This window comes from Lacticaseibacillus saniviri JCM 17471 = DSM 24301, assembly GCF_001311785.1.
GTDB lineage: Bacteria > Bacillota > Bacilli > Lactobacillales > Lactobacillaceae > Lacticaseibacillus > Lacticaseibacillus saniviri.
Map to the genome: position 1 here is coordinate 57,672 of NZ_BBBX01000001.1, position 115,343 is coordinate 173,014.

62 protein-coding genes, 1 other RNA gene, 53 pseudogenes and 1 riboswitch (2 of these 117 cut by a window edge) are annotated in these 115,343 nt (G+C 49.4%); of the genes and pseudogenes, 46 read left to right on the forward strand and 70 right to left on the reverse strand.

Annotated elements, in window-relative coordinates; genetic code table 11:
• The 6 genes and pseudogenes from asnS to JCM17471_RS13710 all read left to right on the forward strand — a co-directional run.
• Nucleotides 1–1,000, forward strand: the 3' portion of a protein-coding gene (gene asnS, locus JCM17471_RS00300) for an asparagine--tRNA ligase (protein WP_054776421.1). The gene continues 299 nt to the left of window position 1, outside the view; 1,000 of the gene's 1,299 nt are visible here — the last part of the coding sequence; the start codon falls outside the window, past its left edge; the stop codon is at nt 998–1,000.
• 84 nt (nt 1,001–1,084) lie between these two features.
• Complete coding sequence (locus JCM17471_RS14710; RefSeq protein WP_225354043.1) at nt 1,085–1,375, forward strand: helix-turn-helix domain-containing protein; 291 nt, start codon at nt 1,085–1,087, stop codon at nt 1,373–1,375.
• A gap of 8 nt (nt 1,376–1,383) precedes the next feature.
• On the forward strand, nt 1,384–1,695 hold the full coding sequence (locus JCM17471_RS14715; protein ID WP_225354044.1) for a DnaD domain-containing protein: 312 nt from the start codon (nt 1,384–1,386) through the stop codon (nt 1,693–1,695).
• An 11-nt stretch (nt 1,696–1,706) separates the two neighbouring features.
• Nucleotides 1,707–2,362: pseudogene (locus JCM17471_RS00310) on the forward strand (endonuclease III domain-containing protein).
• The gene (locus JCM17471_RS00315) at nt 2,359–2,820 is read left to right on the forward strand and encodes a deoxycytidylate deaminase (protein WP_054776422.1); all 462 of its coding nucleotides are present in this window, start codon (nt 2,359–2,361) and stop codon (nt 2,818–2,820) included. Before JCM17471_RS00310 ends, JCM17471_RS00315 begins: the two are co-directional and overlap by 4 nt.
• 30 nt (nt 2,821–2,850) lie before the next feature.
• Nucleotides 2,851–3,000: a hypothetical protein gene (locus JCM17471_RS13710; RefSeq protein ID WP_156321524.1), complete on the forward strand. Its 150-nt coding sequence runs from the start codon at nt 2,851–2,853 to the stop codon at nt 2,998–3,000.
• A gap of 68 nt (nt 3,001–3,068) precedes the next feature.
• On the opposite strand, the pseudogene JCM17471_RS00320 reads toward JCM17471_RS13710, so the two are convergent.
• Nucleotides 3,069–5,351, reverse strand: a pseudogene (locus tag JCM17471_RS00320) (PBP1A family penicillin-binding protein).
• A pseudogene (gene recU, locus JCM17471_RS00325) lies at nt 5,344–5,965 on the reverse strand (Holliday junction resolvase RecU). Before recU ends, JCM17471_RS00320 begins: the two co-directional pseudogenes overlap by 8 nt.
• A 72-nt stretch (nt 5,966–6,037) precedes the next feature.
• Here recU and JCM17471_RS00330 point away from each other — a divergent pair.
• The 7 genes and pseudogenes from JCM17471_RS00330 (at nt 6,038) to JCM17471_RS00355 (ending at nt 9,913) form a co-directional block, all read left to right on the forward strand.
• Nucleotides 6,038–6,604: pseudogene (locus JCM17471_RS00330) on the forward strand (SLOG family protein).
• Nucleotides 6,605–6,660: 56 nt separating this feature from the next.
• Entirely contained in the window at nt 6,661–7,041 is a 381-nt protein-coding gene (gene gpsB / locus JCM17471_RS00335) for a cell division regulator GpsB (protein WP_054776423.1), read from the forward strand.
• 18 nt (nt 7,042–7,059) lie between these two features.
• Nucleotides 7,060–7,419: RNase P RNA component class B (rnpB, locus tag JCM17471_RS13200), an RNA gene on the forward strand.
• Between the two features lie 113 nt (nt 7,420–7,532).
• Nucleotides 7,533–8,659 (forward strand): annotated as a pseudogene (locus JCM17471_RS00340) (THUMP domain-containing class I SAM-dependent RNA methyltransferase).
• A gap of 137 nt (nt 8,660–8,796) precedes the next feature.
• Nucleotides 8,797–9,210: a Rossmann-fold NAD(P)-binding domain-containing protein gene (locus tag JCM17471_RS13715; RefSeq protein WP_054776424.1), complete on the forward strand. Its 414-nt coding sequence runs from the start codon at nt 8,797–8,799 to the stop codon at nt 9,208–9,210.
• Nucleotides 9,180–9,667 (forward strand): annotated as a pseudogene (locus JCM17471_RS13725) (NAD(P)-dependent oxidoreductase). The gene JCM17471_RS13715 and the pseudogene JCM17471_RS13725 overlap by 31 nt, the downstream one beginning before the upstream one ends.
• A gap of 15 nt (nt 9,668–9,682) precedes the next feature.
• Nucleotides 9,683–9,913 (forward strand): hypothetical protein, encoded by a 231-nt coding sequence (locus JCM17471_RS00355; RefSeq protein ID WP_147660966.1) that lies wholly within the window; start codon nt 9,683–9,685, stop codon nt 9,911–9,913.
• Nucleotides 9,914–10,022: 109 nt separating this feature from the next.
• On the opposite strand, the pseudogene lplA reads toward JCM17471_RS00355, so the two are convergent.
• Nucleotides 10,023–11,035, reverse strand: a pseudogene (gene lplA / locus JCM17471_RS00360) (lipoate--protein ligase).
• Between the two features lie 124 nt (nt 11,036–11,159).
• Here lplA and JCM17471_RS00365 point away from each other — a divergent pair.
• Nucleotides 11,160–13,054 (forward strand): annotated as a pseudogene (locus tag JCM17471_RS00365) (M13 family metallopeptidase).
• A gap of 121 nt (nt 13,055–13,175) precedes the next feature.
• Here the strand turns inward: JCM17471_RS00365 and JCM17471_RS00370 are convergent.
• The 4 genes and pseudogenes from JCM17471_RS00370 to nrdH form a co-directional block, all read right to left on the reverse strand.
• The gene (locus JCM17471_RS00370; RefSeq protein ID WP_147660967.1) at nt 13,176–13,673 is read right to left on the reverse strand and encodes a hypothetical protein; all 498 of its coding nucleotides are present in this window, start codon (nt 13,671–13,673) and stop codon (nt 13,176–13,178) included.
• Between the two features lie 149 nt (nt 13,674–13,822).
• A pseudogene (gene nrdF / locus JCM17471_RS00375) lies at nt 13,823–14,775 on the reverse strand (class 1b ribonucleoside-diphosphate reductase subunit beta).
• Between the two features lie 92 nt (nt 14,776–14,867).
• A complete protein-coding gene (gene nrdE, locus JCM17471_RS00380; RefSeq protein ID WP_054776428.1) occupies nt 14,868–17,039 on the reverse strand; it encodes a class 1b ribonucleoside-diphosphate reductase subunit alpha in 2,172 nt (723 codons plus the stop codon).
• Nucleotides 17,040–17,084: 45 nt separating this feature from the next.
• Nucleotides 17,085–17,312: a glutaredoxin-like protein NrdH gene (gene nrdH / locus JCM17471_RS00385; RefSeq protein ID WP_054776429.1), complete on the reverse strand. Its 228-nt coding sequence runs from the start codon at nt 17,310–17,312 to the stop codon at nt 17,085–17,087.
• A gap of 279 nt (nt 17,313–17,591) precedes the next feature.
• Here nrdH and JCM17471_RS00390 point away from each other — a divergent pair, with 279 nt between their 5' ends.
• Nucleotides 17,592–18,203, forward strand: coding sequence for a helix-turn-helix domain-containing protein (locus JCM17471_RS00390; RefSeq protein ID WP_054776430.1), 612 nt, complete (start codon nt 17,592–17,594; stop codon nt 18,201–18,203).
• 110 nt (nt 18,204–18,313) lie between these two features.
• Nucleotides 18,314–19,033, forward strand: coding sequence for a hypothetical protein (locus tag JCM17471_RS00395; RefSeq protein ID WP_054776431.1), 720 nt, complete (start codon nt 18,314–18,316; stop codon nt 19,031–19,033).
• 166 nt (nt 19,034–19,199) lie between these two features.
• On the opposite strand, the gene cls is transcribed toward JCM17471_RS00395, so the two are convergent.
• Complete coding sequence (gene cls / locus JCM17471_RS00400; RefSeq protein ID WP_054776432.1) at nt 19,200–20,654, reverse strand: cardiolipin synthase; 1,455 nt, start codon at nt 20,652–20,654, stop codon at nt 19,200–19,202.
• Nucleotides 20,655–20,800: 146 nt separating this feature from the next.
• Between cls and JCM17471_RS00405 the strand changes: the two genes are divergently transcribed.
• A complete protein-coding gene (locus JCM17471_RS00405) occupies nt 20,801–21,403 on the forward strand; it encodes a nitroreductase family protein (RefSeq protein WP_054776433.1) in 603 nt (200 codons plus the stop codon).
• A 63-nt stretch (nt 21,404–21,466) separates the two neighbouring features.
• On the opposite strand, the gene JCM17471_RS00410 is transcribed toward JCM17471_RS00405, so the two are convergent.
• On the reverse strand, nt 21,467–21,862 hold the full coding sequence (locus tag JCM17471_RS00410) for a ribonuclease HI family protein (RefSeq protein ID WP_054776434.1): 396 nt from the start codon (nt 21,860–21,862) through the stop codon (nt 21,467–21,469).
• A gap of 26 nt (nt 21,863–21,888) precedes the next feature.
• On the opposite strand from JCM17471_RS00410, the gene JCM17471_RS00415 reads away from it, so the two are divergent.
• The 14 genes and pseudogenes from JCM17471_RS00415 (at nt 21,889) to pyrE (ending at nt 36,610) form a co-directional block, all read left to right on the forward strand.
• Nucleotides 21,889–22,182 (forward strand): EbsA family protein, encoded by a 294-nt coding sequence (locus JCM17471_RS00415; RefSeq protein WP_054776435.1) that lies wholly within the window; start codon nt 21,889–21,891, stop codon nt 22,180–22,182.
• A 109-nt stretch (nt 22,183–22,291) separates the two neighbouring features.
• A pseudogene (locus tag JCM17471_RS00425) lies at nt 22,292–23,964 on the forward strand (formate--tetrahydrofolate ligase).
• Nucleotides 23,939–24,571 carry a uracil-DNA glycosylase family protein gene (locus JCM17471_RS00430; protein ID WP_054776438.1) on the forward strand — a complete coding sequence of 211 codons (633 nt, stop codon included), beginning with the start codon at nt 23,939–23,941 and terminating at the stop codon, nt 24,569–24,571. Before JCM17471_RS00425 ends, JCM17471_RS00430 begins: the two are co-directional and overlap by 26 nt.
• Nucleotides 24,568–25,016, forward strand: a pseudogene (lspA, locus tag JCM17471_RS00435) (signal peptidase II). The gene JCM17471_RS00430 and the pseudogene lspA overlap by 4 nt, the downstream one beginning before the upstream one ends.
• Nucleotides 25,013–25,926: pseudogene (locus JCM17471_RS00440) on the forward strand (RluA family pseudouridine synthase). Before lspA ends, JCM17471_RS00440 begins: the two co-directional pseudogenes overlap by 4 nt.
• 159 nt (nt 25,927–26,085) lie before the next feature.
• Nucleotides 26,086–26,627: pseudogene (pyrR, locus tag JCM17471_RS00445) on the forward strand (bifunctional pyr operon transcriptional regulator/uracil phosphoribosyltransferase PyrR).
• Nucleotides 26,628–26,629: 2 nt separating this feature from the next.
• Nucleotides 26,630–27,936 (forward strand): annotated as a pseudogene (locus JCM17471_RS00450) (uracil-xanthine permease family protein).
• Nucleotides 27,920–28,801 (forward strand): annotated as a pseudogene (locus tag JCM17471_RS00455) (aspartate carbamoyltransferase catalytic subunit); the annotation flags it as partial. The pseudogenes JCM17471_RS00450 and JCM17471_RS00455, both read left to right, overlap by 17 nt.
• Before the next feature lie 53 nt (nt 28,802–28,854).
• Nucleotides 28,855–30,117 carry a dihydroorotase gene (gene pyrC, locus JCM17471_RS00460; protein ID WP_054776439.1) on the forward strand — a complete coding sequence of 421 codons (1,263 nt, stop codon included), beginning with the start codon at nt 28,855–28,857 and terminating at the stop codon, nt 30,115–30,117.
• A gap of 1 nt (nt 30,118) precedes the next feature.
• Nucleotides 30,119–31,204 (forward strand): carbamoyl phosphate synthase small subunit, encoded by a 1,086-nt coding sequence (locus JCM17471_RS00465; RefSeq protein WP_054776440.1) that lies wholly within the window; start codon nt 30,119–30,121, stop codon nt 31,202–31,204.
• Nucleotides 31,197–34,379, forward strand: a complete 3,183-nt coding sequence (gene carB / locus JCM17471_RS00470; protein WP_054776441.1) for a carbamoyl-phosphate synthase large subunit — start codon at nt 31,197–31,199, stop codon at nt 34,377–34,379. Before JCM17471_RS00465 ends, carB begins: the two co-directional genes overlap by 8 nt.
• A gap of 24 nt (nt 34,380–34,403) precedes the next feature.
• Entirely contained in the window at nt 34,404–35,270 is an 867-nt protein-coding gene (locus JCM17471_RS00475) for a dihydroorotate dehydrogenase (protein ID WP_054776442.1), read from the forward strand.
• Nucleotides 35,271–35,977: pseudogene (gene pyrF / locus JCM17471_RS00480) on the forward strand (orotidine-5'-phosphate decarboxylase).
• 3 nt (nt 35,978–35,980) lie between these two features.
• Nucleotides 35,981–36,610 carry an orotate phosphoribosyltransferase gene (gene pyrE, locus JCM17471_RS00485; RefSeq protein ID WP_054776443.1) on the forward strand — a complete coding sequence of 210 codons (630 nt, stop codon included), beginning with the start codon at nt 35,981–35,983 and terminating at the stop codon, nt 36,608–36,610.
• A gap of 72 nt (nt 36,611–36,682) precedes the next feature.
• On the opposite strand, the gene JCM17471_RS00490 is transcribed toward pyrE, so the two are convergent.
• The gene (locus tag JCM17471_RS00490) at nt 36,683–38,368 is read right to left on the reverse strand and encodes an NFACT RNA binding domain-containing protein (RefSeq protein ID WP_054776444.1); all 1,686 of its coding nucleotides are present in this window, start codon (nt 38,366–38,368) and stop codon (nt 36,683–36,685) included.
• 80 nt (nt 38,369–38,448) lie between these two features.
• Here JCM17471_RS00490 and JCM17471_RS00495 point away from each other — a divergent pair.
• The 3 genes and pseudogenes from JCM17471_RS00495 (at nt 38,449) to JCM17471_RS00505 (ending at nt 41,355) form a co-directional block, all read left to right on the forward strand.
• Nucleotides 38,449–39,760 (forward strand): annotated as a pseudogene (locus tag JCM17471_RS00495) (alkaline phosphatase family protein).
• Between the two features lie 102 nt (nt 39,761–39,862).
• On the forward strand, nt 39,863–40,732 hold the full coding sequence (locus tag JCM17471_RS00500; RefSeq protein WP_054776445.1) for a DegV family protein: 870 nt from the start codon (nt 39,863–39,865) through the stop codon (nt 40,730–40,732).
• A 62-nt stretch (nt 40,733–40,794) separates the two neighbouring features.
• Complete coding sequence (locus JCM17471_RS00505; RefSeq protein WP_054776446.1) at nt 40,795–41,355, forward strand: NUDIX hydrolase; 561 nt, start codon at nt 40,795–40,797, stop codon at nt 41,353–41,355.
• Nucleotides 41,356–42,048: 693 nt separating this feature from the next.
• On the opposite strand, the gene JCM17471_RS00510 is transcribed toward JCM17471_RS00505, so the two are convergent.
• From JCM17471_RS00510 to parE, 6 genes and pseudogenes are all read right to left on the reverse strand, one after another.
• On the reverse strand, nt 42,049–42,978 hold the full coding sequence (locus JCM17471_RS00510) for a manganese-dependent inorganic pyrophosphatase (protein WP_054776447.1): 930 nt from the start codon (nt 42,976–42,978) through the stop codon (nt 42,049–42,051).
• Between the two features lie 31 nt (nt 42,979–43,009).
• Nucleotides 43,010–43,973: pseudogene (locus tag JCM17471_RS00515) on the reverse strand (LysR family transcriptional regulator).
• A 104-nt stretch (nt 43,974–44,077) separates the two neighbouring features.
• Nucleotides 44,078–44,928: pseudogene (gene pflA / locus JCM17471_RS00520) on the reverse strand (pyruvate formate-lyase-activating protein).
• A gap of 115 nt (nt 44,929–45,043) precedes the next feature.
• A complete protein-coding gene (gene pflB / locus JCM17471_RS00525) occupies nt 45,044–47,299 on the reverse strand; it encodes a formate C-acetyltransferase (protein ID WP_054776448.1) in 2,256 nt (751 codons plus the stop codon).
• A gap of 265 nt (nt 47,300–47,564) precedes the next feature.
• A pseudogene (gene parC / locus JCM17471_RS00530) lies at nt 47,565–50,015 on the reverse strand (DNA topoisomerase IV subunit A).
• 5 nt (nt 50,016–50,020) lie between these two features.
• Nucleotides 50,021–52,028: pseudogene (gene parE, locus JCM17471_RS00535) on the reverse strand (DNA topoisomerase IV subunit B).
• Between the two features lie 214 nt (nt 52,029–52,242).
• Here parE and JCM17471_RS00540 point away from each other — a divergent pair.
• Nucleotides 52,243–52,802 (forward strand): annotated as a pseudogene (locus JCM17471_RS00540) (glycerol-3-phosphate acyltransferase).
• A 52-nt stretch (nt 52,803–52,854) separates the two neighbouring features.
• On the opposite strand, the pseudogene JCM17471_RS00545 reads toward JCM17471_RS00540, so the two are convergent.
• The 17 genes and pseudogenes from JCM17471_RS00545 to JCM17471_RS00605 all read right to left on the reverse strand — a co-directional run bounded on the left by JCM17471_RS00545 (nt 52,855) and on the right by JCM17471_RS00605 (nt 65,436).
• Nucleotides 52,855–53,732 (reverse strand): annotated as a pseudogene (locus JCM17471_RS00545) (aldose 1-epimerase family protein).
• A gap of 24 nt (nt 53,733–53,756) precedes the next feature.
• Nucleotides 53,757–55,160: an ATP-dependent protease ATPase subunit HslU gene (gene hslU, locus JCM17471_RS00550; RefSeq protein ID WP_054776449.1), complete on the reverse strand. Its 1,404-nt coding sequence runs from the start codon at nt 55,158–55,160 to the stop codon at nt 53,757–53,759.
• A gap of 11 nt (nt 55,161–55,171) precedes the next feature.
• Nucleotides 55,172–55,695, reverse strand: a pseudogene (hslV, locus tag JCM17471_RS00555) (ATP-dependent protease subunit HslV).
• Nucleotides 55,696–55,765: 70 nt separating this feature from the next.
• Nucleotides 55,766–56,661 (reverse strand): annotated as a pseudogene (gene xerC, locus JCM17471_RS00560) (tyrosine recombinase XerC).
• A 15-nt stretch (nt 56,662–56,676) separates the two neighbouring features.
• A pseudogene (gene topA, locus JCM17471_RS00565) lies at nt 56,677–58,756 on the reverse strand (type I DNA topoisomerase).
• 211 nt (nt 58,757–58,967) lie between these two features.
• Nucleotides 58,968–59,510 (reverse strand): DNA-processing protein DprA, encoded by a 543-nt coding sequence (locus JCM17471_RS00570; RefSeq protein ID WP_263849337.1) that lies wholly within the window; start codon nt 59,508–59,510, stop codon nt 58,968–58,970.
• A gap of 7 nt (nt 59,511–59,517) precedes the next feature.
• On the reverse strand, nt 59,518–59,769 hold the full coding sequence (locus JCM17471_RS16705; protein WP_225354046.1) for a hypothetical protein: 252 nt from the start codon (nt 59,767–59,769) through the stop codon (nt 59,518–59,520).
• Between the two features lie 38 nt (nt 59,770–59,807).
• Nucleotides 59,808–60,560 (reverse strand): ribonuclease HII, encoded by a 753-nt coding sequence (rnhB, locus tag JCM17471_RS00575; RefSeq protein WP_054776450.1) that lies wholly within the window; start codon nt 60,558–60,560, stop codon nt 59,808–59,810.
• Nucleotides 60,544–61,400, reverse strand: a pseudogene (gene ylqF / locus JCM17471_RS00580) (ribosome biogenesis GTPase YlqF). Before ylqF ends, rnhB begins: the two are co-directional and overlap by 17 nt.
• Before the next feature lie 12 nt (nt 61,401–61,412).
• On the reverse strand, nt 61,413–61,697 hold the full coding sequence (locus JCM17471_RS16300) for a peptidoglycan-binding domain-containing protein (RefSeq protein ID WP_225354073.1): 285 nt from the start codon (nt 61,695–61,697) through the stop codon (nt 61,413–61,415).
• A gap of 87 nt (nt 61,698–61,784) precedes the next feature.
• Nucleotides 61,785–62,329, reverse strand: a pseudogene (locus JCM17471_RS16305) (S41 family peptidase); the annotation flags it as partial.
• Nucleotides 62,326–62,412, reverse strand: a pseudogene (locus tag JCM17471_RS16310) (hypothetical protein); the annotation flags it as partial. The pseudogenes JCM17471_RS16310 and JCM17471_RS16305, both read right to left, overlap by 4 nt.
• A 155-nt stretch (nt 62,413–62,567) precedes the next feature.
• A pseudogene (locus JCM17471_RS16710) lies at nt 62,568–62,822 on the reverse strand (S41 family peptidase); the annotation flags it as partial.
• A pseudogene (locus tag JCM17471_RS00590) lies at nt 62,822–63,062 on the reverse strand (YozE family protein). The pseudogenes JCM17471_RS00590 and JCM17471_RS16710, both read right to left, overlap by 1 nt.
• Nucleotides 63,063–63,074: 12 nt before the next feature.
• Nucleotides 63,075–63,658, reverse strand: a pseudogene (locus tag JCM17471_RS00595) (YpmS family protein).
• Nucleotides 63,655–64,488: pseudogene (locus JCM17471_RS16315) on the reverse strand (SGNH/GDSL hydrolase family protein). The pseudogenes JCM17471_RS00595 and JCM17471_RS16315 overlap by 4 nt, the downstream one beginning before the upstream one ends.
• A gap of 109 nt (nt 64,489–64,597) precedes the next feature.
• A pseudogene (locus JCM17471_RS00605) lies at nt 64,598–65,436 on the reverse strand (DegV family protein).
• A 176-nt stretch (nt 65,437–65,612) separates the two neighbouring features.
• Between JCM17471_RS00605 and JCM17471_RS15685 the strand changes: the two are divergent.
• On the forward strand, nt 65,613–65,879 hold the full coding sequence (locus tag JCM17471_RS15685; protein ID WP_263849341.1) for a hemolysin III family protein: 267 nt from the start codon (nt 65,613–65,615) through the stop codon (nt 65,877–65,879).
• 46 nt (nt 65,880–65,925) lie between these two features.
• Complete coding sequence (trhA, locus tag JCM17471_RS15690; protein ID WP_263849342.1) at nt 65,926–66,246, forward strand: PAQR family membrane homeostasis protein TrhA; 321 nt, start codon at nt 65,926–65,928, stop codon at nt 66,244–66,246.
• Between the two features lie 284 nt (nt 66,247–66,530).
• On the opposite strand, the gene JCM17471_RS00615 is transcribed toward trhA, so the two are convergent.
• The 5 genes and pseudogenes from JCM17471_RS00615 to JCM17471_RS00635 form a co-directional block, all read right to left on the reverse strand.
• Nucleotides 66,531–67,064, reverse strand: coding sequence for a dihydrofolate reductase (locus JCM17471_RS00615; RefSeq protein WP_054776451.1), 534 nt, complete (start codon nt 67,062–67,064; stop codon nt 66,531–66,533).
• 23 nt (nt 67,065–67,087) lie between these two features.
• Nucleotides 67,088–68,037 (reverse strand): annotated as a pseudogene (locus JCM17471_RS00620) (thymidylate synthase).
• Nucleotides 68,038–68,039: 2 nt separating this feature from the next.
• Nucleotides 68,040–69,929: pseudogene (locus JCM17471_RS00625) on the reverse strand (ABC-F family ATP-binding cassette domain-containing protein).
• An 89-nt stretch (nt 69,930–70,018) separates the two neighbouring features.
• A complete protein-coding gene (locus tag JCM17471_RS00630; RefSeq protein WP_054776452.1) occupies nt 70,019–70,474 on the reverse strand; it encodes a hypothetical protein in 456 nt (151 codons plus the stop codon).
• A 54-nt stretch (nt 70,475–70,528) separates the two neighbouring features.
• Nucleotides 70,529–71,709, reverse strand: a pseudogene (locus JCM17471_RS00635) (CCA tRNA nucleotidyltransferase).
• Nucleotides 71,710–71,853: 144 nt separating this feature from the next.
• Here JCM17471_RS00635 and JCM17471_RS15695 point away from each other — a divergent pair.
• Together JCM17471_RS15695 and JCM17471_RS15700 are read left to right on the forward strand one after the other, a co-directional pair.
• Nucleotides 71,854–72,407 (forward strand): annotated as a pseudogene (locus JCM17471_RS15695) (YitT family protein); the annotation flags it as partial.
• 57 nt (nt 72,408–72,464) lie between these two features.
• On the forward strand, nt 72,465–72,698 hold the full coding sequence (locus tag JCM17471_RS15700) for a YitT family protein (protein ID WP_263849369.1): 234 nt from the start codon (nt 72,465–72,467) through the stop codon (nt 72,696–72,698).
• A gap of 63 nt (nt 72,699–72,761) precedes the next feature.
• Here JCM17471_RS15700 and JCM17471_RS00650 read toward each other — a convergent pair whose 3' ends face one another.
• From JCM17471_RS00650 to JCM17471_RS00690, 9 genes and pseudogenes are all read right to left on the reverse strand, one after another.
• Nucleotides 72,762–74,021 carry a tetratricopeptide repeat protein gene (locus tag JCM17471_RS00650; RefSeq protein WP_054776455.1) on the reverse strand — a complete coding sequence of 420 codons (1,260 nt, stop codon included), beginning with the start codon at nt 74,019–74,021 and terminating at the stop codon, nt 72,762–72,764.
• Between the two features lie 125 nt (nt 74,022–74,146).
• Nucleotides 74,147–74,422 carry a non-specific DNA-binding protein Hbs gene (gene hbs / locus JCM17471_RS00655; protein WP_054776456.1) on the reverse strand — a complete coding sequence of 92 codons (276 nt, stop codon included), beginning with the start codon at nt 74,420–74,422 and terminating at the stop codon, nt 74,147–74,149.
• A gap of 216 nt (nt 74,423–74,638) precedes the next feature.
• A pseudogene (der, locus tag JCM17471_RS00660) lies at nt 74,639–75,945 on the reverse strand (ribosome biogenesis GTPase Der).
• 81 nt (nt 75,946–76,026) lie between these two features.
• Nucleotides 76,027–77,292, reverse strand: coding sequence for a 30S ribosomal protein S1 (rpsA, locus tag JCM17471_RS00665; RefSeq protein ID WP_054776457.1), 1,266 nt, complete (start codon nt 77,290–77,292; stop codon nt 76,027–76,029).
• 85 nt (nt 77,293–77,377) lie between these two features.
• The gene (gene cmk, locus JCM17471_RS00670) at nt 77,378–78,040 is read right to left on the reverse strand and encodes a (d)CMP kinase (RefSeq protein WP_054776458.1); all 663 of its coding nucleotides are present in this window, start codon (nt 78,038–78,040) and stop codon (nt 77,378–77,380) included.
• A 67-nt stretch (nt 78,041–78,107) separates the two neighbouring features.
• Entirely contained in the window at nt 78,108–78,749 is a 642-nt protein-coding gene (locus tag JCM17471_RS00675; RefSeq protein ID WP_054776459.1) for a LysM peptidoglycan-binding domain-containing protein, read from the reverse strand.
• A 40-nt stretch (nt 78,750–78,789) separates the two neighbouring features.
• Nucleotides 78,790–80,226 carry a RecQ family ATP-dependent DNA helicase gene (locus JCM17471_RS00680; protein WP_054776460.1) on the reverse strand — a complete coding sequence of 479 codons (1,437 nt, stop codon included), beginning with the start codon at nt 80,224–80,226 and terminating at the stop codon, nt 78,790–78,792.
• Nucleotides 80,223–80,984, reverse strand: a complete 762-nt coding sequence (locus JCM17471_RS00685) for a helix-turn-helix domain-containing protein (RefSeq protein ID WP_054776461.1) — start codon at nt 80,982–80,984, stop codon at nt 80,223–80,225. Before JCM17471_RS00685 ends, JCM17471_RS00680 begins: the two co-directional genes overlap by 4 nt.
• On the reverse strand, nt 80,968–81,183 hold the full coding sequence (locus JCM17471_RS00690) for a hypothetical protein (protein ID WP_054776462.1): 216 nt from the start codon (nt 81,181–81,183) through the stop codon (nt 80,968–80,970). The genes JCM17471_RS00685 and JCM17471_RS00690 overlap by 17 nt, the downstream gene beginning before the upstream one ends.
• 26 nt (nt 81,184–81,209) lie before the next feature.
• On the opposite strand from JCM17471_RS00690, the gene JCM17471_RS00695 reads away from it, so the two are divergent.
• Nucleotides 81,210–81,455, forward strand: a complete 246-nt coding sequence (locus JCM17471_RS00695; RefSeq protein ID WP_054776463.1) for a ferredoxin — start codon at nt 81,210–81,212, stop codon at nt 81,453–81,455.
• Nucleotides 81,456–81,549: 94 nt separating this feature from the next.
• Here the strand turns inward: JCM17471_RS00695 and JCM17471_RS00700 are convergent.
• The 11 genes and pseudogenes from JCM17471_RS00700 to dnaE all read right to left on the reverse strand — a co-directional run.
• A pseudogene (locus JCM17471_RS00700) lies at nt 81,550–82,116 on the reverse strand (ECF transporter S component); the annotation flags it as partial.
• A gap of 124 nt (nt 82,117–82,240) precedes the next feature.
• Nucleotides 82,241–82,359, reverse strand: a riboswitch (FMN riboswitch).
• A gap of 47 nt (nt 82,360–82,406) precedes the next feature.
• A pseudogene (locus JCM17471_RS00705) lies at nt 82,407–83,136 on the reverse strand (pseudouridine synthase).
• Nucleotides 83,120–83,697, reverse strand: a pseudogene (gene scpB, locus JCM17471_RS14355) (SMC-Scp complex subunit ScpB). Before scpB ends, JCM17471_RS00705 begins: the two co-directional pseudogenes overlap by 17 nt.
• A gap of 42 nt (nt 83,698–83,739) precedes the next feature.
• Nucleotides 83,740–84,453 (reverse strand): annotated as a pseudogene (locus JCM17471_RS14360) (segregation and condensation protein A); the annotation flags it as partial.
• Entirely contained in the window at nt 84,395–84,790 is a 396-nt protein-coding gene (locus JCM17471_RS00720; RefSeq protein WP_054776464.1) for a hypothetical protein, read from the reverse strand. The pseudogene JCM17471_RS14360 and the gene JCM17471_RS00720, both read right to left, overlap by 59 nt.
• 56 nt (nt 84,791–84,846) lie before the next feature.
• Nucleotides 84,847–85,729 (reverse strand): annotated as a pseudogene (gene xerD / locus JCM17471_RS14735) (site-specific tyrosine recombinase XerD).
• A pseudogene (locus tag JCM17471_RS00730) lies at nt 85,729–86,584 on the reverse strand (CvfB family protein). The pseudogenes xerD and JCM17471_RS00730 overlap by 1 nt, the downstream one beginning before the upstream one ends.
• A gap of 50 nt (nt 86,585–86,634) precedes the next feature.
• A pseudogene (locus JCM17471_RS00735) lies at nt 86,635–87,097 on the reverse strand (DUF441 domain-containing protein).
• 146 nt (nt 87,098–87,243) lie between these two features.
• Nucleotides 87,244–89,010, reverse strand: coding sequence for a pyruvate kinase (gene pyk / locus JCM17471_RS00740; protein ID WP_054776465.1), 1,767 nt, complete (start codon nt 89,008–89,010; stop codon nt 87,244–87,246).
• A gap of 62 nt (nt 89,011–89,072) precedes the next feature.
• Nucleotides 89,073–90,032, reverse strand: a complete 960-nt coding sequence (pfkA, locus tag JCM17471_RS00745) for a 6-phosphofructokinase (RefSeq protein ID WP_054776466.1) — start codon at nt 90,030–90,032, stop codon at nt 89,073–89,075.
• Nucleotides 90,033–90,142: 110 nt separating this feature from the next.
• A pseudogene (dnaE, locus tag JCM17471_RS00750) lies at nt 90,143–93,434 on the reverse strand (DNA polymerase III subunit alpha).
• 94 nt (nt 93,435–93,528) lie between these two features.
• On the opposite strand from dnaE, the gene JCM17471_RS00755 reads away from it, so the two are divergent.
• The 3 genes from JCM17471_RS00755 (at nt 93,529) to JCM17471_RS00765 (ending at nt 96,838) form a co-directional block, all read left to right on the forward strand.
• Nucleotides 93,529–93,717 carry a YjzD family protein gene (locus tag JCM17471_RS00755; protein WP_054776467.1) on the forward strand — a complete coding sequence of 63 codons (189 nt, stop codon included), beginning with the start codon at nt 93,529–93,531 and terminating at the stop codon, nt 93,715–93,717.
• A gap of 119 nt (nt 93,718–93,836) precedes the next feature.
• Nucleotides 93,837–95,783 (forward strand): polysaccharide deacetylase family protein, encoded by a 1,947-nt coding sequence (locus JCM17471_RS00760; protein ID WP_162208323.1) that lies wholly within the window; start codon nt 93,837–93,839, stop codon nt 95,781–95,783.
• 143 nt (nt 95,784–95,926) lie between these two features.
• Nucleotides 95,927–96,838, forward strand: coding sequence for a GntR family transcriptional regulator (locus JCM17471_RS00765; protein ID WP_054776469.1), 912 nt, complete (start codon nt 95,927–95,929; stop codon nt 96,836–96,838).
• 87 nt (nt 96,839–96,925) lie between these two features.
• On the opposite strand, the gene JCM17471_RS00770 is transcribed toward JCM17471_RS00765, so the two are convergent.
• From JCM17471_RS00770 to JCM17471_RS00820, 11 genes and pseudogenes are all read right to left on the reverse strand, one after another.
• Nucleotides 96,926–97,723 (reverse strand): hypothetical protein, encoded by a 798-nt coding sequence (locus JCM17471_RS00770; RefSeq protein WP_054776470.1) that lies wholly within the window; start codon nt 97,721–97,723, stop codon nt 96,926–96,928.
• A gap of 86 nt (nt 97,724–97,809) precedes the next feature.
• Nucleotides 97,810–99,362, reverse strand: a pseudogene (locus tag JCM17471_RS00775) (bifunctional metallophosphatase/5'-nucleotidase).
• On the reverse strand, nt 99,362–99,913 hold the full coding sequence (locus tag JCM17471_RS00780; RefSeq protein ID WP_054776471.1) for a DUF1836 domain-containing protein: 552 nt from the start codon (nt 99,911–99,913) through the stop codon (nt 99,362–99,364). The pseudogene JCM17471_RS00775 and the gene JCM17471_RS00780 overlap by 1 nt, the downstream one beginning before the upstream one ends.
• A gap of 148 nt (nt 99,914–100,061) precedes the next feature.
• Nucleotides 100,062–100,247, reverse strand: a complete 186-nt coding sequence (gene rpmF / locus JCM17471_RS00785) for a 50S ribosomal protein L32 (RefSeq protein ID WP_054776472.1) — start codon at nt 100,245–100,247, stop codon at nt 100,062–100,064.
• 143 nt (nt 100,248–100,390) lie between these two features.
• Entirely contained in the window at nt 100,391–102,997 is a 2,607-nt protein-coding gene (gene clpB / locus JCM17471_RS00790; protein WP_054776473.1) for an ATP-dependent chaperone ClpB, read from the reverse strand.
• A 131-nt stretch (nt 102,998–103,128) separates the two neighbouring features.
• Complete coding sequence (locus JCM17471_RS15705; protein WP_054776474.1) at nt 103,129–103,503, reverse strand: LapA family protein; 375 nt, start codon at nt 103,501–103,503, stop codon at nt 103,129–103,131.
• A gap of 8 nt (nt 103,504–103,511) precedes the next feature.
• Nucleotides 103,512–104,300, reverse strand: coding sequence for an SDR family NAD(P)-dependent oxidoreductase (locus JCM17471_RS00800; RefSeq protein ID WP_054776475.1), 789 nt, complete (start codon nt 104,298–104,300; stop codon nt 103,512–103,514).
• Between the two features lie 5 nt (nt 104,301–104,305).
• Nucleotides 104,306–105,238 carry a ribonuclease Z gene (gene rnz / locus JCM17471_RS00805; protein ID WP_054776476.1) on the reverse strand — a complete coding sequence of 311 codons (933 nt, stop codon included), beginning with the start codon at nt 105,236–105,238 and terminating at the stop codon, nt 104,306–104,308.
• Nucleotides 105,239–105,357: 119 nt separating this feature from the next.
• Nucleotides 105,358–107,324 (reverse strand): annotated as a pseudogene (locus tag JCM17471_RS00810) (acyltransferase family protein).
• A gap of 26 nt (nt 107,325–107,350) precedes the next feature.
• Nucleotides 107,351–108,639 (reverse strand): annotated as a pseudogene (obgE, locus tag JCM17471_RS00815) (GTPase ObgE).
• 130 nt (nt 108,640–108,769) lie between these two features.
• Complete coding sequence (locus tag JCM17471_RS00820) at nt 108,770–109,858, reverse strand: DUF871 domain-containing protein (RefSeq protein WP_054776477.1); 1,089 nt, start codon at nt 109,856–109,858, stop codon at nt 108,770–108,772.
• Nucleotides 109,859–110,072: 214 nt separating this feature from the next.
• Here JCM17471_RS00820 and JCM17471_RS00825 point away from each other — a divergent pair, with 214 nt between their 5' ends.
• The 3 genes and pseudogenes from JCM17471_RS00825 to JCM17471_RS00835 all read left to right on the forward strand — a co-directional run bounded on the left by JCM17471_RS00825 (nt 110,073) and on the right by JCM17471_RS00835 (nt 113,690).
• Entirely contained in the window at nt 110,073–110,819 is a 747-nt protein-coding gene (locus tag JCM17471_RS00825; protein ID WP_054776478.1) for a DeoR/GlpR family DNA-binding transcription regulator, read from the forward strand.
• Nucleotides 110,816–111,729 (forward strand): annotated as a pseudogene (gene pfkB / locus JCM17471_RS00830) (1-phosphofructokinase). The gene JCM17471_RS00825 and the pseudogene pfkB overlap by 4 nt, the downstream one beginning before the upstream one ends.
• Before the next feature lie 10 nt (nt 111,730–111,739).
• Nucleotides 111,740–113,690 (forward strand): annotated as a pseudogene (locus JCM17471_RS00835) (PTS fructose transporter subunit IIABC).
• Nucleotides 113,691–113,753: 63 nt separating this feature from the next.
• Here the strand turns inward: JCM17471_RS00835 and uvrC are convergent.
• A pseudogene (uvrC, locus tag JCM17471_RS00840) lies at nt 113,754–115,343 on the reverse strand (excinuclease ABC subunit UvrC) (it continues 188 nt past the right edge of the window).

Below are 115,343 nucleotides of genomic sequence, written 5' to 3' on the forward strand. Positions count from 1 at the left end.
TAGTGATTATCCCATCACACCTAAGGAACACGGGATCGAATTCTTACTGGATCACCGTCACTTATGGTTGCGCTCCAAGCGCCAATTTGCGATCCAACAAATCCGTAACGAAATGATTCGCGCAACCTATGAATTCTTCAACAATGAAGGCTTCATCAAGATGGATGCGCCAATTCTGACGGGTTCAGCACCAGAAGGCACCACTGAATTATTCGAAACAGATTACTTCGATCAACCAGCTTACTTGAGTCAATCCGGTCAGTTATACGCTGAAGCGGGCGCCATGGCGTATGGTAAGGTGTTCACATTCGGTCCCGTATTCCGTGCCGAAAAGAGTAAGACACGTCGTCACTTGACCGAATTCTGGATGATTGAACCTGAAATGGCCTTCATGCATCAGGACCAAAGCTTAGAGGTTCAAGAACGCTACATCGCTTACTTGGTCCAATCAGTGATCGATCACTGCGAATACGAACTGAAGCTTTTGGATCGCGATGTCGACCAATTGAAGAAGTACACCAAGTTACCATTCCCTCGCTTGAGCTACGATGATGCGATCACCATGTTGCAAGACAACGACTTCGATGTGAAGTGGGGTGATGACTTTGGTTCACCTGAAGAAACCTTCATCTCCGATCAATTCGAACAACCTGTCTTCATCTTGAATTATCCAAAGTCCATCAAGCCATTCTATATGAAGCCACATCCTGATCGTGACGACGTTTATCTGTGTGCCGATTTGCTGGCGCCAGAAGGTTACGGTGAAATCATCGGTGGTTCCGAACGTGAAACCGACTACGATGCACTCGAAGAACGCATCTTAGCGGGTGGTTTGGATCTTGAAAACTATCAATGGTACTTAGACTTACGCCGTTATGGGAGCGTGCCTCACTCTGGATTTGGTTTAGGTCTCGAACGTGCAATCACGTGGATCTGCCACTTGGATCACTTGCGCGAAACCATTCCATTCCCACGCATGATCAACCGGATCAAGCCATAACACAGCACAAATACTTATCAAAAAGGGTTGGACAATGTTGTCAAAACCCTTTTTGTGTCACTTTGTTTTGAAGGGAGTTACACCGTGTCCGATCTCGATGCTTTCATGGCCGCTGGTTCAACCAGTGTGTCGAATCTCATTCTTGAACACTTCAATCAGACAGGACTGACAATCAATGAACTCGTTGTCTATCTCTATCTGAGTTACTGGCAACAGAATCATCAAGAAGCGCCTGATTTGGCCACCATTGCCAATCTGACCCAGCTCTCACAGGCTGATTTGTTCGCGGTTATCAATAACCTGATTCAAAAAAGGCAATCCAACTCACCAGCACGGTCAACCATGCCGGCCAGACCAGCGATCATTATGACCTGAGTCCCTTGTTGATTCAGTTGCTCGGGACACAGACAGCTGAGGCAAGCCAGCCGGAACCAGCGCAGGGCAGTTCTTTATTTTCAATGGTTGAAGTCGAATTTGGCCGGCCACTATCACCAATAGAACAACAGACGATTCGCGCCTGGCTAGAAGAGGATCACTATGCACCAGAAATGATTCAGTTGGCCTTGCGTGAAGCCGTGCTGAATCAGGCCTATTCACTCCGCTACATGGACCGCGTCTTAATCAATTGGGAGAAGCGGCATCTGACCACACCACAACAGGTGCAAGCGGATAAAGATCGCCAAAACGGTTTGTAGGAGGGGAGTTCATGGACCCAAAGTTAGCGCAACAGTTGTTGAATCAAATCATGGCCTTATATCCGAATGCGACACCAACGCTCAATTCGCGTAACGCTTTTGAGATCTTGGTAGCAGTATTGTTATCCGCTCAGACGACCGATGTCGCGGTCAACGCGATCACACCGGCACTCTTTGCGAAATATCCGACGCCAGAAGCAATGGCTTCGGCCAGTGTGGCTGACATTGAAGCGTTGATTGACCGCTTAGGTTTATACAAAAACAAGGCCAAGTACCTCAAGGCAATGAGTGAACGCCTAGTGACCGTCTACCACGGCCAAGTACCCAATACCCGCGCGGACCTCACAAGTCTAGCGGGCGTGGGGCAAAAGACCGCCACGGTTGTCTTGACCGATGCGTTTGGCATCCCGGGCGCGCGGTGGATACGCACATCATGCGTATTGTGACCGGCTTTGGCATGGTACCCATGACCGCCACACCAGCACAGGCGCAAACCTATCTCGAGCACTTGATGCCTAAAGATACTTGGATTCACCTGCACCGCAGCCTGATTCGTTTTGGCCGGGAATGGCTTTCCGCCAGAAACCCAAAGTTTCCCGACACACCTGAGTGGGAACCATTCATTCCGCTCTATCATCCCGTCAGTAAAAAGGAGCGCCGCCAATGACTGATCAAATTGTGCCTTCAAAACGTCACCAATCCCGTGAATCATGGGATCAATATTTTATGACCTTGGCTGAATCAATTGCGACGCGGTCCACGTGTGAACGCGCGACGGTAGGGGCTGTGTTCGTTCGCAATCATCGCATTATCGCTACCGGCTACAACGGCAGCATCAGCGGTGATCCACACTGTGATGAGGTTGGCCACCTCATGCGGGATGGCCACTGTATTCGCACTATTCACGCTGAAATGAATGCCATCTTGCAGTGTGCCGCAAACGGGGTATCCAGTGCAGACGCCACTGTGTATGTGACATTCTATCCCTGCCTGAATTGCACCAAGGCAATGATTCAAGCAGGCGTCAAACGCGTTGTCTACGGCCAGCCTTATCGCAACGATCCGTACGCCGAAGAGTTATTCGCCACCCATCACATCATTGTCGAACAAGGAAGTCAGGAATAATGCGTCTCAATGAAAGGTCGTTGAATCGCTATGCAACGAAAAATAGGGTTAACGGTACTCGCACTGGTCATCTTCTCGATGCATTTTTTGTTTCCCGATACAACAGTTTTGCAAGTGCTACTAGGGGCCGCTTTCTTAGTTCTCATCTGGCTGCCCGATAATCAGCACCGGCGACAATAAGCACATTAAAAATAGGCGGTATCATCCCATTTTGTGGGGTGATACCGCCTATTTCTTTTGGTCTCGACTTAAGGTGTGGCACTCGCTTCACTAGACGATTCCGCTGGCGGTGCCGCCGAGCTGGATTCTTCTGGTGGTGTCACTTCGGCACTGCTACTGGCTTCAGGTGCGCTCGATTCAGTCGCGGCAGAGCTACTCTGACTCGATGCTGATTGTGAAATGGCCTCACTACTTGACGATTGCGCTGGTGTTTCCGTCTGTGCAGGCGTTTGATACTGTGGTGTCTGGTATTGTGGTACCTGTGTGTTCGTGGATGGTGTCTCAGGCACCGTCGTTTGTGATGCCGCGGCACTCTTTGCCAGATAGAGTTCTCGAACACCATTGACTGTTGTTTCAGCAACACTACTTGGCTTCACCCAATCCTTGTTCGGCAGTGATTTGGCTTCATACGCCATCAGCGCCTTATAAATCTGTTGGGCGATGGTCTGCTGCGTATAATTCATGCCTGCGGTTGTGGCCTTATCGTAACCCGTCCATACAGAGATGACCCGGTTGCGCGTATAACCAGTAAACCAAGAGTCTTTGGCGATACCGGTGCCAGCAAGCGCCGGGTTGGCATTGATTTCGGCCTGGGTATACTCGGTTGTCCCAGTTTTTCCGGCTTCGTAAAGGCCAGTGACCTTCGCTGCCGTACCCGTCCCGCTGGTTAACACGCCCTTGAGCATATCGGTCAACATATACGCGGTGCTAGCTTTCATCGCTTTTGAACCCGAACTTGTAAATGTCTGGCTGGAGCCATCTGGACTGACAACCTTATTGATATAGCTAGCCTTATAATACGTGCCACCGTTTGCCATCGCACCATACGCGGCGGCTTCCTGTTCGGTGGTGACTGAGGCTCCAATCCCGGAGGACAAGGTTTGTTCCGCCTCAGGCAAGGTGATGCCTAATCCCTTTAAGAAATTGAGTCCGCGGGTCAGACCCACGGCGTCGAGTGTCCGAATCGCAGGCACGTTACGAGATTGCACCAATGCGGTCCGCATCGTAATGGTGCCCAAGTACTGTTTGTCCCAATCTTGCAATTGCAGATTGGTGCCCGCATAGGTGTACGGCGTGTCTTGAAGTGGTTGATAGGTCGCATAATCGAGATACTCAATCGCGGGACCGTAATCCAGCAATGGCTTCATTGTGGAGCCATTGCTGCGCGTATTCTGGGTCGCACGGTTAAAGCCTAAGAGGGTGTCACCGGTCTTGCGACCCCCGATTTGCGCAATCACTTTACCAGTATTGGGATCAGTCATTGTCACCGCTGTCTGCATCTGATCACTAGGGAATACAATCGACCCATCATTGACTAAGTTGTAGAGGTACCGCTGGGCACTCATGTCGATGTTGGTATAGATCTTCAATCCTGTAGTGTAGGGATTGACATGCATCTTAGCTTTGACCTCTTTGACCACCTCAGTGAGATAGGGATCAATCACTTTTTTCGGTGACAGAGGTGGTTTGCTGGGTCTGTGACCGATCGACGAGGCCCGTACTGATTGAAGTGGCTTTTGCGGCATCGGCCTGTGCTTGTGTGATTTTCTTGTCACGCAGCATCGCATTGAGCACTTCATTTCGCCGAGTCGTGGCTCCGGTTGGATTCTTGACTGGATCATATCCGGCTGGCGATTGCGGCAAGCCGGCCAGAAAGGCGATTTGTGCTAGGGAGAGCTGACTGAGTGAGCGATTGTAGTAGTACTTCGCTGCTGTCGCCATCCCGTACTGGCCGTGATTCATATAAACACGATTAATGTAGTATTCAAGAATCTGAGCCTTGCTGTATTTTTGTTCCAGCTGCATGGCCAACCATGCCTCTTGGGCTTTGCGCTTCAGCGTCTGATCGCTGGTTTTGTCGAAAATACCGACAACTTAATCAACTGCTGCGTCAGGGTTGAGCCACCTTGGAGGCCATCACTCTTACCGGTAAAATTAGCGACAGCGGCCGAAGCAATGCGTAGGGGATCAATCCCAAACTTTTCTTGATAGAAACGCCGGTCCTCGATTGAGACGACGGCATCTTTCAATTGTTGCGGAATCTGACTCGATTTGACATAGGTGCGGTGCTCCAGGCCCAGGCTGATGATGAGCTTGCCATCAGGACCGTAAATGCCAGAAGAGCCGTCGCTTTGAAGATCCGACTGACTAATGGTCGGGGCGTCTTTGGCATACCAGGCAAAAGTGCCCAATCCCAGTACCAAGACAGCGGCAATACCGATCAAAAGCCACTTGAAGAAACGTCGAATCGGTCGACGAGCGGGTTTTTGTTGCGCCCGCCGCCGACTTTGGCGTGTCGGTTGTTTACTCATGGTTCTTTCCTCGCTTTGTTTGGATCAACCAATCCACTCCCGTCAAATAAGGAATGAGCGGTTGTAATTGTGGTGTCAGTTCAAAGCCATCGTGTTCGATGGTGGTCAATGGAATCGACTTGCGTCCGTCATCAACCGTAGCCGCGTGCCAAATCGCAATCAGGTCACTGGCCGGATAGACGAACAGGCGCTTGAGGGTTACGAATCGCATTACGACAAAACAAATGCCATCTTGCTTCAAACATTGTTGCATGTGTTTAATCTGATGCGCATGGAAATTTTTCAAGGGGAAACTGGTCTTGTTTTTGGTTTCCTTTGCTTCAAAATCCAGATAAAAGCCGCGATAAACCCCATTGTAGTCAGTGGTTGAGGGGGTTCTGAAGTAGGCCTCTTTGATGACTGCTTGAGATCGCTTAGGGTAGTCGACCTTCACGATCTGAATGGGGGTCGGTTTCTTGTGCACCACGGCAATATCGGCATCCAGATAATACTGATTACTGAGATTAATCTCTTCTTCAAGCGTCATCCCACGACTGCCATAATTGGTTGTCGGGGGTGAGTTTGGATTGCGCTTGCGTTTCAAATGGCTTACCATTTGGGTAGTGAAATGCCATAGTTATCACACTCCTGGGCTTCATTATACCAAGGTCCACAAGAATCAGCCATTTATGGAAGGGGGGAGATGGATGGATCGACTCTGGCTCACAGGTTATCGCAGTTACGAAATGAATGTTTACGGGGATTCGGACCCCAAATTACCGATTATTAAAGAAAACGTTAAAAAATCAATTGATTCAGGCGCTCGATAACGGCATGACTTGGCTGATATCGGGCGGTGAACTGGGGACAGAGCAGTGGGGCTTAGAGGTCGGAATCGCACTCAAGGCGGACTATCCCGATTTGCAAACCTCACTGATGACGCCATTCACTGATTTCGGCAGCCGCTGGCAAGAAGACAACCAGGACAAACTGAGTGCGCTCAAGGCGCAGGTTGATTTCACTGCCAGTGTCAGTCAAGCACCGTATCAAAACCGGCACAGCTCAGTGGCTATATGCAATTCATGCTCCAGCACACGGACGGCGCGCTATTGCTGTATGATCCCGAAGTAGAAGGCAAACCTAAGTTTCAATATGCGGCGATTCAGCGTTACCAGGAGAATCATGATTACCCATTGACGCTGATTACACTCGAGGATTTGGAAGAAGAGGCAAGAAATTTAGCCGATCAGCAAAATGATTATTTTCAAAATTAGTTCGCATGTGGTACAATGTTTGTTGTCCTAATGTCTAGGAGATTGAGGTGTTTGTTATGGAAACGCACGAAGATTCAACATTTAACATCCAACTTGGCCCAAAAACAATTCTTGATAAGAAGTTTAAGACCAAGGTACGGGGTTATGATCAGGACGAAGTTGATACTTTCTTGGACAGCATCATTCAAGATTACGAGGCCTACGCGGCTGAAGTCGATCGTTTGAATGAAGAGAATGCACGGTTGTTTAGTCGCGTTGACGAATTGACCAAGCAACTCAGCGTCTCAAAGAATGTCACCCAGACGGCGCAACCCACAGCTGCTGCGACCAATTACGATATCTTGAAGCGTTTGAGTAATCTTGAACGTCATGTCTTTGGTAGCAAGTTAGCCGATCACGATGATCAATCCTCATCGAATGGGTTCGACCAATATTAATTTGTTAATAATCTTGTAAATCTTGAGTAATCGCGGTCTACTTTTGTAGGCTGAGGAAAGTCCATGCCCGCACAAGCTGCGATGCTTGTAGTGTTCGTGCTAAGCCCAATAAGCTTAGGGGCCAGTAATGGCTACGGCGACTAAATCCGCTAAGGGCAACTATGCGGTAGTAGGTCTGAAAAGTGCCACAGTGACGAAACACAATCGGAAACGGTTGTGGTGGAACGGGTAAACCCCGCGAGCGAGTAACCCAAACTTTGGTAGGGGCGTTTTTGCCATGGGAATTTGAACCGACGGCAATACAGCGTAAGCTGAGATAGATGATTACTGAAGGGGACCACGCCTGGTGGAAACTGGAACAAAACATGGCTTATAGAGATTTGCAAGCAGGCACAGCTTGGGGCAACCCAAGCTGTTTTTTGAATTAGAAACGCGTTTTCGCGTCTAAAAATTTTTTTTTTTGACCACGGTTCATGAAAGAGGAGAGAATATTGACCTATCAACTTGTCGCAACGATGGCGGCTGGACTCGAAGCACTCACCGCAAAAGAGCTCCAACAAATGGGATACCAAACCCGCACAGAAAATGGGAAAGTCTATTTCGAGGGTGACATCAAAGATATTGCCGCAACCAACGTGTGGCTGCGCACAGCTGACCGGATCAAGATTGTTCTAGGTCAATTCAAGGTTCTCACATTCGATGACCTGTTTGAAGCGGTGAAGGCTCTACCTTGGGATGAATTCCTGCCCCTAGATGCTGCCTTCCCTGTAGCAGGGCGTTCCGTGCGCTCCAAGCTGCACTCTGAACCAGACGTGCAGTCGATCACCAAAAGGCGATTGTGGAAAAACTCTCGACGGTGTATCATCGTCGCGGTCGTTTGCCTGAAACAGGCGCAACCTATCCACTTGAAGTCTCCATTCTAAAGGATGTTGCCACATTAACCATCGATACCACTGGGCCAAGTTTATTCAAACGCGGCTACCGTGTGGCCAAAGGTGAAGCACCACTGAAGGAAAACTTCGCCGCTGCCTTGGTGTTATTGACCAATTGGCACAACGATTTGCCATTCTATGATCCAACCACCGGTTCTGGGACAATTGCGATTGAAGCAGCCATGATTGGCCGTAACATTGCGCCCGGCTTGCACCGTAATTTTGCATTCGAACAGTTCGCATTGACGCCATCTGATCTCTTGGCTCAAGTCCGTGACGAAGCGGCGGCACAAGAAAATGATGCGCAACTGGACATTATGGGTGCCGACATCAACCAAGAAATGGTCGAAATCGCCAACAATAATGCCCATCAAGCGGGTGTTTTGAAGCAGGTGCGCTTCAAACAACTGGCTGTTAAGGATTATAAGCCTGAGAGCGAGCGCGGTGTTATCGTCTCCAACCCACCTTACGGGAAGCGGCTGAACGATATTCAAGTGGCGCGCCAGTTATATAAGGAAATGGGTGAGGTTTATCGCCCAATGACCGGCTGGAGTAAGTATATCTTGACCAGCGATCTGACTTTCGAGAACAGCTTTGGCCAAAAGGCAACCAAGCGCCGAAAGTTATACAACGGGACATTGCGGACCGATTATTTCCAATACTGGGCGCAACGACCAAAACATTAATCCAAATAAACGTCAGTGATCGACCCTTAAGTGGGGTGGGCACTGGCGTTTTTTATTTTGCCAAGATGTGCAATCAATATGCCTTGCCACAAACCGAAACCACGTGGTAATCTGAGAAACAAGGAGGCGATTGTGTTATGCGTGTTTTAGATCTTGTCGGACTCAATCAACAGCAGGTGGCGACATTAGCTGATGAGGGAATTGAGGTGGTGACCAAGGCCACGGAGACCATCGATGCAGTGTACGGTTGGGGGCCTCAAGCGGCATCGCTTTTAGACCAGGGGCCATCGTTTCACTTTGTTCAGTCCTTCTCGGCGGGGGTCGATTATTTTCCCTTGGCAGCCTTAAAGGCAGCGAACGTTGAGCTCGCTAATACCAGTGGCATTCATGCAGTACCGATTGCAGAAAGCGTGCTGGGTTATCTGTTAGCCTTTGGCCGCGGTGTGATTGATGACAAAATGATTTTCACCTCGAGAATAAGCAGGCGATTGTCTACGGCACCGGCAATATTGGCCGGCAGATTGCGACTTACTTGCGAGCACTCGGTGTGACTGTTGTTGGGGTTAATACCCATGGTGAAGCCGTGGCACCTTTTGATCGCACCGTTGCCATGGTGGATGCCGACCCGGCACAGGCGGATTTATTATCAATGTGCTGCCGCTGACACCCCAAACACATCATCATTTTGATGCGCGCTTCTTCAAGCACCTGAGTAAGCAACCGATCTTTGTGAATGTCGGCCGCGGCCAAAGCGTCGACCAATCCGCGCTGGTGAGCGCGCTGAAGCAAAACCAAATCAGTGGTGCCGCGCTCGATGTTTTCGAACAAGAACCACTGCCTCAAAACGATCCACTCCGGCAACTCAAACACGTGATTTTGACCCCGCATATTTCCGCTTTGGGCCGTAACCTCAAAGAAGAGGCGTTCAAAGTCCTGGAAGCAAATCTGATTGCACTCAAAAACAACACACCACGCACCCATTTGGTAGATCTCAACGCAGGTTATTAAGGGAGGATCATGATGATGAAACAAACTTTAGAACAGACCATGCAAATGATTGACGAAGCACAAGTGACCGGTAAGCCCGTTGTTCTCACCACAATGGCTCGGCACAGCCATCAGGGCATCGTTACCGAAATCGAACCAGGGCAAGTGAAGCCATTCGCCGAACGGTCCATTCTCCATCTGGAAACAGCGCGCGGCATCAAGCGCGTGGAGGTTTATGCAATCACCAAAATCAAGTGGGCTGATTAATCGCCTCGATACACGATAATCAAGTGCGTTTCATTTAACAAGAAATCAAAAAGAGATTGTGACCACAATATTGGCGGTCACAATCTCTTTTTTGTTTGATTGGTTGTCGCTATTGCGCGATCAGCTCAACAAGGGCGGTTTTATCAATCCCGGTAAAGTAGCCATTGGTATCAACATTCGCCAGTGCCTTGTTGATGTGTTCACGGTCGTAAATCGTGCCCTGCAGTTTGTCGGCAACCTCGGTGGCATCCTTTGAACCGAAGAAGTCCCCATAGAAGTGAATGGCCTCGATCCGGCCATTGGCAATGGTGAGACGTGCATCGACGGTCCCCATATCAAAGTGTTGCCGCTTCTTCACTGTGAAGGCAGGGGACTTGCCATAAACCCAGTCCCAATTGTTGTAGTAGTCGTCGTACAACTTATCGATTTCGACTTGATCCGCCGCGGTCACGTGATATTCCTTATCCTTGATGCTGTCGATATCGGTGACATTAAAGAGCCCCTTGAGCAGTTGATCGCGGAATTCTTCAATCCCGATGTTTTGGAATTCGGGAGCTAAGTAAGGGCGTAAGTTGGTCACACGAGACCGAACTGACTTGATACCTTTGCTCTTAATCTTGTCTTCAGGGACATTCAGTACTTGAGGCACCACATCCATGTCGACATCCAGCATCAGCGTGCCGTGCGAGAACGTTTTGCCGTTACGGGTGTACATCGCATTGCCTGAGAACTTCTTGCCATCAACCAGGATATCGTTTCGGCCTGACACTTCAGCCGAGGTCGCACCCATTTGGTGTAAACGTCCACAATCGGTTGGGTGAAGGACTTGAAATCACCGAAGTCCTCAGAGTCGGCGTCTACCACGAATGAGAAGCACAAATTGCCCAGATCCTGATACACCGCGCCACCACCGGACAAGCGGCGGGTCACGACGATATTGTGGTCCTCAACGTATTTTTGATTCAGTTCCTCCAGCGTATTTTGATTGCGGCCAACAATCACGCAGGGTTTTTCATAATAAAACAACAATAGGGGTTCATCGAAGTTCTTCGCGTTCATTAAATATTGTTCAGTCGCCAGGTTCCGGCGAATATCATGATCCTTCATAATCACATAATACATAACAACATCTCCTTCAAAATCATTCTACGCGAGATGACACCGAATGGAAAGCGATTTCTTTTTGCCTACCGCAACGAGGTGGCGTATACTGTTGGTTAATGAACGATGAAGGGAAGATGAGAATATGGCAACAAAGCGTTATCAAGATGATCTCTATCAGCCGTTAATGGCGAATGGGAAGAAACAGCGGTGATTCCTGACGACAAACCAGCAACTGGTGGCTTCCAGGACTTAGCTGATGAAGTCGAAAAACAATTACTGGCTGATTTTGCGGCGGTCGCAGATGGGAGCAAACAAGCGCCCAGCGCCGAATTCGGTGAAGCGGTCAAACTCTATCAACTTGCCAAAGACTTTGAACAGCGCAACCAATTAGGCATCACGCCCGCAATTGAACGCTTAACTTGGTTCAAAACACTCACCTTTGACACCTTCAATGCCCATCTGGGCGACATAGATCGTGATCTGTTACCATTACCGATTGCCATCGATGTCGAACCCGACATGAAAGATACCAGCAAGAACTCACTGATGTTGACGGGCCCAAGCACCATTTTACCTGATACCACTTACTACGCCGAGGACAATCAACAGGGACCACAGCTGATTGCCTTGTGGCGGCAGATGGCGGAAAAGGTCTTGGCACAAAGTGATTTGAGTGATGCCGAACAGAGTGCCTATCTGGATGATACCTTAGCCTTTGACCGCTTAATTGCGGCCCGCATCAAGAGTAGCGAGGAATGGGCTGACTATCCAAAGGCTTATAACCCACAATCCTTCGAACAGGTTGCTAAGGCGTTGGCCCCATTTGATTTTGAAGCTTACACCACCGCACTATTCAATCACAATCCGGAGACCATTATTGTTGGTGATCCTCGGTTCTTAGAAGAATTCAGTGGCCTCTTCAACGAAGCCAACTTCACCCTGTATCAACGGTGGGCTTATGTGACCGATTTGCTCAGCAATACCGGTTATTTGAGTGACGGCTTGCGGATTACCGGTGGTGAATTCGGGCGGGCATTATCTGGCAGTCCCGAAGCACCTAGCCAAATCAAGCACGCTTACCGGCTAGCAAACAGCTTCTTCAGTGAACCGATTGGGATTTATTATGGTCGCACCTATTTTGGTGAAGCGGCAAAGGCTGATGTCACGGCACTTGTTGAACGCATGATCAAGACCTATCAGAGCCGGCTACAAAACTCGACTTGGTTATCACAATCGACCAAAGATCAAGCCGTGGTCAAGCTCGATAAGATGGTGCTCAAGATGGGATACCCGGATAAGGCTCGCGAAATCTATCAACAATTACACGTCGATAGTGATCGCGACTTGTTGAGCAACGTCATTCAACTCGCTCAGATTCGTCACCAAGACCATTTGAGCAAGCTCACCCAACCGGTGGACCGGACAACGTGGAATATGCCTGGGCACCTCGTCAATGCGAGCTATGACCCTTCACGCAATGATATTACGTTCCCAGCTGCCATTTTGCAGGCACCATTCTATTCCCTTGAACAGAGTGACAGTCAGAATCTGGGTGGCATCGGTGCAGTCATCGCCCACGAAATCTCTCATGGGTTTGATAACAACGGCGCGCAATTCGATGAATTCGGTAACTTACACGACTGGTGGCAACCAGAAGACTACAAGCAATTCAATCAATTGACCCAAGCCATGATTGAAGAGTTCGATGGTCTAGAAACAGCTGCTGGTAAGGTCAACGGGAAGTTAGTCGTCTCAGAAAATATTGCGGATGCCGGCGGGCTTGCGGCCGCACTCGAAACGGCCATGCAGGAAAAGGATGTTGATCTCAAGGCGTTCTTCATCAACTGGGCCCGTGTCTGGCGCCAAAAGGCTCGGATTGAGTATCAACAATTACTGCTCAGCATCGATGTTCATGCACCGGCTGTGTTGCGCGCCAATGTGCAACCTCAGAACCTGGATGAATGGTACACCACATTCGATGTGCAACCAGGCGATGGCATGTATTTAGCACCTGAAAAACGCATCCACATCTGGTAATCGGAATCACAAAAAAGGATACACGACATCAATTTTTGTCGTGTATCCTTTTAATATGCTTTAATTTAGATCTGATTTTTACTTTTTGGTAGTCTCGCGGAACAGCATATTCAAAACTTTTTTAACCGTGAGTGCGTTCAAGTGCATACAGCGCCGTCTCATTGTCGGGATCTACTTCTAAAACACGCTGCGCATATAGATGGACGGTAGCTTGATCAACTTCTGCATCGGGTGATTCCCATGTATGAAGTGCAGCCAATAAATCAGCGATATTGTTGGGGTCTCTTTCAATGACATGTTGTATGTGCGCAAAGGCTAACGTATAGGCACCGGGTATCCAACTATAAAAACCAATTAATGCCGTTGCAGCGGCACGATGCGCTTCCTGCGAATCCGTCTTTAGAATCCAATATTCAAGAAACAAGTAATATGAAAAATCCTTTTTCTCAGAGGCTAACTCATCTATCGCATGTTCTAATTCAGAATCAGAAACCTGATCGCGTAGTTTGAGAACGGCATCAAAATCATTGCTTCCTATGAGCGTCGCAACTTTATTTTTAAAATTCAACCATTCTTCACTGACGGAGTACCTAGGCATTGCTAATCGCCATCCTTCCATAATCATCACTGAACACGGAGCCATATAACCTGCTCGCTGCCATTATACTAGTACTTGAGAACAAATAAATAGGTAAAAAAAATGCCCCTTCATGTTGGACAACGCAATCCAACATGAAGGGGCACATCAATTAATTTTGTCACAGCACTTTAGAATTGATAATCGTCGTCATTCATTGGTTCAACTTCACCGATTCGATAACCGTTACCGACTTGGGAGAAGAAGTCGTGGTTAGCCGTACTGGTTGAGATCCCATTCATAACAATCGGATTACGTCCGCGGCTGTATCAGGGAAGAGGGGTTCTTGACCCAAATTCATGAGCGCTTTATTGGCATTGTAACGCAAGAAAGTGAGCACTTCTTCCGTCCATGTTGTCTTGGCATAGACATCTGTTGTATAGCCTTCTTCGTTCGCGTAGAGCTCGTACAACAAGTCGTACATCCAATCCCGCATCTTGTCTTGTTCTTCCGTAGACAGCTCATTAAAGCCCAATTGGAACTTGTAACCGATATAGGTCCCGTGGACACTTTCATCGCGGATAATCAGCTTGATGATTTCGGCAACGTTAGCCAGCTTGTTGTTCCCCAAATAATAGAGTGGGGTAAAGAAACCTGAATAAAACAGGAAAGTTTCAAGGAAGACACTGGCAACCTTCTTCTCCAAGGCTGTCCCCGTGTGATAGATACTGTTGATCCGGTTGGCCTTGTATTGCAGATGTTCGTTGTTGTTGGTCCAGTCAAAAATCTCTTCGATTTCAGCCGGTGTATTCAACGTTGAAAAGATGGAGGAATAACTCTTAGCATGAACAGATTCCATGAATTGAATGTTATTCAGAACGGCTTCTTCTTGTTGCGTCCGGATGTTTTGGCGCAGACTTGCCATCCCATCTTGACTCTGCAGGGTATCCAAGAGGGTCAAGCCCCCAAAGACGTGGCCAACAACCCATTGTTCATCAGGGGTCAAACTACGCCAATCATCCAAGTCATTGGACAGGGGGATTCGCGTGTCCAGCCAGAATTGTTCCGTCAGTTTTTCCCATGTGGCCTTATCGATTTGATCTTCAATCGCGTTCCAGTTAATTGCTTGATAGTTTTCTGTCATTATTATTGTCTCCCTTTATCATCTCAACAAACTTTAAGGGTGTACCTCATTCGGCACACCCTTAAAGTTTAACCTATTTTCAGGCGCGGTGCTTAGATCACACAACTTTCGCAAGCGTTACTGCCGATTTCTTCTTGGTCATCGGTGTAAGTGCGAATGTAGTAGATCGACTTGATGCCCTTATGATGCGCGTAGTTGCGCAAGATATTGAGGTCACGGGTCGTCATCTTATCGGTACGACCGTCCTTCCAAGGGTATAAGCCAGCAGGAATGGTACTGCGCATGAACAGGGTCATCGACATACCTTGGTCGACGTGTTGTTGTGCCGCAGCGTAAACATCAATCACCTTGCGCATGTCAATGTCATAGGCACTTTCATAGTAAGGCAGGGTTTCATTCGACAGGTTAGGGGCTGGGTAGTAGATCGTCCCAATCTTCTTTTCCTGACGATCTTCAATCCGGTTGACGATGGGTTGAAGGGAAGCACTGGTATCGTTGATGTAGCTGATTGACCCATTAGGCGCCACAGCCAAACGATTTTGGTGATACAAGCCATCTTGCATCACAGCATCCTTCAATGCCTGCCAGTCAGCCTTGGTTGGCAGATCGACATTGACGAACAATGCGGCCACCTTTGCTGTTTCAGGTGCCCAATCCTGTTCAAGGTACCGGTCAAAATAACTACCGTCTGCATAGGCACTCTTGTCGAAGTTGACAAAAGTTTCATGACGTTCCTTGGCAATGGCATTGGAAGCCTTCAAGGTATAGTAGTTGAGCAGCATGAAATAGATGTTGGTGAAATCGAGTGATTCTTCAGACCCATAATACATCTGATTGGAAGCAAAATAGGTGTGCAGGCCCATGGCACCTAAGCCGATGGTGTGTGCTTGTTCGTTCCCAGCTTCAATCGAAGGCACAACGTCGATCTGACTGTGATCCGTCACATAGGTCAGTGCACGAACCATTGATTCAACACTGTGACCGAAGTTTGGACTCTTCATCAAGTTTGGAATGTTGGTTGAGCCCAGGTTACATGAAATATCGGTCCCCATGGTGACATATTCTTGCCGATTGTTGATGGCAGAAGGGGTTTGAACCTGCAAGATTTCGGAGCACAAGTTACTCATGATGATCTTGCCGGCAATGGGGTTCGCCGCATTTGCGGTATCGATATTGATGACGTAAGGATAGCCGGATTCTTGTTGCAGCTTAGAAATTTCATTTTCCAAGTCGCGGGCCTTGATCTTGTACTTCTTGATTTCAGGATTAGCGACCATGTTGTCGTATTCCTTGGTGATGTCGATGTAAGAGAAAGGTTGACCATAGACCTTTTCAACTGAATAAGGTGAGAAGAGGTACATGTCCGCATTTTGTTCAATCAGTTCGTAGTACTTGTCAGGGACAATCACGCCCAAGCTCAGTGTCTTCAAGCGATATTTTTCATCCGCGTTTTCTTTCTTGGCACCCAAGAAAGAAATGATATCAGGATGGAACACGTTCAAATACACAACCCCGGCACCTTGACGTTGGCCCAATTGATTGGAGTAGGAGAAGGAGTCTTCGAGTAACTTCATAACGGGTAAGACACCACTGGCTGCACCATCGATGCCCTTGATTGGTGCACCCGCTTCACGCAAGTTGCTGAGGGTGAGACCGACCCCACCACCGATGCGAGAGAGTTCGAGTGCGGAATTAACCGCGCGGCCGATACTGTTCATATCGTCGGTGATCTGGAGTAAGAAACAAGACACCAATTCACCACGGCGCGCACGACCGGCATTCAAGAAAGAAGGGGTCGCTGGTTGGTAACGCTGATGAATCATTTCATCCGCCAGATCCATGGCAAGTTGTTCATCGCCATCCGCAAAGAACAAGGCATTCACAAAAACACGATCCTTGAAGTCTTCGAGGTATTGCGCCCCGTCATTGGTCTTTAAGGCGTACTGTGCATAGTACTTGTAGGCCGCCATAAAGGACTTAAAATGAAAATCTTGGTCGTTTAAGTATTGATAGAGCTTGTTTAAGAAAGCTGGTTTGTATGCGGCCAAAAATTCGGCTTCATAATATTCTTCTTTAACTAAGTAATCGAGACGCTCCTGAAGCGAACTGAATTGGCGCATGTTGGGCTGCACGTTTTCAGTGAGAAAGGCTTCAAGCGCTGCCTTATCTTTTTGCAGCGGGATTTGACCGTCGATGGGGATGTTAATTTCATTATTAAGGGCGTAATAGCTCACTTGATCGGGCTGAATTGTTTTTAAAGACATATACCGTTCACCACTTTCTGGAAAATAGGGATTAAAAAACCGGCCTTAGACAGCCAGTTGCTTTAATTCATCAGGACGGAACCCTGAGAATGTCATTGTGCCCGCTTCGAGGACAGGAACCATTTGGTAGCCCTTGTCTTTGAGGTAGTCAATGTATTCGGGTTCTTCATTAATATTATGTTCGGTATAGGTTAAGTTGTGTGTGTCCAAGTAGTGCTTCGTCATCCGGCACTGTGGGCAACCATTTCGAGTAAATAATGTGATCTCGTTCATAAATACCGCCTCGCTTTTAATTGATAAGCTAAGCATACCCAAGATATAGTGGCCTGTCAACGAAAAGCTCACTATATCTTGTGCCCATTTTGGCGAACCCCTATATCTAGCGGGTTACGCGACGTGGTTAATTCCTATATCTAGTATAGCAAGGATTGCCACCAGTCACAATTGAGACAACAAAATAAAAATTGGTCTACTTCCAGTTAAGCCCCAACATAATGTATAATAACCAGAAAAATAATGATTGGTTGCCAATCTCAAAAGGAGGGGGTCAGCATGCAACTTGAAACCATTTTGCTCACAAACGCTGCCACGCAACGCTTGATGATAGCGCGCTATATCTACACCGCAGATCACAGCTTGTCACTCAATGAACTGGCAACGCATCTCAACCGGTCGCGCAAGCAAGTCTATGAGTATGTGCATACCATTCAACACGAGCTGAGCCTGATGCAGCAACGCCCCGTCATTCTCTTGCAGCACTCCGGCCTGATTGATCGCCGCCAATTACCACTGGGAGCTTACCAGCGTTTCTTATTCAAACAGTCATTGGCACTCCAATTGGTGCTGGCCACACTGACTCATCCAACATGGCGTGAACAAGATTTCATCGATGCACATCGCATCAGTCGAGCGACTTTGCATCGGCGCGTCAGTTCACTGCGCCAATTCCTCAAACCCTACGCCATCACCCTCGAGTACCAACCCCTGCGCCTGCGCGGCACTGAAGCAACGATTCGCTTGCTCTATGCCCAACTCTTGTGGCCCTTGGTGATGGATTATCAGCACCTGTTGCCAGAACTTGACCCGCGCCTCGATCAATTGATGCAACAGCCGGAGTTAACGGCCTATTTGCCGAACACGACGTTTTACCGCGCGTTCGGTTAGCGATTCAAATTGCGATTTTACGGCAACAACAACACGCCGATATCAGCTTAAGCCAGGTCAGTGGGTTCACATTACCGGAGACCCCGCCAACAATTCGCGCTTCATTCAGCTTGACCGAACAAGATTGGGCCTTCATCTATCTGCAGGAGTGGATGCCGCCACATTTTCACGATGATCAAGATAGCGAGCTGATCACACTCATTGCGAGTCAGGCGCGTCAGAACACACTGAGCTGGCAATTCGTCAGTTATCTCGATGAGGCACTGAATCGCCACTTCCTACTGCCTGTTCGCGCGCTCACGCAAGATCACGTGCTATTGGCCAATTTGCTCACGGTCAGTATTACAGCACTGATGTTCAATCAGCCGTTCCCACAATTGGAAGCGCTTGATTACCTAATCGATCCAATGAACGCTTACCATCGGAGCTTGGCTGAACATTTGACCCAGACACTCAATGAACTCCCACCAGGACTAGATGAATTCGGGGCCGTGCGCGACCAGCTTTTGCCCGTTTTGTATCAACTGATTCTGCCCAAAGTAACCGCGGTTAGTCGCAGTGACACCTTAAAGATTGCTTTCGATCCGCGATTGTCGCAATTAGCAATCAATCGACTCACCCAGAACTTGCAACACGTGCGTTATCTCCAAATTGTGTCCATCGACCAACAACCCGATTTGGTCGTCAGCAGTGAATACAATCATCAACTCGCCCCATATTCAGCCAGTGTACCTGAATACGCGTTTGAGGCCGCCGAATTTGAGGGTTGGGCCGAACTGCATCGGCACTTGTATACCTTGAGTCTAGAAAAACGCACCCAGAAACTGTGAGCCAGTCGCTGATAGAAGATAAAAGAGAGAAGTTGTGACAAAGACGCTTTGGAACACGATTAATCTATTTTGTTCGGAAATTTAAAGAGAGCCTGTGTCAAAACCGATTGGTTTTGACACAGGCTCTTGGTCGTTTAAACAAGGAAAGGCTCTTGTCCCAGATGCATTAGAGAATAGGGGAAAGTAGACGGGAAAAGCGCTGCTTGAAGTGTAACCACCGTGACTGATGATTAATTTCTTCCATTGTCAGCAGGCGACTCTTCTTCAAGTCATCTTCAAAAATATCTCGCAGTTGGCCGGCCACTTGGCGGTCATAGATAAAGGCATTGATTTCAAAGTTTAACTTAAAGCTGCGGATATCGAGATTCGCCGAACCCACAGATGCGATTTTGCCATCCACAATCATGGTCTTCGCATGCAGGAACCCATTTTGATAGTGGTAAACCTTCACGCCCAAAGCCGTTAACGCATTGGCGTAATACTGTGTGGCGCGGAAGATGAAGGGGTGATCCGGCATATCGGGCACCATGATTCGGACATCAATACCGGACAATGCGGCACTGGTTAAGGCGTCAAAGACGGTATCATCGGGTACCAGATACGGCGTTTGAATCCAAACCGACTCCGTTGCGCTACTGATCATCTTGGTGTAACCGAACTTAATCTGCTGATGATGATTGTCGGGCCCAGACGCCACAATTTGAATCGGCGTGTTGAGCTGACTGGGCTCCGTGTTCTCCAATGGTTTGACGGAATAGGCGATTTGCTTGTCGTCCTTAACTGTCGCGTTCCAATCCATCAAGAAACGAACCTTGAGCGCTTGCACGGTGTCACCTTGAACGCGCAAGTGGGTGTCGCGCCAATAGCCAAACTTGGGGGCTCGTGACACATACTGATCACCAACATTGAAACCACCGATGTAGCCCACGGCATCGTCAATCACCACGACTTTGCGGTGATCACGATAATTCAACCGAAAATCGGTGAAAATGTGTTGTGAGCTAAAATAGGTTTCAACCTGGCCACCGACATCCGTGAGTGGCCGCCAGAACTTAGCCGTTGCCCCGAGCGAACCCCAGGCGTCATACAACACCTTGATGGTGACGCCTTCTTTGGCCTTTGCAACCAAATGACGTTGCAGTTCATGCCCCAATTGATCCGCATAGATGGTGTAGTACTCAATATAGATGAATGATTTCGCCGCATCGATGTCGCGAAAGAGGGCAGCGAATTTCTTTTCACCATCGGTATAAATCTGCAATTGATTATTGCCGAGCACAGGTGCTTGGTCCGTGTTTAAAAACAAATTGACCAGTTCACGGCTGGCAGGACTCAAGTCGCTGGGCGGCAGTAGCCGATTGCGATTATTTTCATGTTTTTGAAGGGCCAAAAAGGCGTCAACCCCAGCCACATATTGTTCCTGAATCTGTTGCACTTTCTTTGCTGATAGGCCGCGACCGGCGAACATATAGATCCCAAACCCAATGACCGGTAGGAATATCAGCACTAATAGCCAGGCCCACGTGGTTGAAATATCGCGCACCTCACGCAAAACGGTGATAATGGCACCCAAAGTATTGAGCACCAGAATTGCCACCACAATCCACATAATCGTTGTCATAAACGCCTCCTAATAGCGTTATTGTACCCAAACCCCGCACGACTGTCACGGTATAACCCGTAGATTGCAAAATTTTTACTTTACTTACTAATTGTCAGTTGATAGAATAGTTAAGTACTTTAATTTTAAAAAGGTGGTATTTCATTTTGAAAACAGAACTTTTAAGCTTATTGAAGAACCGTCGCTCCATTTATGCCCTGGGCAAGAACGTCACAGCAAGTGATGCCGATTTGGTCGAGTTGATGGAGGAAACGATTGAACAAAGCCCAACTGCTTTCAACGCACAGACAACACGTGCTGTCTTCTTATTCGGCGCTAACCACGACAAGTTATGGGATATGGTCGTAGAACGCTTAAAGAGTGAAGTACCTACAGAAGCTGCTTACGAATCAACCAAGAAGAAGATTGCTAGCTTCAAGGCTGCCTACGCAACCATTTTGTACTACACAGATGAACAAGTCGTTCGCCAACTCGAAAAGGACTTCCCATTGTATGCCGATAACTTCGCAACATGGGCGGAACAAGCACAAGGTTCAGCACAACTCAATGTATGGACAATCTTGGCCGAAAACAACATTGGCGCAAGCATCCAGCACTATAACCCAATCATCGATGACCTGGTAAAGGAAGCCTTCAATATTCCTGATAACTGGACATTACGTGCGCAAATGCCATTTGGTTCCATTGAAGCACCAGCTGGCGACAAGGACTTTATGGATCGTGACAAGCGGTTTATGGTTTTAAAGTAATTTAATCTTAATCTTAAAAAGGACTGAAATGACCCTTGTACGGGTTATTTCAGTCCTTTTTATTTACTGCTGTTCTGCCTCACGCAGCCCTTGTTGTGCGAGCTGATGTGCACCCTGATTGACGCGATCGGGCACCCACTGTGTAATCAAATTGGGAAATTGATCGGTTCTTTCTAGCAACGCGGCCAATAATGCGGGATAATGTTTGGCGTAGCGTTTGTCCAAGGCGTCGAGCACTAATTTGGAGTCAGTCGCGTAGCTCACAAGACCCGTGTTCAATTGATGAGCCAAGAGGTAGTCAAAGCCCGCTAAAGCAGCATGAAATTCGGCCTCGTGATTTGTCATTGCTGGCAGGGGCAAATGGAGTTGGACCTGGTCGTGGTCGTTGACAATCAGGACACCGACACCACCAATTCCCGTGTTGCCTTTTGTCGCTGCGTCTGTGTATAGTTTAAGCATATCTTCTCCTAAAAGGGGGTCATCGTTTGACCAAATTCTATTATCAACCTGCATGGGTGGACCTCGTCAGTTTCTGGGGACTCATCCTCACAGGTATTGCTGGGGCGATCATTCTGCAAGAAGAGACAACCGGTCTATCCATTCCCGCACTCATTATCGCTATTGTAGCGCTAATCATCGGTATTTTTCAAAGTCAGCGTTACCGTCTCGTGATTACAACCGATACCGTCGTGTTGAACAAGGCGTTTTCGAGCAATCAACTCGTGATTCCGTTTGCCGCGATTGACAATTTCAGCGTGAAGGGCCGGACACTTTTTTGAAACGCAGAACTACGGCTCATTTCATGTGGTAAGCTTATTGAAACGGCAACAATTGATTGACGCGCTGGTTGCCGCTGGGATTACACGCATTCATTGAGGGGGAATTGACATGTTAGATATTGAGATTGCACAGGAAAACGAGAAAACACAAATGCGCCCGATTACCGAAATCGGTGCCCAAATTGGTTTAAGCGCCGATGACCTCGAGAACTACGGCAAATCTAAGGCCAAACTCAGCTTTGACGCACTCAACCGGTTACGTGATCAACCATTCGGTAAGTTGGTTTTGGTCACATCAATCAATCCACGCCTGCGGGTGAAGGCAAATCAACCGTCACCGTTGGCTTAGGTGATGCGTTGAACCAACGGCATCAAAAGGCGGTTATCGCGTTACGGGAGCCTTCCCTGGGTCCCGTCATGGGAATGAAGGGTGGTGCGACTGGTGGTGGGTTTGCCCAAGTCGTTCCGATGGAAGACATCAATTTGCACTTCACCGGTGATATGCACGCATTGACCAGCGCCGTCGATACTTTAGCCGCATTGATCGATAACCACTTGCAACAGGGCAATGAGCTCAATATCGATCCCCGCCGCATTCTGTGGCACCGCGCCCTCGATATTAACGATCGGGCACTGCGCAACATGGTGATTGGGATGGGTGGCCCATTGTCTGGTGTGCCACGTGAGGCCAGTTTTGATATCACCGTCGCCAGTGAGTTAATGGCTGTCTTGTGCCTGGCTGAAGACTTGGCCGACTTGAAGCAACGCATCAGCCGCATTGTAATCGGCTATACATACGCCAAGGAACCTGTGACGGTGGAACAGCTTCAAGTGACGGGCGCCATCACAATGTTATTACGCGATGCGATTAAGCCTAATCTGGTGCAAACGTTGGAACACACACCAGCACTGATTCACGGCGGACCATTCGCGAACATTGCTCACGGCTGTAACTCTGTTTTGGCCACCCGCAGTGCACTGCAATTGGGTGACATTGCCGTTACCGAAGCCGGTTTTGGTGCCGACCTGGGTGGTGAGAAGTTCTTAGATATCAAAACCCCAGTCTTAAAGAAGACACCTGACACCATCGTTCTAGTCGCAACGGTTCGGGCCTTAAAATACAACGGTGGGATGGCACTCAAAGACTTAACGACCGAGTCACTCGATCACTTGCAACAAGGGTTTGCCAATCTCAAGCGTCACATCGAAAACATGCAACAGTACCATGTGCCCGTCGTCGTTGCGATCAATCGCTTCACCAGTGACACCGACGCCGAAGTGGCCTACCTGGTCGACGCTTGTCAACAATTGGGTGTCACCGCTGTGCCAACAACAGTTTGGGGTGATGGCGGCCGCGGTGGACTTGACCTCGCCGACGCCGTGCTTGAAGCCCTCAAGCAGCCAAGCAATTTCACACCGCTCTATGACGTCAATCAAGATGTCAAAACCAAAATTCAAACCATCGTGACGAAGATTTATGGTGGCGCCGATGTGCAGTATGATGCCAAGGCGCTCCAATCATTGAAACTCATTGAACAAAACGGCTGGGACAAACTACCTATTTGTATGGCAAAGACGCAGTACTCCTTGTCTGATGATCCAAAGCAATTAGGTGCACCAACAGGCTTCACCGTTCACGTCCGTGACATTACACCAAAATTAGGTGCCGGCTTCTTAGTTGTGATGACGGGGAATGTGTTGACGATGCCAGGCTTACCAAAGCACCCAGCCGCCCTCGATATGGATGTGACCGCAGATGGCGTTATCTCAGGCTTGTTCTAATCTCCTCACACCAAGCGAAATCGCGCAGGCAATGAGACAACCAATCCCGAATACACAAGGCTTTCTTGCCGGTTTTGGCAATCCCAAGCCACGCTTAATCTTGGTCGGAGAGGCACCCGGAGAAACAGAACTCACCTCGCACCGGCCCTTTAGTGGCCGCGCGGGGGCTAAATTAGCATTGATGCTTGATGTACTCGGTCTCACGCGGGCGGATGTGTTCATTACGGTGAGTTTTCCGCGCCGACCGATTCGGTTGAACGAAAAAACCCAGCGCGTGGTCAATCGGCCACCAACGGCCAATGAGATCTTGGCGGATGCCGACTTGCTCGATTGCGAGTTGAGTCGATTGCCACAGGTCCCGCTCTTATTGATGGGCAATACCGCCATCAATCGCTTGTATCAAGGCCGGGTGAGTGATTACGCGGGCCAAATCATTCACCACACGTTGAAGCACAAACGCGATCAACAATTGATGTTTACCGGTGCCGTGCGAACATTCGCTGTTTGCGCGCACCCAGCGGCCTTGCTCTATCGCAAACAGACCGAGCAAGCGACACTTGCACAACTTAGCGCCATCAAGGCCCAACTCTTGGAGGATTTTGCATGATTTATCTATTAATTGCACTCGCAGTACTCGGCATCGATTATGCCGTCAAACTGTGGGTGGTTCAACACTTGGCCATCAACGCCACACAGGTGCTGATTCCCAATGTGGTGAGTCTGACTCACATCAAAAATACCGGGGCCGCTTATGGCATGCTCGCCGGCAAGCAATGGGTGTTTTATATCATCACCGTCATTGCGCTGATTATGTTGCCACACTATGGCGGGGCAGTGCCCACAAGGTGATGTATCGCTTAGGCTTGGCCTTGATACTCGCCGGGGCACTCGGTAATTTCATCGATCGTGTGCGTTTCCAGTACGTGACCGATATGTTCCAACTCGATTTCATCAACTTCGCTATTTTTAATGTCGCTGATATGAGTCTGACCATCGGTGTGATCTTAGTGCTCATCCATATCCTGTTTTTCGATAAGGGGGATACACTGTGAAATTCACCGTCACCACCCAAACCGGGCGCATCGACAAGGTGTTGAGTCAAGCCGATCTGGACTTCACACGCAGCCAACTCCAAAACTGGCTCAAAGCGGATCTGATTACCGTCAATGGGGCGGCGGTCAAGGCTAATTACAAGGTTGCCCCAGCTGATGAAATCGACATCACGGTGCCAGAACCCGAACCGCTCGGAGCGGTGCCGGAAGACATTCCATTAGATATCGTGTATGAAGATGACCAAGTGATTGTCGTCAATAAGCCGCAGGGCATGGTGGTGCATCCAGCACCAGGTCACGCGACCGGCACGCTGGTCAACGGCTTGCTCTTTCACGTCGATTTATCAGCGATTAATGACGTGGTGCGGCCGGGCATTGTGCACCGCATCGATAAGGACACCAGTGGCTTACTGATGGTGGCCAAAACACCTGAAGCACAACAGTCACTCTCTGCCCAACTCAAGGATAAAAGCTCGATTCGTGAATATTACGCCTTGGTTCATGGCACCTTTAAGGAAGATCACGGCCGCATCGACGCACCACTGGGCCGCGATCCAAAAGATCGAAAAAACAGGCGGTGGTGCCAAATGGTCGCCACGCCGTCACCAATTTTGAAGTGGTTGAACGCTTCGAGAAGTTCACCCTGATCAAATGTATTTTGGAAACTGGGCGGACGCATCAGATTCGGGTGCATCTGGCTTACATTAAGCATCCGGTCGCTGGAGACCCCATGTATGGCCCCAAGCAAACCTTGATCGGAAAAGGGCAATTTCTACATGCCGCGAAATTAGGCTTTGTCCACCCAACAACGGGCAAATTGCTGATTTTTGAGGCGCCATTACCCGCCATCTTTGAAGAAACGCTTGAAAAGTTGCGCCGAGGCATTGACACCACCCATAAAATTCGATAAGCTTAGTCCAATTGAACAAGACCTTTAATTAAGTCCAGAGAGGCTTAGAAGGACCGGACCCGCTGCGGTGGGCAACTGTGTGACTGAGGACCAAACTAAAGTCGCCTTCTATTCTCGAACTGGATAGAAGGCGACTTTTTTGTGCAGAAGGGGAGATTAATGATGAAACAAGTTGTAGATACAGTGACCATGAAACGCGCGCTGACGCGGATTACCTACGAGATCATCGAACAAATAAGGGCTTGGAAGATTTGGTCTTTGTGGGCATCAAGACACGAGGCATCTACCTGGCACATCGCATTGCGGACCGTCTCGAACAACTCGAGGGTATCAAGGTGCCGGTGGGTGAACTCGACATCCGCTTGTATCGCGATGACGTGCATAAGGTCGATCACCATCAAGAACCCGAGATTTCCGGCAGTGATATTCCGGTATCCATTACCGACAAACACGTGATTCTGATTGACGATGTGCTTTTCACCGGTCGCACGATTCGGGCCGCGCTGGATGCCCTGATGGATCTGGGCCGCCCACAAAAAATTTCACTGGCCGTCTTAGTCGACCGGGGACATCGTGAATTACCGATTCGCCCTGATTTCGTTGGGAAAAACATTCCAACCTCACTCAAGGAACAGATTCACGTCAATGTCGAAGAGGTTGATGGCACAGACAGTATCACAATCGAACAATTGGAGGATTAAACATGACGCAATATCATAACGACGACGCAGTTTTAGATATTCAAGATAAACCCAAATTCGGACAATGGGTGGGCTTATCCATTCAGCACTTATTTGCCATGTTCGGTTCCACGGTCTTGGTTCCCATCCTGGTTGGCCTGGACCCAAGTATCGCGCTGTTTTCAAGCGGAGTTGGGACCTTACTCTACATTCTGATTACCAAGGGTAAAATTCCGGCTTACATGGGCTCAAGTTTCTCCTTCATCACCATCATGCAGGCACTGATGAAGGGCGCCGGTTATCCCGCCATCGCGCAAGGCACCTTGCCGTCGGGATTGTGTACCTGATTGTGGCCCTCATCGTCAACTTCGCCGGAAGCGCCTGGATCGACCGCGCCTTGCCACCAGTTGTGGTTGGCCCCATCGTCATGGTCATCGGGCTGAGTCTTGCCGGCACAGCCACAACCGATGCCACCATGCGGACCGTATCAGCCACTAAGAGCGTGTATGACCTGCGCTACTTCGCGGTGGCGATGATTACGCTGGCCGCAACCATTATCTACAATATGTATCTGAAGAAATTCATCAGTTTGCTACCCATCTTATTAGGCATTATCACAGGCTACATTGTGGCGCTGTTCTTCGGCATTATCGATTTCACACCGGTGATGCAGGCCAAGTGGTTTGCGCTGCCTAACTTCCAAATTCCATTCGTCACCTACAAACCGGGCATTTACTGGGGCGCCATTCTATCCATGGCACCACTGGCCTTTGTCACCATGACCGAGCACATGGGTCACATCATGGTCTTAGACAAGTTAACCAATCGGAACTTCTTCAAAGATCCTGGCTTGAACCACACACTGGCCGGTGACGGGACCGCATCCGTATTTGCCAGCTTAGTCGGTGGCCCACCAATCACCAGTTACGGTGAAAACATCGGTGTCCTTGCCATGACTAAGGTCCACAGTGTGTACGTCTTGGGCGGTGCCGCATTCTTCGCTGTCATCTTCGCCTTTGTCGGCAAGTTATCAGCACTCATTCACACGATTCCAGGGCCTGTTATCGGCGGCATCAGCTTCCTCTTGTTCGGGGTGATTGCCTCAAACGGACTTCGGGTCTTAATCGACAACCAAATCGACTTCAATAAGAAGCGGAACTTAATGATTGCGTCCACCATCTTGGTTATCGGGATTGGGAACGCCAGCTTGCAATTTGCCGGTTACAGCTTCTCTGGTCTTGCTTTAGCGACCGTGATTGGGATTGCGATGAACTTCATCTTACCAGCCCACGCTGCTAACGAAGAGGAGGCCAATGACGGTGACCTTTAAGCATTTTGTCAGCGCAGACCAAGTCGATAACCAAACGGCCAATGAACTGATTGCCCGCGCTGAAGCATTCAAAGCAGGGGCGACAGCAAGTTATCCGGACGTATACGTCAGCAATCTCTTCTTTGAACCCAGCACCCGGACGCACACCAGTTTTGAGGTGGCTGAACAACGCTTAGGCCTCAAGGTCATCAGTTTTGATCCCACCCACAGCTCGGTGCAAAAGGGTGAAACACTTGAAGACACGATTCGCACATTAAATGCCATTGGCATCAACATCGCCGTGATGCGCCATCCGCAAGCTGACTACTACCGCGATCTGATGACCATCAGCGATACCGCGATTGTGAACGCCGGTGACGGTGCTGGCCAACATCCATCACAGATGATGCTTGATCTCATGACCATTCACGAAACGTTCGGCCACTTTGAAGGCTTGCGCGTCGGGATCGTCGGCGACATCTCACACTCACGCGTGGCCCGCTCGGATGCGGCACTGCTCACGCAACTCGGCGCAAGTGTGAGTTTCTCTGGACCAGCTGCCTGGTACGATGATAGTTTCGCAAGCTTCGGGAACTTTGTCGGCCTCGATGAACTGCTACCGCAAGTCGATGTCTTGATGTTACTGCGCGTCCAGTTAGAACGGTTCGATGATGTCGAACGTGAGTCCTTCGCCAAGGCTGACTACCACCGCCAATACGGCATCACTGAAGCGCGTGCCGCTCAACTCAAACCAGAAGCCATCATCATGCACCCGGCACCCGTCAATCGCGATGTTGAATTGGCGAGTGCACTGGTCACAGGGCCGCAGTCGAAGATTTTTACCCAGATGCATAACGGCGTCTATATGCGCATGGCCATGCTTGAAAAATCATCCAAGCGCAACACAACGCCTAAGGATCACACTCAGGAGGTTTCGATATGCTTATTAAAAACATCACCCGCGTCGGAGAAAATCACCCCAGCGACATGCAGATTGTCGACGGTCGCATCGCTCGCATCGGCCATGACCTAGCTGTTCAAGACGACCAGGTCATTGATGGCACCGGCTTAACGGCTGCACCCGGCTTCATCGATGTCCATGTGCACTTCAGAGAACCCGGATTCACCCGTAAGGAAACCATCAAAACCGGGAGTCAGGCCGCAGCACACGGCGGGTATACCACAGTGGTTGCCATGCCAAACCTCGACCCGGTGCCCGATAATATCAACGACCTCAAGCAGTTACTCGACAAGAATCGCACAGACGGGGTGGTGCACATCGAACAGTTTGCACCCATGACCAAAGCACTCACGACAACTGACTTAGTGGACTTCACCGCGCTCAAACAACTCGGTGCGCTGGGCTTCTCAAATGATGGGAAGGGTGTGCAAGACGCCCAAACGATGTTGCAAGCCATGCAGGATGCAGCAAAGGTCAATGCACCGATTGCCGCGCACATCGAAGACGAATCACTGGTCAATCACGGCGTCATCAATGCTGGGCCCACAGCAACCAAATTAGGACTACCGGGCATCAGCAACGAGAGTGAGTCCAGTCAGTTGGCCCGCGACTTACAGCTGGCTGCTTCGACTGGGGTCCACTATCACGCTTGTCACATCTCAACCCGCCAGAGTGTCGAACTGATTCGGCACGCCAAGGCTGCGGGGGTTAACGTCACCGCGGAAGTCTCACCGCATCATCTCCTCCTGGATGACAGCATGATTCTGCGCGATGATCCGATGTTCAAAATGAATCCGCCATTACGCTCACCAGAAGATCGCAACGCCTTAATTATCGGCTTGCTGGACGGCACCCTCGATATGATTGCAACCGATCACGCACCACACACTCAAGCTGAAAAGAGTGGTTCCATGGCGACTGCCGCATTCGGCATTGTCGGTCTCGAAACAGCCTTCAGCTTGCTACATACCCATCTGGTGGTGCCAGGCATCATGCCTTTAACCACCTTAATCGACAAAATGAGTGGCAATCCCGCCCGCGCTTTTCACCTCAATGCCGGTGAGCTAAGTGTTGGCCAAGTTGCCGACATCACCTTATTGGACCTGAACAAGCAGACAACAATCGACCCAACCACTTGGTATTCAAAGGGCACCAACAGTCCCTTCATCGGCCAGACGGTCACGGGTATGGTGCATACCACGATTGTTGCCGGGCACATCGCTTATCAAACGGAGGACTGACATGAAACGTTATCTGATTTTAGAAGACGGCAGTGTATTTGCAGGTGAGGGCTTCGGCGCACCAACCATCACGACTGGCGAAATTGTGTTCAACACCGGGATGAGCGGCTACCAAGAAACCATTACCGACCAAAGTTATAACGGCCAAATCATCACGTTTACTTACCCACTGATTGGCAACGCCGGCATCAACCGCGATGACTACGAGAGTATCAATCCGACGACAAAGGGCGTTGTCGTCCGGGAAGTCGCTCGCATTCCAGGCAACTGGCGCGCACAGATGAGTCTCGATGAATTCTTGAAGCGCAAGAACATCCCCGGCATCTCTGGCATCGACACGCGCGCACTGACCAAAATCTTGCGCGACCACGGCACGATGAAGGCCAGCATTGTTGACGCGGCGGATGATCACGCCTTTGACCAATTGAAAGCACTGGTCCTGCCCAAGAATCAAGTCCAACAAGTCTCGACCAGCCAACCGTATCCGGCACCAGCTACCGGCCATAATGTGGTGGTCATCGACTTCGGACTCAAGCACAGTATCCTACGCGAACTGGGTAATCGAAACTGTAATCTGACCGTGATGCCCTACACGACGACCGCTGAAGAGATTCTGGACCTCAATCCGGATGGAGTGATGTTGAGTAACGGCCCTGGGGATCCCAAGGACGTGCCTGAAGCACTCACCATGATTCGCGGTATCCAGGGTAAGATTCCACTGTTTGGCATCTGCTTGGGTCATCAACTGTTTGCCCTCGCCAATGGCGCCGATACCTTCAAAATGCGTTTCGGCCACCGTGGCTTTAATCACCCCGTGCGCGAAATCGCAACGGGTCGCATCGATTTTACCAGTCAAAACCACGGCTATGCGGTTGACCCTGATTCAATTAATCCAGACACCTTATTAGTCACCCATGAAGAAATCAATGACCACACTGTTGAAGGATTGCGGCATCGGCTGTATCCAGCATTTTCCGTGCAGTACCATCCCGATGCAGCGCCTGGTCCACACGATGCCAACCATTTATTTGACGAATTCATCGAGATGATGGACGCACAATCCGCAAAGGGGGAGCAGCATGCCTAAACGCACAGATATTCATAAGATTTTGGTCATCGGATCTGGTCCCATCGTGATCGGCCAAGCCGCCGAGTTCGACTATTCGGGCACGCAAGCCTGCCTGGCACTGAAGGAAGAAGGCTATGAAGTGGTGTTGGTGAATTCCAACCCGGCCACCATCATGACTGATACCGAGATTGCCGATGAGGTCTATATCGAGCCCTTAACCCGCGAATTTGTCAGCCAAATTCTGCGCAAAGAACTCCCTGATGCGATTCTGCCGACAATCGGTGGCCAAATCGGGCTCAATCTCGCGATGGAACTCGCAAACAGCGGCATTCTTGAAGAACTCGACATTCAGTTACTCGGCACCAAGCTCGAAGCCATCGATCAAGCCGAAGACCGAGAATTGTTCAAAAACCTCATGAATGCCTTGGGTGAACCGATTCCCGAATCAACCATCGCGCATAATTTGGCCGAAGCCCACGCTTTTGCGGATAGCATCGGTTACCCAGTAATTGTGCGTCCCGCGTTCACCATGGGCGGTACCGGTGGCGGGATTGCCAAGAATCCAGCAGCTCTGGATGAAATCGCCGCAGCCGGCTTGGATCTCTCCCCAGTGACACAGGTTCTAATCGAGCGCTCGATTGCAGGCTTCAAGGAAATCGAATTTGAAGTGATGCGCGATAAGAACGATAACGCGATTGTGGTCTGCAACATGGAAAACTTTGATCCCGTCGGTGTCCACACCGGGGACTCGATCGTGTTCGCGCCTGTCCAAACACTGACCGATAAGGAAGTACAGAGTCTGCGGGATGCGGCACTCAAAATCATCCGCGCCCTCAAAATCGAAGGGGGCTGTAACGTTCAGTTAGCCCTTGATCCCGACAGCTTTAACTACTATGTGATTGAAGTGAACCCGCGGGTGTCTCGCTCCAGTGCGCTGGCCTCTAAGGCAACGGGGTATCCAATCGCGAAGATGGCGGCCAAGATTGCGGTGGGATTGACCCTCGATGAAATCAAGAATCCAATCACGCAAACCACCTTCGCTGAATTCGAACCCATGTTGGATTATGTCGTGGCGAAGTTGCCACGCTTCCCATTCGATAAGTTTGAATCCGGTGACCGGAAACTCGGCACACAGATGAAGGCCACCGGGGAAGTCATGGCCATTGGGCGCACCATTGAGGAATCCTTACTCAAAGCGGTCCGCTCACTGGAAGTTGGCGTGATTCATCTGGAACGGCCTGAATATCAAAGTGTCAGCGACGATGAACTGACGGACCAGATTATTCAGCCCAACGATGACCGCTTGTTCTACTTGGCTGAGGTCTTGCGCCGCGGCTTCACGATTGAAGAACTTGCGGAATTATCCCGCATCAATCCATTCTTCCTAGACAAAATCAAACATATCACCGAGATTGAAACGGAGCTCGCCGCTAACAAGGGTGACCTCGACATGTTGGCGATTGCCAAACGCAACGGCTTTGCCGATCAAACCATTGCCGAGCGCTGGGACATTCTACCGGATCAAGTGCGCCAGATGCGCCAAGAAATCGATCTGGTCCCAACCTACAAGATGGTCGATACCTGTGCGGGTGAATTTGAATCCACCACACCATATTTTTACAGCACTTATGAGAAGACCACAGAAAGCACGCGCAGTGGTCGTCCCAGTGTGCTCGTCATCGGATCTGGCCCCATTCGTATCGGCCAGGGGGTCGAATTCGACTACGCCACCGTCCACAGTGTGCAAGCGATTCAAAAGGCGGGTTTTGAAGCCATTATCATGAACAGTAACCCAGAAACGGTCTCAACCGACTTCTCAATTTCTGACAAACTGTACTTTGAACCACTCACACTGGAAGATGTGCTGAATGTCATTGATGTTGAACAACCCATCGGTGTCATCGTTCAGTTCGGTGGCCAAACCGCCATTAATTTGGCTGAACCACTGGCTAAGCGCGGCATTAAGGTCTTGGGAACGCAGGTAGAAGACCTGGATCGGGCCGAAGATCGTGACTTGTTTGACCAAGTCATCAAGGAACTCAAGATTCCACAACCAAAAGGTGCAACGGCAACCAACAAGAAAGAAGCCATTGCCATCGCTAACGACCTGGGTTATCCCGTGCTGGTGCGGCCGAGTTACGTCTTAGGTGGTCGAGCGATGGAAATTGTCAACAGCGAATCCGAACTCGCCAACTACATCGACCGTGCGGTGTCGGTCTCAAATGACCACCCCGTGTTAATCGATCAGTACCTGGTCGGCAACGAATGTGAGGTCGATGCGATTTCTGATGGCAACACCGTCGTTATTCCAGGGATTATGGCCCACATCGAACGCGCCGGCATTCACAGTGGCGATTCGATGGCCGTGTACCCACCACAAGATTTTGCGCCAGAGATTATCGACCAAATCACCGAATACACCATCGCACTCGCGCATGCGCTCAACTGTGTGGGGATGATGAACATTCAATTCATTATCAATCACGACCAGGTGTACGTGATTGAAGTGAACCCACGTGCCAGTCGAACCGTGCCATTCTTGAGTAAGGTCACCGGGATTCCAATGGCCCAATTAGCCACGCAGGCCATCTTGGGCAGTGACTTAACCGACTTGGGCTACCACACGGGGTTGATGCCCAATGCCAGCGGTGTCCACGTCAAAGCACCAGTCTTCAGTTTCTCAAAGCTCGCCAAGGTCGATAGTGTCCTGGGCCCTGAGATGAAATCAACCGGGGAAGTCATGGGGAGTGACCAAACACTCGCCAAGGCACTCTACAAAGCTTTTGAAGCCGCACATACCCATTTACCTGCATACGGCACCGTGCTCTTCACCATCGCTGATCCGGACAAGGCAGAAGCAGTCGGCCTGGCCAAGCGGTTCCGTGAGATCGGTTATCGCATTGTTGCGACTGCCGGCACCGCCGAAACGTTTGCTGATAACGGCATCCAAGTCACACCAATCAGCAAGTTGGGTGAAGGCACCAATCAAAACGCGATTCCAGATGCGATTGCCGATCGCAAACTCAGTCTAGTCATCAACACGATGACCACCAACCAAGGCGCGGCACACGACGGTCTCAAGATTCGCCAAGCTGCCATCGACCACGGTGTGCCACTGATGACGAGTCTGGATACCGCCGATGCGATTCTGAAGGTCTTAGAATCGCGCGCTTTTACCACACAGAGTATCTAACACCCACACAAGGAGGTTGCATGCATGATTCACTTACCCGGACTCACGATGAAAAACCCATTGATGCCAGCCAGCGGCACATTCGGTTACGGTCAAGGCTATACCAAGCAGTACGACTTGAACCAACTGGGAGCACTGGTCACCAAATCGACCACTCTTGCACCCAAAACCGGTAACAGTGGCACCATTTATGCCGACGGGCCAGCCAGCACGCTCAATGCGGTTGGGTTGACCAATCCGGGCATGCAGGCGGTCATCGACGACAAACTCCCGTGGCTAGCGACACATTATCCAGAATTACCCATCATTGTCAGCATTGCGGGTGAATCTGTGGCAGAGTACCAGCAATTGGCCCAAACCATCAGTCAACAACCACACGTGGCCGCGATTGAAGTGAATATTTCGTGTCCAAACGTTGAACGCGGTGGCATGAGCTTTGGTATCGATCCCGAGCAGGCGGAACGCGTCACGCGCGCCGTTAAACGTGTCAGCAAGGTCCCAATCTATGTGAAGCTGTCACCCAATGTGACCAGTTTGGTGACCATCGCTCAAGCCGTGATTGCTGGTGGTGCGGATGGCCTATCCATGATTAACACGCTAATGGCGATGCGCTTTGATCTCAAGACCGGCGACCCCATTTTGGGTCACATCACGGGTGGCTTATCGGGACCTGCCATCTTGCCAATTGCGTTAAATGCCGTCTATCAGGTGCGCCAGATGACTGATTTACCGATTATCGGAATGGGCGGCGTCAATTCCGGCCAAGATGCCTATGAAATGATGCTGGCAGGAGCGGATGCGGTCGCCGTGGGTTCCGCTAACTATTACCGTGAGCGTGCCATTCCGGCCATTGCGGAAGAACTCGCATTGCAACAAAGGAAGGTGTCTTAATTGTTACCGATTATTGCGTTAGATTTTCAAACCCTCAGCGAAACCGAAGCCTTTTTGGACCAGTTTCCGGTTGATGAACCCTTGATGGTCAAAATCGGCATGGAACTGTTCTATGGTGAAGGACCCAAGAGTCTGGCAAGCTTACGGCGCAATCGCCAGCTTGATATTTTTTAGACCTCAAGTTACACGATATTCCTCATACCGTTGAACGTGCCGCGATTCAAATCGGCCGATTAGGGGTGCAATTGACCACGGTGCACGCAGCGGGCGGCAGTGCCATGATTGAGGCGGCTAAACGCGGACTCATTGAAGGTGCCAAGCAAGCAGGCGTCAAACCGGCCAAGCTACTCGCTATTACGCAACTCACCTCAACCAGCCAAGCCGTTCTGAATGACGAACTCGGCATTGAGGGCACAGTCATGGCATCGGTGAAACATCTCGCTTCACTCGCTGAAACATCAGGGGCAGATGGCGTCGTTGCCTCAGCACTTGAAGCGCCAGCGATTAGCGAAGAAGTCGCCGATGATTTTCTCATCGTCACGCCAGGGATTCGCCCACAAAATAGTGCGGTGGGCGACCAGGTTCGCGTTACCACGCCAGACCAGGCCAAATCTTTGGGGAGCTCGGCAATCGTCGTGGGCCGGCCCATTACCCAAGCGGCGGATGCACCAGCGGCTTATCAACAAATTTTGCAACAGTGGAGGTAACCTATGACATCCCTTGAACAACAAATTGCGGCAGACCTACTGAACATCGGTGCGGTGAGCTTACAACCGGATACACCATTCACATGGGCCAGTGGCATCAAAAGCCCCATCTATACCGATAATCGCGTCACCATCGGCTATCCTGCCGTGCGCAGTCGCATTGCCGCGGGCCTAGCGAGCCGTATCATCACGACGTACCCAGACGTTGAAGTCATCGGCGGTGTCGCCACAGCCGGGATTCCGCACGCTGCGCTCGTCGCTAGCTTACTCAATCTGCCGATGATCTATGTGCGCAGTAAGCCAAAGGACCACGGTCAGGGCAATCAAATTGAAGGCCCCTTGCAGCCAGGCCAAAAGGTTGTCTTGATCGATGACCTGTTATCCACTGGTGGGTCCGTTCTTGAAGCCGCTAAGGCCGCAAGCAAAGAAGGGGCGGATGTGCTCGGTGTGGCTGCCATTTTCACGTATGAGTTACCCGATAACGTGGCAAACTTTGAAGCGGCCAAGCTGCCGTTCCTCACGCTCACCAATTACCGCACCTTGATTCAGGTGGCCCGTGAGCAAGGGACCATCAATGATGCACAACTCGACTTACTCGCTAGCTGGCGTGAAGATCCGCATCACTGGGGCTAAGCCCAGCAGACAAAAAAGCGTTGTAACACCCCGTTAATGGGAGATGTTACAACGCTTTTTATTGGTTAACAACTACATCGTGGGTGGATTGCGCAGCTTTTCAACCAGACTCACTTCAGGTGTGACCGCGATGGTCTGCTGGCCTTCATAGACCACAAACCCAGGCTTGGCACCATTTGGCTTGCGAATCTTCTTGACCTGAATGTAATCGACCTGCACGTTAGCGCCATTACGATTCTTAGAGAAGTAGGCCGCTAACATCGCTGCCTCGGTCAGTGTCTTATCCGATGGGTGATCGCTGTCGATAATGACGTGTGAACCCGGGATGTCCTTGGCATGAAGCCAGATATCGGTCTTCTTTGCCGTCTTTAAGGTCAACTGATCGTTTTGTAGGTTATTCTTACCGACCCAGATGCGGGTGCCATCACTGGCGTAAAACAGATCGGGTTTGGCCAACTTAGGCCGCTTCGCAGGTTTCTTACCGCGCTTTTGGCGCTTCAGATAGCCACTATCCTGTAACTCAAGACGAATGTCTTCGATATCCTTGGGGTTGGCAATCTCAATTTGAGCGGCGATGCCTTCCAGATAATCCAATTCGGCCTGGTTCTTTGCCATCTGGTCGTTGACATAGGCGACCGAGTTACGCAGTTTTTGGTACTTGGTAAAATACTTCTGCGCATTCTGTGAAGGGGAGAGCTGATTGGACAAGCTAATCTTAATCGGTTGCTCATCATCATAGAAGTTTGGCAGGGTGATTTCAGTCATCCCACGCTTAATCTGTGCCAGGTAGGTGGTGAGGATATCACCTTTAATTCGATAACTGTCGGCCTTGTCAGATGCCTGCAGCGTTTGTTGCAACTTCTGCTGCTTCTTCTTATCCTTATCGATTTCGTTTCTCAGGACGCGAATCAACTGACCACCTTGTTGTTGCACGCGATCGTGTTCGGCCTTTTGTACATAGAAGGCATCGAGCAGTTCGCTCAACGTCGTGAACTGGCTCGTCGTGCCTGTCAAACTCTGATAAGGAATGGCGGTAAAGCTGACACTGTTACCGGTGGTGATGGTGGGTTCTGGTGTGGCAATCTCAGCAAAGAATTGATGCCAGCCACTCGCACCCTGATTCAAACGCGTCGCGAGTTCGGTTGCAGAATCTTTGGCGAGTCCTTGATAGTGTTGCTGAAGGAATCGTGTGCGTTCCTTCAAGTCATCAGGAAAGTCACTGGGGACTTCTGCTGTGAATGGATTGGCTTGTTCCTGTGCTGGGGGATTCACATACGTTGCCCCGGGCATCAATAACCGGTAACGGTTCTGATCGGCTGGTACGTGGCGAATCAGATCTAAGATTTTGCCCGTTGCCAAATTAACCAGTGTGATATTACTGTGACGACCCATGATTTCAACCACTAAGCGCAACGACAGGTCATCGCCCAATTCATCACGGGTCGCAAAGTCCATATGCAAGACCCGATCGTTATCAACTTGTTCAATGCGTTCTAAGCTCGCTGCGGCCAGATACTTGCGCAGCGTCATTGCAAAATTAGTCGCGACATCAGGATTCGCATAGGGAATCTGAGTAATCTGGACACGCGCATATTGCGGATGAGCCGATAATAACAGCGGCCAATTCTTGCGGTTAGCGCGAATAGTGAGGATCACTTCATTGGGGTAGGGTTGATGAATCTTTTGAACCCGGCCACCTAGAAGTTGTGTGCGTAATTCTTGAGTCATGACATGCGTAAAGATACCATCAAAAGCCATGATGCACCTGCTTTCTTTTCGTAAAGAGTCCTATATATTGTACCGGTTTTTTACACCTGACGCAAAATAACTAGCGTATAATGGCAATAGACATTATTGGAGGCAAACTATATGGCAAAAAACTAGTCGTCATCTCACTCGATGCAATGGGTGCGAGTGATCTCACCGAAGCGAACTTGGACCAATTACCTAACATCGCTTCAGTGGTCGCACACGGCACACACGTCAAAGAAGTACGGGGTATCTATCCCACATTGACGTATCCGTCACACACCAGTATTATCACCGGTACTTATCCCAAGCGGCACGGTATCGTCAATAACACGAAGATTCAACCCAATCGCTTGTCACCGGACTGGTTCTGGTATCGCAAAGACGTCAAGGCAACACCGCTCTATGATGTGGCCAAGCAACACGGCATGACGACCGCTGCCTTCCTGTGGCCGGTCACCGCTAAGGCCAAGATCGACTATAACATGGCCGAGATTTTCCCCAACCGGATCTGGACCAACCAAGTCCTCGTGTCGATGCGGGCGAGTTCCGCGCGCTGGTTGTTAGCCATGAACCAAAATACGGTCACTTGCGTCAGGGCATCAAGCAACCCTATCTGGATGACCTCGTGACCGCCAGTGCGATTGACACCATTTTGAAACACCAACCCGACTTGACCTTGATTCATCTGGTGGACATGGATAGCATGCGCCACGCCCATGGGGTACAATCGGACGAAGCGCACGCAGCCCTAAAGCGCCATGACCTGCGTGTAGGACAAATCATTCAGGCGACCAAAGATGCGCATGTGTATGACGACACCGCATTTGTGCTGCTAGGCGATCACTTCCAGATCGACGTCAGCAAAATGATTCGTCTCAACCGGATTTTGCGGATCGTGGCTGGTTGACGGCGCACAGTGACGGCCTGATTGAACCTGACTGGCATGTCTTAGCCAAATCAGCGGATGGCTCGACCTATATCTATTCAGACGGCACCATCGCCAGTGACACAATCAAAGCGGCCATCGCGGATGTTGAAGGCATTGAGACCATTCACGGTCAAGATGATATCGCCGCAAGTGGCACCGATTTGCAAGCGGCATTGATGGTGGAAGCTAAAGCCGGGTATTATTTCATCGATGCCGGCGCTGGTGACGTCGTTGAACCCGTTGATCCCGCAAGTATCGGTCAGATTGACCGTTATCGGGCCGTTCACGGCTTTTCGCCAGACAAACCCGACTACGCGACCACAATCGTCTATGCAGGCCCTGGCATCAAGCAGGGGGCAACTGTGGCATCGGCCAATCTGGTGGATGAAGGACCCACTTTTGGCAAAATTCTCGGACTAACATACCCAGTACCAACTGATGGCCAAGCGACAGACGATATTTTTGAATAAAATTCTGAAAATAGGCTAATTTTGGCGGCCAGCGTTTCCCCTGATTCATAATTCATGGTATAGTAATTGCAGTCAATTCTCGAAGAAATAGGTGAATCCATTATGAAAATCGCGGTTGTAACTGACAGTACCGCTTACCTCAGTGACGAGCAAGTTGCTGCCAATCATATCCACGTTGTGCCGATTCCAGTTATTCTGGATGGTACGGTTTACGATGAAGGTAAGGATATCACAACGGCTGAATACTATGAAAAATTAAAGACAGCAAAGACTTTTCCAAGTACGTCACAACCACCACTGGGTGAAATGATTAAGCTCTATAACAATCTGGCTAATGAGGGCTATGACACCATCATCAGCATTCACTTAGCTAGCACCATCTCTGGGTTCGTGAAGACGTTGCAGACCGCTGTCGATGAGGTTAAGGGTGCCCGGGTCATTGTCTATGATTCACGCATCACAGTGATGCTGATGGGCTGGTTGGTGCTTGAAGCTGCTAATTTGGCCAATCAGGGCATGGACGCTGACACCATCGTTGAACACTTAGATGCTTTGCGCGCCACTGAAGATGAATACTTCATCGTCAATGACTTGCAAAACCTGGTGCGCGGCGGTCGCTTAAGCAATGCTGCCGGGTTCATCGGTGGGATGCTCAAAATCAAGCCATTATTAACCTTTGATCCTGTGAGTGACAAGATTGTCGCCTTTGAAAAGGTGCGTTCACTGAAAAAAGCTTACGCACGGGTGGAAACACTGTTCGCTGAAGCCATCGATAAAGTCGATTACCCGGTTCGGGCACTGATTATTCACGCCAATGATCCAGAGGCCGCTGAATCATGGCAAACCAAGTTGCAGGCTGAATATCCCGATATTCCGTTTGAAATCTCGTATTTTGGCCCCGTTATTGGGACACACTTGGGTGAAAAAGCCATCGCAATTGCCTGGGCGCAAGACTTATCACGGACAAATTAATGCCAATTAGCGGTCGAATTCAGTTCGACCGCTTTTTTATTCAATTAAGGAGGACTCATTCAATGCTTGAACCAATTCATGAAAAAGGGCGCATCATCGAAGAAACATCTCATTATCAAGGCCATATCTATGAAGATGTGACGCAGATCGTCGAAACACCGGATCATTTAACGGTGCATCGCGATTTAATTAAACATCAGCCGGCTGTGGCGATTCTGGCACTGACACCGGATCATCAGCAAGTCGTCATCAACCGTGAATACCGCGTTGGTGTCAATCAGGAAGTCTACGCGTTACCAGCGGGTCTGATTAACGCCGGCGAAACAGCTGAGGCCGCAGCAAAACGTGAATTGACCGAAGAAACCGGCTATGTGGTCCAAGAACTGCATCAGATGACAGCCATTCGATCAAGTGAAGGCATGACTGACGAAGTTGTGACATTATTTTGGGCTGTGATTGATCCAGCTAAGCGCCAGTCTACAAACTTCGATAAAGATGAGTTTGTGACTGCTAATCTGGTGCCACTGACAGATTTAATCGATGCGGTGCAAACCGGTGTGGTTGCATCAGCACAGAGCGTGGCAGCTGTCAGCTACTTTTTAGCATTTGAACAAAACAAATAGCATCAAAACAAATAAGCTTACGACACAACCATGCGGTGATGTTGCAAGCTTATTTATGTGGTGGAGGCGAGTGCGGCAGATTCACTCATCTTTTCTAGTTTACATAATATATATTATCGGAAGTGAAGTGAAACGGAAGCGATTGGTGGTTCAATCGCTATTTAAGCCGCTAACGTCATTTTGCTACCAGATGTCGCAAAATCATTTTAAACTTCGCCAGAGCTTGTTTCTCCGTGGATTTCACGCAAATCACATCGTGTGCCTGCGTCTGTCGCTGCAACCCGTCACTGAGTCCTGTATCATTGCAGCAACTGCTGGTAATGATGCTTTGTCCGTACCGACATGCACAAAACTTTCTGACAACAGACATCAACTACGCGTCAACAAGCATGAATACGGTTTGAGTCAATCCGCATCAACGCTGGTAATTGAATCGACTACTACCACATATCCGGCTTTTTGAGTCAAAGCCACGCCACAGCAACGATTTGTGCCCAAAATCCTGCCAATAATGAGACGTCAGATGATTGAAAGCTCAGAATTTGCTGACCAATTAGGTGCCTGAATTTAGGCGCTGTAAGCGATTACGACAAGGCTGGTAACCGCCCTCGCACATGCCCCATCGCTTGAAATACTAAAAAAAGAGCTGTGACAACAGACGTGTCACAGCTCTTTTTGCTTGATTAATTAAGATTAGCCTTCAAAAGCAGCTGTCAATTGTGGGACAACTTGCTTCTTACGGGAAACAACTCCTGGTAAATCGATGCGGTTGTTACCGTCGAAGGTTTGGCCGAATGCCGCTTCAATTTGATCCTTACCGGAACCAACCATGAATCCAACGGAATTGCTGTTGAGAATGTCGGTTGCGATTAACAGGAACAAATCATAGCCTTCAGCTGTTGCTTCTTCTTGCATGGCTGCTGTCAGATCAGCTTGGCGTGCATAGATTTCGTCCAAATCAACGGTGTTCACTTGGCCGATACGAACGGATTGGCCCGCCATATCAAAGCTCTTCGCATCACCATCGATGATATCCTTATCAGAACGGGCACCGAGGTTTGTCCCAGCTTTCAGCATAGCTAAGCCAAATTCTTCGAGATTAATGCCAGCAATCTTAGCCAATTCTGGCAAGATTTCCTTGTCCCGTGGTGTTGCTGTTGGGGACTTGAGCAATAAGGTATCAGAAATCAACCCTGCGGCCATCAAACCAGCCAATTGTGCTGAGATTTCAAAATTGTGTTCCTTAAAGATGTTACAGATCACGGAATTGGTGCTACCGATAGCTTCAGCACGGTAATACAGTGGTGCCGCTGTCGTAAAGTTAGCGATCCGGTGGTGATCCACAACAGCGTCAATGGTTAACTTTTCAATGCCAACCACACTCTGTTGGAATTCATTGTGATCGACCAACATGACGTGGCCGCCTTCTGGAATACTTTCAACCACGCGTGGTGCGTCAACCTTGAAATAGTCGAGAACGTATTGTGTTTCAGCGTTTGGCTTACCCAATGCCACAGCTTCAACATCGGTATTTCCCAATTGCCGTTGAAATTCTGCCCAGCTCATCGCCGCAGTAATTGCGTCTGTATCTGGATTTTGATGACCAAAAATTAACGTTGTCATTCTGCCTTACTCCCTTTTATCTCAGATGTCGTTACTCTCCTAGTTTAACACGGTTTGCGACCAGTCGCGAGAGGTAATCTTGCTGAGAAAAATAGTTATTGAATTCATCGAAGAATGCAGCAATCCGTGGGATATCAACCTTTTCCTTGCGATAGACAAACGCGAGTTCAAAATTGATTGCTGGTTGGAACGGATTGGCCTGTGCCTTGATCTGATTCTTGTGAGCTTGGTAGAACGATGTTGGTAAGGCGGTGTTCACCCCTGTGCGATTGACGAACTGAACCAACTGATATGGCGTGGTGAATTGCGCCACCCCTTGAGGCATGTCGACAAGCTCGTTTTGAAGGCCTCTCTGAGTCGGTGACTCAAGAAGTAATCCTCTGGGTAAGTGACCCATGGCGTTGCTGTCGCGTCCTGATAGCGCACAGGAACGTCCTCAGCGATGGTATCGTCATGATGAATGTACAATAACTCTTCATCGATAATCTTGCGACTATCGTAAGGCTTCCAATTCTTAATTGTGTCATCGGGCAGATACATGATGGCCAAATCGATCTGGTTATTTTCCAAGCGTTCCCAGATTTCATGCCGCGTCATCATGCGAAATGAGATTTCAACGTCTGGATGCAGCGTGTAGTAATGTGCAATGAAGGCATCAAATGCGGCGTCTTCAACAGATGACAAGAAACCGATTTGAATCTTACCGGTAGTGGCACTCGTTGTCTGTTGAATTTCATCGGCGGCCTGGTTCAAAATCCCGTAGATTTCGTGTGTTGCTGCCAACATGGTGTTCCCTGCATCAGAGAGGTGCAGCTTTTACCCACTGAATAAAACAGGGCGCCCCACAGTGCGTTCTAATTTTTAATCTGTTGTGTCAAAGCCGGCTGGGTAATTCCCAACAACTGGGCAGCCTGCGTATAATTCATCGTTTCCGCCAATTGTAAGAAGTACGACAGTGTTTTAGATGAAAAGATGTTTTCCTGTTTTGTTTTCATAACCCAGGTCCCCTTTTGTCGTTAATCTCGCGTTAATGTAATCATAATGTACCGAAAAAAAAGAGCAACCATTTAGGCCGCTCGAACTTATTGTTTGGGTAAGTTTAACGAAATCTCATCAATTTATCCAAAAGACGACTATTTTTAGGCCGCCAAGTCTTATAACCGGTATAATCCATCACGTGTAACAGATTCTCCGCGTTCTTAACCCGATCAGGCGTGGGCGCTTGAATGCCTTCCAGTGGGTACTTGATGCCCAGTTCGTGATACTTATTGACCCCCATCGTGTGATATGGCAGAATTTCAACTTTTGGACATTGTGCAGCGTTTTGATATAGTCGCCCAATTGCGCCAGATAGACATCAAAATCAGTCCGGGTTGGCACCAGGACGTGGCGAATCCACATGTCACAATCATGACTACTCATATATTGAATCATGTCCAGGATATTCTCATTGCCAAATCCCGTCAATTTGCGATGTTCATCGGAATTGATGTGCTTGATGTCGACCAGTGAAATATCGGTGACCGCCATCAATTGTTCAAACTTGCTAAACCAAGGTTCATCCCGGGTGAATGGCCCACCAGACGTATCCAGGCAAGTGGTAATCCCCATGGCTTTAGCCTTGGTGAACAGATCAATAATGAAGTCAATTTGAATCAGTGATTCACCGCCGGAGCAAGTGATACCACCCGTTTCACCCCAAAATGATTTGTAGCGCATGGCGTCATCGAGAATGTCCTCAGCCGTCATCTCTTCACCGACACCGATATTCCACGTGTCGGGGTTATGACAGTACTCACAGCGCATTCGACAGCCTTGTAGGAAGGCAATATAACGAATACCTGGGCCATCAACGGAACCAAAGCTTTCAATGGAGTGCACATAGCCAATCACTGGCTTGTCACTCGTTTCTTCTTGTGGGGGTAGTGTTGTTGTGTCAAACAGTCGCATGGTGGTTCCTCCTTCGTGATTCAACCTGCCCAAAAGAATCAAGGTTTGATTCCTTTGGGCAAGCTGGGAATTGCTTCCCAGTTTGCTTTTTAATAGTTAATCGGTATTTTGTGGCTTACATTTGATCGAAGAATGTCCGTGCAATAACATCGTCTTGTTGTTCCTTGGTCAGGTCTGCAAAGTAGACACAGTAACCGGAAACACGCACTGTCAGCGTTGGGTATTCTTCTGGGTGAGCTTGTGCATCAATCAAGGTCTGCTTGTTGAAGACGTTGATGTTCAAGTGCATCCCGTTGTTTTCCATGTAGCCGTCAACCATGTGAACCAGTGTGTCCTTACGGGTTTCATCATCGTGGCCCAAGGTATTTGGTGTCACACCGAATGTGTTACTGATCCCGTCAGTTGCGTAGTGGTATGGAATCTTGGCGGTCGACATCAAGGATGCGAGCGCGCCATTCTTTTCAGCACCGTAAGCTGGGTTTGCACCAGGTGAGAATGGTTCGCCGGCTTTACGGCCGTTAGGTGTGGTCCCGGTGTTCTTCCCGTAAACAACGTTAGATGTGATGGTCAGGACACTGGTGGACAGCTTAGCGCCACGATACAGGTGGTGTGTGTTCATCTTTTCATAGAATGTCTTCACTAACCACTTGGCAATAGAATCAGCCCGATCATCGTTGTTCCCATAACGTGGGAAGTCATTGTCGGTGACAAAATCAACGGCGATGCCATCTTCGTTCCGGATTGCCTTCACGTGACCATACTTGATGGCAGAGATGGAATCAACGGCATGTGACAAGCCTGAAATCCCGGTCGCAAATGTGCGGTCGAGACTGGTATTCTTCAATGCCAATTGTGCTGATTCATAGTAATACTTGTCATGCATGTAGTGGATGACATTCAGGGCGTTGACATAGGTGTCAGCCAGCCAGTCCATCATCTTATCGAACTTGTGCATGAATTCCTTGTAATCGATATATTCGCTGGTGATTGGGGCGAGTTCTGGACCAACTTGTGCGTCCCCGATTTCGTCTTTCCCACCATTGATCGCGTAGAGCACGGTCTTGGCTAAGTTAGCCCGAGCACCGAAGTATTGCACGCCATCAGCGATTGGTTGTGCGGAGACACAGCAGGCAATCCCATAATAGTCACTGCCCCATTCTGTCCGCATCAGATCATCATTTTCGTATTGAATGGTTGAACTCTTGATTGAGACTTCTGTAGCGTAACGCTTGAAGCCTTCAGGCAAGCGTTCTGACCACAATAGCGTGATGTTTGGTTCTGGTGCGGCACCCATGTTGTCCAAGGTCTTCAAGAACCGGAAAGCGGTCTTGGTGACGTGATGACGGCCATCATTGCCCATCCCAACGATGGATAATGTTGCCCAGATGGGATCACCTGAGAACAGGTCATTGTAGTCTTCAGTCCGAATGAAGCGCACCATGCGCAACTTCATTACCAAGTGATCGATCATCTCTTGCGCTTCTTCTTCGTTTAAGACGCCTAAGCGCAGGTCGCGTTCGATATAAGCATCGATAACAGTATCGATCCGACCAACAGACATCGCAGCCCCGTTTTGAGTCTTGATGGCTGCCAGGTAACCGAAGTAGATCCATTGGATGGCCTCTTGTGCGTTAGCAGCGGGACGTGAGATGTCGTAGCCGTAGCTTTCGGCCATCTTCTTCATATCGTTCAATGCCCGATATTGATCGGAGATTTCTTCGCGCAGCTTGATTACGTCATCGACCATTTCGCCGTCGCCGGTCATTTCAAAATCATGAGCTTTTTCAGCCATCAAGCGGTCAATCCCATAAATCGCAATCCGTGGGAAATCGGCAACGATGCGGCCCCGGGCGTATGCGTCAGGTAACCCAGTCACAATCTTGTAGTGACGAGCTTTGCGCATGTTAGGTGTATAGGCATCAAACACCCCTTGGTTATGTGTCTTGCGATAAGCACTGAAGATCTTGTGTTCTTCTTTGTCAGGGGTAAAGCCGTATGCGTTCAAGGCATCTTCGGCCATCCGAATCCCACCAAATGGCATGAATGCACGTTTGAATGGCTTATCCGTTTGAATCCCGACAATCTTTTCCAGTTCCTTATTCAGGTAGCCTGGGCCATGAGAAGTGATGGTTGCAACAGTCGTGGTGTCAGCATCGAGAACCCCGCCGTTTTCGCGTTCTTGCTTCTTTAAGTTCAGTACTTGATTGTTCAAAAGTGTTGTTGCTTCTGTAGGCCCAGCGAGGAATGCTTCGTCCCCGTCGTATTGGGTCAAGTTCTGTTGGATAAAGTCGCGAACATTGATGGATTCTTGCCAGTCGCCACCCTTAAAGCCTTTCCAATAATCTGAAATTGTCTTTTCTGCTTGTTGCATGCTAATGCCTCCCCTGATATATGCTCTTATCAATACAGAAAGTATAGCACATCACAAACAGTTTGCAAGCCCTTTCACACTTTATATTAACAGTTATTTTATTAAGTAACGGTTATTATAACGTGTCAATAGTGTGACTTTGTTAAATAGTAATCAATTAGATTGTGAACAATGAAGGTTAGCACTATAACAGCTCACCATCTCCAACCAAACAGTTTGAGCCAACAAAAAAGAGCCACGACGGCTTGTCGTGACTCTTTTTTGACTAATCTTGGTGATCTGCAGTTTCTTCTGGCACATCCTGAACTTCAACATAGGCCAAGTTACCCTGTGTTTCTGGATCAAAGACGAATGAGCCATTAGAGTAGCGATCCCCATTTGGATACGCGTTAGGATCAAGTTCAATCTGTTGATCTTGATCGGTAAAGATCGTGATCAATCCATTATCAGTGACCGGCGTCAGCGCGACGATGCGATGGGGGTGACTCTTCAGTTCCCGCAGCACCATCAGGCCCCGGCGCGCTCTGGTCATCACACTGAGCTCACTCACGTGCATCCGCTTGAATGCCCCACGCTGGGTCAACAAGCCAATGGTATCGACTGCATCATCGAGAATAAAGCCGACCACATAGTCGTCTTGCTTGAGGTCCACCAGTTTGACCCCTGTTGTCCGCGCCCCGACAATTGAGACTTCTTCGAGTGCAAACCGTAAGCCATAAGCCTGGTTGGTGACAGCAACGACATTTTTGATCGCTGACCGCATCAACGAAGTAGGCGTTGGTGACGATGGCATCCGCATTCTTCAGCTTCATCGCCACCATCGGCTTGGACTTGTAATTGCGTTGTGGTTGCAAGTCCGCCAACGCGGTTTGTTTGATGTAACCGTCGCTGGAGCCGAGCACGAAGTTACCACTAGCCGCCAAATCATCGAAGGTAAAGACAGCAACGATGTATTCGTCTGCCCCTAAACCAACGGTTTGACTGAGATGTTCTCCGCTGTCTTTCCAGCGCTCGTCACTGATCTCGTGCACGGGCCGATAGATCATGTGCCCGGCGCTGGTGACGATATAGAGGTGCTGGAGCGTCCCTAGCTCACCGCTGAAGACCGCAAAGTCATTGGCCTTTAAGCCGTTGTCATCGGGCGCCACGGCCTGATAGCTGCGCAGGGAGCTGCGCTTGACGTAGCCGGAACGACTGACAAGCACCATCACCTGTTCATCGGTCACGGTCACAGCTGTATCGACTTCAAGTGTTTCGATCTCAGCTTCAATCTGACTCAAGCGATCACTCGCATAGGTCTTAGCGATCTGTTTGAGTTCTGTTTCGATTACTCGGTCGCGTTCCTTAGTATCACCGAGAATCAATTGATATTCGGCAATCTTTGCGGCCAATTCCGCGGCTTCTTTTTCAAGCGCCGTGATATCGGTGTTGGTTAAGCGATAGAGTTGCAAGGAAACGATGGCTTCGGCTTGTTCAGTTGAGAAGTCAAACTTCTCAACTAAGTTACGCTTAGCATCCGCCTTATCTTGACTACCACGAATCGTCTCAATCACCTGATCCAGGATGGATAACATCTTGATCAGCCCTTCAACGATATGTTGACGCGCCAAGGCCTTCTTGAGGTCAAATTGCGTCCGGCGGGTAATCACGTCGCGACGATGTTCCAGGTACGCTTCAAGCATTGGCTTTAAGCCCAATTGCTTTGGTTGCATATCCGCAATCGCGACCATGTTGAAGTTATACGCGATCTGTAAGTCGGTATTCTTGAACAGGTAGGTCAAGATACCAGGTGCATCAACGTTCTTCTTGAGTTCGATCACAATCGATAAGCCAAAGCGGTCACTTTCATCACGCACTTCAGCGATGCCATCGACCTTCTTATTGACGCGCAGTTCGTCGATTTTTTGACCAAGTTGGCCTTGTTCACTTCGTATGGCAATTCAGACACAATAATCTGTTGCTTACCACCGCGCATATCAGCAATTTGAGTCTTGGCCCGAACCACAATCTTACCGCGACCTGTTTCATAGGCCTTCTTGATACCATCTAATCCCTGAATGATGCCCCCAGTAGGGAAATCAGGGCCTTTGACAAAACGCATCAAATCAGCGAGATCAGCATCAGGCCGTTTAATCAATTCCCGTAAGGCAGCAATCACTTCATTCAAGTTGTGCGGTGGAATTTCGGTCGCATACCCCGCGGAGATCCCGGTTGCCCCGTTCACTAACAGATTAGGAAAGGCAGCGGGCAAGACAGTAGGTTCCTGCGCCGTATCATCGAAGTTCAGCACCATATCGACGGTTTCCTTATCGATATCTTGAAGCAATTCCTTTGAGATCTTACTGAGTCGTGCTTCGGTATAACGCATCGCGGCAGGTGGATCACCGTCCATCGACCCGTTATTACCGTGCATCTCAATCAAGGGCGCGCGGAGCTTCCAGTTCTGTGACAAACGCACCATCGCTTCATAGATGGAGCTATCACCATGGGGATGATAATTACCCATGACGTTCCCAACAGACTTGGCCGATTTACGGAACCCCTTGTCGTAGGTATTGCCGTCCTGATTCATCGCAAACAAGATACGCCGTTGCACTGGCTTCAACCCATCACGCACATCAGGTAAGGCACGTTCTTGAATAATGTACTTGGAGTAACGGCCGAAACGATCACCCATCACTTCTTCTAAGGTCAGTTCTTGAATTTGATTAGCCAATTCACTTACCGCCCTTTCTGTTTATCGAGTTGATGCACAATTTGTTGCGCACCGATTTTCTTTTGTTTATCTGGTTCATTTTGTTCCAGGATACTGCCATCGTCATCCATATCAAATTGCACGTTGCTCTCAATCCAATTGCGACGAGGTTCAACACGATCCCCCATCAAAGTGGTCACGCGACGTTCCGCTAAGGCAGCATCGTCGATCCGGACCCGAATCAGCGTCCGCGTTTCTGGATTCATTGTGGTTTCCCACAACTGATCGGCGTTCATTTCACCTAACCCCTTGAATCGAGTCAGTGTATAGCCCTTACCCATGGTCTTGATACCATCAGCCAGTTCGTCATCTGTCCAGGCGTATTCGATCTTGGTCTTGGCACCTGTCCCTTTTTGCAGCCGATACAGCGGTGGTAAGGCGATATAGACCTTGCCGGCATCGATCAGTGGCCGCATGTAGCGGAAGAAGAAGGTGAGCAATAGAATCTGAATATGCGCCCCATCGGTATCGGCATCGGTCATGATGATAATCTTGTCGTAGTTAGCGGCATCGATATCAAAGTCAGTTCCCACACCGGCACCGATTGTATAGATCATGGTGTTGATTTCTTCGTTCTTAACGATATCCGCTAACTTGGCCTTCTGGGTGTTCAAGACTTTCCCGCGCAGTGGCAGAATCGCTTGGAACTTCCGATCACGGCCTTGCTTAGCAGAACCGCCGGCGGAATCCCCTTCGACCAGGTACAATTCGTTCTTCTTGGCGTTTTTGGATTGTGCGGGTGTCAGCTTACCGGAGAGTAACCCATCTGACTTCTTCTTGCGTTTGCCGGTCCGGCTATCCTCACGTGCCTTACGTGCTGCTTCACGGGCCTCACGCGCGCGGATGGCTTTACGAACTAATTCTTGCGCCGCATCCCCGTTTTCCATCAGGTAGAAGCTGAGCTGTTCATACACCACCGTGTCCACGACTGTCCGTGCCTGTGGTGTTCCCAGCTTGCCCTTGGTTTGGCCTTCAAACTGCAAGAGTTCTTCAGGCACGCGAATCGACAGCACACCGCTCAAGCCTTCACGCACATCGGTCCCTTCAAGGTTCTTATCACGTTCCTTGAGCAGGTTAACCTTGCGGGCGAATTCATTGAAGGCGCGCGTAACGCGGTCCGCAAACCGACTTCATGGGTCCCACCGTCACCGGTGCGCACATTATTAACGAACGAGATGATGTTCTCGGAGTAGCCGTCATTGTATTGCCCAGCGAAGTCGACAATAATCCCATCTTTTTCACCTTCAAAATTCATGACAGGTGAGAGCGTGTCTTTATCCTCATTGAGATAAGACACAAAACTGACCAACCCGTCAGGATAGTGATAAGTTTCACTGCGATCGTGACGTTCGTCGGTCAAGATGATGGTAATATTTTTCAGCAGGAAGGCTGATTCCCGCAATCGTTCCGCTAAGGTGTCAAAATTATAGGTGGTCGTCTGAAAAATCGTAGGATCTGGCTTAAAGGTAATCGCCGTCCCGTTAGGTTCATTGACCTTGCCTAACTTGACCAATTTCCCATCGGGGTGCCCCCCATTGACAAAGTGCTCTTCAAACGCTTGACCGTCACGCACAACGCGGACCGTGAGCGATTCAGATAAGGCATTCACGACGGAGGCACCAACCCCGTGCAGGCCACCAGAGGTCTTATAACTGTTCTGAGAGAACTTACCACCGGCATGCAGCACGGTCAAAATGACTTCGATGGTTGGTTTACCGGAGGCGTGCATCCCCGTTGGCATGCCCCGCCCGTGATCGATAACTGTAATTGAGTCGTCTTTATGAATGGTGACTTGAATCGTGTCACCAAATCCTGCCAATGCTTCATCGACAGCATTATCGACAATTTCATAAACTAAATGATGGAGCCGCGGCCATCCGTTGAACCGATATACATCCCTGGGCGCTTACGAACGGCTTCGAGGCCTTCAAGCACCTGGATGGATGAATCGTTATAGCTTTGACTTGCTTTCATAGAACGCTCCTTTTCTAACGCAACTAATCAATACTCTACACCATGAAGGGCTGACTTTGAAAGTCTTTTTTAAAAGAATAGAACATTTGTTCGAAAAAGTCGATAGGCACACCCGCGCCTTTCATGCTACAATAAATCAGCGAAAGGAGTGACGTCAGTGTATTTGGTCTTGAGTTTTATTTTGGCCTATCTGATCGGTTCCATCCCCAGTGGGGTGTGGATCGGCCAGCTCTTTTATCACAAAGACATCCGTCAATACGGCAGTCACAACATCGGCACCACCAATGCTTACCGGACACTTGGTCCCGTGGGCGGCACCATTGTGTTGGTGCTCGATATCTTAAAGGGGACCTTGGGCGCGAGCTTACCCGTGTTGTTCGGTTATACCGAGCACTGGTTAATCCTCATCGTGGGCTTAGCTGCGTCTTGGGGCACACCTGCTCCATCTTTATCGGCTTCAAGGGTGGTAAAGCCGTTGCCACCAGCGCAGGCATTGCGTTGGCCTACAACCCACCATTCTTTTTGATTGCCTGTGCCATTTTCTTCGGTCTTGTCGTCCTCACATCCATGGTGAGTATCGCAAGTACCGTCGGCATGGGGTTGATCACCTTGGTCTCGCTGTTTTACCACGATTGGCTACTATCAAGTGTCGCCTTCGTCCTTTGGATCGTCTTCTTAGTCCGCCACCGGGAGAACTTTGCCCGCATCAAGAACGGCACGGAAAACATGGTGCCATTTGGCCTCGGTTATTACCGGCGCCAACACAAATCGTAAACAAGTAAAAAATCCTGTATCGAGAACCTCTCGATACGGGATTTTTTGTGGTCTAGAAAATGCTGATGCTGTAGCTGTGCGTGATCTGAGCACCGGGTTCCAGGGTATTGATTCCGAGTTTATCGGTGAAGTCCCCCTTATGCTCGATGGTGTCAGCGATGCCCCACCAGGGTTCGATGCAGACAAAGTCGCCTGTCGTGGGATACGGACTCCAGACACCCATGAACGGTGCATCGCTGACAGAGAGTGAGACGCCATGTTTGGTTTTATCTGACACAATGCTGAACTTGGTACGACCGTTCAACTCATAAATCACCGCGTCATCCTTGAAGAATTCGTGGTTTAACGCTTGATTGACATCCGTCGCTGCTAACGTCCGGTGCGCGTAATCAATCCCCTTGCCGGCAACTAATGGAATCTGAACCCGCGATTTCTTGGGTTCAAAACTCATATAGTAGTCAGTAAATTCGGTATCGTCAGTGACTGGAATGTTGAAGCCAGGATGCGCACCAATCGCAAAATACATCACTTGCTTGGTATCCGGATTGGTCACTTGATAGTCCACGTGAACCAAGTTGTTATCCAAGGTATACGTGATGACAAGCTCGAATGCGAAGGGATACATGGCACGTGTCTCATCATCATCGCGCAACACAAAACTCACTTGTGTCTCGCTTTGTGCCAACACGTCAAATTCGCGATCACGCGCGAACCCGTGCTGGGTCATGTGATAAGTCTTGCCTTCAAACGTATACGCGTCGTTTTGCAGCTTGCCGACGATGGGGAACAAGACTGGGGCGTGCCGTTTCCAAACCTTTGGATCGGCCTGCCACAAGTATTCCACCCCTGTGAGGTTATTTTGACGCTCGTGAGTTCAGCCCCCGCTGGACTAGCCGTCACCGTAAGAAAATCATTGTGTAAGGTTACCATAATATTGCCTTCAACTCCCAAATTTTAAAGAATATACCGCGTCATGTCCTTATCAGCCACAATTTGACCGATCTTGTCGTCGACGTATTGCTCGGTAATGGTAATGCTCCCCATCTGCATGTCAGGACCTTCATAGAGAATATCCTCTAACAGTTTTTCCAAGATGGTGGCTAACCGCCGCGCACCAATGTTATCGGTGTCGTGGTTAACCTGCATCGCAATGTGCGCAATGCTTTGAATGGCTTCTTGAGTGAAGGTGACCTGAACGCCATCTGTCCCAATCAGGGCCATGTACTGCTTAACCAGCGCGTTGTCCGGTTCGGTTAAGATGGAGACAAAATCAGCTTCGTTCAAGTCGTTGAGTTCGACCCGAATTGGGAACCGACCCTGCAATTCAGCGATCAAATCGCTTGGCTTGGATTCCGCAAAGGCACCAGAACCGATGAATAACACGTGATCGGTGCTCAATGGGCCGTACTTGGTGTTGACCTGTGAGCCTTCAACGATTGGTAAGATATCGCGTTGCACCCCTTCACGAGAGACTTCACCGCTGGTCTTCTTGTTGCCGGCCGCAATCTTATCGATTTCGTCGATGAAAATAATCCCGTTGTTCTCAGCTGCCTTAATCGCATCGTGATAGATATCCGCGTGATTGACCAGCTTATCGGATTCCTCGCGAGTAAAGACTTCACGGGCTTCCTTGACGGTCATGGTGCGTTCAACGCGCTGCTTAGGCATTAAAGCGCCCAAACTTTCGCTGAGATCAATCCCCATCTGGCCGTACATGTCATTCATCCCGTTGCCTTTTTTCTCATCCGCCACGGTTACCGTGAGTTCGCGGTCTTCGAGCAAGCCCTTTTCGAGTTGTTCGGCAACACTCAACCGTTCATTGCGGATGTCATCGGTGATTTCACCATCATCGGATTCGGCTTCTGGTGCTTGACCATTTTGCAGGCCTTGCAACATCGACATCACGTCGTTCATGGGATTAGTGCGCTTTTCTTTCTTGATGCCAGGAACCAGCAGCTTAACCAGGCGCTTATTCGCTTCACGTTCCGCACGCCCGTGGACATTGGCGAACTGCCGGTCTTCTTCCATTTGCACCGCAACATCGGCCAAATCGCGCACCATGGATTCCACATCACGGCCGACATAGCCGACTTCGGTGAACTTCGTGGCTTCAACCTTGACGAACGGTGCATTCACAATGCGTGCCAACCGCCGGGCAATTTCAGTCTTACCGACACCAGTAGGTCCGATCATGAGCAGATTCTTGGGTGTGATTTCACGTTGTAATTTGTCTGATAACTGCATCCGCCGATAACGATTGTATAAAGCAACCGCAACCGCACGTTTGGCATCGGATTGCCCGATGACGTACTGATCGAGTTGCGCAACAATTTCTTTAGGTGTTTTTACATCACTCATTGTCTAACCTCCTAGAAGCTTTCAACAATAATGTTGTGGTTGGTGAAAATATCGATATCGCCGGCAATGTTAATCGCTTCGTGGGCGATGTCTTCGGCACTCATGTCAGGGGCATGGCGCAACATGGCCATGGCAGCCGCTTGCGCGTAGTTACCACCGGAACCGATTGCCACGACGCTTCATCAGGATCGATCACTTCACCACTACCAGAAACCAATAAGAGATCCTTTTCATCCATGACAATCATCATGGCTTCTAATTTTTGGAGCATGGGATCTTTGCGCCAGTCCTGTGCTAAAGCAACGGCGGCACGGCGCAAGTTACCGGAGTAGTGTTCCAATTTCTTTTCGAACCAGTCCTGTAAGGTGAAGGCATCAGCGACGCCTCCAGCAAAACCGATGACAACCTTATTGCCATAAATTCGGCGGACCTTTTGGGCTGAGCCCTTCATAATTACCTTTTCGCCAAGGGTGACTTGGCCGTCGCCGGCGATTGCCGTGTGACCATTTTGTCGTACTGCTGCAATTGTTGTCATAAGTTTCTCCTTTAAAATTAATTAGTACTAGTCTAACCAAAACCCGAGCATTTCACCTCATGCTTAGGTCCTAATTATGCTTAGGAAAATACTTCATGTAGTCAGCCTTGAGGTGTTCGGTCGTCACATGCGTGTAAATCTGAGTGGTACTCAGACTACTGTGACCCAGTAATTCTTGCACAGAGCGCAAATCGGCCCCGTGATTGAGCATGTGGGTCGCAAAGCTGTGACGCAACATGTGCGGATGAATGTTACTGGTCAGACTGGTTTTTGAATCAATTGATTCAGGATATAGCGGATGCCACGAGCTGTGAGTGGTTTGCCATGTTGATTGACAAAAACACTCGAATGCACCTCAGAAACGCGCGTCATCAGTTGTTGCCGCCCATCTTCCAGATAGGTCGTGAGCGCGTTTTTGGCATAATCGCCAAATGGGACGTAGCGATCCTTGTTTCCTTTTCCGTGAACCAATAACACCTCGAGATCAAAATCAATTTGATCCAGTTGCAGATTGGCACACTCGGAAACACGAATGCCGGTCCCATACAGCACTTCAAGCAACGCGCGATTGCGTTGATCCAGTGGTGTTGGCCCTTCAGTTGTCGCAAACAGCTCCGTGATCTCCGCCTCAAAGAAAAACTGTGGCAAGTGATGATGGCCCTTTTTGAGCTCGACGGTTTCAAACGGATTGGTTTTAGCCTCACCGACACGCACCAAATAAGTGTAGAAACTGCGCAGTGAACTCACGTGACGAGCTACCGAGGTGCGGGCTAGGCCGCGATCATTCAGTTGGGTCAGATAGGTCTGCACATCTAACTGATCGACGGCTTGAAACCGTGTGAAGCCACCATTTGCCTTGAGAAAGTCGACGAAATCCTTGATGTCTTCTGAATAAGCCAGCTGGGTTTGCTTCGAATACTGCCGCTCGACCAGCAGATACTGTAAAAATTCAGTGACTTCTTGCATCCGCGATTCCTCCCATTATTTTTGTAGTTGTTCTTGATAATCCTGATTTGGGCAGACCACTTGGACGCCAGCCTTGCTGCGCTTTTCAACGAGGAAGTGACCACACACTGGGCAGTCACGACCGACTGGCTTGTCCCATGAGACAAAGTCACAGTCTGGATAGCGGGAGCAACCATAGAACACACGGTTCTTCTTGCTCTTGCGTTCCACAACTTGACCTTCGTGACACTTAGGACAGATGATGCCGATTTCCTTGACGATGGCCTTGGTGTTGCGGCAATCAGGGAATCGTGAACAAGCATAAAACTTCCCGTAGCGGCCCAATTTGATGACCATCGGTGCCCCACAGATGTCACAGTCAAAGCCTGCTGGTTCATCCTTGATCTGAATCTTTTCGATACCGGTTTCGGCGTCTGCGACTTCTTTTTCGAACGGTTGATAGAATTGATCGATGACCTTGACCCATTCCGCATCACCGGTTTCAACGCTGTCCAACTCGGTTTCAACATTGGCCGTAAACTTGATGTCCACGATGTCAGGGAAGAATTCCACAATCAAATCATTGACGATTTCACCCAGCTCGGTTGGCTCAAAGCGCCGGGCATTGAGCTTCACATAGTAACGCTTTTGAATGGTTTCAATGGTTGGGGCATAGGTTGATGGGCGACCCACCCCATTTTCTTCCAACGCCTTGACCAAGTTCGCTTCAGAATAGCGAGCAGGTGGTTGCGTGAAGTGTTGGGCGGGATCTGTCTTCATCAATTTAACCGCGTCACCGATTTCAAGATCGGGCAAGCGATTATCCTTCTGATCTTCATCGCGCGATGACACGTATAATTTGGTGAACCCTGGGAACTTGGTCTGTGACCCATTGGCCCGGAACGTGACATCGTTTTGATCCAATGTCACCGCCACGGTATCGATCACAGCAGGTGTCATTTCACTGGCAACAAACGTGACCAGATCAAGCGATAGAGCTTCATCTGATCCTTGTCTAAGACGCTCTCAAGACTCTCAGGTGTCCGCAATGTGCTGGTTGGGCGAATCGCTTCATGGGCATCTTGTGCCCCTTCAGGCAGCTTGCCCTGGCGAATCTTAACCGCCGCATAAGCCTCGCCGTATTCATCGTGAATGAATTGGCTGGTTTCAGCCTTGGCGACATTGGAAACACGCGTGGAGTCCGTCCGCATATACGTGATTAGACCGACCGTGCCCTGTTTGCCGCCCAAGTTGATCCCTTCATACAGTTGTTGCGCCAACATCATGGTCTTACGCGTTCTGAAGTTCAACTTGCGGTTGGCTTCTTGTTGCAAGGAGCTTGTGGTAAACGGTGGTGATGGGAAACGCTTACGTTCTTTTTGACCACGTTGGTGACGGCAAAGGGTTCTTTCTTATCGATCTTTGATAAGACGTCTTGCACCGCCGCGTTGTCCTTTAAAGCATGTTTCTTGTTCTTTAAACCATAGAAACTGGCTGCGAACTGCTTTTCGCGACCCTTTTTGAATTCCGCATCGATGGTCCAATACTCTTCGGGTTGGAAGGCATTAATGGCATTCTCGCGGTCAATAATGAGCTTCAGTGCGATGGATTGCACCCGACCAGCTGATAGGCCCTTCTTGACCTTCTTCCACAACAATGGACTGATGGAGTAACCCACCAAGCGATCCAGAACCCGCCGTGCTTGTTGGGCATCGACCAGATTCATATCGATACTGCGTGGCGTCTTGAAGGCATCCTTAACGGCATCTTTCGTGATTTCGTTGAAGACCACGCGATTCTTGCCGTTTGGATCCAGGTTCAAAATGTGACTCACGTGCCAGGCAATGGCTTCCCCTTCACGATCGGGATCGGCTGCCAGATACACGTGTTCGGCCTTACTTGCGGCCTTTTTCAGATCTTTGATGACGGGGCCTTTACCCCGAATTGAGATATATTTGGGTTCATAGTTATTATCAAAATCAATCCCCATTTGGCTCTTGGGGAGATCGCGGATGTGGCCCAGACTTGCGACCACCTTATAGTTGCGACCAAGATATTTTTCAATTGTCTTAGCTTTAGCTGGTGATTCCACGATAACCAAATTTTTGGCGCTCATGAACGCACTCCTTTCGTTGATACGCTGATTCAAAACACAGCTATCATATGTGATTCTGTTTTGGCTTGTCAACTGTCGCTTCAAAATTTTGCCATTTATATAAGAAGCAACGCGCCCATCTAAATGTAGCGATAAGCATGAGCGCTGTCAATTCACACCCTGAAGTAATTCATGTGCGAAGCCAGTCAAATCCCAGCACAACACGCTTTATTCAAGGATAAAAATTTAGCTCGGCGGTGATATCCGCGGCGGTGAGGACCATTTTGGCTCCGGCTTGAATCAATTGATTGGTCCCCGCACCCATGGGTTGATCCAAGCGATTGGGCAAGGCAAAAATCTCCCGGTTGTTCTGCAATGCGTAATTAGCGGTAATTAAGCTACCACTCTTAACTTTGGCTTCCGTGACCAGAACACCATGTGCCAGTCCCGCGATAATCCGATTGCGCGCGACAAACCGAAACGGGGCCGGCAACACGGCCGCGGGATATTCGCTCAACAATAACCCATCGGTAGCGATGCGGTCAAATAAGCGGCGATTATGGGCCGGATAAACGGTATTAAAACCATGCCCCAGGACCGCAATCGTCGGCAACTGATGAACCAAGGCCGTTTCATGTGCCATGGTATCCGCGCCGGCCGCTAAGCCACTGGTAATGACTGTATTGAGACCTGGAAAAATCAGTTCCAGGCTGTGTTTGGTATAGGTGGTTGCCAGCCGCGCACCCACCACACCGAGATTCAATTGGTCTAACAATTGAAGATTACCTCGATAAAACAGGACTAAGGGCGGTGAGGGAATCTCCTTCAACCGGGGGTGGATAGCTGGCATCCGCTAATGTGATATATGGCGTCTGCGCCGCTTGGTGCAATTGGTCCGCGGCATCCGGTTGACGCAGTGCAGCCTGCAACCAAGCTTTAGCCTCTGCCATATCTCCCTGGTTGATCTGTGTGGCCATGCGAATATTTTGTTGGTGCAGCACGTGAATCGCAAACAAAAAATCACGTAATTTCATGATGATATCCTCCTATCATCAGAAATTACGCGATTAGCTTACAATTGTGCTTTAACGGGACTGAAGCTGCGACGATGAATCGGTGTCACGCCCAGCTGTGCAAGCCCGAGAAGATGCTTCTTGGTGCCATAGCCCATGTTGTGCGCGAAATCATAGCCGGGATAGACGGTATCATACATCGCCATCAGCTCATCACGCACCACCTTTGCGACAATGCTCGCTGCCGCAATACTGATGCTGTTGGCGTCACCTTTGATCAATTTGCGCTGAGGAATCGCAGTCGGGACCGTCATCGCATCCACCAGGAGATAATCCGGTGTCACAGTCAGATGACCAACTGCTTGCCCCATCACCAATTCGGTGGCGTGATAGATGTTCTCGCGATCGATCATGGCCGCATCCGCCACGCCCAGACTCACACTGATGGCCTGGCTCATGATGCCAGTAAAGAGTCGCGCCCGTTCATTGTGTGTGAGCTGCTTACTATCGTTGACTGGTAAGGCAAAATCATGCGGCAAAATCACGGCCGCCGTTACCACCGGACCGGCCAGTGGTCCACGTCCCACCTCGTCGATGCCGGCAATGAGTGGATAGGTCGGCCACAGCTCGTGTTCAAAGCGAGAGCGATAACGTAATTCCAGGCGCTGTTCCCGCAATTTGTCGACGCGACGGTGGTATTGATCGAGCAAGCGTTGCGCCCCAACCCGAGAATCCGCTGCAAGTGCCGCTAGCACGGCGTCATCGGCTGGCACATGGCTGAGTTCTGCTTGATACTCACTCAGCGTCGTCATCGGTATCTCCTGGTTGCTCCAACGTGAAGCGCCCGAGTTTACCCTGCCGACAATCAAAGATAATGCGTTCGGCCATGCGGTTGAAGTCTTCGCCAAATCCTTGGCGCTTGGTGAGGGCAACCAACAAATCGGGTGCACTCAACGCCATATCATCATCACTCAGGCGATATGCCTTCTTGATCTCAGCTGGATAATGATTCAAGAAGAATTCAAGCCCATAGAGCCCCACCACATCTTCTTGGAATACGGCATCCGCAATCGCGCCAGTGAGCGCTAGTCGCTTGCCCACGGTTTGATTTTCAAACTTTGGCCACAGAATCCCAGGTGTATCCAGGATTTGGAACGTATCACTCGCCTTAAGCCACTGTTGATTCTTGGTCACACCAGGCTTGTTACCGGTGACGGCGATATTTTTCTTCACCAACCGGTTCAAAATCGTGGATTTACCCACGTTTGGAATCCCGATACACATCGCCCGGATAGCCGGATTCTTGATGCCGCGCGCCTTTTTACGGGCAATTTTTCCGCCATCAATTGATTGGCCAATTGCGGAATTTGATTCAATCGCTTCGCGTGTTGCGCGTCAATCGCAATCGCCTCGTTACCAGCATCCTGATAGTGTTTCACCCACAACTTGGTGATTGCGGGATCTGCCAAATCGGCCTTATTGAGCACCATGATGCGCGGCTTGGCACCCACAATTTCGTTCATCATGGGATTGCGTGATGATTCAGGTGTGCGGGCATCAACGATTTCGAGCACCACATCGACCTGTTTTAATTTCTCTTGTACTTCTTTCCGAGCTTTGGCCATATGCCCGGGGAACCATTGAATTGCCATTAAAAGAACTCCCTACTTAATTTTTAAAACCGCCGCAATCGCTTGCTTGGTCATGTTGTCATTCGCAGCCACCTTACCGGCGAGTGCTTTGGTCACCATGTCGATGGTAGCTTGATCGCTGATACCTGTTTCGGGTAACTGAGCGGCCTTTTGGAATGCGGTCACGGCCTTTTGTGTCGCAGCCGTGTAACTACCATTCACCTCGCCAGGGTTATACCCCAAGGCGGCTAAACTCTGTTGCAGCGCCCGCACATCACTGCCCGTGCTGTTGGTATCCAAACGCTTGGCCGAAATCACTGGTGTATTCGCATACGCCGGGTAATCGACTTCAATCGTTGGGGTGAGTCCTTGATGATGAATCCACTGGCCCTTAGGTGTCAGCCACTTGGCGACAGTCAGCTTGAGTTCACTGGCTTCATTCAATTGATTAACCGTTTGAACGGTCCCCTTACCGAAACTCTTCTCCCCAACTAATGGGACATTGCGGTTGTCGTGTAAGGCAGCTGCCGTGATTTCACTGGCGCTGGCCGTATTGCCATCGATTAAGACGGCCGTGGGTTCCGTTACCTTAAAGCCCTTATCGAGCTTCTTTGAGGCCTTATAGACCGTCTTATCACCGGTTCGTGGTTGCACCTGCATAATGATCTGACCATTCTTCAAGAACATCGACGAATCTGTAACGCTCGATCCATCATGCCCCCGGGATTTCCCCGCAGATCCAGGACAAAGCGTTTTGCGCCTTGTTTGCGCAATTTCTTGACCGTTGATTCAAACTGCTTGGCGGTGGGATCAGAGAAGGTGCTGATACTGATGATGCCGACCGTTTTGTTCGTCGCATCCAACTCACCATTGACCGTGTCAGTGGTAATCTTTGCGCGAGTCACGGTGAGCGTCTTAGCAGCGCCGTTACGTTTGATGGTCAGCGTCACCTTGGTGCCGATATCGCCCCGAACTTTTTGACAGCATCCGTTACCGATAGTTTAGCCGTGGACTTACCATTGATGGCTGTAACCTGATCGTCGACTTTGAGCCCAGCTTTTTGGCGGGACTGTCCTGTGTGAACGAATCGATATAGAGCTTTTGATTCTCAGAGCGCAGTGTGGCGCCGATACCACCAAATGAAGCGGAAATTGTGTCATCTAATTGGGCCTTGGAATCGGTCTGCAAATAGGTGGAGTAAGGATCCTTTAAACTGGCCAGCATGCCATTGATGGCGCCATCGGTCAATTTCTTAGCGTTGGGCTGTTCATAGTACTGCGAATCGATGGTTTGATACATTGCCACAATCTTAGCGGTATTGGCATCCAATTGCGTGCCACGGGCATTATTTTGCCCCCACATCGCGCCACCAACCGCGCCAGCACCCAGTGCGACAACGATAGCCGTTCCGGTCAACCAGACAGGTACTTGCGATTTTGCCATTAGTGTTCGCCACCCATCTTGGATTCACTCGCCAAGTACGCATTATAGGCGGTGTCAAAGACCGTCATGCTTGGCAGGTAATTCCCATTGAACTCGAGGTAATTGCTGAGCTGTTCAAAATCACTCTCTTGTTTAGGAAAGCTGTGGTCAAAAAAACGCGTTATTCGCAAATTGCGTCACCTCATCGTGTTGGTTGGGGTTGCGTTGCGTCATTAAATACTGATAAAAGGACTGCTTCATAAGGTGCCTCCATTATTTCGTTTGTGGTAAATAGACGGCAAAACTCAGGGCATCGTTGGTGAGATCCAGTTTGGTGGCTCGTAACCGCATGCCATTTGCCATTTTCAGTTTTGACAGTTGTAGAGTGACAGTTTCCTTACTGTTACTCAACTTGACCCATGCGGGCAGTTTGTAACTGTTACCGATATAGTTCAGCACAAAACCGATTGGCACAGGCAGGCTACCGACGTTAACTTCCGGGCCTTGAGCACCACATCACCATTTGCCAACACCAACGGATCAAATTGCAATTGAAAATCGACACTCGCGCCCAAAAACTTGAATTGACCACTGAGCAAAGCGGAGTCCCCCAGTGTCAGTTTGTACTTAACGGGACTGTCTTTTAAATAATCATTCAGATAATAATCAACAATGCGATTGGCTTGATCCCGGGTCAGGTTAACGTTTAACGCCGGTTGCCCCGACAAGGCCTGATTGGAGACGGGCATCTCAACGGGTTTCATCGCGCGATAGCCGACAAAACCTAATACGCCAAGGTTCAATCCAATCACAACGAGGGCCACTAAGCGCCACCAATTAAATTTCTTTTTCATCATTTACCCCACTTCGATTCGGTTTTAATCATCTCATTGTACAGTTGCTTGGTCATCTGCGCGTACCCCGCATTATTCGGATGGAAGTGGTCCTGGTCAAAAATGAGCGGGTTATCGGCCAAGTCAGAGGCCACTTTTTTGCTTCTGTTTCTTCGTGGCCGGCGTCGTACCCTTGCTTAGAACGGAATCGATATCGACATAATAAACGCGTGAATAGCGTTTGATGGTGGTTTGACTGGCCTTGTTGAAGCGCGTGACGGTGGTCGAGAGCGCCGTCACCTCTGGGAAGTACACGTAAAACGGATTGTAGATCCCTAACAAGTAAATCGGTGCGTCCGGATTTTGCGCCCGAATCTGGGTCAGTAACTTATTCAATCGGGTTTGAAACTGTGTAATCCCTGTCTGAATATTCTTCTCGGACAGGTTGAAGAAATGCTTCTGCAGAATCGCCATCAGGTCGTTACCCCCAACGGTCACCGTGATCACATCGGCCGACTTCAAACCTGATTTGATTTTGGCCTGCTTATCCAGACGCGACAGAATCTGCTGGCTGGTATTGCCACTGACACCAAATTTTGCGTGGTGACCCGATACCGATTGGTCGCTTCAAGATCACCTTTGATCAGAGGCAGATAGCCGCCCTGTTTAGTCTCATCACCGACACCCTCCGTCAGGGAATCACCGAGCCCAACAATCTTGATGTCCTTGACTGTCTGAGTCTTTTGATTGATGACAGATTTGGCGGATGGCACGGCAAAACATAGAATCAAAAACGCACTGATGGCCACGAGCGCCACAATGCCGATCGAACGAAATGCTTTTTTAATGGTCATTCACCTCAATTAATTGTACTGTTCAAATAGTACCATCTCGGCCAACGCTTGTCACATCACCCAAAAAGGAGTCGCGGCATTTTGCCACAACCCCCCCATTAATATTTGATTAAGCGGTGTAATACATAATCGCGAAGGCACCGGCACCCGTGTGTGTTGCAATCACGGGATCGGTAGGCCGAATTAAGATTGGCACATCGGGTACGGCGGCCTTAATCAGGGCGCCATACTGTTCAGCCATTTCGAGCCCATCCGCGTGAGAGATACCCACGGCCAAGATGTGCGCTTCTTTTTTCATATCCTCGACAAAACCGTCGACGAACTTATTTACGTCTTCATCCCACGGCCTTTTTGAAGCGCTGTGAGTTGACCATCCTTAACCTGCAAGATGACCTTGATGTTGAGCAAGCTGGACAACAGGCCTGATACCTTACTGATCCGGCCACCCTTGACCAAGTTATCCAAGTTAGAAACGCCCATTACCAGGCGTGTGTGGTCACGGACTTCAGCCATCTTAGCCAAAATAGCATCCATATCGGCACCGGCTTGCGCCATCTTAGCCGCTTCAATCACTTGGAAACTCAAAGCGCGATCAGTAAAATCAGAATCCCAAACAGTGACCTTACCTTGACTCAATTCAGCCGCTTGACGGGCTGAATTGACGGTGCCACTAATGGCTTCCAACATGTGCAAGGCGAGCACTTCACTACCATCTTTCGTCAAATCATCAAATAATTCGAGGAAAGTCCCGATGGCCGGTTGTGACGTCTTAGGCAGCGCTGACGCTTGTGCCATCTTGGTCATAAACTCTTCACGGGTGATGGTTTCACCGTCAATATAGACGGTGCCATCAATCATAATCGTTAATGGGATAATGTGAATTTGATACTTCTCAATTTCTTCAGGTGTCAATTGAACTGAAGAATCGGTAACAATTTTAATTGTCATTTGGTTACCACGCTTTCTGTCATTGTTCATGTTTAACTCCTTGAGTATAACAAAACAAATGAAAATTGTCAGTACAAGTTACCTAGTTTTTAAAACTAAATGAAGTTGATTAGATTCACCCATGATGTTAAGATGAAATCAAAGTCATCTACGTTTTATCACGAGGAGGGATCGTTATGCAACTTAATCTAACCGAAACTGAATACAGCCATCTCAATGAACAACTCAGTGCTGCCACTCATGGCATTGCGGCATTGGCCAGTGTTGGTGCAACAATCGCCATGGTCAATCTCGCGCAAACACCACTCCATCGATTTGCGGCATTGATTTTTGGTCTCGCGCTGATTATCTTGTACAGCGCCTCCACAACGTTCCACAGTTCTATTTTACGAAGTTCCGCCGACCACTACAAGTTATTGACCATGCCAGTGTCTTTGTCCTGATCACCGGCTCCTACACCCCATTTGTTTAATCGGTGTGGGGGGACAATTGGGAACGTGGCTCTTGATTGCGATTGCGAGTCTCTCGCTCATCGGTATTCTCTACAAAATGTGGTTTGCTAATCGCTTCCGTTATTTTGAAACCAGCATCTACATTCTGCTGGGCTGGTTGTGCCTGATTGGCATCGTGCCACTTTGGCAAAATCTTGGCCCCGAGAGCTTCTTCTTACTAGTTGCTGGGGGCATCGCCTATACCGTCGGCGCCATCATCTACTTACAACAACGAATCCCGTTCAGCCATGTTGTCTGGCACTTGTTTGTGATGTTGGGCAGCACCATGATGGTCCTGGCCATTTTGCCTGTGTTGTAGCACACCGTTAAATTATTCGCATCAAAAAGAGGTTGTGACATCCCTTATGGGTTGTCGCAACCTCTTTTTCAATTTCCAAACAAAATAGAGTAATCGTGTGCCAAAAGACTGAGAAATCCGGTTAACAAGAAGTGTGCGAACTCGCGTTTAGCAACTGAGCACCAGCATAGGTTCGTTTAATTGGCAGTTTCTGCCAATGACGAACCAAGCTGGGCGCAAGTTGTTGCGAGTTCAAACACGTTAATGGATTGATTCAAAGCGCCTTTTGTCACAACTTCCTTATTTTATGCGTTGTCGCGCTTAATCTGTTCAATCAAGTCGTGATTATCGCGACGCACCCATGCCTCAAACGTGTGAGTGAGCGCAGGATCGTCATTTTCAACCGTTCGACTCGTGATCAAATCAAACGGCTCAAAGTCAATGTCCGTCATGTAGGTGTCACCCTCGAAACTACCCGCCAAACGCGTGACGTAGAGCACATCCGGAATGCCTTTAAAACTGGCAAATACGTGAGCGCCACCGACAATCACCAGGTTTTTATCAGGAAAACTAGCGGCATAATCCAGCACAGATTCCGCTGAATGATAGACAATCACGCCATCATCAGCGCTGTATTCGGGCTGATGCGTCAAGACAATATTAGTGCGATTAGGCAATGGCTTCTTCCCCATGCCCTCAAACGTCTTGCGGCCCATCACCATGATTTGATTGATGGTGACACTCTTGAAGAAATGTAAGTCATCGGGTAGATGCCAAGGTAAGGTGCCATCTTTACCGATCAAACCATGTTGGTCTTGTGCCCATAGAAATGAAATCATTGATTCAAACCTCCTCTGCACGGTTAAACAGCAACGGGTGCCTTGATGGCAGCTGCCGGATGGTAATCGAGCATTTTCATATCATCGAGTTCAAAGTCACTAATCTTGGTTTTATCTGGATTCAGCCACAATGTTGGTGGCGCCACCGGTGTCCGCGATAGTTGCGTCTTGATTTGGTCCAAGTGATTGCTATAGAGATGGGCATCCCCGAATGTGTGGATGAATTCACCCACTTCGAGATTCGTCTCACGCGCCACGAGATGCAGCAGCAAGGCATACGATGCGATGTTAAACGGCACACCAAGGAAAATATCGGCGGAACGTTGATAGAGCTGCAGGGATAACTTGCCCTCGTTGACATAGAACTGGAACATTGTGTGGCACGGTGGCAAGGCCATCGTCGGCACATCCTCTGGATTCCATGCGGAAACAATGAGCCGTCTTGAGTCAGGCGTCGTCTTGATCATCTCAATCACGTCACCCAGTTGGTCAATGGTTTCACCTTTACTGGTTTTCCAGGCGCGCCACTGGCTACCGTAAACCTGCCCCAAGTCGCCAAAGCGCTCGGCAAAATCGGCATCCGCCACAATTTTTTCAGTAAACAAATTCATCTGTTCGTGATACCGCGCCGCAAAATCGGCATCAGTGAGGCTGCGGTGACCAAAATCGGTCATGTCGGGCCCGGTATACACATCTGAGGCCACGTAGCGCTCAAACGCCCATTCATCCCAGATGTGGTTGTTGTGCTGCAGCAAATAACGAATATTGGTGTCCCCATGTAAGAACCACAATAATTCGCTCTTAATGAGACCAAAAGGCACTTTTTGGTGGTCAGCAGTGGGAAGCCCTCCTGCAAATTGAAGCGCATCTGATAGCCGAACACACTGAGCGTGCCGGTATGGGTGCGGTCCGATTTCTTGTGGCCGGTGTCGAGTACAGTTTGTGCAAGATCCAAATAGGCTTGTTCAAGCATGATTATTCCCCCGATACATAGTCGTCTAGTTCTGCGAAACGTTCAAACAACTGATCAAACTCAGCTGAGAGCTCATCCATTTCCTTTTGTTGCGAGGCTAATTTGACATAGTCCGCCCCATCATCGGCCGCCATGTCAGCTTTGATTTGATCCATCTTGGCCTCCACAGCATCCATCTTGGGTTGTAATTGATCATATTCCATCTGTTCCGCATAGGTCAATTTTGTTTTCTCTTTAGGTGCCGCTGGCGTCGCTTCCGCTTGTGGGGCGGTGGCCGGTGTTTTTTAGTGGCCGTTTTTGCCCCGCCGTCTTCAGATAATCGCTGAATTGACCGGTGTAGCGCTCGATTTGCGCATTGCCTTCAAAAATCAGCAGCGTGTCGGCCACCTTATCCAGGAAGTAGCGATCATGCGAGACCGTAATGACAGTCCCGGCAAAATGATCCAGATAATCTTCCAACACGGTCAATGTTGCGACGTCCAAATCATTGGTTGGTTCATCCAGGAGCAAGACATTCGGTTCTTGCATCAAGATCTGTAACAGATACAAGCGCCGTTTTTCGCCCCCCGATAGTCGACCAATCAGATTACCGTGCATGGAACGTGGAAAGAGAAATTGTTCGAGCAACTGGGTCACCGAGATGTGATCCCCAGTGGATGAGACCACGCCTTCGCCGACGGTTTGCAGATAATTGATCACCCGCTGTGAGTCATCGAGCGATTGGCTCATCTGGGTGTAATAACCCAGTTTGACGGTTTCACCAATCTCCACCACGCCGTTATCGAGTGGCAATTTGCCTGCAATCACGTTCAACAGACTGGACTTACCGGCCCCGTTTTGGCCCGTGATCCCAATGCGCTGATTGGGTTGTACCAACCAACTGAAATCACGCAAATGGGTGATCACCCAGGGTCAAATCGGCATGCGCCATTTCAATCACTTTCTTACCCAGACGGGCACTCTTGATCTGAATATCGACCTGCCCCAACTTACCGGGTTGACCCTTAATCTCATCAGAGAGCTCATTGAAACGATTGATCCGCGCATTTTGCTTGGTCGAGCGCGCCTGCGCCCCCGCGTGCATCCACGCTAATTCCTGCTTATAGAGCTGTTGTTGCTTGTGGCTAGCATTCGCATCCTGTTCGACCTGTTCCGCTTTTGTTGGACATAGGCCTCATAATTACCGCTGTAGCGGAACAAGCGGCCTTGATCGAGTTCAAAAATCGTATTGCTGACCCGATCCAAGAAGTAGCGATCATGCGTCACGACCAGTAAGGCACCTTGGTAACGTGCCAGGAATTTCTCGAGCCAATCGATTGAGTCAAAATCCAATGGTTGTCGGTTCGTCAAGGATTAACAAGTCTGGTTGTTCAATCAGTACTTGTGCCAAACCGACCCGCTTTGTTGGCCACCTGATAAGGTGCCAATCCGTTGGTTCAAATCATCAATGTGTAGCTGCGTCAGAATTGTCTTGATGTCCGTATCGGCCTGCCAGGCGTCTAACTGCGTCATGGTCGCATCCGCCTTCTCATACGCGGCAGTGGCTGCTTGATCCATTGGATTAGCCGTATAGGCAGCAAGTGCTGTTTCATATTGGCGAATCGCCGCAAAATAGGTGATGAGCCGCCATAAATCGCATCCATAATCAAAGAATCACTCGGCAGACTGGGTTGCTGTGCCAAGTAGCGAATTTGATAGTTCTTGGGCATGCTCAATTCACCGGCATCAAAAGGATCAATTCCCGCCAAGCCGTTCAACAGTGTCGTCTTCCCCGTCCCGTTGACACCAATCAAGCCGATGCGGTCACCCTCGTTAATCAAGAAATCAATGTTAGAAAATAATTGTTTATCACCGTAGGCTTTACTCAGCCCACTTGCCGTTAATGTTTGCATAGTTACCCCAATCTTTATCTCAAGTCTGGACTTATCATAGCACGAGACGACAAAAAAAGCACCCCACATTGCGCGGGTGCTTACTTTGATTAGGCTGGATATTCGTCATCAACCGTGGCATCCGCATCGATGACGATGTAGAGATGACCATTGTCGCCCATCCGACTGGTTTGATAAGCGTTATCGAGTCCACTAGGATCCTTTTGCTTAAATGGGAAATAAATTTGTAGTGGTTCCTTGTCTGAGCTGTCATCAAACAAAAGATCCATCTTTTCGATATCTTGATACTTAGTCGCCCGGCCAAACATCCCGAGTTCCAATGAGCCATTGTTGATATCAGTGGACTTCACATGGTCGGCTTCAGGTAAGATTTCGACCTTGAAGCTCTTACATGGATGAATTTCTTGAATCTTGCCCCCACGAATCCGGCCGTAGCTGGTGGTAACACGGCTGATCCAGATATCAGCGAGTTCCTTATGTGAGACTGTCCATTCATCGCCATTACGAAAATGAAAATGTAACTCAGAAAAAACGTGTTCTGTCATTGAATCATCTCTCCTTTGTATGTGCTTACATGGCTATTTTAGCACACTTTTGATTCAATTGTGCTGACTTTCACTGAGTGCATGATTCAGTAACACATCCGGCTCATTACTCAAGTCGCCTGAGACCACGGCGCGCTCAACCTGAGTCAGCAATTGCCCCAACTGTGGTCCGGGTTTAACGCCGGCCTGAATCAACTTTTGACCATTGATGGCTAACGCTTGTTTGGATTTGATCGGCAACTGTTGGTACTGTGCTTGCCACTGATTAGGTAGGTTGAGCCATTCGGCCGCCTGACTGGCCACGGTGACCGCTTCTTCCCCCGCTTGATACAATTGCCAAGCAGAGACTTGTTTGGCATCGATCAAGGTATTGGCGCGATTAACCGTCTCAATCAAGGCGTTGGCCTGTTTCCACTGCTTGAGGAGTGGTGTTGCCGGTACTTGTAATGCGTGCACAACCAGCGTCCATGCCACCGCTGCACTCGGCAATTGGTCATCTTTGAGTTCGGTGAGTTCGCGCAACTCGTCAGTATGATTTTCAAACCCTGGACAATAGGCACTCAACCCGCTGTCGAGCATCGTGGTCAATGCGGCATCACGATCAATCCCTGTCATTAAGCGCGTGAATTCACTGGCAATCCGTTCAATTGAAATATGTGCGAGCAGTGGTGCTTCGGTTTGAAGCGCCCGTTTGGTATTTGCTTCAATCGCAAAGCCTAATTGGCTCTGGAAGCGCACCGCCCGCATCATCCGCAAAGCATCTTCCGAGAAACGATCGGTTGCTTCGCCCACCGCCCGCAGCAACTTGTCATCGAGATCGGCCAAACCACCGAACAGGTCAACAATCGTCCCATCGTGTTTGACGGCGAGGGCGTTGACCGTGAAGTCGCGGCGTTTGAGGTCCTCTTCAAGCGAGCGCACAAAGGTTACTTTATCGGGGCGCCGAAAATCCTGATAACCGGATTCGGTCCGGAATGTCGTCACTTCATAGCCTTCGCCACCGTGTAAGACCATCACCGTGCCATGTTGAATCCCCGTGTCGACTGTTTTTTGAATATCTGTTTGATTTCTTCTGGATAGGCTGAGCTCGCGATATCCACATCGTGAATCGGTAAGCCTAAGAGTGCATCACGCACCGAGCCACCGACAAAATACGCTTCAAATCCGGCAGCCTCGATCTGTTGCATAATCGGAATTGCTGCCTGAAATTCTGGATGAGATAAGTCTAATTGCATGTTTTTCCTCCGTTCTCACTCCAGTTATCATAGCAATTTCAACGCTTTTTGCAAAGTCAGACTCAATTTCTGCTATGATAAGCCTAACGTTTGTAAAGGAGGGTTTGCATGCAAAAATTATGGCGAACCGCACGCGACTTATTGATGATTACCATCGGCTGCGGCTTGTATGGGTTTGGGCTGGTCACTGTCAATATCGCAAATCACTTGGCTGAAGGTGGGATTACTGGGATTACCCTGCTGATTCGTTTCTGGTGGCACATCGATCCGGCTTATACCACATTTCTGTTGAATATTCCGTTGGTGTTACTGGGATACCGATACTTGGGTAAACGGGCCTTAGCCTACACCATTTACGGCACGGTGATGTTGTCCTTTTGGCTCTTTGTCTGGCAGCGTCTGCCGGTGTCACTCAACATCAACCACGACCTCTTTATTGCCGGACTCTTAGCCGGTATTTTTGGCGGTGTCGGCAGCGGACTGGTCTACCGCTTCGGTGGCACGACAGGTGGCTCAGACGTGATTGCCCGGATCTTGGAGAAACAGACCGGAACGCCCATGGGCAAGTCACTGTTGATTTTGACATCATCGTGCTGGGCATTTCTCTATCCTACTTGAATCTCGAGTTGATGATGTACACCTTGTTGGCATCCTATGTGTTCTCACGCATTGTTGACTTCACCGTCGAGGGCGCGTATGCCGCTAAAGGACTGTTGATTATCTCGGATGAGAACCAACCGATTGCCCAAGCGATTATGGCGGAACTCGAGCGCGGGGTCACTTATCTGGATGGCGAAGGTGGCTATCAGAATGCGCACCGTCAAGTGCTCTACGCGGTGGTGTCACCGACTGAAGTGGCGGCCGTTAAGCGGATTATCAATCGCTTCGATCACCATGCCTTCATCAGTATTATCGATGTCCATGAGGCATTAGGTGAAGGCTTCACCTATGCGCGCCCCGTGCGTCGCTTGTTACGCAGCAAGTCCTAACCATAAAAAAACGTGTGATGCAATTGAAATTGCGTCACACGTTTTTTTGTGCTGATGCTCCCATTATTCAGCCAAACGATCCAGCCGTTCCTGCATCTCCAAATCATCGGGCACCAATGCCAGGTACCGCGTCAGAGCCGCTTTCAGCTCTGCCATCGCGCCTGTTTCTTGGAAGAAGTCGATAATATCACGCAAGAAATCAGGCTGTTCCTGTAACTGATTAAACGCCAGAAGATAATGTTCCCGCGCCTGATCATCCATTTCCAACCGGGCTTCACTCTTGGCCAAATTCCAATAGATTTGTGGATCAACGTCCGCAGTTTCTAGCAAATCATCCAGGAACGCCAAGTTTTCATCGTCACGTTCATTGAGCAACAAGAAGTTACTCCAGGCCAACTGGTTGGTCGTGTTATCAGGATCAATCGTCAACGCCTTTTGCAAATACAATTCAGCCAAGTCGTTGTCCTGTTCCTTGATGGCAAGATCCGCCCCTAAGGCAAACAAATCCTCATTGGTATCATCCACCATGACCCCTTCTTGAACCATCGTCAATGCGGCGGCTTCTTGATGGTCCTTCTCTTGTGCGGTAGCGAGTGGCAGATAAGCTGATGCAAAGGTCTTATCGCGTTCAATCACCGCTTCAAAGGCCGTGATGGCATCCCGATAATTGGCCACCTGGAGATAGAGGCCCCCCAATTGAAATTGGTTGAGCAAATCAAGCTTGTCCAAGCCAATCTGTTCGTACAGATCGATTGCTTCTTCATACTGGCCTTGTTGCGCCACAGAGGACGCCAGGCGTGCGCGAACGTCAACTTGGGCTAACTCCTCAACCCCAAGTCCCAAGACCTGCTGGTAAGCGCGCTGAGCCGCTGGGTAATTGCCCCACGCGTAATACAGTTCCCCCAGCGCAAAACTAATCACGGATTCATCGGGTGCCAGCCGGGCTGCAGTCTGTAACTTCTGCTCGCTCACTTCATAGAGTCCCAGTGTTTGATACACATCGGCTGCGGTCACCAAGCTTTCCAGATAAGCATCGCTGTCTGGACTGATGCCATTCAAATAGTTCAGCGCCGCGTCAGTATCACCGTCGGACACAGCAATATCAGCCAGCACGGTGGCAATATCGTCCTGATCGGGATACTTACCGAGCAACTCTTGATACAGGCGCTTGGCTTGGCCCAAGAACCCTAACGCATAGAGTTCACCGGCCAAATTGTATTTGGTTTCGTCATCATCATATTCAAGTACAGACTTGAACAATTCCTTGGCGCGATCGACATCTTGTTGGTCCAACGCATCTAACATCTGTTCAGAATAACTCATCAAATTTCCTCCCGATTCTGATCGCATCGAAGCGATCGGCAGTATGTCCTCACATGACAAAAAGGCTGGGGTTGCAACAAAACCGTCGTTTTGTCGCAACCCCAGCCATCAGACCCAGATAAGTATTACTTAACAGCGTCCTTAAGAGCCTTACCAGGCTTGAATGCTGGTACCTTAGATGCAGGAATTTGGATTTCAGCCCCTGTTTGTGGGTTGCGACCCTTCCGTGCAGCGCGTTCACGTACTTCAAAGTTACCGAAGCCGATCAATTGTACCTTGTCGCCCTTAGCAAGAGAAGATTGGATTGAACTGAATACTGCATCAACTGCAGCAGTTGCATCCTTCTTAGTCAAGCCAGTTGCAGTTGCAACGCTTTCGATTAATTCTGCCTTGTTTGCCATGTCTATTTCACCTCCGGATTAATTAGATGTGTAAACATCTAAACATACTCAATCTTGAGTGGTCCAAGAAAGAGGAAACAATGATGTGACGATCACTATTTCAGACATAAACATATCATACAAAGCCTAATCTAGCAAGGTTTTTTGCTCTTTTGTCATGTTTATAAACGGCACTCTGTATAAAAATTCACCAAATGGTTTTTGCTCAAACCCGCGTCACTTGCGGTGTCGCGCGATTAAGTGAACTGGTGTCCCTTCAAAGTCAAATGTGCGACGTAATTGATTGATCAAGAAGCGCTCATATGAAAAATGTAACAAGTCAGGATCGTTCACAAACACCACAAACGTCGGTGGTTTCACGGCCACTTGCGTCATGTAGTAAACACGCAGCCGCTTCCCATTCACTGTCGGTGTTGGTGTGACAGCGATGGCATCCATTAAGACATCGTTTAACACGCTGCTTTGAATGCGCCGGGTTTGGTTCTCAGCAACTTGAATAATCATTTGTGGCAAATTTTTTAACCGTTGCTTGGTCAAAGCGGAGACAAAGACGATTGGTGCGTAGTCCAAATACTGGAATTCGGCACGCACAATGTTCTCAAAGTCACTCATTGTGTGGTTATCCTTGTCCAAGGTATCCCACTTATTGACGACGATGATAATCCCACGGCCTGCTTCATGCGCGTATCCGGCAACCTTTTTGTCCTGTTCCCGAATGCCCTCTTCAGCATTTAAGACGACTAAGACCACATCGGAGCGATCAATCGCCCGCAAAGCACGCATGACCGCATACTTTTCGGTGTTTTCATACACCTTACCGCGTTTACGAATCCCTGCGGTGTCAATCATGGTGAAGGTTTCGCCATCCGCCTCAAATTTGGTATCAATCGCATCACGGGTTGTCCCCTCAATGTTAGAGACGATAACCCGATTTTCACCGAGAATCGCGTTAACTAAACTCGACTTCCCAACGTTGGGCGACCGATAAAGGAGAACTTGATGCTATCGTCGTCATCATCCTTAACTTCGTCAGGAAACGCAGCGACAATGGCATCCAAGATATCACCTAACCCGATCCCATGTGTCCCAGACAACGGTAGTGGTTCGCCGAAGCCTAAAGAGTAGAAATCATAGATATCTTGACGGCGTTCTGGATTATCAACCTTATTGACAGCCAAAACAACGGGCTTATCGGCGCGATATAAGATCTGCGCCACACGTTCATCAGCGTCTGTCACCCCATTTTCGATACTGGTCAAAAAGAGAATCACATCGGCTTCTTCAATCGCGATTTCCGCCTGTTGCGTAATCTGGCTCATGAAGGGTTCATCACCCAGATCAATCCCACCGGTATCGATGACAGAGAAACTCTTACCCAACCATTCTGAATTACCATAGATCCGGTCACGTGTGACACCTGGTGTATCTTCCACGATTGAAATCCGTTCGCCCAGAATTCGGTTGAAGATTGTTGACTTACCGACGTTTGGCCGGCCAACAATCGCGAGTGTTGGTAAACTCATACGTTCACTTCCTTTCTTACAAGCAAAACGCCATAATCCGCAACATCGGACTATGGCGTCTTGTCATTAGGGAGTTATCCCTTATTCGTTATCGTCCTTAGCTGCATCCTTTAAGGCGTCACCTAAGATGTCACCCAAAGAGAAGCCAGAATCATCTTGTTGATATTCTGCAGGAATCGATGTGTGGTTATTGTTGTTGTTATTGTTACGACGTGGACGTGCATTTTCCTTACGAGGTTCTGAAGGTTCGTCGCCTGCTGGACGTTCCTTCAAGGCCTTGATGGATAATGCCAAACGGCGTTGTTCTGGATCAACAGACAATACCTTCACATTCACTTCTTCGCCTTCCTTAAGCACATCGTTTGGTGTTGCGATGTGTTCGTGGGAGATTTGTGAGATGTGAACCAAGCCTTCAACACCAGGGAATACTTCAACGAATGCCCCGAAGGTTGTTAAACGACGAACGGTACCAGTTAATGTTGCGCCAACTGGTGCGCGGTCTTCGATATCATCCCAAGGTTGTGGCAAGGTTGCCTTGATGGAAAGTGAGATCCGGTTCTTTTCTGGGTCGACGCCTAAGACCTTAACCTTAACGTCTTCGCCAACGGAAAGAACATCACTTGGCTTGTCAACACGGTCAAATGAGATTTCAGAAACGTGAACTAAGCCATCCACGCCACCGAGATCAACAAAGGCACCGAAGTTAGTCAAACGAGCAACCTTACCTTCAACAACGTCACCTTCGTGAAGTGTTGCAAAGATTTGTTCGCGTGCTTCTGCCTTGCTTGCTTCAACGATTGCACGGTGAGACAAGATTAAACGGTTTTCACTTGGTTCGATTTCAATGATCTTGAATTCGAGTTCTTGGCCCTTGTAAGCAGAGAGATCTTCAACAAAGTGATCATCAACCATGCTTGCAGGAACGAAGCCACGAACGCCGGCGTTAACCACTAAGCCACCCTTAACAACGGATGTTACAGGGGCTGTGATTGTCTTGCCTGCTTCAAAGTCTGCTTGGATATCTTTCCAAATCTTTTGTGCTTCTAATCGACGCTTGGACAGTAAGAATTGTCCATTTTCTTTATCTTTACCGATCGTAGAAATCACAACTAAGTCAATGACGTCACCGACTTGTGCTTCTTCATGAATATCTTCGACTGGCTGAGATGAAAGTTCTTTGAGGGGAACGACACCTTCAACACCGGTGCCCTGAATCCCAACGATAAGTTGCTTATCCTCAATTGCTAATACTTCACCTTTAACGGTGTCGCCCACTTTAACTTGGTCAACACTGTTTAAAGCATCGGCCATGGTTTGAGCGTTTTCGTTCACATTGTTTTCACTCATGCCAAAAATCCTCCTATACGACTGTCATACAACGGATATTGTACTTGATTTTCGACCAAATTACCAGTAATTTGTTGACATTTTGTTAGTTAGCCCTGTCAGCGGCCAAATCCAAAATCTTTGCGACAACTTGATCAATCGATAATGCTGTTGTATCAATGCGAATCGCATCATCCGCCTGACGCAACGGTGACACTTCACGAGTGGTGTCCTTTTGGTCACGCGCTTCAATTTCCTGAACCAATGTGGCAAGCGGTGTCTCAATCCCCTTGCGCTGGTTTTCAGCAAAACGACGACGGGCCCGCTCCTCAACTGAAGCGACCATGAAGATCTTGAGCTCCGCGTTGGGTAAAACAGTTGTGCCAATGTCACGGCCATCCATCACGATATTGTTTTGGCTGGCAATGGCGCGTTGTTTGGCAACCATCGCCTCACGCACACGTGGATGTGCCGACACTTGAGACACATTGTTCGTCACATCGGGTTGGCGAATCGCTAAGCTGATATCTTCGCCGTTCAAGAACACGAGTTGATCGGTCTCGCCAGGTTTAAACGTGATTTCAGCATTTTGGAGTGCCGTCATGATTTTGGCTTCATCACCGAAATCAATGTCACGTTGAATGGCCAATAAGGTGACGGCACGGTACATGGCACCCGTGTCACAATAGATAAAGCCTAACTGTTTTGCCACCAACTTGGCGATCGTACTCTTCCCTGCACTGGCAGGGCCATCAATTGCAATTTGCATTTCAAAACGCTCCTTCAAAATACCAAACGAAGCCGGCTGCGTCCGCGTCAACCGGCACTCTTTGGCGTTATTTTACTTTCAGGGTCATACCAGGACTGATGGTGGCACCAGAACCTAAGCCGTTCAAAGCATAGAGTTCAGCCAACGTCATACCATGGTTCACCGCAATCCGGTAAGCATTGTCGCCCGCTTGAACCGTGTATGTACCAGAGGCCTGCACAGAACTCGTTGAGGCGGCCACGCTTGAGCTGCTCGCAACCGGAGTCGAACTCGATGACGCCACTGCACTTGAAGACTGGACAGGTGCGACACTGGATTGTGCGGCAGAGCTGCTCGCAACACTGGTGCTACTCGAAGCCTCTTTGGAAGATGCTTTGTCGGACTTAGCACTCGAATGTTTCGCCTTGGACGATGATTTCTCACTTGAAATCTTATCTGAACTCGACTTCGAGCTGGTCTCTACCATGATTTTATCGGTGGTTGATCCCGAGCCACTACTGTTTTGGCCCAAGACATGCAGCACAATTGGTCCAATAATGACCGCAATCAGCAGAATCGAAACCACCCAGGTCAATGTTGAATTGCCTTGGCGTTTCTTCTTTGCAGCGACACGCGACAATTTGCCGGAATCATCGCGATCATCATCAAACTGTGCTGCCCAGGGTTGTTTGTCATCTGGGTCTGAGGACTGGGTTGTTTTCTTACTCATAACGCCCCTCCTTACATAATCTGAAATTATTGTACCACACTCAATTCGATTTTTCGGCGAGAGAGTGCTTAAAGATTGTCGTAAAAATCGTTTGCCACGGCAAAACAGCGGCCGCAAGAACCGGCTTTGCGGGTGCTAGGCGGCTAATGACGTCTTGAGTCAGCTCCCCACAGCACTGCGCCGTGTGGGCAACTAACGGCGAATCAAAGTGCGCAAGAAGTGCCTGTCGTAAGCATCCCTGCGTGTTCAGTAACGTTGCCATCGCCTGAAAACTCGCGGTTTTTTCGCTGAGGCGATCGCGGAGTTGGGCCTTCACCTGATCTTGATTAAAGCCGCTGGCAATATACGCCTCGATTAATTGGATTTGTGGGTCTTCCATATTCTGATACGCGGCTGGATGCCGATAGATGGTTTCAATCAACTTCGCATCCGGCAGGCCCTGACTGAATTGAGCGGCGCGCTGATAATCGCCTGGTCCGATTAACAAGACCGCCGCACTCGCCTCGCCATCACGCCCGGCACGGCCAATAGCTTGTGAATACGCCTCAAGGGATTCAGGCACGTACAGATGCACCACCAAGCGCACATCTGGCTTGTCGATGCCCATGCCAAACGCACTGGTAGCACAGATGACCTCGAGTTGATCCTGCATGAAGCGCCGATAAATCAAATCCCGGGTATGCGCATCGAGTCCGGCGTGATAATAGGCGACGCTGAGGCTTGTCTTGGCCGCAATCAATTCTGTCACCTGTTCCGCCTTTTGCTTGCTATCAAAATAAATAATCTTGGGCCCGGCAATTTGCGTCAGCAGTTCAATCAGACGAGTCATCTTATCGGCCTGTGAATCGACCTGCTCTAATCCCATGAAGACATTGGGCCGATTCACAGAAGCAATGGATTCCTGGGGTTGATTGAGGTGGAGCCCGCGTTTGATATCATCTTGAACGACCTTGGGTGCCGTCGCTGTCAGTGCCATTGTCGCTCGGACATTGAGTTTGGCCAGTTGATCACCGAGTTTCAAGTAAGCCGGCCGAAAGTCAGGGCCCCACTGCGAGATGCAGTGAGCCTCATCCACCACGGCGAGCGTCAGTGGCATCTGCTGCAACTGCGCGATAACGTCTTGTCGTGCCAACATTTCTGGCGCCATAAAGACAAAGCGATAGCCATTCAAATGGGCCAGCACAAAGCGAAAATCGCTGGGTTGTAACTGACTGGTCAGGGCGATGACATGTTTTTCGCCCATCGCCTGCAGCCGCTTCACTTGGTCTTCCATGAGGGCCAATAAGGGCTCAATTACAATCGTCGTGCCCCCTAACATCAGCGTGGGCAACTGGTAACACAAGGTTTTCCCACTGCCGGTGGGTAAAATCCCTAACGCGTCTTGCCCATCGATGGCCGCCTGAACCAGGGATTCCTGACCGGGACGAAAGTGATCAAACCCGTAGTGCTGTTTCAGTGCATCCAGAATTGCACTCATTGTGGCCACCTCCCTTGAATCATCAAAATTTGGTACAACCGGACTTGAAAGAACGAGAATGGGCCCTGAGCCATGATTGTCTGGTAACTCGTCACTGATTGACCGGTCAATGCGGCCCGCTCTTCTGGGCGATAAAACTGCTCGAGTGGTAGTTGCCGCCCGTAAATCGCCCCCAACAACAGATGTTCGTTGACGGTGCTTTCCTTATAGCGGTATCGTGTGGCGATTTGGGCCACCGACATGCCTTGATTCAGCGCCTCAATTGTGCGATTGGCTGAAGCGGACACGGGATCTGTGGGGCCACCCCATAGTGCCCACCACAGCTGTTCAGGTACCAGCGTCTGCAAGAACACACAGATATCATCGCGCTGTTGCATGCTCTGCTGCAGGTCGGTCACGGCCAAGCTGCCGGCAAAATCATGACCGACGAGTTGATTGCTCAATCGGTCCGCCACATCTTGCGGCAGTGTCTCAAACAGTGCGTGCAATTCATCAATTGCCGCCGCCACCGTGAAGTTGGGCTGATGATACCAGCGTTTAATCGCCTGTTGCACCGCAAAATCATTTGTCGTGGGCTCATAAGCGCTGTGGTGGTAACTTCCTTCTGAGAGCACCTGGACGCCCAAAAAGAAACGCGGTAGAAATTGATGCGGCATCAAGGCCGGCTGATAGTGACTCGGCAGCAGATCGCGATGTCGACTGGCAAATGCTTCGCCGTGGTCTGTCAGCACCAATCCCTGGTCAGTGGCTTCGAGCAACTTTTTGTGTCAGCTGCTTAATTGCCGCTTGAAATTGGTCTCGATCCAAAGTAGGGTAAAGGAGTAAGGCATCGAGCTGTTGATGCAGCAACGCCGCAAATAAATTAGAGATGGTCTTTTTGCCCGTCAGCAGGCCATGAACCGCTAATGGCCGTCGCGGTTGATCCTCAAAAAACTGAATGATAAATTCGGGTAACACGCTCACACCTCCGGAGGAACTTCTATATGGTATTATACGCAAAAGTTAACCGTCCTGAATGTATTGCTTGTGGTTTATGCCAAATGTTGGCACCAAAGCTCTTTGAGTATGATCAAGACGGCATTGCCAGTTACACACCCGACCAGAATACAGGAACAGAACCACTTTCGCCAGCCGATCTGATTGATTTCAAACTGGCGTATACGCGTTGCCCAACTGGGGCCATCAAGCGGAGCGACAAACCCTTTGCGCCTGAGGATACGAAAGCTTGATTCATTGTATCATGCCGCCAAAAGAGGCTGTGACCACCCACTCGGGTGAGATCACAGCCTCTTTTTGTGATGCAATATGCATTAGTTCGCGTTTTTGTGCACGCTGCTTAGCCAACCACGGCGCCAAGGCCCGCGCGATGACATAAAACAGAATCGAAACGACAATCCCTTTGACCAGGTTGAACGGGACAACGCCAATCAACACGTACTTGGTCAGTGACATGCCCAGATTAAAGTTGAAGACCGCCAGATACATCGGCGTGATGACCAACCAGTTGAGCAGACTCATAATGACGGTCAGACTGATAATTCCAAGCCCCATGCCCATGAATTGGCGTGAAGGCCGTTCATGATCACCACGGATGGTCCAGATAATTGGCAACATGAAGCCCACGCTGGCAATGAATGCGGCCGAATCCCCAATCAGATTCACAATGCCACCACCGGTCAGCGCAAAGTGGGCCAGACTGCGAATCAACGCGGTCATAATCCCACCAACTGGGCCGAACATCAGTCCGCCCAGCAACACTGTGAGGTCAGAGAAATCCAACTTCAAAAACGGAAACAGCGGGAAAATTGGGAAATCAAACAACATCAAGATATATCCAATCGCAGCGAGTAACGCCACGCCCACCAGTCGATGCAAATTCGTTCGTGCCATAAAACATTCCTCCAAGCGGTTGTCTCAGAGTGGCCAAAAAGGACCCGCTATCTTCAGAAAGATAACGGGTCCCCTAATGAATGTCAGTGTTATTGTAAAGCGCACACAAAAACGATTCAAAAAGCCCCATCTTCTTTATCTAGACTGTACTATCGGTTCCGGAATTGCACCGGATCAGCCGCAAATGCGGGTCGTGGACTATTACCACCGGTCGGGAATTGCACCCTGCCCCTGAAGACGAACCAAGTTATTTAATTACTCACTTACCATACTTAACTCGTGGCAATTTGTCAACCATTTGCAAGCCGTTTCAAGTCTTGCAGCTCACGCGGCCGAATTTCACGGTATTCCCCTGGTTGTAGGCCAGTTAAGTCGAGGTTACCGAAGCGTTCCCGGGATAACTTCATCACGGGGAAACCGACAGATTGCAGCATCTTTTTCACTTGATGATTCATCCCCTGATGAATGACCAGTTCCACAATCGCGGTTTTCTTGGCCTTATCAGTTGAAAGAATCTTAACCTTAGCCGGAGAGATTTTTGTGGTCCAAAATAATCCCCTTGGTTAAGGGTAAGAGATCAGCCCGCGTTGGAATACCTTGCACCTTCGCCACGTATTGCTTATCCACTTCAAACTTAGGGTGCATCAACATGTTGGCCAAATCGCCATCATTGGTCATGATCACCAAACCGGAAGTGTCGTAGTCGAGTCGGCCCACAGGATAAATCCGTTCGCTGTAATCTTCAAAGAAGTCGGTCACAACACGGCGTTTCTTGTTATCGGTCACCGCTGTGATCACGCCACGAGGCTTATACAAGAGGAAATGACGCTTGGCTTCACGGCCAACGGGCACGCCATCCACGCTCACTTCATCTTTGCTCGATACCTTGACACCCATTTGGGTCACAACTTCGCCGTTGACGGCGACGTGGCCTTCCTCGATTAAGGTTTCTGCGTGGCGTCGTGATGCGACCCCTGCTTGGGCCAACACCTTTTGTAGTCGTTCAGTCTGTGCTGCCATTATCGTCCTCCATAGTTGCCATTGTTTGATTGAATTGTGCCATTAAATCTGTTTCGCCACTCTCGTCCGTGATCGGTGGCAGTGCATTGAGTGAGGTCAGACCAAAATAGTCCAGGAATGTTGCGGTGGTCGCATAAAGAATCGGCCGCCCGGGCACGTCTTTGCGGCCCGCTTCCTGGATGAGTTGCCGGCTGGCCAGCGTTGTCAGTGCACCACTGCTCTGGACGCCACGAATCTCATCGATTTCGATGCGTGTAATCGGTTGTTGATACGCGATGATGGCGAGGACTTCAAGGGCAGCCTGTGATAAGCCATGCGCGGGAGGCCCAGCAAAAAGCGGGCCACCGCCTCATGGTAATCCGGCTTGGTTAACAGGTAATAGCGGTCTCCTGCCACCTGCACTTGAAGCCCGGTATCAGTATCGGCTGCTAGTCTGGCCTGTAGCTGTTCGACCTGTTGTCGCGTCGCCGTTTGGTTGCGATTGATGATAGCAGCCAGATCGACCAAACTGATCCCGGCTTCACCTGCGGTATAAAGCACCGCTTCAATCATGCCTTGCATTACGCCGCCTCCTTTGGTTGCACCCATTGGTGCGAATGGGTCTTCTTGCTGACACTCAATTTCATTCAGATGCATCAGCTCCAAAATCGCTAGAAAGGCGGTCACAATCCCATCGACGGTTGTTTGATCCAATAGTTGATCGAATGCCCAGCGCGTTTGCTGCTTGAGTCGCTTGCGAATCACATTGATCTGATCAGCCACAGAGACCGGTTCGGCCTCGATGTGTTGAATTAGGGTCATCGTTTGCAACTTCTGCGTGACGACTTGGGTCATGGCGTGATGCAACTCATTGAGCTTGACTGCGCCCGGCGCCAGCAACGCGTTGCTATCGGCCGGTGGGTTTGATTCAGGCTTCGCATAGGCTGTTGCCCGTTCCTGAGCGCGTTCTTTGAGCGTCTCTGCCGCCTGCTGATAAACCTGATACGTCAACAGTTGCGCCACTAGATCCGCCCGCGGATCAAACGCGGGCTCATCTTGCTGTAGCTCTTCTTCCACCGTTGGCAACAGCAGCCGACTCTTTAATGCCATCAAAGAAGCCGCCATCACAAAATAATCGCCGGCAATATCAAGCGCCAATTCCTGGGCTTGATGAAGATAGTCGAGGTATTGGCGCGTCACTTCTGCGATTGGAATATCATAAATATCAATTTCATTAGCTTTAATCAAGTGCCACAAAAGATCCAGTGGCCCTGAGAAATCATCGAGAACCAGCGTCAGTGCCAAAGCCCTGCTCCTTTCGCGCCCGTTCCCACGCAACGATCAATTGCGTTGTTTCCAGTGAGCCCATTAACTTTTTGTCTTCGCCACAGAGCTTAGCGAGATCATCGAGAATCGCAAACTGGGTCGCTTGGTCACGCACGCTGGGAGAAAGTGAGATGTGTCGAACCAGTAAGAAATCGCTGCCCGTTTCCACACCGACGACACCAATAAAGTCGTCATCATTATTTTCTTTATAGAGATATAATTCATGATCCGGATCCGTGGTGTACAGACTGAGTTCAGTCTTCAAATTCGACATCACCTTGAGATCTGGTAGATATGAGAGAAAGCCCATGGCAATTTTCTCATAATCATTTTTATATTTAACTAACATTTTTGCCTCCAAGTTGACTCTCGCCATACCTTACCACATTATCTAAAGCCAAGCAATCAGCCTCGAGGATGGGTCTGATGATAAACACTAATCAACTTTTGATTACTGAGGTGGGTATAGATTTGGGTGGTACTGATGTCACTGTGGCCGAGCAAGGTCTGAACCACCCGTAAATCCGCCCCATTCTCCAGTAAATGAGTAGCAAAACTGTGGCGCAAAGTATGTGGTGTGACATTCTTCTTGATTCCTAAACGCGTGATGTAGGCCTCAGATTCTTCCAAATGCCCTGGCGCGTCAAGGCGTGGCCGTGGAAATTCAAGAACACCTCGGGCACCTGCTGTTTGCCATTGAGCAGTTGCCCTCGCGCAACCGTCAAGTATCGATTGAGCCACTCGACAGCTGGCGGACTGACCGGGACCAAACGTTCCTTGTCACCCTTACCGACAACTTGCAGCAAGTTCATGCTCAAATGCAATTGGTTCAACCGCAAATTGATCACTTCTGACACCCGCAGGCCCGTCGCATACATCACTTCAAAAATTGCCCGGTCGCGCAGGCCCAATGGCGTTGTCGTGTCCGGCGCCTGCATCAATCGATCCACTTCGGCTGTCGTCAATGTGGCCGGCAAATGCTGGCCCTTTTAGGTGAGGCGATTAATGTCATCGGATCGGTCGTCATAATCTGCTCGCGATTGAGGTACCGATAGAACTTGCGCAGTGCACTGGTCATGCGCGCCACCGATGTCGCCTGTTTTTGACTGCTCTGATCGCTCAAGAAGTTTTGAATCACGAGCCGGTCAGTCGGAAAGGTATCCAACTGCTGATCCTCGAGCCATGTTTTAAATGTGAGCAAGTCTTGCCGGTAACTGGCTTGCGTGGTGGTTGCCAAGCCGCGTTCCACATCCAAATAATGAATAAAGTCAGCAATTTGCTGGTTCATTAGTCGATCAACTCGGTAATGCCATCGTGTTGGCGAATTTTCTTAGCTTTCATCAAACTCCCCAGCGCGCGCTTGAATGCACCCTGCTGATTGCAAAAGTGGCCTGAATCGCTTCGGGATCACTCTTATCGGTATAGGGAATGGACTTGGTCTGACTGTGTTCCAGCACGGCCAAAATCATGGCCGCATCATCGCTGATGGCTTCGTATGCACGAGGCCGTAAGCTCAGGTTCAAGACCCCATCAGGCCGCACACCAATGACACGGGCGGAGAGATGTTCTCCCAGCCGTGGTTCGGCATCACGTTCACTCGGATGGATGAAGCCGAGGAAGAAATCATCGGTCAATACATGTGTCCCAGCCATCTTCAGACGATACACCGTCGCCTGCACATCTTCGTTATTTTGGGTTGGCTTAGCCATATTCGCCACGGCGTGAATGGTATCTTCATCGGCGAGTTCACCCCACAACCGGTTCTTCTTATCGCGGCTCAAGTGAATCATCAACCGATCACCACGATTAGGCCACAAGCGAGACAATTGTGGTAATTGGTCTAATGACACCACGATATCCTTATCAGGCAAACCGATGTTAACAAAAACGCCCAAATCGCGGCGCACTTCAACGACTTCGCCGAATGCATAACGATCCATCCCCACCTTGGGAATGATTGGGGTCAAGCGGGCTTGATTAGAACTATTTTCGTAGGCAAAGCCCCGAATCTCATCACCGACAGCCAGTTCGGTATCCACCTGGCTCTTATCGGTAGCTAATGTCACGCCTTGATACTGTGAAAAATTTGGTCATCGTTTTGATCTGAAACGGTCGCAACGATCAATTCACCATTAAAATCCATTTTATTCTCCTTGGCAAAATGCGCCGAAACGACATTTTGCAACTCTCTACTTACTTACCTGGTAACAGGTTGAACAGCGTCAATATCACATAGGTCATGCCTGACGCGATAACGGGACCCGCGGCCACACCTTTGAACAGCGCAACCCCCATGATGGTCCCAAAGACGAGGGCGACGGTCACTTCGGGGCTCTGGCTCAACAAGCCGACCCCCTTGGCGGACAGCACGGCGACTAACACCCCACAGGCAACGGCAATCAAGCCAACGGGGCTCTTAAACATGTTCAAGAGCTCTTTGACGCCAATTTCACCGGTTGCGATAGGCACCATAATCGCCGCAGAGATAATCGTCACGCCCCAGTTAATCCCCCGAACTGCCGAGTTTCAACAACCACGGCTGCAGCATCGGAATTAATTTGAGCACCATGACCGCTGCCACCCCAATCATCAATGCCTTATTTTTGGCGATGACCGCGATAACCAAAATGGTGCCGAGAAACAGCCAACTTTCCATCTCCATTACCCTCCCTTTATTTTACCTAAATTAGTGCAAGAACGCCCATTATTTTTGATTGCTATCGATACAAAAAGGAGGTTGCAACAAAACCTGCGTTTTGTGACAACCTCCTCTTGTGTGACACTTAAATTAAGTTAAGTGGTTTATAAAGCGTTTGTTGCACCCTTGTAGACGATACCACGACGGGAGTCAACAGTGATTACTTGACCATCTGTGATAACAGTTGTTGCGTCTTCAGCACCAACGATAACAGGGATGCCCATAGCAATACCGACAACAGCAGCATGGCTGGTTAAACCACCGTTTTCAACAACTAATGCAGCAGCCTTTTCGATTGCTGGCAAGTAGTCCTTGTCTGTTGTCTTAACAACTAAGATATCACCCTTGGACATCTTAGCAGCTGCTTCGTTAGCATTGCTTGCGATAACAGCCTTACCAACAGTTGATTCGTCGCCGACACCTGAACCTTGAGTCAACTTAGAACCGATCAATTGGATCTTCATAACGTTTGTTGTCCCTGATTCACCAACTGGCACACCAGCAGTGATCAAGATCAAGTCGCCTTCTTCAGCAAAGCCGAGGTCTTGTGCGGTCTTTGTTGCAAGATCGAACATTTCATCAGTGTTGCCTGGCTTTTCAGCAACAACAGGATAAACACCCCAGTTGATTGTTAAGCCGCGACGAGTCTTGTCATCAAAAGTGATAGCCAAGATGTCAGCCTTTGGACGATACTTGGAGATCATCCGGGCTGTGAAGCCACTTTCTGTAGCAGCAACGATGGTCTTAACGCCAAGGTCACGTGCAGTGTGAGCAACAGATTGACCAACAGCTTCGGTGATGTTCTTCTTAGCGAATTCCTTCAATGCAAAAGCATCTTGGTCAACTAATGAAGCTTCGATGTATTCGTTAATCCGTGCCATTGCAGCAACAGATTCTACAGGGTAGTCCCCGTTAGCACTTTCACCAGAAAGCATAGTTGCGTCTGTACCATCCATAACGGCGTTAGCAACGTCGTTAACTTCGGCACGTGTAGGACGTGGGTTTTCTTGCATAGAATCAAGCATTTGGGTAGCAGTGATAACTGGCTTACCAAGCGCATTGCACTTCTTGATCAGACGCTTTTGAACGATTGGCACGTGTTCGAAAGGAATTTCGACACCCATGTCACCACGAGCAACCATCAAACCATCAGAAACCTTCATGATGTCATCGATGTTGTCGATACCTTCTTGGGATTCGATCTTAGGGAAGATTTGAACGTTTAATGCGTCCTTTTCTTCGAGTAATTCACGAATATCCATAACGTCTTGAGGCTTACGAACGAATGATGCAGCGATGAAGTTGATGCCGTTGTCTAAACCAAAACGGATATCATCAGCATCTTTTTCAGTAATACCAGGTAAGTTGATGGAAACACCAGGTGCGTTAACACCCTTACGTGAACCTAAGAGACCATCATTTTGAACCTTAGTTACTAATTCGCGGTTTGCTTCGTCTTTTTCAGTAATAACAACGTCGATTAAACCATCATCGAATAAGACATGCCCACCAACGTGAGTATCGTCATATAAGCCAGGGTATGTGACAGCAACCTTGTCCTTGTTACCTTCAAGGCTGGCATCCATCGAAATACGCAGAACATCGCCAGTATGTAATTCGATCTTACCGTTATCTGTTGCTTGAACAGTTGTCCGGATTTCAGCACCCTTTGTGTCCAACATGATCCCAACAGTCTTACCAGTGATCTTTTCAGCTTCGTGAACCATGTTCATCCGGCCGAGATGTTCTTCGTGATCACCATGTGAGAAGTTAAACCGGAATACATTAGCCCCCGCCTCAATTAACTTAACAATAATATCTGTAGTGTTACTTGCTGGTCCGAGTGTGCTAACGATCTTGGTTTTTTTCATAAATGGATTCTCTCCTTTGAATAGTTTTAAAAAGACGTTAATGTCGTTTTTTTTAACAGTAATTAGAATGACAATTCATCAGCTAATGTGTACAGAGACAAATCAGCTTGATGCTTTGAGTCAAACAAGTCAGTGATATCGTGTGTGGTCAACTTGTTGTTTTGAATCCCGATAGCAAGGGCACCCTTGCCTTGGAGTAACAATTCAACAGCGTAGCTACCCATTTGGGAAGCGAGCACACGATCGCGGGCTGTAGGTGAACCCCCACGAACCACGTGGCCTAATACCGTGCTCCGTAATTGGAAATCACCGTATTCGCCAAGTGCCTTGGAGAATTCTTCAGCGTGCATAACCCCTTCGGCAAGCAGGATAACCGCGTGCTTTTGGCCGCGTTCCCGACTGCTTTGGAGCTTCTTAGCAACGGCCGCAACGTCGAAGTCGTGTTCAGGAATGATCACGTCTTCGGCACCACCAGCAACACCAGCCCATAAGGCGATGTCGCCGGCGCCACGACCCATGACTTCAACAACGAATGTCCGTTCGTGACTTGCAGCTGTGTCGCGCAGGCGATCAACGGCTTCAAGAACAGTATTCACAGCGGTATCAAAACCGATTGTGAAGTCTGTGAATGGAATATCGTTATCGATGGTCCCTGGTAAGCCAACAGCGTTGTAGCCGTGGCGAGTTAAGGCCAAGGCACCATGATAGGAACCGTCGCCCCCGATAACAACCAACGCTTCGATACCGAACTTCTTGAGTTGTTCGATCCCTTTGAGTTGGCCTTCTTCGTTAGCAAATTCAGGGTAACGTGCCGAGTACAACATGGTACCCCCACGTTGAATCTTGTCCCCGACAGTTGCTTCATTCATCTTGAAAATGTCACCAGCAACTAAGCCGGCAAACCCATAATTGATACCATACACTTCTAAGCCTTCGTGCATCGCTTTACGGGCAACGGCACGAACCGCAGCATTCATACCGGGTGCGTCACCACCACTGGTTAAAATCCCAATGCGTTTCATCAATTTCACCTCATGCGTCATCTATTTGATCAATTTGCTTGATCTCAAATACTTGTACAGCATATCACTTTTCAGAAAGAATGTCCCGTCATTTTCAAATATTTCTGACTTTACTGGTTTACCACTTGATTAGGCCGCAAAACAACGGCGTTTTCACCAAATTGGGCCTTGAGAGCGGTCAGTAAGAGATCACTACCATCAACCCAATATTGACGGGCTAAAAGCACTCCTTGCCGGCTACCTTGTGCCACAGTGATCACAGGAATGGTTCCGTGGTATTGTTGAACCGTTTTCAGCAAAGTTTCTTGCCCGCTCGCATCAAAATCTTGCGGCGTTTGAATGAAGAGCCGTGCGCTAGGCATCAGTGCATCTGCCAGCTGAATCGAGTTCGCAATCACCTGCAGGGCATCGTTGCGCAATTCGGTTTTGCCCTGAATCATGACAATGGCATCTTCTGGCAACTGGTCAAAGACCGGGTACAGGCTTGGAAAAATCGTCACCGAAGCGCCACCAGTCTGATCCTGCACATCCACGAACGCCATGGCCTGGCCCTTCTTGGTCCGAATGCGTTTGGCGTGGCGAATCTGTGCCAAAATGGTCACGGACTGATCCGCTTCAAGACCTGCAATTGCCTGAATGGGATACTGCTGCTTCAAGAAATTGAACTTCTCAACCGGATGACCCGAGAGGTACACCCCGAGGGCCGCTTGTTCGCGATCCAATTGTTCCGACAACGTCCAAGCATCCACCTTCGTTAACTTGGGTTGCAACATCTCAAACAAGCCCACATCATTGCCACTCAACTTAACTGATTCGATCAATTCATCCAGATTAAACGCAACCTGCGCGCGATTGCTGTCGAAGCGATCGAACACGCCGGCATCAACCAATGGCGCTAGTGTGGCCGTCTTGAGCCACTTGGGATCCAATCGCTGCAGAAAATCACGCAAATCCTTAAATGGCCCGTTCTTGCGTGCCGTTAAGATGTCACCAGCAAAATCACGCCGGACACCCTTAATGGACAACAGCCCGAACAGAATTTGATCCTGATTGACGCTGAAGTAGCGTTGACTGCTATTGATATCAGGCCCCACAACCCGGACCTTGAGTTCCCGTGCTTCTTGCAGATAAATGCGCAGCTTGGCGGTATTGCTCAAGGATGAATTCATCAGAGACGTGAAGAACGCCGCGGGATAATGCACCTTGAGATAGGCCAGCCAAAACGCAATCATACTGTACGCCACCGCGTGGGAGCGATTGAACCCGTAGTTAGCGAACCGATCGATATACGCGTAAACCGTCTCTGCCGTCTGCCGATCAAAGCCCTTTTCAAGCGCGCCGTCAATGAATCGCTTCTGCTCATCCGCTAACACGGCCGCCTTTTTTCTTACTCATCGCCCGCCGCAACAGATCGGCCTCCCCTAATGAGAAGCCACCCATGACACTCGCAACTTGCATGACCTGTTCCTGATACACCAGCACGCCATATGTGGGCGCCAGAATCGGTTCCAACGCGGGTGCGGGATAGCTGATGGGTTCCTGCCCGTGCTTCCGCGCCACAAAGGTATCGATATTTTCCATTGGTCCCGGCCGATACAGGGCATTAACAGCCACAACATCTTCAAAACTGCTTGGTCCCAACTGCCGCAACACCGCCTTGATGCCACTCGATTCAAACTGGAACACGCCGTTGGTATCGCCACGCGCAAACAAGGCTAACGTGTCCGGGTCATCCAGCGGAATCGTTGCCGGATTAATCGCCTGGCCCGTTTGCTTCTGCACATAACTCAACGTGCTAGCGAGAATACTCAAATTGCGCAGCCCCAAGAAATCCATTTTGAGCAGGCCTAACGCTTCGACATTCCCCATCGCAAATTGGGTCTGTTCGATACCGTCACCACCGCTCTGCAAAGCCACCGTGTCGGTGAGTGGTTGATCGGATAGGACAATCCCCGCCGCATGGGTTGAGTAATGGCGCGGCAAGCCTTCAATCGCCAGCGCGGTTTGGAACAAGCGCTGATTCTCTTGCGCATCCGCCACCAGATTCTTGAGCGCTTGCGACTGCTGGTAGGCTTGCTGCAGGCTCACATGCAAGCCAGGTGGAATCGCGTTGCTCCACTGGTTGCTTTGAAACTGACTGAGACCAAGACCCGGGCCACATCACGCAGCGCTTGCTTGGCCCCAAATGTCCCAAAGGTCACAATCTGCGCCATGTGATTGGCACCATATTTATCGTGCACATAATTGATCAATTCATTCCGCCGATTATCGGGAATGTCCAAGTCGATATCCGGCATATTGGCGCGATTGGGATTCAGGAACCGTTCAAACAAGAGATTGTACTGAATCGGATCGACTTCAGTAATCGCTAGGGCGTAACTTACAAGTGACCCCGCTGCTGAACCCCGTCCTGGCCCTGTAATAATACCGACCTCATGCGCATGATTCATCACATCCCAAATCACAAGAAAGTAATCCGCAAAGCCCATCTTGGTAATGACATCTAATTCATAAGCCAGGCGCGTTTGATACGCTTCTGGAATCGGATCACCGAGTCGTTTGGTCAACCCGCTTTGGGCCAACATGGCCAAATACGCCGGCGCCGACTGGCCATCAGGTGTCTGGTAATGCGGCAACTGTGGTTGCTTGAAATCAATGGTCACGTCACAGCGTTTGGCAAGTGATGCCATATTGGTCAAGGCATCCGTTAAATCGGCCGCCTCAAATAATTGCGTCATCTGCGTTTCCGGCATCAACCACCGCTCACCGGCATCAAACAACGTGGGGTCTCTAAAATTGAGTTGGGTCCCGGCATCAATCGCCTGGAGTACCTGCTGGGTGAAGGCATCGGTTGGATCTTGGTACCACACATCCCCTAGCGCGAGCAGCGGATAGTCATGAAGCCGAGCAAAGGCCACGATATCGTGCTGAACCATGATTGGGGTCACACCGATAAAAACGGATGCCGGAAACTTGGTATTAAAGCGCTCAAAGGCCGCCTGTGCTTGTTGCGCTTGGCCCTGTTCAATCAGATCCACTACAGTGCTCTTGGCCGTCGTGATGACAGCAAGCCCCGTGAAATTATCGAGATCATCAAACGTCACATCGGGATGCAGCATCACCTGTGATGACAGCCGCAATAATTGATGATAGCCTGCCGTCGTCTCTGCTATCAATAGGAACGTTTTCGTCTGCCAATTGCATCGTCATCCCCAGAATGGGCATGATATCGGCTTGCTTGGCTTGCGTGTAGAAATCAACCAAGCCACTCACCACATTGGTGTCTGTCAATGCCACACGCGAATAGCCCCGCGTCTTGGCCGCCTGAATAATACCGGGCAGTGTCTGCGGGCTATTGAGCAGTGAATAACTGCTATGCACTTGAAATTGTGTAAATGTCATTTTGCCACCTCAATTTGATTATAACCGAAAACCAATTGGCTGTTGCAAACTGGTCATTTCATGATAAGATAATCTTCAGAAAAGAGGGATCGACATGCGTTATATTGCGACGCTTTTTTGGGGGTCAATCCTGGGTGAAGTCATCGGATTCTTGCTCTCCGCTCTGAACGGTACCCAATTTAATCCTCAACAAAGCCTTATTGTCAGTGTGATCTTCGTGATTATCCTTTTCATGATGCCAGCCATCATGAAGCAGTTTGATACCACTGCATCTAAATCATAGTAGATGAGACCGGGCGATTGTTGCTGCGGTCTTTTCTTTTGCACAAAAATTCGAATGGAGCGACGACGAGTGAAAAAGCAGTTTTGGTTAACATTTGGGTTTGGGTTTCAGGGCTGGGTGTGGCATTACAGGCCCACCCCGTACACGCCGCAACGATCACCTTACAAAGTGATCAGCGCCTGGCCCAAACCGCGGGTGAAAAACAATCAGGTGAAGCATTAAAGGCAGGTACGAGCTGGCGGGTCAGCCAGGCCGTCACCAAAGATAAGAATGTCTGGCTTGAATTAGGCCGCAATCAGTGGTTGCCGGTCGAATTCCCCGGGACCTTGCAACTCACTAAAGAAACACCTGTCTATTCTGCACCTACCATTCCTGCCAGTCTCTCAAAGAAATTAGCCGCCGGCAGTCAGTGGCAGTTTTTTGATGTGCAATTGATTAATGATACGCTCTGGTACTCCCTAGGTGGTCACCAGTGGATCAACCTTGAAGATGCCCAGCCACAGTCCGGTCAAGACCTGACTGTGACCCCACATGACACCATTCAGGTGCAGCTCAAAAACAAGGATGCGTCACTCGATTATTTGACCGATAAGGGCTTTATTCCAGCGGCCAACAGTGATCTGATCAACCAAACATTCACGGTTGACCAGCAAATCGATCAACCGGATCATCCCGCCATGTATCTGCTCAAGCAATACACCCACGTGATTGCGTGGATTAGTGCGGATGACGTCCAAGAAATTCCGGATACACCGGTCACCTTTACCCAGACAGTGGCACAACGTCAAAGTGTTACCCTACGCCCAAGTAGCAATGAATCCAGTTTTTATTTGACCGATGACGGGCTCAAAAAAGCTAAACCTGTCAAAAACCTGCAACAGCTTTCCGGCCTCACCACTCGCCGGACTCTGGTTGGGAGCGATGGCAGTCAATTCGATCTGATCGAACAAGCCGGGCAACAGCTCGCCTGGGTGAACCAAAAGAGTGTACAAAAGGCCACCATGTCCGTTCAAACCAATCAAACCACGATTGTCTACAATGACTATGGCAAGTCTCGCCAATACAGTTACCGGACACTGCCAGCCAATACCAATGTGACGTACTATGATCACGTGACCGATGGCGACACTACCTGGTACAGCCTGGGCCACAATCAGTGGTTCACGCTCGACAGTGATTTGAATCAGATGACCCCAGAAAGCCTGAATGCACAAACACTCACGCTGACCAGTGCCACACCAATTTACAGCGATACCGACCACAAGCAACAGGTTGGCCAATTAGCAGCCAATGATACCGCGACGATTGAGGCAGTTAAGACTGTTGATCACCGCCTCTGGTACCAAAATGCCATGGGCTGGTTCTCCCCTGCGTATGAAGTGACCAAGAATTGGCATTACCAAGACCAACCCGTTCGCTTACCAATTCTGATGTATCACGATTTCGAAGACACCGTGACCAGCAATATCTACGCGATTCCCGCTGCACAATTCAAGCAACAATTGGACTGGTTGGACAAAGCCGGTTACCAAACATTGACCCCTGACCAATCCTATTACGCCCTCACCACGAATTACCTACCAACCAGCAAGGTCGTTTGGATGACGATGGATGATGGCTATCAATCATGGTATCGCCAAATCATGCCGCTGGTTCAAGAAAGTGGCGTACACGTCACCGGCTTCCAAATCGTCAATCGGATGGACAGCAATTGGAGTTTGAACCCTAGCGAAATCAAGACATTGATGGCCGCTGGCTTCAATCTCGAATCCCACACCATGAATCACGTGAAGTTGGGACAACAAGGTGATTACACCGCCAGCCAGGAATTAACCGAATCAAAGGCAGATCTGCAAAAGCAATTCGATGCCCCAATCACCACGATTGCCTATCCTTACGGGAGCTACACGAACAAGACCGAAAACCTTACTCAGGCCGCTGGCTACCAAATGGGCCTCGCGATGGATAACCGAGTGGCAACATTGAGCGACTCGCTCTATGCCTTACCACGAATTACCGTCACCCCAGATTTAAGTAAGCAAGCATTTCTCGACAAATTACAATAATAGGTACAAGGCCGTGACCGCCCAAGCTGGGTAGTCACAGCCTTTTTTTGTTACCAAAACGGATAGCACTCAAACCCCTTTAGGTTTACAAATGAAGCGACAGCGATGTATATTTGATATATCAATATACAGGAGTGATTGGAATGGCACAGCCACAGTATCAACAGATCCTCGATATCCTCAAACAACAGATTCAAACCCAGCAGTTGCCTCCGGGCAGTCAACTACCGACAGAAATGCAGTTAGCAGAACAGTATGGGGTGAGTCGGATTACCAGCAAGCGCGCATTGACTGAATTGGAAAGCGCCGGCTTCATTGAACGCGTCCAAGGTCGAGGCAGCTTCGTTAAGCAGACCGCTGCGCTTGTTCGCACATTGACACCCTTGCAAAGCGTGACCCCTTTGCAGCAAGCACAAGTTGCCACTGATTTGCCTGAACTAGCAGTCAAGGCACAACCTTTAATGCAAATCAGCGATGGCACTATCCTTTTTGGATCACCAACGGATGAAGAACTCAATACGATATATCAATTGATGTCAGATGGTATATCAATTCGTTTGTTTAGCTTAGCACCCCTACCAGCCCTGGCCTTACCGACACTCCAATTGGATTGGATCCAGGCGGGACGATTGGCAACAAGCACTCTCATTCGCCAGCACCGCCAGCGCATCGGGTTCTGGGGGCCAACCTCACACCCCGCTTATAGTGGGTATGTGCAATCGTTATTGCAAACACGCTCTCCGCTTCAAACACCACCCGGCCACGGTATCACCGATGTGTTATCAGCTGGCATCAGTGAACTAGACGGCCTCATTGTCAGTGATCCTAGCCAAGCCACCCGCGTGCTCGGACAATTACAAGAAAGCGGCGTTCATGTTGGTCAGGACTTTGGTCTCATCGTTATCGGTAACCTACCCGGCTTAGAGAACACCTACCCCCTGTTGAGCCGGCTGAGTTATGATTTGAATGAGTTTCGTCACTGGATGAATGCCACCGAGATGGTCAATACACAGAGCTTGTTGACCCCACACCTCATCCAAGGTGACTCAATTTAGCATTTGATATATTAAATGTAGCTGAGCCAACTAAAAAAGCGTGCGGACATTTTTGTCTGCACGCTTTTTGAATTTCATTGCTTAGGCTTACTTCGTCACATAGAGATAGAGTTGTGTCGTGGAAACACCGACATCGAATTTAACGCCATTACTCTTGATGGTATCAATGGTCGTCTTTTGCTTACTCTTCTTTTGTGCATTTTGAAAGGCTTTAAGTACCGCCTTTGGATCTGCGCCAACAGCGCTTGACATCGCTGCAACTTCCTTGACGAATGCCGTCGCTTTTGCCTTATCCTTCATTGCGGACACCGGCACGATCAATGCGGCTGCGACTAATTGGTCACCTTCGATGTTGCCACGAATCGTCAAGTCGGATTGTTTCATCAATTGGTGTAAGCCAGTTTCTGCTGTGGGTGCCAATTGTTGATCCTTGGTGCTGACCATCGCGGTTTGATAAGCCTTAGCCGCTTCAGGATTCGTCTTTAAGATGGCCGGGTTCTTCATCACTTGTGCAGAAATCGCCTGTGGCAATGACCCGACAATGATTGCTTGGTTGTATGCCGTTGCAATCTTACTGTACTGACCCAATGGCGTTGCCTTTTTGACCTTAGCACTCACACTTTGACTGCCACTGCTCAACTTAATTGTTTGATCATTGGTCTTAACGGGCACGCTCAAGACATAACGGCCATCGCTCACCTTCACTTTGCCACTCGTATCGCCATATTGATAATTGAGACTCGAGCCTGGGGCATCCCCTTTGACAACAGCGACGAGTCCCTGTTGCTTATTTGTGTGCTCATCGACACCTAATTTTGCTTGGCAGGCTGCCAGGGTTAAACCACTGAGCAGCACCATACCAACTGCCATTAATTTCTTCAACATTGCCACATCCCTAGTTAATTTCAAATACCCAAATAGAATAGCGCGCGTTAAGTTTAAGTGCAAGCATAACCTGACAAGGTGTCACATTAATCTGGCAACACAGTGAAGTTATGATTGGCCGTTGCTTCGATGACTGGATGTTGCAACAAATAATCCGCAATCAATTCGGTCATATCGCGTTGATTCTCTTCAACAACTTTACTTTGGTCAAACATCGGGAAGTTACCTCCCCCACCGGCACGATACTGATTCACGACCACGTGATAAGTGGCATCCGACTGCAAAGGTCCCCCATGGTAGGTCACTTGTTTGACACGAGATCCTACCGGTTGGGTGATATCGAGTGTGTAGTCGATCCCTTCATACATGTCGTAATTATAATGCTGTGGCTTTGGCCGCTCAAACCGCGGTGTCACCATGAGCCGATCAGCGCCATCTAAGCTAAAGTACTCGGCATTCTGTTCCAAGGCAGCGAACAAATCCGCCCCACTGAGTGCCACGACGGCTAATGTATTCGGATAGATATAATTCGTGACCACATCGCGCATGGTAATCACGTCACCGAAACCACGGCCCTCATTGTTGAACAGCGCGGTACCGGAGATGTCTGCACTGGTACTTGCCATTTGCACCTTCTGCACGAATTCAATGTAAGGTGTTTCCTGAATCCGCGCCTTGAAAGGATCGTTGATGCGCATATCACCTTCAACTCGCCCCAAGGGTGCGTCCAACCACGTTTCAACTTGATTGCTCGTTTCCTGTAAGGTTTTGATGATTGCCGCATCCGCTGGGACATCGGTCACTGCCAACAATTCTGCTTGACCACCTGTGACCCGATAGCCACCCACCTTATCAGCTAACGTCAACGTGATTTGGCCAACGTTCGCACCGCGATAACCTGGCTGCGTGATTGGGACCCCATTCACGATCTGGGCCAACTCACGATGCTGATGACCTGTCACTAAGGCATCGATACCTGGCACTTCGGTCGCCAATCGATACCCGACGTTTCCCCGGTTTCGCGTTCGGTCAACTGTCCCGTCTCGAGATTGCGTTCAAAGCCACCATGATAGGCAACAATGACGACATCAACTACCGGCCGCAGTTCAGCGACTTCTTTTTTCGCCGTTTCAAGCACCGATTCAAACTGTAAGCCTTCAATATGCGCCGGTGTTTCCCAATGCGGAATGTAGTCGGTGGTCAGGCCAATAATGCCGATTTTGACACCGGCTTTTTCAATGATGCGATGGCCCTGGCCGAACAACGGCTGATTGCCTGTCAAAATATTCGCCGTCAACATCGGATAATTGAGGGTGCCAACCGCTTGCTTCAGATAATCCATGCCGTAGTTGAACTCGTGATTGCCTAAGATACCGACGTCGTACCCCATCAGGTTGTATGCATCCGTCAGCTTGGCGGCATCTTTTGCCACCTTAGCCGCGTAATAAGCCAAGGGTGAGCCCTGGAGCCAATCGCCATTTTCGATCGTAATAACGGGTTCGTCGGTTGACTGCTTCACCCGGTCAATCACAGTCTTGGTCTTAGCCAACGAAAACGGCAGATTTTGATTGCGTTTGACGTAATTAGTCGGTTGCACAAAGCCATGGGTATCACTGGTTGATAGAATTGTCAGTTGCATTATTTGCCCGCCTTCTTACCGGTGGGTTCGGCCACTTGGCTGGTCATCATTTCCACCAATAGTTTTTCAAGGACAGCGTTAATGGCCAAGCTCACCATCGCATTTTGAATGTTCGCCGTATCAGCCCGATTAACCTTATTGATGGTCACTTCGCCGCTGAAATCATTGTTCACCTGCTGAACAGCACCGATGAACGCCAAAATAAAGGTGTCATACGCCTGATTATTGGGCCGATCGATCAATTGATAACTGATGCCACTGGCGATGGTATCCAACGCAAACACCGGCTTCAACATCGCAATGATCAAGATGTTGGCGATTTGCGCCTTGTGATACTTCTTCTTAATGGGCGGTGCGATAACACCCTTTTTGACATAGTTATTCACCATGGTTGCGGTGAGTTCATCCAACCCCAGTGGTGTGATGATTTCATTGATGTATTGCACGACTTGATCCATGTACAGATCAAACTGTGGCAAATCGGTCCAACGCGGTAAGCGCGCCTGTTGTAAGCGATCGAGATAAGCGGAAAACGGTTCTGCTTGTGCCATTATATTGCCTCCTTGATGTGCAGCTAGCGATGACGCTCAGCTGCACCTGTGAACTCATAACTGAATTATCTCTATTATACCATGTTAGCTAGTATTCAAAACCATTTTGATCCAATAAAAAATACCAACACATGGTTGGTATTTTTAATTACGCGTTAGCGTCTGTCTTGTTGATCACTTGGACACCCTTGTAGAAGCCCTTTGGTGATACGTGGTGAGAAAGACGGTATTCGCCTGTGGTTGCATCAAATTGTAAGTTAGGAACGTTCAACTTGATGTGGCCGCGACGCATGCGCTTCTTAGTCTTTGAAGTCCGACGTGCTGGAACTGCCATGAGTAAAAACCCCTTTATCAATAGATTCTTAAATTACTATACCGGAAATATCTGAAAATGCAAGTGTAACCCTGAATTTCGTTAAATCCGTCTGCCATAGCAACATCTATATTACTAGAAATCGCTCGTCAAGGCAAGAACCTTTACACATTTTGTTCATCTTGTTGTTGCTGCTCAAAAGTCAACTGCCCATCGGCGACATTGATTGTGACCTGACTGTGTGGCAAGATCTCACCAGCAATCAACTTCTTAGCCAGCGGTGTCTCGACGGCGGTGGTGATTAAGCGTTGCAATGGCCGTGCCCCATAGGCGGGATCATAGCCCTTATCAGCCAACCATTCCTGGGCGGCAGGGCTAACAGTCAAGCTGATCTCTTGATCACTCATGCGATCGGCCAACTGTTCAAGATCCTTAACCACAATCTTTTCAACATCGGCTAAGGTCAATGGATTGAACATCACGAGCTCATCAATCCGGTTCAAGAATTCAGGCTTGAAGTGAGCCCGAATCTGCTGCATGACCTTCTCACGCGCATCCGCTGAAATCGTACCATCATCCTGCATGCCATCCAACAAGTCCTCAGAACCCAAGTTAGACGTCATGATGATAATCGTGTTTTTGAAGTCCACGGTCCGACCCTGTGAATCGGTCAGGCGACCATCGTCTAAGACCTGCAACAAAATATTGAAAACATCGGGATGTGCCTTTTCGACTTCATCCAGTAACACGATGGTGTACGGATTGCGCCGCACAGCTTCGGTCAACTGGCCACCTTCTTCATAGCCGACGTAACCTGGTGCTGCCCCGACTAAGCGGGAGACACTGTATTTTTCCATATATTCTGACATATCGATTCGGACCATGTGACGTTCGGAATCAAATAAATCGTCCGCCAGCGCCTTGGCCAACTCGGTCTTCCCGACCCCGGTAGGGCCTAGGAACATGAAGCTCCCCAGTGGGCGACTCGGATCTTGCAAGCCAGCCCGTGAACGCAAGACAGCGTCACTGACAGCACTCACGGCTTGATCTTGGCCGATGACCCGCTCGTGTAACTTATCAGCTAGGTGCAACAGTTTCTGGCGATCGCCCTCGACCAACTTAGCAACGGGAATCCCGGTTTGACGACTGATCACATCCGCAATCTCGGTTTCGGTGACCGATTCTTGGACCAGCCACTCCTCAGGCCGATCTTTGGTCTCAAGACTGGCTAGCTCCTTCTCTAATTCAGGGATGGTGCCGTGTTGCAGGCGGGCCGCTGTTTCGAGGTCATAGCGCGACTGGGCATCTTCCAAATCGTGTTTAGCCTGATCAATTTCTGACTTCTTGGCATTGAGAGCCGCGATATCTGTCTTTTCAGCCGACCATTTACTCTTCAATTGATTGGTTGATTCGCGCAGGTTAGCGAGTTCTTCTTGTAATTGGGCCAAGCGTTTTTGACTGGCTGGATCGGTTTCTTTCTTTAATGCCGCCTCTTCAATTTCGAGTTGCATCTGACGCCGTTCCGCAATATCCAGTTCTGTTGGCCGGGAATTCATTTCAACATTAATATTGGCACTCGCCTCATCGACCAGGTCAATCGCCTTATCGGGTAAGAAACGGTCGGTGATGTACCGGTTGGCGAGGGTTGCGGCCGCCACAAGCGCTGAATCGTGAATCCGAACGCCGTGGAAGATTTCAAACCGTTCCTTTAAGCCCCGCAAAATACTGATGGTATCCTCAACGGTTGGCTCCTGCACCAGTACCCGTTGGAACCGGCGTTCAAGTGCCTTATCCTTTTCAATATTTTCGCGATATTCATCCAATGTGGTGGCACCAATCAAGTGCAGCTCACCCCGAGCCAACAATGGCTTCAGTAAGTTACCGGCATCCATTGAGCCTTCCGTCTTACCGGCACCCACAATGGTATGAATTTCATCGATGAACAGAATGATTTGGCCTTCGCTCTTAGTGACTTCTTTGAGCACTGCCTTCAGCCGTTCTTCAAACTCACCACGATACTTCGCACCCGCAATCAGGGCCCCCATATCCAGTGAGATGATGGTCTTGTCCTTCAAGTTATCGGGCACATCTTGGCGCACGATGCGTTGCGCTAAGCCTTCCACAATCGCGGTTTTCCCGACACCGGGTTCCCCAATCAGGACAGGATTATTCTTAGTTTTGCGCGACAGAATGCGAATCACATCGCGAATTTCATCGTCGCGGCCGATAATGGGATCCATCTTACCGCTACGAGCTTCCTTGACCAGATCCGTCCCGTACTTCTGGAGACTCTGGTAGGTATCCTCTGCGTTTTTACTGGTGACTTTCGCGCCACCACGCACTTGATCAATCGTGTCACGTAATTTCTTCTCAGTCGCACCCTGTTGGTTCAAAAACTGGGTGATCGGCGAATAAGCTTGCTTGTACAACGCGAGTAATAAGGCTTCGGTAGAGACAAATTCGTCGCCGAATTGCGTCTTCACACCATCCGCGTCGGTCATCAATTGATACAAATTCTGGCTCATGTTCTGGCCATAATTTGACACCCCTTCAATCACGCTCTCGGCGTCCAGAGCTTTGTCGATGACAGCATTTAATTGATTAATATCAACGCCCGCTTCTTGATAGACCTGTTGGGCCAATCGATTGGGCTGAACTAGCACTTTAAATAAATCGGGAATATCGATATCCTGATGTTTTCTGGTTACCGCCACCTGTTGTGCTTCTGCAATTGCGTCGGTGACTGCTTGCGTCATTTGATCTGGATTCATCTAACAACACTCCTCTCGATGACACTATTTTAGCACATCGCATTGGTCAGTAAAGGTCAAAATGCTCATAACCACTCAAAATCATTCTTAAGTCTGAGTAATCAACCACATAAATAAACCCCAAACACGACTCAACAGTCGGTTTGAGGTTTATTGACGTACTTAATTCTGTTTGGTGTTTGGTCGAGCTGTTGCTTGAGCTTCTGATTCTCCGCTTCTAACGCGGCAGTGGCCTTCTTGACCGCCTGATCGACTACTTTTTGTTGATCTTGCGCGTCATTTTGAACCGACTTGAGTTGCTTGCGGGCCGTGTTGAGCGCACTCGTCGACATCAAGAAGGTGATGAGCGCGCCGATTAAGACCGACACCACAATCACAATAATCAGTGGCCATTCAAATCGAGCACCGAAGAAATTGACGGCGACGGCTTGACCATTCAGCAGTGCAAAGACAATCAGGATTAACGCGAGCACTAAACTAACAATGAGTTGTTGTTGACGTTTCATGAGACGACCTACTTTCGATTGAAAATCCCGCCGGCAAAGAAATCACCGACATGTGGCATAAGCGTATACAGCGTTGCCCCCACTTGCATGATGGCAGGCGCATTGATTTCACGCACAGAACGCGTCATTGCGTTCACAATGCGCTTGGCTAATTTGTCGGGGTCAAGGGTGATCCAGTCAACTGCGGCCTCATAATCTGTTGCTTGAGCACGTTCAAAGAATTCGGTCCGAATTGGTCCTGGATTCACCGTTGTAACCTTAACCCCTAATGGCTTGAGTTCCAGGCGCAAGCCATTACTATAACCGATAACAGCAGCTTTGGTAGCCGCATAGATGGCTGACTTAGGGGTTGCCATCTTGCCTGCCATGGATGCGATGTTGATGATGTGGCCGTGATGAGCCGTTGCCATTTGACGCCCAATCAGCTGCGTCATGTACATCACACCGAGCACATTCACCCGAAACAATTGTTCAACCGTCGTCATCGGCATATCGAGTGCCAGATCGAAACGGCCAAAGCCCGCGGCGTTGACCAAGATATCGACCGTACCCACCTCACGCTCAATGCGCTGGACCACGGCTTCAATGGCGACAGGATCGGCAACATCGAGCACATAGGCATACGCGGGTTGACCCGATAAGGCGGTGGCTTCTGCTTGAGCCTGCTGCAATTCCTGTTGTCGGCGAGCCAAAAAGACCACTGTCGCGCCAGCTTTTGCGGCGTTGAGCCCGATTGCCTTGCCCAAGCCACTCGAACCACCGGTCACCACAACAATCTGTTGCTGTAAATCAACCATTGTGATCACTCCTTCTTGAATGGAATCTCAATCTCGTCAAAATCACGGACCACCCGCGTTGCGTGGAAGACCTTCTGAGCAGACTTTTGTAGTTGCTTTGCCAGTGGCCCGATGTAGCGCGCCGAGACGTGGTTCAGCAACAATTCGCCCACCCCTGCTTCAGTCGCTACCTTAGCGGCCTGCAGGTTGGTGCTGTGATAGTAGCGCTTTGCAAGGCCCGCTTCGTCGGGGCCAAATGTGCTCTCGTGCACCAAGACGTCCGCATCCTTGGCCAATTCCGCAATCGTGGCAGTTTGGCGGGTATCACCCAAAATAGCCACGGTGCGACCCGGCTGAGCGGCACCGATAAAGTCATTACCGTCGATTGTACGGCCATCCGCGAGCTTCACCGTTTTGCCCGCCTTCAGCTGTGCATAGACGGGCCCGCTTGGAATACCGGCTTCGCGCACCTTATCGATCAAGAGCTCACCTGGATGCGGCTTTTCCTCAATGCGGAACCCAAAGCTTGCAATGCGGTGGTCGAGTGGCAAGAAGCTCACCTTGAAGGTCTTGTCATCAAAAATCACGCCAGGTGTCTTCAAAATGACAAACTTCAACGGATAGGCCAATCGCGTTTGGGAGACTTTGAGCGCCGCCCGGACGTAGTTTTCGATGCCTTCGGGGCCATAGATGGTCAAAGCCTCAGTGCCGCCCTGGTTGGCCCGAGAAGCGAGAAAACCGGGTAAACCAAAGATATGATCCCCATGCAAGTGAGTGATAAAGATTTTTGTCACCTTGCGTGGGCGAATGTTGGTCTGTAAAATTTGATGTTGCGTGCCTTCCCCAACATCAAACAACCAGACCTCATTGCGTTCATCCAATAATTTTAATGCGAGGCTACTGACGTTGCGTTGCCGTGACGGCGAACCCGCGCCAGTGCCCAAAAATAGAATTTCCATGTTTAACTTCCTATCTAAATTAACTAACTCCAGTGTACCATAATCCACGCATGTCCCGGAGCAAAGAAATAGGACCGCGATCAAAACATGTCGTTTTGTCGCTGTCCTATCACCCCATGTTACTTTGCCTTGGCTAAGATTGCTTTGGCGATATAGGTCCCATAATAAGGATTCCCGGTCGGATTTGGATGAACCAAGTCATCGTAGAACCAATCATTATGCGGATTTGAATAACCATACCAATCAATGATGGTCAGGTTCTTATACTTGCCAGCGGATGCCTTCAGCAAGCCGTTGACATCGTTTTGCCAAGCACGTGTTGGAACGCGGACGTTCACCCAGAAGACATTGCGTTCAGGGCCGATGATTTTCATCATTTGGTCCAATTGTTCCGGTGTGAATGGCCCGTTTGTCCCCAAACCAATCAAAACGTTGTCCGCAAGCGCGCCGTATTGGCATAATTTTGCACAATACCGATACTTTGGACCATCTGCCGAGAAACGGCGGCATCGATGTAAGCCTTCGGGAACAGTTCCTTCAAGATGGGTTCACCATCCTTCATGACGGAATCCCCAACCGCAGTCAGCCCAACATCTTGGGCCTTTTGCAATTGTACCTGTGTCAGCCCATATTTTTCGTATTGCTGGTTCACAGGATGTTCCTTGGCTTTTGATTCGATGGCCTTCGATTGTGAGATTGACATTGACTTGCTGGCCGAAGCATCGTGTTTGGCCTTCTTGGCCGCTGCGATACTCGACTTTGCCGCTGCTAAATCGGCAGCCTGCTTTTTCTTATCCGCCTTTGTTTCCTTCAGGTGGTTGGCCAATGCGGATGTATTCGCCGCATCAGTCTTCACACTCGGTGCCTTGATTAAGCCAACGCTACCGATTGCCAAAATGACAATCATAGCGTAACTAATCCAGCGCCGTGCGCCCATCTTTGCGGATGGTGTGACCAATGCCTTGAGATAAGCACCGGTCTGCTTGAAGTCGAAATGTGCCACCGGATTTTCGATGTAGCGATAGGACAATTCGGACAGCAAGACAATGATTAAGACTTCAATCACAGGATATAAAACCGGATGATCCGCGATATCACGGAATTGATTTTCCCAGAAAATCATCACTGGGAACTGATAGAGATACAAGCCATAACTGCGTTTCCCCACCCAAGTAAAGACTGGGTTACTCAGCAAGCGATTGAAGTCGGCACCTGGGTGCGCCACAACCGCCACATTGATCATCGTCAGTAAGGAGAACAAGAACATGCCGCCCAGATATAAGAAGCTGCTCTGCGCATCGACCGTGAAGACCATGATCAGCATGCCGATCAGGCTCACAATACCGATGCTATCGAGCAAGACGCGCTGTTTGGTCTGAATCTTCGCTTTCAACTTGGTGCTTGGCCAGATGAAGGCTAATGCAGCCCCTAACAGAATCGCAAAGGCCCGAGTATCGGTCCCGTAATACAAGCGACTCGGATCGGCATTTGGCTTAGCCATGAACTGTAAGACTGCCATCTCGATGCCACTCAACACCGCTAAGATAAAGACGATATTGAAGATCTTGCTGCGATTCTTAACCAGCATCAACAGTCCGAGGACGATAAACGGCCATACCAGATAGTATTGACCCTCAATCGACAGTGTCCACAGATGCGTGAACGGCGACTCACCATTGGCAAACCGGGCAAAATAGGATTGGCCGTTAGCGATTTGCCACCAATTGTACACGTAAGCCAAGTTGGTGATGACCATCATGTGCAAGTTGTGTAACAAATTCTGCGAGAACAACGTGATGTACGCGCTCGTTGCAAACAGGACGGCAATCAAGCCCGGATACAATCGCTTTACCCTTCGTATGAAAAAGCCCTTAAAATCGATGCGATTGTTTTGATCGAATTCTTGTAATAACAAATCAGTGATCAGGTAACCGGAGACGACCATAAAGATTGGTACCCCCAAGTAACCCCCTTTAAACAGTTCTGGGCGCAGGTGATACAGAATAACACCGATCACCCCAATTGTTCTTAACCCATCAAATCCCGTGATATAGCGACTCTTCTTCAGTCGCGGTTTCTTTTCCATATTCCTAGTCCACCATCCATCACAAATTATTCAACGAACTCAAATGTAAAGTCTTCAATGGCAACTAAATCGCCACTTTCGGCCCCTGCTTCACGCAAGGCATCATCGACGCCCAAGCTCCGCAGTTGTCGTGCAAACCGCATTGCGCCATCATCGTGATCCAGGTTAGCCATTTTAAACATGCGTTCAATCTTAGGTCCAACCAAGACAAAGACACCATCATCATCGCGTTGGACTTCAAAGCCACGATCATTTTCAGCATCAAAGGTGTAATCAGCAGAGACAGCCTCAACCTTTGGTGTCACAGCAGGTGCTGTGGCAAGGGCCTTGGCGGTTTCTTGCATCAGATTTGCAACACCATCGTGCGTGATGCTTGAGATGGCAAAGATGTGTTCTTCGGCAACGCCACTATCGAGCAGTTGTTGCTTGAACGTTTCAAACCGTTCTTTTGAACCTGGCATATCCAGCTTGGTCGCCACCACTAATTGTGGCCGATCCAAAATGGTTTCGTCGTACGTTTCTAATTCTTCACGAATCTGCAGATAGTCAGTCATTGGATCGCGACCATTGTCTGGATCCATTTCAACCAGATGCAGAATAACCCGTGTCCGTTCAACGTGGCGCAGGAATTGAATCCCGAGGCCCACACCATTAGATGCCCCTTCAATCAGTCCTGGCAAATCGGCCAAAACGAAATCGGTGCCGTCATCGAGCTGCACCATTCCAAGGTTTGGTACCAGGGTTGTGAACTGATAAGCCGCAATCTTTGGTTTGGCACTCGTCACAACGGAAAGTAACGTTGACTTCCCAACAGATGGGAAACCGACCAACCCAACATCCGCTAACACCTTGAGTTCCAGTGTCACGTAACGTTCTTGTCCAGGTTCCCCATTTTCAGAGATTTCTGGCGCTGTATTCTTTGGTGAGACAAAATGGATATTGCCCCGGCCACCGCGACCACCACGAGCAACAACCAATTCCTGGTTGGGCTCGGTCAAATCGCCCAGTAATTCGTGTGTATCGGCATCATAAACCGTTGTCCCAGCAGGTACCGCAACACGGCGGTCCTCAGCGCTGCGACCATACATCGATTTACCTTGGCCATTACCACCAGATGCGGCCTTAAAATGCCGTTGGTAACGGAAATCCATCAGGGTGCGTAATCCTTCGTCTACATAAAAATGATACTACCGCCACGGCCACCATCACCGCCAGCGGGACCACCAAATGGCACAAACTTTTCGCGACGGAATGCCACCATCCCATCGCCGCCTTTTCCGGCTTTAACTTCGACTGTCACTTGATCGACAAACATAAATACCCTCCTTCGGGTGAAAACCATAGTCATCTCATCATACGAAAAAGCGGGCCAAATTGCAATTAAATGCAGAATGGCCCGCTACTTGTAAGCGGATTATCAGTGAAATTCATGTGAAAATTTCAAATTAAGCTTGAATCAGGCGGAAACTGCTCCATGGCTTGAGATAAGTCAGCAAGAACAGTTCACTTGGGTCGATGTGCCCGACCACGTTGACCCGGCCATCATTTGGCATCGCCTGCAGCGCAATTTGGGTCTCGCCCTTGTACTGTCCATAACCGACATTATCGATCAACACATCACCACGTTCAATTGGCTGGGTGTTGTGTGCAGGAAAAGCTTCATCTTTATAAATGACTCGAGTTTGGGTGCTGCGCAACAGGTATTCGGACCGATCACCCCGATAGCTGTGATCATTCTCAAACAGTACGGTGCGTTCAAGCGCCGTGATATCCAGTGCCGGCACCACCTTGAGGCTTGGATAGTCAGCCACAAATGCCTCGTGGGCAGACTTGAGTTCATCCTCGCTGGCATACGCGTTACCAATAATAATATCATTGATTGTGCCCATCAGCACATAATGTTTGACCTGTGTCGCAATCGGCAATGAGCGGTGGCTCTCGAGTGTGGCCAGACCGTCTTGTGTTGGCCATGGTCCAAAGGTTGCCGCCTGGGAATTGATGAACGCCGCTGTATTCAACCGATACTGTGTGTACAAACTCGTGGCATAGTTGAAGAAGTCTTGGCCCAAGCCAGAAAAGCGATGTGGATAGAAGTTATGCGAACCCAGCAAGTTATCGGTGTTGGGCGAAAATGCCATGATGTTATCGATATAATGCGTGCCCTGTGACATATTGACTTCAATCTTAATGCCATAAGAATTGCGCGTCATTTTAGCTTCTTCAGCACCGGTAAAGCCCAAATCAAGCCGAACCCCCCACGCGCCTAATTTATGGAAGAAACTCAAATCATCGTAAGTAATCCCAAGCTGTTCAAATAGGGCTGGATTGATATCGATCATGACCTCCATGCCCAGTTCGTTGGCGTGATCGACGACCTTTTTGAAGCCCGCCAGTACCGCATCCTTATCGCCATTGATTTCGAGAAGCGACGTGAACACGCGCTTAAAGCCATATTTTGTGGCTAAGTCCAGATAAGCCGCATCTTTATCGTATGTGGATCGTTCCGGATAAACGGAAACACCTAATTTGCCCATGTGAGAATATCCCCCTTATTTCGTTCTTCTTAACGCTAACATAATGAAAGCGCTAAATAAAGGGCTTTCACACCGGACTGGTCACATGATACGCGCCGGTACAGCGGCATTTGCGTGCAAAATTTCTTTGGTACAGGCCAATTTTTACATTTTTGACCGTTTCTTGTTGCTTTTGAACGTTTTTGGCGTATAATAAATTTTCGAGGTGAGGAAAGTGCTTACAGAAGAGCGGCATCAACATATCCTAGCGACTTTAAAACGGCAGGGCGTCGTCAAATTAAAAGATCTGATGACGGAGCTGAATGCTTCTGAATCCACGATCCGCCGCGATCTTGCTGATCTAGAAGATGCGGGACTACTCGAGCGTATCTACGGGGGGGCGAAACGGTCACAAAGCTTAGCGGCCGAACCCAGCGTCTCCGAAAAAGCCACGCAACAGCTTCCCGCCAAACAATTAATTGCCCAGGCCGCGAGTCAGCTCGTGCAATCCGGCGACATGATTTTTCTCGACGCCGGCACAACCACTGCTGAACTGATTCCACATCTCGCGGAAAAAGACGTCACCGTCATCACAACGGGTGTCGATAACGCATCGGTGCTCGCCGACTACAACGTCAAGGTTCTGATGTTGGGTGGCTTAATCAAGCCGGCGACAAAAGCGGCCATCGGTGCCATCACCACAAAGATGCTGGCCTCCTTCCGGTTCAACTGGGCCTTTCTGGGAACCAATGGGATTCATCCCGATTTCGGTCACACCACCCCAGACCCGGAAGAAGCCATCGTCAAACAATTAGCGATTCAACAAGCCGATCACAGTATTATTTTGGCAGACGCCAGCAAGTTCAACCGCGTCAGTTTTGCTAAGTTTGCCCCACTCGATACCGTGACCGTCTTTACAGACCATAAACCACACACACCCGCCTTTGACGCGTGTGCCAATATCAAGGAGGTTCCCTTTTGATTTATTCCGTTACCCTCAACCCATCCATTGACTATGTGATTGGGTTATCACAACTCACATTAGGCCGGGTCAATCGACTCGACAGTGATCTGAAGCTACCCGGTGGTAAGGGTATCAACGTCAGCCGGATTCTCAAAGAACTCGACTTACCCACCACAGCATTAGGTTTCACGGGCGGCTTTATCGGTCAGTTCGTCACTGATCGATTAGCCAACTTGGGGCTGACCACCCGCTTCACACCAATCGCTGGTGATACGCGGATCAACGTCAAGGTCAAGGCCGAAGAAGAAACTGAATTGAACGCGAGCGGCCCAACCATCAGTCTGATGAAGCAGCGGCTTTCAAGCGCGAACTGGATCAACTGCAACCAGGCGATGTCGTTGTGATGGCCGGCAGTCTGCCCGCTGGCTTACCCGCATCGTTCTACCGCGATCTCGTGCCTGTGATTCACGAACACGGGGCAGACTTCGTGATTGATACCACGGGTCAAGCCTTGCTCGATACTTTGCCAGACAAGCCATTGGTGGTTAAACCTAATCACCACGAACTAGCTGAACTGTTCGGTGATCCCGAATACACGAGCTTAGAAGAAACCGTACAAGCCGGTCGCAAGTTACTGGGCTTGGGTGCCCAACACGTGCTGGTTTCCATGGCCGGTGCCGGTGCGTTGATGATTACTGCCGACAAAGCCTATCATGGCACAGTGCCAGCGGGTAAAGTTGAAAATTCAGTTGGCGCGGGCGACAGTATGTTAGCTGGTTTCACCGGCACATTTGCCACCACACACGATGAATTGGAAAGCTTCAAAGTCGCAATCGCCTGTGGGAGTGCAACTGCCTTTTCAAAGGACTTAGCAACCCGCGCAAAGATTGAAGAAGTCAAAGCAACCATTACCATTACCGAAATTTAGGAGGAAGATCATGGATATTCGCGAATTACTACTTAAAGACGTCATGATCATGGATCTGAAGGCGACAACAAAGGCCGAAGCGATCGATGAAATGACCCAACAGTATTACGACAAAGGCATCATCAATGATTTGGATCTTTACCGCAGCGATATTTTGAAGCGTGAAGCTGAATCCACCACTGGGATCGGCGAAGGCATCGCGATGCCACATGCCAAGGACAAAGCGGTCACCCGTGCAACAGTGCTGTTTGCTAAAAGTGACGCCGGGGTCGATTTTGATTCCTTAGATGGCCAACCGGTTCACTTGTTCTTCATGATTGCCGCACCAGAAGGCGCCAATGACACTCACTTGGCCGCACTGGCTGCCCTCTCATCCCTCTTAATCAACCCCCGACCTTGTAGCTGCCCTGAAGCAAGCCAAGACACCAGACGACGTGCAACAGCTCTTCGCCGATGCCCAAGCTGCTAAGGAAGCTAAGGACAAGGCTGAAGAAGATGCCGAAAAGGCAAAGGCTGCTGAACAGGCCCAATTCAAGGCTGAAAAGCGTGAAGAACGTCCATTCATCGTTGCCGTTACCGCCTGCCCTACCGGGATTGCCCACACCTACATGGCCGAAGCCGCTTTAAAGGAAATGGCCGAAAAGATGGGTGTCGACATCAAGGTCGAAACAAACGGTTCTGAAGGGGTTAAGCACAAGCTAACCTCAGATGATATCTCACGTGCGGCCGGTGTTATCGTTGCGGCCGACAAGAAAGTTGAAATGGACCGATTCGACGGTAAGAAGCTCTTGAATCGTCCCGTTATCGATGGGATTAAGAAGCCTGACGAATTAATTGAAAAGACGCTTGAAGGCGACGGTGCTGTGTTCCACGCTTCTGGTGCCGATACCGCTGAAGCTGAACCAGAACAGAAATCCGTTTGGAGTCGAATCTATCAAGATCTGATGAACGGGGTTTCCAACATGTTGCCATTCGTTGTCGGTGGTGGGATTATCATGGCCCTCTCCTTCATCCTTGAACAATTCGTTGGTAAGAGCTCCATGTGGTTCACCTTCACCAATAACCTTGGGAACTACGCCTTTAGCTTCTTGGTTCCTGTCTTAGCCGCTTATATCGCGGTTTCCATCGGTGATCGCCCTGCGTTAATGCCTGGGTTCGTCGGTGGTTGGATGGCCACGTTAACCGCCGCTTCAGTTGTTAAAGCAAGCAATCCTGCTGGGTTCATCGGTGGTCTGGTTGCTGGGTTTGTCACTGGTTGGCTGATCGTTGGCTTAAAGAAGTTGCTGTCTGGCATGCCACACTCACTCGATGGTTTAAAGACCATCCTGTTGTATCCAGTCCTAGGCCTTGCCGGCATCGGGATTATCATGTTCTTCATCGTCAATCCGATCTTTGCGGCCGTTAACGGTGCATTGATCAACTTCCTTGAAAACATGGGTACCGGTAATGCCATCTTGGTTGGGGCAATCTTAGCCGGGATGATGAGTATCGATATGGGCGGTCCTTTCAACAAGGCGGCCTACACCTTCTCCATCGGGGTCTTCTCAGCATCTGGTCAAACAGATGGTCGCTGGATGGCTGCTGTCATGGTTGGTGGGATGATTCCACCATTGGCGATTGCGATTGCTTCTACCTTCTTCCCTAAGAAGTTCACCGAATCCGAACGTCAATCTGGGTTGTCTAACTACGTGTTGGGCTTAACCTTCATCACTGAAGGCGCCATTCCATTTGCCGCAACTGATCCATTGCACATCATCGGTAGTTCCGTTATCGGTTCTGTTATCGCCGGTGGTTTAACTCAATTCTGGGGTGTGAATGTCCCAGCGCCTCATGGTGGGATTGTTGCCTTGGCATTAACCAATCAAAAGTTTGGCTTCCTGATGTCCTTAGTCATCGGTGCTGTCATTGCCGGTGTGATCTTAGGTATCTGGCGTCCTGTTGCTAAAGAAAATCAAGCTTAACAAGTACATGTGAGCAATATCAAAAAGCTTATCCAATCAACCGTTGGATAAGCTTTTTGGTGGCTACAGCGACAATTTGATCAGTTGCGCGGTTTGCTTTGAGATGCCGAGCGCCTGAATATCTTCGACTGAAGCTTCTTTGATGTGATTGATGGTTTTGAACTCTTTGAGCAGCTTGGTGCGCGTCTTGGGACCAACACCCTTGATATTCTCCAAACGGCTTGAGAGGCTATTTTGCCCCGCAACTGTCGATGGAAAGTAATGGCGAAACGGTGAACCTCTTCTTGAATGCGTTCGAGCAGATAAAAGCCCTGGCTCTTAGGATCCAGGTTGATCATCTCGTCCGCGTCCCCGTACAACAGTGCAGCCGTCTTATGCTTATTATTTTTCACCATGCCGGCGACTGGAATATCCAAGTTGAGCTCATTTTCGAGCACGTCCTTGGCCGCGTTCATTTCAATCGCGCCACCATCCATCAGAATCAAGTCAGGCAGTGGTGCTTTCTCCTTCAACAGTCGGCTGTAACGGCGATAGATCACTTCACGGGTATTGGCATCTTCATTGGCACTGTGATCATCCGCGTCCTGCGCCAGCTTGTACTTGCGATAATTCTGTTTGGCTGGGCGCCCGTCCTCGAATTGAACCATCGCGGATACCGGATCGGTCCCCTGAATATGACTGTGGTCAAACGCCTCGATCACATGCCCCTTAGGTAACCCGAGTGCGGTCATGATCTCATCTTGGGCGCCCACCGTGGTGCGGTTATCCAATTCCATCAGGCGGAACTTCTCCTCTAACTTGATCCGACTGTTCTTCTCAGCTAATTCGAGCAATGCCCGCTTCTCACCGCGTTGTGGCGTGCGCACGGGCACCTCGAGCACCTGTTCGAGTACCGCGTTATCAATGCCCTTTGGCACCAAAATTTCGCGCGGTTTCACATTGTTCTTGCAATCATAAAACTGCAGAATAAAGGATTCGAATTCTTCCTCAGCGGTATTCACAATCGGAAATAAGCGCGATTCACGCTTCATCAGTCGCGCTTGGCGAATGAAGAAGACCTGAATTGAAATCCAGCCCTTGTCCATGTAAAAGTTGAATAGGTCACGCGTGGTGTGATCGGTTGAGATGATCTTTTGTTTTTCAACGGTGGCTTCGATGTAGTGCAACTGGTCGCGAATTTCTGCGGCACGTTCGAATTGCATCTCGTTGGCCGCAGCAGTCATCTTCGCCGTGAGTTGTTGCTTCACCTTGCCCACGTTCCCATTCAAGAAACGCTTAATCCGTTCGATTTGCGCCTGATACTCTTCGACAGGCACTTCACGGAAGCACGGGCCCAGACACTGCCCCATGTGATAGTACAGGCATGGGCGGCCCTGATAGCCGTTACAGCGTCGCAATGGATACACCCGCTGGATGAAGTGCATGGTCTCTTGCGCGGCGTAGACGTTTGGATACGGACCAAAATAGTAGGCGTCGTCCTTCTTCACATCACCGGTAATCATAATCTGTGGATCGCGTTCATTGGTGATCTTGATATAAGGGTAGCCGGTTCCCTTTTTGAGCTTGATATTATAGTATGGCTGATATTTTTGAATCAACGTGATTTCGAGTAAGAAGGCTTCCTTGTCCGTTGATGTGACAATGAAGTCCAGA

What these genes read in the sequence shown, in the direction of transcription:
- JCM17471_RS00465 (WP_054776440.1), top strand. Translation starts at nt 30,119, where the DNA reads ATGAAACGTTATCTGATTTTAGAAGACGGCAGTGTATTTGCAGGTGAG.
- JCM17471_RS15705 (WP_054776474.1), bottom strand. Translation starts at nt 103,503, where the DNA reads ATGAAACGTCAACAACAACTCATTGTTAGTTTAGTGCTCGCGTTAATC.
- carB (WP_054776441.1), top strand. Translation starts at nt 31,197, where the DNA reads ATGCCTAAACGCACAGATATTCATAAGATTTTGGTCATCGGATCTGGT.
- JCM17471_RS00315 (WP_054776422.1), top strand. Translation starts at nt 2,359, where the DNA reads ATGACTGATCAAATTGTGCCTTCAAAACGTCACCAATCCCGTGAATCA.
- JCM17471_RS15700 (WP_263849369.1), top strand. Translation starts at nt 72,465, where the DNA reads ATGGCGGAACTCGAGCGCGGGGTCACTTATCTGGATGGCGAAGGTGGC.
- JCM17471_RS00780 (WP_054776471.1), bottom strand. Translation starts at nt 99,913, where the DNA reads ATGGCACAAGCAGAACCGTTTTCCGCTTATCTCGATCGCTTACAACAG.
- hbs (WP_054776456.1), bottom strand. Translation starts at nt 74,422, where the DNA reads ATGGCAAACAAGGCAGAATTAATCGAAAGCGTTGCAACTGCAACTGGC.
- JCM17471_RS00490 (WP_054776444.1), bottom strand. Translation starts at nt 38,368, where the DNA reads ATGGCTTTTGATGGTATCTTTACGCATGTCATGACTCAAGAATTACGC.
- pyk (WP_054776465.1), bottom strand. Translation starts at nt 89,010, where the DNA reads ATGAAAAAAACCAAGATCGTTAGCACACTCGGACCAGCAAGTAACACT.
- clpB (WP_054776473.1), bottom strand. Translation starts at nt 102,997, where the DNA reads ATGAATCCAGATCAAATGACGCAAGCAGTCACCGACGCAATTGCAGAA.
- JCM17471_RS00770 (WP_054776470.1), bottom strand. Translation starts at nt 97,723, where the DNA reads ATGTTGAAGAAATTAATGGCAGTTGGTATGGTGCTGCTCAGTGGTTTA.
- JCM17471_RS00650 (WP_054776455.1), bottom strand. Translation starts at nt 74,021, where the DNA reads ATGAGTTATTCTGAACAGATGTTAGATGCGTTGGACCAACAAGATGTC.
- gpsB (WP_054776423.1), top strand. Translation starts at nt 6,661, where the DNA reads ATGGAAACGCACGAAGATTCAACATTTAACATCCAACTTGGCCCAAAA.
- JCM17471_RS00505 (WP_054776446.1), top strand. Translation starts at nt 40,795, where the DNA reads ATGCTTGAACCAATTCATGAAAAAGGGCGCATCATCGAAGAAACATCT.
- cmk (WP_054776458.1), bottom strand. Translation starts at nt 78,040, where the DNA reads ATGCAAATTGCAATTGATGGCCCTGCCAGTGCAGGGAAGAGTACGATC.
- JCM17471_RS00630 (WP_054776452.1), bottom strand. Translation starts at nt 70,474, where the DNA reads ATGACAGAACACGTTTTTTCTGAGTTACATTTTCATTTTCGTAATGGC.
- JCM17471_RS13715 (WP_054776424.1), top strand. Translation starts at nt 8,797, where the DNA reads ATGCGTGTTTTAGATCTTGTCGGACTCAATCAACAGCAGGTGGCGACA.
- JCM17471_RS00675 (WP_054776459.1), bottom strand. Translation starts at nt 78,749, where the DNA reads ATGAGTAAGAAAACAACCCAGTCCTCAGACCCAGATGACAAACAACCC.
- JCM17471_RS00430 (WP_054776438.1), top strand. Translation starts at nt 23,939, where the DNA reads ATGGCGTTATCTCAGGCTTGTTCTAATCTCCTCACACCAAGCGAAATC.
- JCM17471_RS00695 (WP_054776463.1), top strand. Translation starts at nt 81,210, where the DNA reads ATGGTATTATACGCAAAAGTTAACCGTCCTGAATGTATTGCTTGTGGT.
- rpsA (WP_054776457.1), bottom strand. Translation starts at nt 77,292, where the DNA reads ATGAGTGAAAACAATGTGAACGAAAACGCTCAAACCATGGCCGATGCT.
- cls (WP_054776432.1), bottom strand. Translation starts at nt 20,654, where the DNA reads ATGACAACGATTATGTGGATTGTGGTGGCAATTCTGGTGCTCAATACT.
- JCM17471_RS00500 (WP_054776445.1), top strand. Translation starts at nt 39,863, where the DNA reads ATGAAAATCGCGGTTGTAACTGACAGTACCGCTTACCTCAGTGACGAG.
- pflB (WP_054776448.1), bottom strand. Translation starts at nt 47,299, where the DNA reads ATGCAACAAGCAGAAAAGACAATTTCAGATTATTGGAAAGGCTTTAAG.
- JCM17471_RS00720 (WP_054776464.1), bottom strand. Translation starts at nt 84,790, where the DNA reads ATGTTAGTTAAATATAAAAATGATTATGAGAAAATTGCCATGGGCTTT.
- rnhB (WP_054776450.1), bottom strand. Translation starts at nt 60,560, where the DNA reads ATGACGACGCTGAGTGAGTATCAAGCAGAACTCAGCCATGTGCCAGCC.
- JCM17471_RS00765 (WP_054776469.1), top strand. Translation starts at nt 95,927, where the DNA reads ATGGCACAGCCACAGTATCAACAGATCCTCGATATCCTCAAACAACAG.
- JCM17471_RS16705 (WP_225354046.1), bottom strand. Translation starts at nt 59,769, where the DNA reads ATGAAATTACGTGATTTTTTGTTTGCGATTCACGTGCTGCACCAACAA.
- JCM17471_RS00390 (WP_054776430.1), top strand. Translation starts at nt 17,592, where the DNA reads ATGCAACTTGAAACCATTTTGCTCACAAACGCTGCCACGCAACGCTTG.
- JCM17471_RS00820 (WP_054776477.1), bottom strand. Translation starts at nt 109,858, where the DNA reads ATGGGCAAATTAGGTGTTTCCGTTTATCCGGAACGATCCACATACGAT.
- nrdE (WP_054776428.1), bottom strand. Translation starts at nt 17,039, where the DNA reads ATGTCTTTAAAAACAATTCAGCCCGATCAAGTGAGCTATTACGCCCTT.
- JCM17471_RS00475 (WP_054776442.1), top strand. Translation starts at nt 34,404, where the DNA reads ATGATTCACTTACCCGGACTCACGATGAAAAACCCATTGATGCCAGCC.
- rnz (WP_054776476.1), bottom strand. Translation starts at nt 105,238, where the DNA reads ATGGAAATTCTATTTTTGGGCACTGGCGCGGGTTCGCCGTCACGGCAA.
- JCM17471_RS00410 (WP_054776434.1), bottom strand. Translation starts at nt 21,862, where the DNA reads ATGCTTAAACTATACACAGACGCAGCGACAAAAGGCAACACGGGAATT.
- pyrC (WP_054776439.1), top strand. Translation starts at nt 28,855, where the DNA reads ATGCTTATTAAAAACATCACCCGCGTCGGAGAAAATCACCCCAGCGAC.
- JCM17471_RS00510 (WP_054776447.1), bottom strand. Translation starts at nt 42,978, where the DNA reads ATGACAACGTTAATTTTTGGTCATCAAAATCCAGATACAGACGCAATT.
- JCM17471_RS15685 (WP_263849341.1), top strand. Translation starts at nt 65,613, where the DNA reads ATGCAACTTAATCTAACCGAAACTGAATACAGCCATCTCAATGAACAA.
- JCM17471_RS00370 (WP_147660967.1), bottom strand. Translation starts at nt 13,673, where the DNA reads ATGGAAGGATGGCGATTAGCAATGCCTAGGTACTCCGTCAGTGAAGAA.
- JCM17471_RS00355 (WP_147660966.1), top strand. Translation starts at nt 9,683, where the DNA reads ATGAAACAAACTTTAGAACAGACCATGCAAATGATTGACGAAGCACAA.
- nrdH (WP_054776429.1), bottom strand. Translation starts at nt 17,312, where the DNA reads ATGAACGAGATCACATTATTTACTCGAAATGGTTGCCCACAGTGCCGG.
- JCM17471_RS00615 (WP_054776451.1), bottom strand. Translation starts at nt 67,064, where the DNA reads ATGATTTCATTTCTATGGGCACAAGACCAACATGGTTTGATCGGTAAA.
- pyrE (WP_054776443.1), top strand. Translation starts at nt 35,981, where the DNA reads ATGACATCCCTTGAACAACAAATTGCGGCAGACCTACTGAACATCGGT.
- pfkA (WP_054776466.1), bottom strand. Translation starts at nt 90,032, where the DNA reads ATGAAACGCATTGGGATTTTAACCAGTGGTGGTGACGCACCCGGTATG.
- JCM17471_RS00755 (WP_054776467.1), top strand. Translation starts at nt 93,529, where the DNA reads ATGCGTTATATTGCGACGCTTTTTTGGGGGTCAATCCTGGGTGAAGTC.
- rpmF (WP_054776472.1), bottom strand. Translation starts at nt 100,247, where the DNA reads ATGGCAGTTCCAGCACGTCGGACTTCAAAGACTAAGAAGCGCATGCGT.
- JCM17471_RS00680 (WP_054776460.1), bottom strand. Translation starts at nt 80,226, where the DNA reads ATGAGTGCAATTCTGGATGCACTGAAACAGCACTACGGGTTTGATCAC.
- JCM17471_RS13710 (WP_156321524.1), top strand. Translation starts at nt 2,851, where the DNA reads ATGCAACGAAAAATAGGGTTAACGGTACTCGCACTGGTCATCTTCTCG.
- JCM17471_RS00800 (WP_054776475.1), bottom strand. Translation starts at nt 104,300, where the DNA reads ATGGTTGATTTACAGCAACAGATTGTTGTGGTGACCGGTGGTTCGAGT.
- hslU (WP_054776449.1), bottom strand. Translation starts at nt 55,160, where the DNA reads ATGAGTGATGTAAAAACACCTAAAGAAATTGTTGCGCAACTCGATCAG.